This is a genomic window from Chromobacterium sp. CCUG 76385, from assembly GCF_059916625.1.
In genome coordinates, this window is the sequence record NZ_JAUCGU010000001.1 from 225,305 (window position 1) to 339,771 (window position 114,467).

The following is a 114,467-nucleotide window of genomic DNA, read 5'->3' on the forward strand; positions in this document are numbered from 1 at the left end:
TGGTGTTGCCGGATGGCCGGCAGTGTAGCGCCAAAAGCCGGTGGCGACGAGTCGGCCGAACTCTCGGCCTCAAGTTTTTGCCGCCGCCGTTTATTAATGGCGAAACTATAAAACTATCATTTGTTTTTACCGAAATTTTCTTGGCGCTGGGCTAGCATGCTATAATCTTTCGATTTTTCTGTTTTCAGAATTCCAGCCGAAACGCTAAACATGACCCGACAAATCCGCAACATCGCCATCATCGCCCACGTGGACCATGGCAAGACCACCCTGGTTGACCAATTGCTGAAGCAAAGCGGCACCTTCCGCGAAAACCAGCATGTCGACGAACGCGTAATGGACAGCAACGATCTTGAAAAAGAGCGCGGCATTACCATTCTCGCCAAGAATACCGCCATCAACTACGAAGGCGTGCACATCAACATCGTCGACACCCCGGGACACGCCGACTTCGGCGGCGAGGTGGAGCGGGTGCTGGGCATGGTGGACGGCGTGGTGCTGCTGGTTGACGCCGTGGAAGGCCCGATGCCGCAAACGCGCTTCGTGACCAAGAAGGCGCTGGCCCTGGGTCTGCGCCCCATCGTGGTGATCAACAAGATCGACCGTCCGGGCTCGCGTCCGGACTGGGTGGTTGACCAGACTTTCGACCTGTTCGACAAGCTGGGCGCCACCGACGAACAACTGGACTTCCCGATCATCTACGCATCGGGCCTGTCCGGCTTCGCCAAGCATGAGCTGGATCAGGAGTCCAGCGACATGCGTCCGCTGTTTGACACCGTGCTGTCCCACGTGCCGACCCCGGCCGGCAGCGCCGACGCGCCGCTGCAGCTGCAGATCTCCGCGCTGGACTACTCCACCTATACCGGCCGCCTGGGCCTGGGCCGCGTGTTGAACGGCCGCATCAAGCCGGGTCAGCAAGTGGTGGTGATGAACCACGAAGAACAGGTTGCCACCGGCCGCATCAACCAGGTGCTGGGCTTCAAGGGCCTGGAGCGCGTGGAAGTGCCGGAAGCGGAAGCCGGCGACATCGTGATCATCTCCGGCATCGAGGATATCGGCATCGGCGTGACCATCTGCGACAAGGACCAGCCGGTTGGCCTGCCGGTGCTGTCCGTGGACGAGCCGACCCTGACCATGGACTTCATGGTGAACACCTCGCCGCTGGCCGGCACCGAGGGCAAGTTCGTGACCTCGCGCCAGATCCGCGACCGTCTGAACAAAGAACTGCTGACCAACGTGGCGCTGCGCGTGGAAGATACCGGCGACGCCGACGTGTTCCGCGTGTCCGGCCGCGGCGAACTGCACCTGACCATTCTGCTGGAAAACATGCGCCGCGAAGGCTTCGAAATGGCTGTGGCCAAGCCGCGCGTGGTTTACAAGGAAATCAACGGCCAAAAGTGCGAGCCGTATGAAAACCTGACCATCGACCTGGAAGACGATCACCAGGGCGGCGTGATGGAAGAAATCGGCCGCCGTCGCGGCGAGCTGACCAATATGGAATCGGACGGCATGGGCCGCACCCGCCTGGAATACCATATCCCGGCGCGCGGTCTGATCGGCTTCCAGTCCGACTTCATGACCATGACCCGCGGCACCGGCCTGATGAGCCACGTGTTCGACGACTACGCGCCGGTGAAGCCGGATCTGCCGGGCCGTCACAACGGTGTGCTGATCTCGCAAGAGAACGGCGAAGCCGTCGCTTACGCGCTGTGGAAGCTGGAAGACCGCGGCCGCATGTTCGTCTCCCCGGGCGACAAGCTGTACGAAGGCATGATCATCGGCATTCACAGCCGCGACAACGACCTGGTGGTGAACCCGGTCAAGGGCAAGCAGCTGACCAACGTGCGCGCCTCCGGCACCGACGAAGCCGTGCGTCTGACCACCCCGATCAAGCTGACGCTGGAGTCGGCCGTGGAGTTCATCGACGACGACGAGCTGGTGGAAATCACGCCGAAATCCATCCGCATCCGCAAGCGCTACCTGCAAGAGCATGAGCGCCGCAAGATGGCCAAGATCGAAAGCAACTGATCCAGCTTGATGGATCGGCATGAAACAAACCCCGCGCCAGCGGGGTTTGTTTTGGGCGGCGCCTGGCGCCGACTTTGCGCCAAGCGGCGTATGTGGATGGCTGAAAATCACAATATATTGATCGACGGCAAATTCCATCCCCATATTTTGAATAAAAAGCCGGGCGGCGTCAGATGGATTTCGCCACAATAACGTCCGTTGCGGAGCTGCGCGCGATGGCGCGCGCCAACTCCGTTTTCCGACGATAGAACTGTGGAGGGGCGACGATGCTTCAGGTGCGCAAGCGCGATGGCGCGGTGGTGGAATTCGACATCGGCAAGATTGCCAATGCTTGCCGGCGAGCGGCGGCGGCGGCCGGCCATGCGGAGCCGGCCGGTCTGGCGCTGGAAATCGCTGCGCAAGTGGAGCGCGAGTGCCGCGAATTGGCGCGGGATGGCCGGCTGGACATCCCGGCCATCCAGAAGAGGGTTGAGGACGCGCTGATGCGGCGCTATCCGGAGGTGGCGCGGGTTTATATCGAGTACCGCCATGACCGCGACACCGTGCGCGCCCGCGGTTCCGAGCTGCATGCCAAACTGATGGGGCTGGTGCACAAGACCGACGAGGAGGCCACCACCGAGAACGCCAACAAGGACGCCAATGTGTTTCCGGTGATGCGCGATTTGATGGCGGGCATCGTGTCCAAGCAGTTCGCCGGCAATTTCCTGCCCAAGGACATCCTGGCCGCGCATAGCGCTGGCGATATCCATTTTCACGATCTGGACTATTCGCCGTTCCTGCCGTTCACCAATTGCTGCTTGGTGGATTTGCAGGGCATGCTGGAGCAGGGCTTCCGCCTGGGCAATGCCCAGATCGAGAGCCCCAAGTCGATAGGCGTGGCTTGCGCCGTCACGGCGCAGATCATTGCCCAGGTGGCCAGCCACCAGTACGGCGGCACCACCATCCCGAATATCGATCAGACGCTGGCGCCGTATGTGCTGAAGAGCTATCGCAAGAATCTGGATGTGGCCAAGCAATACGCTATCCCCGATCCCGATCGTTACGCCCGCGAGCGGACGGAGAAGGAGTGTTACGACGGCATTCAAGCTTGCGAGTATGAGATCAACACCCTGTTCAGCTCCAACGGCCAGCAGCCGTTCGTGACATTCTCCTTCGGCATGGGCACGGCTTGGGAGGAGCGCATCATTCAGCAGTCCATCCTGCGCGTGCGCATCAAGGGCCTGGGCAAGGAAGGCATCACGCCGGTATTCCCCAAGCTGGTGATGTTCATCGACGATGGGATCAATCTGAAGCCGTCCGATCCCAATTACGACATCAAGCAGCTGGCGCTGGAATGCACCTCCAAGCGCATGTATCCGGACATCATTTCCGCCGCCTTGATCCGCCAGACCACTGGCTCTTCGGTGCCGGTTTCGCCCATGGGTTGCCGCAGTTTCCTGTCGGTGTGGCGCGACGCGTCGGGCCGGGAGGTGCTGGATGGCCGCAACAATCTGGGCGTGGTCAGCTTGAATCTGCCGCGCATCGCCATCGAGGCGCGCGGCGATGCCGAGGCGTTTTGGCGCTTGCTGGAGCCGCGTCTGCAGCTGTGTTTCCGCGCGCTGATGCTGCGCATCGAGCGGCTGCGCGGGGTCAAGGCCAATGTGGCGCCGATTCTGTACACCGAAGGCGCCTTCGGCATGCGGCTGCAGCCGGACGAGGACATCATGCGCCTGTTCGAGGATGGGCGCGCCTCCATTTCCCTGGGTTACATCGGCCTGCATGAGGTAGGCGTGCTGCTGTTCGGCGCGCATCCGGCGGACAGCCGCGAGGCTCAGGCATTCCAGCGCCAGGTGGTGGCGCGGATGAAGGAAGCCGCCGCGCAATGGCGGCGCGAAACCGGTTTCGCCTTCTCCTTGTACTCCACGCCCAGCGAATCCTTGTGTCATCGCTTCTGCAGGCTGGATAAGGAGAGGTTTGGCAATATTCCCGATGTCACGGACAAGGGCTACTACACCAATTCCTTCCATCTGGACGTGTTCCGCAAGGTCAACCCGTTTGAGAAGATAGACTTCGAAACCGGCTTCGCCGAGCTGGCCAACGGCGGCCATATCACTTATGTCGAGCTGCCTAACATGCAGCACAATCTGAAGGCGCTGGAAGCGATCTGGGATTACGCCTTGCAGCGCGTGCCGTACTTCGGCAGCAATACCCCGGTGGACTCCTGCGGCCAGTGCGGTTTCATGGGAGAGGCCGTGGCCGACGCGGCGGGATTTTGCTGCCCGCAATGCGGCAACCGCGACAGCGCCTCGCTGTCGGTGACGCGCCGGGTGTGCGGTTATCTCGGCAGTCCCAATGCCCGGCCGTTCAATGCGGGCAAGCAGAAGGAAGTGATGCGGCGCGTCAAGCATTATGGCGGCGAGCATTGATGCGGCCATGAATTATGACCGCTATTACACCTGCGATCTGCTCAATGGCGAAGGGGTGAGGGTGACGCTGTTCGTCACCGGCTGTCCGCATGCCTGCCCGGGCTGCCACAACCCATCGACCTGGGATCGCAAGGCGGGCCGGCCGTTCACGCCAGAGGTGCGCGAGCAGTTGCTGGCGCATTGCGCCAAGCACGACGGCCTGAGCCTGTCGGGCGGCGATCCGCTGCACCCGGCCAATCGCGGCGAGATTCTGGACTTGTGCCGGTGCTTCAAGGCCCGCTATCCGGACAAGGATATCTGGCTATGGACCGGCTACCGGCATGAGGAAGTGGCTCAGCTGGATATTCTGCGCTACGTCGATGTGCTGATAGACGGCCGCTACCGCCAGGACTTGCCGACCAGCAAGCCCTGGCGGGGGTCGGATAATCAACGGCTGATCAGGCTGAACACTTGATCAGGGACAGTTGTTGCTGCCGCTGACGCAACTGACGTAATTGCTCTCGAAGCCGAGGTTGCTGCGGTCTCGTCCGTACAGCGCGAGCATCTTGTAGTCGCTGGCGGCCAGCGTCAGGCTGGACAGGTTGAAGCTGGCGCTGCCGGCGCTGCCCAATTTGCCGCCCAGGTCGATGTGGACGGGATTGTTGCAGCTGCCGCTGTTGCAGAATGAGGCATCATGCGGGACGACGCTATTGCTGCCGGTCCAGGAGAAACTCAAGGCGCTGCCCTGGGCGCTGGCGTAGTTGGCCAAGGCGCTTTGGCTGGCGCTGTCCAGCGTCAGCCAGGGCAGTGTCGCCAGTTGAGACGATTGCGGCGGCACACCATCCACGCGCGTGACGACGCTGGTGATCAGGCTGCTGAAGGCATTGTCGGAGTAAAGATCGATCTTCACTTGCCGCCCGCGCTGGAAGAAGGCGGAGATCAGTGCATCGCCGGAGGCGAGGCTGCCATTATTGAAGCCGTCCAGGCCCAGCCATGTGCTGCCGCAACTGCTGCCTTGCATGGTGAGCCAGGATTGGCTGGTGCAGCCGGCATTGCTGAGCGTGGCGATAGGCGTGCTGTCCCAGCCGGTGCCGGCGGCGTTGCGTTGATAGACCTTGGCGGACTGGATCACGTTGCTGACGCCATTGGCGCCGGTATGGATCTCAAAAGAAATTGCGCGGTAATAGCTGGGTTGCGGGTTGCTGACGCCCACTCTCAGCGTGCGCTGCACATTGGCGTTGACGTGGATTTCATACGGCGACGCTTGGCCCAGCAGTTTCCATGCCGTTGCGCCGCTGCGCAGCACGACTGCCATCTCTGCCCCCTCCTGCACGGTGTTGCCGTTGATGACATCGAAGCCGACAGTGCAGATCTTGTCGTTGCCGGAGAAGTCGCAATCGCGCAGCGTGGGGTTGGCGACGCTGCCGCCCAGCAAGCCGTCTTGCGACAGGAAGCCGCAGATCTGCGAAGCGAAATTGCTGGCGTTGAGGGTTTGCTGGTTGATGCTGAGCGTGAACTGCGGATCCAGCAGGCCGGCGTTGTTGTTCAGCACGGTGGCGCAGGCGCTGGCGCTGCTGCTGCCGGCAGCGCTATTCAATGCTGAAAATATCTGGCTGATGCTGGTCAGGTCCAGGCCCAGCCCATTGAGCAGGGTGCCGTCGTTCAGGCTGCCGGATTGGCTGCCGCCATTGTCCACGTAGAAGTTGCTGCTGCCAAAGCGTCCCTCCAGCTGCACGAAGGTATGGCCGTTATTGGTCCCGGTATTGGCGGCGATGGCGTCCAGCACCTTGTCCATGCCGGTGCGATTGGCGCTGAAGGCCGTGGTGGTGAGGTCGGCGCCGCTATTGAGGCCGGCTGCGGTCAGAACTTGCGATAAAGCGCCCTGCAGGGTTTGCTGGCTGCTGCTGAGCGCGCTGGCGGACGGCGCGCCGGCGGTCATGATGTTGGCGGCGTCGCTGCCGCTGGCCAGCGTGACCAGGGCGGTGGTCAATGACGTGACATTGGCGGTGCCCGCGCTTTGTGCCACGGCGTAGTGACAGGTGTAGACCGCGTTGACCAGGCCGCAGGCCTGCAGTCGGAAGGGCGCGGTCAGCGCGCTGACGTCCAGGTTGCTGTAACTGCCGTCGCTATTGACGCTGACGCTGGCGGATTGGCCGTTGGCCCCCAGCACCGTCAGCGTGGCATTCTGCATCGGCGCGCCGACCGCCACGGTGCCGGACAAGCTGCTCGATCCCGAACCGCCGCCACCACCTCCACCACCACAGGATGCCAGCATGAAGCAGCATCCCAGCCAAAACCATGCAGCTTGAGCCTTCATTGCATTTCTCCTTCGCGGTTTGGCCGATGGCGGCCGGTGTTTTCAGACTAGTCAAAGGCGATGTTGAATGCATGGCGGATTGCTGCTTGTCGCACGTCAACGTCGCCTGGCGGTGATGCGCTGGCTTGCGGCCTGTTGTTCGTGCATATGGGCTGGCTCGGCATGTTCATGCGTAGCCTGTCGCTGACTTGGCGCGCTCTGTGCTGCAAGGCGGCGGTTGGACCATGTCGTTGCGGTTTGCGTTCTGGTTGAGGGGAGGGCTGGCATTTATGTCAGCATATTAATTGTCTTTTTAAGTTTAATATCAGCTGCATCTAGATGTCTTTATCATTCCGCATTTCCTTGGCGGGCAGCTGGGCCAGATGTGCCGGCTGTTTAAGTTGCCAGTCTCCCCGGTTCATGCATTCCCTCGCTTGCCTCTGATCGGCTGCCTCGTTCCATCAATCTTTGATAGTGGTAGGGTGGGGCGGTCTGAATGGGAGGGTTCTTGATAGGGCAGTCTTGCGCGCAATCCAGTGTTGGATCCGGAGGCGAACATGCGCGCCCCGGCTCGGCGCCTTGCGGTTTGGGCGTTTGAGGTTTGTCCTTGCATGGTGCGGTTGAGCATTTTTTGGTAAGGAGTCGGTATCATGAACACCAGACACTCTGCACTACGTATCACGGCATGCCTTGCGGTTCTGGCTTTGGCATCTCTGGCTTCGCAGGCGTTGGCCGAGAGGCAGCCGCCATCGCGTTTCGCGGCGGCGGCCGTTACCGCGGCGGCGGTGACGGTAAGCAAAACTTATAGCGTCATCGTGAATGTCGACGGCACGCTGGCAGTGGGGCCGGCCGGCGCGGCGTCGGACAATTTCGGCAGCAATATCGGCGCCTTCGAGGTGATTTTCCCCAGCAATGTCTCCCAGTGCGTTTATACGGCGACGATAGGGGATGCGTTGACCAACTATCCGGCTTTCGGCCTGATCAGCGTGACGCAGCGAGCCGGCAATCCGAATGGGATTTTCGTCAGGACCGCGGATATCAACGGCACGCCAAACGACCATCCCTTCCATCTGCACGTGCAATGCTGAAGCGGGCGCAGGGTGATGGCGCGCAGGCCATGGCGCGGGAATCCCGCTGAGGCATGGCTGCCGCGGGGATCCGTAACTTAAGCCGCGCGTCGTTTCGCTGCGCCATGTCTGTCGCCCTGGCCTGATCAGGCTTTGTCTGCCGCCGTCCCGTCGCGCTTGCGCGCTCTGGCCATCCGCAGGCTGCTATGGGGCGGCTCCGCGCCGGGTATCGCCCTCGTCGATTGGGGCTTGGTTTCCATTGACGAGGGTTTTGTCCGTTAGCGATAGGCGGTCAGCCGGGTTCGGCACTGTTCTGCCTCATGCATCAGGCGTTCGAACAGTTCAGCCACTGACGGTATGTCGTCTATCAGGCCCTGGGCCTGGCCTATCAATTGCACGCCCTTTTCATGGTCGCCGTCCTGGATGGCGAGGCGGATGGATTCTGTCGCGGCGCCGAACAGCGCCAGTTGGCGCAAGGCTTGCGGCTGCTTGAGCATGCCGCCTATCGCCACCTTCAGCACGGGCATCCCCATGCGCCGGGCCACCGCGCTGGCGCGGAAGGCGGCCGGCATCAGCCCCAGTGGTTTGCGGCTGGCGCGGCGCGCGGCGGGGGTGTCCATCATTCGGCACCATAGGCCGTCGAAGTTTTTCGAATACAGCGTGTCGGCTACGCCGCGCTGCAGCACCATATCCTTGGTGTTGGCATGCACCGGGCTTTCCCGCGTCATGGCGAGCCGGGTGCCCATGGCGACGGCGTCCGCGCCCAGCGCCAGCGCCGCGATGAGGCCGTCGCCGCCGGCAAAGCCGCCGGCGGCGACGATGGGCAGCGAGCTGGCGCGCCGGATCGCCGGCACCAGCACCAGCGAGGTGACGCTGCCGCCGTGCGCCGCAGCCTCGTGTCCAGTCACCAGCAAGGCGTCGGCGCCGCATTTTTGCGCCGAGACGGCGTGCTTCTCCGTGACCACCGTTGCCAGCACTTTGCCGCCGTAGCGGTGCGCCGCTTCGGCGATCCAGTCTCCCTTGCCCAGCGAGTAGTTGATCACCGGCGCCTGTTCTTCCAGCGCGACCCTTGCATTGTCGGCGGCGCCTGGCATCATCAGCGTGCAGCCGACGCCGAAAGGCTTGTCGGTCAATTCGCGGATGCGGCGAATGGCGGCGCGGGTGGCGTCGGCGGAGAGCGGGCCGGTGGCGAGAATGCCCAAACCGCCGGCATTGCCGACGGCGGCGACCAGTTCCGGCGTGGCGATATAGCTCATGCCGGGGCAGAGCAGCGGGTGCTCAATGCCAAACAGGCGGGTGATGGCGGTGTGCATGATGGCGGCTGATGGCTGGTTTACAATGACGCCTTATTGTTGATGTATTTTCTCTGCAATTCAAACGATTGTTTTAATTATGACGCTGATCGTGCTGATGGCTTGGTTATATGTGGTATTGATGTTGTCTGTGGGCCAGGGCAGCATCATGGGTGGCGCGGCGGTTTTCTTCTTTCTGGGCGTGCTGCCAACCTGGTTTGTCGCATGGGTGGTACGCAACAAGCTGCGACGCCGCCGCGCGGAGCGGGAACAGGGACGGAAAGCTTGAGGCGGAAGGGTTTCCGGTGCTAGAATCTTGCGTCCTTGCCATATTGGCTGGGATTTTAATCAAAACTACGCACATCCGCGCCAAAGGGTGCCCGGCGGAACCAGTTTCCAGAACGGGTTGTCTGCGCGGATGGAGGCTTAACCCTTTTAGGAGTTTTTGCATGTCCACCAACGTTACCATGCGTCAAATGCTTGAGGCCGGCGTTCACTTCGGCCACCAAACCCGCTTCTGGAACCCGAAGATGGCTAAGTACATCTTTGGCAGCCGCAACAAGATCCACATCATCAACCTGGAAAAGACCCTGCCGCTGTTCGTGGAGTCCCAGGAGTATGTGCGTCGTCTGGCTGCCAACAAGGGCACCGTGATGTTCGTGGGCACCAAGCGTCAAGCGCGTGAGATCGTACGTGAAGAAGCTGCCCGTTGCGGCATGCCGTTTGTCGACCACCGCTGGCTGGGCGGCATGCTGACCAACTACAAGACCGTGAAGCAGTCCATCAAGCGTCTTGAAGAAAAGCGCGCCATCCTGGAATCCGCCGGCGAAACCGGTTACAACAAGAAAGAACTGCTGGACCTGCAGCGCGAAGTTGAAAAGCTCGAGCGCTCGCTGGGCGGTATCAAGGATATGAAGGGCCTGCCGGATGCCATCTTCGTTATCGACACCGGCTACCAGAAGGGTACCATCGTCGAAGCCAAGAAGCTGGGCATTCCGGTGATCGGCGTTGTTGACACCAACAACTCCCCGGACGGCATCGATTACGTGATCCCGGGTAACGACGACTCCAGCCGCGCCATCCGTCTGTACGCTCGCGGCATCGCCGACGCGGTACTGGAAGGTCGCGCGCACTCTCTGCAAGAGATCGTCGCTGCCGCTGAAACGGCCCAGGCCGAGTAAGCGGACCAAAAGGGGCGCAAGCCCCTTTTTTTGGACCCGATTGTTTACGTAATCCAACATTAGGAGTGAAGCATGGCGGAAATCACCGCAAAAATGGTTTCGGATCTGCGCGTGGCCACCGGCCTGGGCATGATGGAGTGCAAGAAGGCTCTGGTTGAAGCGGAAGGCGACTTCGCCAAGGCCGAAGAAATCCTGCGCATCAAGTCCGGCAACAAGGCCTCCAAGATGGCCGGTCGCCTGGCTGCCGAAGGCATCATCGGTTCCTACGTCGAAGCTGGCGTGGGCGCGCTGGTTGAAGTGAACTGCGAAACCGACTTCGTGGCCAAGGATCCGACCTTCGTCGCTCTGGCTACCGCCGCAGCCAAGGCTGTCGCCATCGCCAATCCGGCTGACGTGGAAGCGCTGGGCGCGGTTGAAGTGGACGGCGTGCAAGTGGAAGAAATCCGCAAGGCCGCCATCGCCAAGCTGGGCGAGAACATGACCATCCGTCGCTTTGTTCGCTACCAGACCGAAGGCGCGATCGCTACCTACCTGCACGGCGCGAAGATCGGCGTGATCGTCGACTACGCCGGCGCCGAGCAAGTGGGCAAGGACGTAGCCATGCACATCGCCGCTTCCAAGCCGCTGTGCGTGTCCAAGGATCAGGTTCCGGCCGAGACCCTGGAACAAGAGCGCAAGATCTACACCGCTCAGGCTGCCGAATCCGGCAAGCCGGCCGACATCGTCGCCAAGATGGTGGAAGGCCGCGTGAACAAGTTCCTGGCCGAAGTGACCCTGCTGGGTCAGCCCTTCGTCAAGAACCCGGATCAGACCGTTGAAAAGCTGCTGGCCGAGCAAAAGGCCTCGGTGAAGGCGTTCGCCATGTTCGTGGTGGGCGAAGGCATCGAGAAGAAGGTGGTGGATTACGCCGCTGAAGTGGCTGCCGCCGCCAAGCTGTAAGCCTGGCGCTACCGCTGTACCGACGGCACCCTGCATGCAGGGTGCCGTTTTGCAAACTGAAATACCATAAACCGCCAACACCGAGGACATCATGAGCCAAGTTCCTGCCTATAAACGCATTCTGCTGAAACTTTCCGGCGAAGCCCTGATGGGCGATGACAGCTATGGTATCAACCGCGCCACGATCGAGCAGATCGTCGGCCAGATCAAGGAAGTGGTGGAGCTTGGCGTAGAAGTAGGCATCGTCATCGGCGGCGGCAACATCTTCCGCGGCGTGGCGCCGGCGGCGGCCGGCATGGACCGCGCCACCGCGGACTACATGGGCATGATGGCCACCGTGATGAACGCGCTGGCGCTGAAGGATGCCATGACCAAGGTGGGCCTGATCGCGCGCGTGCAGTCCGCGCTGACCATGCAGCAGATCGCCGAGCCTTATGTGCGCGGCAAGGCCATGCAGTACTTGGAAGAGGGCAAGGTCGTGATCTTCGCCGCAGGCACCGGCAACCCCTTCTTCACCACCGATACCGCCGCCGCCCTGCGCGGCATGGAAATGAACGTCGACATCATGCTGAAGGCCACCAAGGTGGACGGCGTGTATACCGACGATCCGAAAAAGAACCCGGACGCGGTGCGCTACCAGACCCTGACCTTCGACGAAGCCATTTCGCGCAATCTGAAAGTGATGGACGCCACCGCCTTTGCGCTGTGCCGCGACCAGCAGCTGAATATCAAGGTGTTCAGCATCTTCAAGAACGGCGCGCTGCGCCGGGTCGTGCTTGGCGAAGACGAAGGCACGCTGGTACACTGCTGAGTTTGAAAATTGCTGAAGGCGAAAACGGCAATGGCCGTTTTCGCCTTGTTATTTGAAGTTTCGATTGGGAGTGCGACATGATTAACGAGATCAAGAAATCGGCCGAACAAAAAATGCAGAAATCGCTGGAGGCGTTCAAGAACGACTTGGCCAAGGTTCGTACCGGCCGCGCCCACACCGGTATTCTGGATCATGTCATGGTTGACTATTACGGCAGCGATGTGCCGGTGAATCAGGTGGCCAACGTTACCCTGATCGACGCCCGCACCATCGGCGTGCAGCCGTGGGAAAAGCCGATGCTGGCCAAGATCGAGAAGGCCATCCGTGATTCCGATCTGGGTCTGAACCCGGCGTCCATGGGCGAAGTCATCCGCGTGCCGATGCCGATGCTGACCGAAGAGCGCCGCAAGGACCTGATCAAGGTGGTGCGCGGCGAGGCTGAGGGTGCGCGCGTGGCCGTGCGCAATATCCGCCGCGACTCCAATACCGAGTTCAAGAACCTGCTGAAGGACAAGACCATCACCGAGGACGACGAGCGCCGCGGCCAGGACGAAATCCAGAAGCTGACCGACAAGTACACCGCAGAAATCGACAAGCTGCTGGCCGCCAAAGAAGCCGATCTGATGGCTGTGTAAGGGGTTGCTCTTGTTTTCCGCATCCTGGAAGGATACGCCGGAGGGGCGCGAGCCGCCCCGGCATATCGCCATCATCATGGATGGCAATGGCCGTTGGGCCAAGAAGCGTTTCCTGCCGCGCGTGGCCGGCCACAAGCGCGGACTGGACGCGGTCCGCGAGATCGTCAAGGCCTGCAAGGAGCTGGGCGTCGGCTATCTGACGCTGTTCGCGTTCTCCACTGAAAACTGGCGCCGGCCGCAAGAGGAAGTCAGCTTCCTGATGGAGCTGTTTCTGCGCGCGCTGGACAATGAGGTGGAGCGTCTGCACGGCAACAATATCCGTTTGAAGGTGTTGGGCTCGCGCGAGCGGTTCAGCGCCGAGCTGTGCGAGCGCATCGATCGCGCGGAGCAGAAGACGGCCGGCAACGACGGCTTGGTGCTCAGCATCGCCGCCGATTACGGCGGCCGCTGGGATATCGTGCAGGCTGCCAATCAGCTGTTGCGGCAGGGCGCGACCGAAATCACCGAGGAGGACTTGAGCCGCCAGTTGACGATGTCCTGGGCGCCGGAGCCGGATTTGTTCATCCGCACCGGCGGCGAGCAGCGCATCAGCAATTTCCTGCTATGGCAGCTGGCGTATTCCGAGCTGTACTTCACCGATCTGCTGTGGCCCGATTTCGATCGCGCGGCGCTGGGGCAGGCCATTTCTTCCTACTGGCAGCGTGAACGGCGCTTTGGTCGCACCAGCGAGCAACTGCCGGAACATCTGCGCCGCGACCGACCCTGACCTTTCATGCTCAAAACGCGTATCCTGACTGCGCTGGTGCTGCTTCCGCTGATGCTGGCGGCGCTTTTCCTGTTTCCCGCCGCCGCCTGGGGCGGCTTTTCCTGGTTGATCGTCATTCTGGCCTTGTGGGAGTACTCCCGCATGGTCAAGATGCGCCTGCCGGAGCAAGCCGCCTACTTGGCCTTGTCCTCGCTGCTGGCGGTGATCGCCTGGTTCGGCCATTGGCACACGCATGCCGCCGTTCATGGCCTGGCGCTGGCGTTCTGGCTGGTTCTGGTGCCGGCCTGGTTGGTCAAGCGTTGGCCGATTCCCTCGGGCGCAGCGGCTTGGCTGCTCGGCTGGGCGCTGATGCTGCCGGCCTGGTTCGCCTTCATGGAGTGGCGGCCGGAGCCGACGCGGCATGACGCCTTGGCCTTGTTGGCCGTGATGGGGCTGGTTTGGGTGGCGGACGTGGCCGCCTACTTCTCCGGCAAGGCCTTTGGCCGCCGCAAGCTGGCGCCGGCGATCAGTCCAGGCAAGAGCTGGGAGGGCGTTTACGGCGCCGTGGCGTGCGTGGCCTTGTATGTGGCGCTGGTTGATCACTTTGGCTGGCTGGACATCCATCTGCCGCTGTGGGGGCTGTTGTTGCTGGCTTTGCCGCTGACCGCGGTCAGCGTGTGCGGCGATTTGCTCGAATCCTGGTTCAAGCGTTCGGCCGGCATCAAGGACAGCAGCGCGCTGCTGCCTGGCCATGGCGGCGTGTATGACCGTATCGACAGCCTGATCGCCGTGCTGGCGGTCAGCAACGCCCTGCGCGCGCTGGGCGGCATGTAATTCTGGAAGGTTCACATGAGCAAACCTCAGGGTATTGCCGTACTGGGGGCGACCGGCAGCGTGGGCTGCAGCACGCTGGACGTGATCGCCCGTCATCCCGAGCGCTACCGGGTGGTGGTGCTGACCGCTCATCGCCAGCTCGACAAGCTGTTCGAGCAGGCAAGTCGTTTTCATCCCGATTATCTGGTAGTGGCGGATGCCGAATCCGCTGCGCAATTGCGCCTGCGTCTGGCCGATGCCGGCTTGGCGGGCGAGGTGCTGTTTGGCGCTCAGGCCTTGGAGCAGGTGGCCGTCTTGCCGGAAGTCGACGCGGTGATGGCCGCCATCGTCGGCGCCGCGGGATTGCCGTCGGCGCTGGCGGCGGCGCGCGCCGGCAAGCGCATCCTGCTGGCGAACAAGGAATCGCTGGTGGTGGCCGGCCGTTTGTTCATGGATGCCGTCCATGGCAGCGGCGCGAGTTTGCTGCCGGTGGATAGCGAGCACAGCGCGATTTTCCAGTCGCTGCCGGCGGGATATGCCGGCCAGCCCGATGCCGCCGGCGTCCGCAAGATCATTCTGACCGCTTCTGGCGGCCCGTTCCGCGGCAAGTCCGCCGCCGAGCTGTTGGATGTCTCCCCCGATGATGCCTGCCGCCATCCCAACTGGAGCATGGGGCGCAAGATTTCGGTCGACTCCGCCACCTTGATGAACAAGGGCCTGGAAGTCATAGAGGCCCGCTGGCTGTTCAATGTGCCGCCGAGCCGCATCGATGTAGTGGTGCACCCGCAGAGCGTGATCCATTCGATGGTGCAATATCGGGATGGTTCGGTGATGGCGCAACTGGGTTCTCCCGATATGCGCACGCCCATCGCGTGCGCATTGGCGTGGCCGGAGCGCATAGAAGCCGGCGTGGAGTCGCTGGATTTCTTCGCCCTGGGCGACTTGACCTTTGAAAAACCTGATATGCGGCGCTTCCCGTGCCTGCAGCTGGCTTTCGATGCGCTGGAGTCCGGTGGCGACGCGCCCGCGGTGTTGAACGCCGCCAATGAGGTGGCGGTGGCCGCCTTCCTGGAAGGTCGGATTCGCTTCATTGACATCCCGCGCATCGTGGCTGACACCTTGTCCGGCGTCCCGGCTGCAGCCAGCGATTCGCTGGCCGGATTGCTGGCGCGCGATGCCGAGGCCCGGCGCTACGCGGAGCAGAGGGTGGCCTTATGTTGACTGTATTCGCGTTCCTGCTGGCGATAGGCGTGTTGGTGACGTTTCACGAGCTTGGCCACTATTGGGTAGCCAAGCTGTGCGGCGTGCGCGTATTGCGTTTTTCCATCGGCTTTGGCACTCCCCTGTTCCGCTTCAAGCCGCGCGAGACCGAGTGGGTGATCTGCCCGATTCCGCTGGGCGGCTACGTCAAGATGCTGGATGAGCGGGAAGGCTATGTCGATCCGGAGGAACGGCCCCGCGCCTTCAACAATCAGCATGTGCTCAAGCGCATCGCCATCGTGGCGGCTGGCCCGCTGGCGAATCTGCTGCTGGCAGTTCTGTTGTACTGGGGCGTGATTGGCCAGGGCGTGCCGCAGCTGAAGCCGCTGATCGGCACCGTGGTGGCGCAGACGCCGGCGGCGGCGGCGGGGTTTCGCGATGGCGACCGGGTAGTCAGCGTGGCTGGGCGCGCGGTGTCCAGCTGGCAGGAAATCCGCCTGGCCCTGGTCGATGCCGCCATGTCAGGCGACGTTATCTCCGTGAGGGTGCAGAACGCCTCCGGCGCGGCGGCGGAGCGGCGCATCGATGCCGCCCGTTTTGGCGACAAGGCAGTGCAGGCCTTGCAGCAGGGCGATCCCGGCTTTTCGCCTGCGCGCTTTCTGCCGGCCGTGGGCGTTGTGGAGCCGGGCGGCGTGGCGGCCAAGGCTGGCTTGAAGCCCGGCGACAAGCTGTTGTCTGTCGGCGGCCAGCCGTTGCCGAGCTGGGAGGCTTGGGTGCAACTGGTGCGCAATAGCCCTGGCAAGGATTTGCAAATCCGCATCGAGCGCGATGGCAAGCCGATGCAGTTGAGCCTGCGGCCGCAGGCGGTGAGGCAGGATGATGAAGTGGTGGGCCGCATTGGCGTCGCGCCGTTGCCGGATGCGGCTTGGAACGACAAGCTGAGCTTCATGGTGCATTATGGCGTGTTCGGCGCCTTGCAGCAGGCTGCGGCGAAGACAGGCGACACCGCCTGGATGAGCCTGAAGTTCCTCGGCAATATGTTGATTGGCCACGCTTCTTTGAACAACCTGTCCGGTCCGCTGACCATCGCCAATGTAGCGGGGCAGACGGCGCGCGAGGGGTTGACGCCGTATCTGGAATTTCTGGCGCTGATCAGCATCAGCATCGGCATACTCAATCTGCTGCCCATACCGGTTCTGGATGGCGGCCACTTAATGTATTATGTCGCGGAGCTGGTAAGAGGTAAGCCTGTCAGCGAACGGGCGCAAATGCTCGGACAAAAAATTGGTTTCATATTGCTGGCGTCTTTGATGGCGTTTGCCATGCTGAATGATTTCAGCCGCCTATTTGGGGGTTAAAACGTACCTATGAAATTGAAGCTACTTTCAGCGGCCGTGCTGGGCCTATCCATGGCCTCCACTGCGATGGCCGCTGATCCTTTCGTCATCAAGGATATTCGCGTTGAGGGCCTGCAGCGTACCGAGCCGGGCACGGTCTTCAACTATCTGCCGGTCAAGGTGGGCGACACCTTTACCGATGCCAAGGCGCAGGAATCGATCAAGGCGCTGTTCAACACCGGTTTCTTCAACGACGTGCGCGTGGAAAGCCGCGGCGCTACCCTGATCGTCACCGTGGCGGAGCGCCCGGTGATCACCCAGCTCAACATCAACGGCGCCAAGGAATTCAGCAAGGATCAACTGAAGAAGGCGCTGAAGGACAACGGTTTTGCCGAGTCTCTGATCTTTGACCAGGCCCTGCTGGATGGCGCGGTGCAGGAATTGAAGCGCCAGTATTACAGCCGCGGCAAGTATTCGGTGGAGATCACGCCGTCCGTCACCAAGCTGGAGCGCAACCGTGTGTCGGTCACGCTGGACATCAATGAGGGCGTGACCGCGCGCATCAAGGAAATCCGCATCGTTGGCGCCAACGCTTTCTCGCAGTCCAAGCTGCTGGATGAGTTCAGCCTGACCACGGGCGGCTGGCTGTCATGGATCACCAAGGATGACCAGTATTCCAAGCAGAAACTGACTGGCGATCTGGAGAAGCTCAAGGCCCTCTACCAGAATCAGGGCTATATGGAGTTCGGCATCGACTCGTCGCAAGTGTCGATCAGCCCGGACAAGCAGAGCATGTACTTGATCATCAATGTGCATGAAGGCAAGAAGTTCACCGTGTCCGACGTGCGCCTGGCCGGCGATCTGAAAGTGCCGGAGCCGGAGCTGCGCAAACTGATCAGCATCAAGAACGGGGACACTTTCAATAATGAGAAAGTGACTGAAGCGGTCAAGGCGATCAGCGACCGCCTGGGCGAGGCCGGTTACGCCTTCGCCAACGTCAATGTGCTGCCGGATATCGATCACGACAAGCAGACCGCCGCTTTCACCTTCTTCGTCGATCCGGGCCGCAAGACCTATGTCCGCCGCGTCAATGTGGCCGGCAACAACAAGACGCGCGATGAAGTGATTCGCCGCGAATTGCGCCAGATGGAAGGCGCGCCGTACAACGCCGCAGACGTCAAGCGCAGCAAGGAGCGCCTGGACGGCCTGGGCTACTTCGAAGATGTGAACGTGGAAACGCCTGCCGTGCCGGACGCGCCGGATCAGGTGGACATGAACATCAGCCTGAAGGAACGCTCCACCGGCAGCATCTCCGGCAGCCTGGGCTATGTGCAGGGCGAGGGCCTGGTGATCGGCGCCAACATCTCGCAAAGCAATATCTTCGGTTCCGGCAAATACATGTCTTTGGGCATGTCCACGGGCAAGGTCAACAAGAACTACTCGCTGTCGTTCACCGATCCGTACTTCACGCCGGATGGCGTCAGCCTGGGCTATGACGTGTACGACCGCGTCTACAACCCGGACGCGACCTCTATCTCGGCATACAAGACCGGTACGATAGGCGCCGATGTGCGCTTTGGGGTGCCGATCACCGAGTACGACCGCATCAACTTCACGTTGGGCGCGGAAAAGACCGACATCACCACCTACAGCAACAGCCCGCAGCAGTACATCGACTTCGTCAACCAGTACGGCAGCAGCAACTACACCATACTCGGCACGGTGGGCTGGAGCCGCGACACCCGCGACAGCGCCTTGTGGCCGACGCGCGGCGCTACCATCCGCGTCAATGCCGATGCCGGTCTGCCGGGCGGTTCGCTGCAATATTACCGTCTGACGCACCAGCAGACCTGGTACTTCCCGCTGTCCAAGGACTTCACGCTGATGCTGAACGGCGAGCTGGGCTATGCCGACGGTTACGGCAAGACCAAGGTGCTGCCGTTCTTCCAGAACTTCTACATGGGCGGCCTGGGTTCGGTGCGCGGCTATGATACCAGCAGTATCGGTCCGTATGATTCCGTAGCCAATTCCTATCTGGGCGGCAATCGCAAGGCGGTGGCCAATGCGGAAATCCTGTTCCCGATGCCTGGCTTGAAGGATAATAAATCCGTGCGTCTGAGCGCCTTCGTCGACGTCGGCACGCTATGGAACACCAATCTGACCAGCCAGCAGAACGCCGCGGGAATTCACAGCTCGGTGAGCGATGGCTTGCGTTACTCTGCAGGCTTGGCGCTGACCTGGCTGTCGCCGATGGGCCCGATGAAGTTCAGTCTTGCCAATCCGCTGAAGAAGGAGCCGAACGACAAGCTTCAGCGCTTCCAGTTCCAGATGGGCACCACCTTCTAAACGCTATCCGAGGACGCAATCATGAAAGCATGGAAATGGTGGCTGGCTATGTTGAGCGTTGCGGCCATGCCGGTGCATGCCGCCGACTTCAAGCTCGGCTACATCAACGTCGAGCGGATTTACCGCGAGGCAGGCACTTCCATAGCCATCTACAAGAAGCTTGACAAAGAGTTCTCGGATCGCCGCGAAGAGTTGAAAAAGATGGAAACGCGGGCCAAGGATCTGGAGTCCCAGCTCGGCGGCAATAGCCTGTCTCAGGACGATCGCAAGCGTTTTGAGCGCGAATACGCCAGCCTGGACCGCGATTACCGCGCCAAGTCGCGCGAGCTGGCCGAGGATTACAACCAGCGGCGCAATGAAGAGTTCGCCGGCGTGACCGAACGGGCCAACCGCGTGGTCAAGGAGATCGCCCAGCGCGAGAACTACGACCTGATCCTGCAGGAAGCGGTGTACATCAACCCCAAGTTCGACCTGACGCCGCAAGTGCTCAAAGAACTGGACAAGTAATCGTTTAAACCGTCACCGGAGTAAGCCGACCCGCGGTCGGCTTTGTTTTTGATGTCCTACACACTCGCATACATCGTTGAACAACTGGGCGGCGAGCTGCGCGGCCCGGATCTGGCAGTCGAGCGGCTGGCGCCGCTGGAAAGCGCCGTCGCCGGCGAAGTGGCCTTTGTCGCCAGCGCCAAGTTCCGCCGCCAGATGCTGGCCAGCGCGGCCGGCGCGCTGATCGTCACCGAGGCGCTCGCCGCCGAGCTCGATGGCCGCTCGCTGATCGTCACCGCGGATCCTTATCTGTATTTTGCGCGGCTGGCCACCTTGTTTCATCCGCCCAAAGCGCCGCGCGCCGGCATTCATCCACGCGCGGTGGTGGGCGAGGGCTGCCGGATTGGCCTGAGCAGCGAGATCGCCGCCAACGTCACTATCGGCGACGATGTCGTCATCGGCGAGCGCTGCCGGCTGATGCCCGGCGTGGTGGTCGGCGACGGTTGCGTGCTTGGCGACGACGTCACGCTGTACCCCAATGTCACGGTTTATCATGGCTGCGTGATCGGCAACCGCGTCGGCGTGCATTCCGGCAGCGTGATCGGCGGCGACGGCTTCGGTCTGGCCTGGGACAAGGGCCACTGGTTCAAGATTCCGCAAACCGGCCGCGTGGTGCTGGAAGACGACGTGGAAATCGGCGCCAATACCACGGTGGACCGCGGCGCGCTGGTGGACACGGTGATCCGCAAGGGCGCCAAGATAGACAATCTGGTGCAGATCGCCCATAACGTGGAAATCGGCGAGCATACCGCCATCGCCGGTTGCGTCGGCATCGCCGGCAGCACCAAGATCGGCGCGCGCTGCACGGTGGGCGGCGCGGCGATGTTCGTCGGCCACATCGAAGTGGCGGATCGCACCCATATCGGCGGCGGCACCCTGGTGTCGAAATCGATCAAGGAAGCGGGCACTTATGCCTCGTCCTACCCCCTGCAAAGCATGAAGGACTGGTTGGCCAATGCCGTCCATGTCCGCCATCTGGATGATTTCGCCAAGCGCATCAAGCAGCTTGAGCGAGAACTGGAAACACTGAAAAATTCGAAGGAAGAACCTCATGAGTGAACACGCTGTCTCGATCGACGTCCGCGAGATCATGCGCTACCTGCCGCATCGCTATCCGTTCCTGCTGGTAGACCGCGTCACCGAGTTCGAAGCCCATACCCGCATCAAGGCCTTGAAGAACGTGACCATCAATGAGCCGTTCTTCGCGGGCCACTTTGAACAGTATCCGGTGATGCCGGGCGTGCTGATCATCGAAGCGCTGGCGCAGGCCGCAGGCATTCTGGCGATCAAGAGCCAGGGCGAGCGCGCCGAAAACGAATTGTATTTCTTCGTCGGCATCGACAACGCCCGCTTCAAGCGCCAGGTTGTGCCGGGCGACCAACTGGTATTCGAGGTGGAGCAGATGGCGCTGAAGCGCGGCATCGGCAAGTACTCGGCCCGCGCGCTGGTGGACGGCCAGGTGGCGTGCGAAGCGGAAATCATGTGCGCCAAACGCGAGGTGTGATATGACCATTCATCCGACCGCCATCGTTGACCCGAAGGCGCAGATCGCCGATGACGTGGAAATCGGCGCCTATTCCATCATCGGCCCGAATGTCAGCATAGACAGCGGCAGCTGGATCGGCCCGCACGTAGTGATCGAGGGCCATACCCGCATCGGCAAGAACAACCGCGTGTTCCAGTTCTGTTCGCTGGGCGCCATGCCGCAGGACCTGAAATACGCCGGCGAACCGACACGGCTGGAAATCGGCGACAACAATACCATCCGCGAGTTCTGCACCTTCAACACCGGCACGGTGCAGGATGGGGGTGTCACCCGCATCGGCAACGACAACTGGATCATGGCCTATGTGCACATCGCCCATGATTGCCAGGTCGGCAGCCACATCATCCTGGCCAACAATGCCACGCTGGCGGGACACGTGCATCTGGGGGACTGGGTCTTCCTGGGCGGCTTCACCAGCGTGCACCAGTTTGTCATCGTGGGCGAACATGCGATGACGGCGTTCGCCAGCGCCGTGGCGCAGGACATTCCGGCCTACGTGACCGCGCATGGCAACCGCGCCGTGCCTTCCGGCATCAATGCGGAAGGCATGAAGCGCCGCGGCTTCACGCCGGATCAGATCCGCCGCGTGCGCAACGCCTACAAAACCCTGTACCGCCAGGGTTTGAGCTACGACGAGGCCAAGGCCGCCATTCTGGCCGAGGCTGGCGAGGGCCACGCCGAGCTGGAGCCGTTCGTGCGTTTCTTTGGTCAATCGGCGCGAGGAATCATCCGCTGAGCTTATGAGCGATCACCTGTTCAAGCGCAAAGGCGCCCTGAAGGTGGCCATGGTGGCCGGCGAGGCCTCGGGCGACCTGTTGGGCGCTCATCTGATGGACGCGCTGCGGGCGCACCGCAGCGATATCGAATTCGCCGGCATCGGCGGCCCGCGCATGGAGGCCCGCGGCTTTCACAGCATGGTGCCGCAGGAAAAACTGGCGGTGCGCGGTTATTCCGAGGTGCTGAAAAGCCTGCCGGAGCTGCTGCGCATCCGTCGCCAGCTGCGCGAGCAGTTGCTGATGGAACGGCCGGACGTCTTCATCGGCATCGATGCGCCCGACTTCAATCTGGGGCTGGAGGCAGCGTTGAAGAAGGGCGGCGTGCAAACCGTGCACTACGTCAGCCCGTCGATATGGGCCTGGCGGCCGGAGCGCATCCAGAAAATCGGCCGCGCGGCCAACCATGTGCTGTGCCTGTTCCCGATGGAGCCGCCGCTGTACCGCCAGGCCGGCATCCCGGTGACTTACGTCGGCCATCCGCTGGCCAGCGAGATTCCGCTGGAACCCGATCAGGAGGCGATGCGCGATCAACTGGGCCTGCCGCTGAATGTGCCGGTCTTCACCCTGATGCCGGGCAGCCGGCAGAGCGAGCTGGAATACATGGTGCCGGTGTATCTGGATACGGCCCGGCTGCTGCTCAGGCAATATCCAGATGCCCAGTTCCTGGTGCCCTTGGCCACCCGCGCCACGATGGAGCAGTTCGAGCGCATGCTGTATCAGTTGAAGGCGCGCGATCTGCCCATCCGCAAACTGTTCGGCCATGCGCAGATGGCGATGATCGCCAGCGACGTGGTGTTGGTCACCAGCGGCACCGCCACGCTGGAAGTGGCGCTGACCAAACGGCCTATGGTCATCAGCTACAAGCTGTCGGCGCTGACGTATCGATTGGTCAAACGCAAGATCAAGCTGCCGTATGTGGGCCTGCCCAATATCCTGTGCGGCCGCTTCGTGGTGCCGGAGCTGTTGCAGAAGCAGGCTACGCCGGAAAAGCTGGCCGAAGAGATGCAGCGGTTGTACACCGATACCGCGGCGCGGGCCGATATGGTCAAAACTTTCACCGAGCTGCAGCTGACGCTGCGCCAGGATACCGCCAACCGCGCGGCGCGCGCGGTGCTGGATGTGGCGCGATGCAATTGATCTGCGGCGTCGATGAAGCCGGCCGCGGCCCGCTGGCTGGCGCGGTATTCGCCGCCGCCGTCATTCTGGACCCGGCCAAGCCCATTGACGGCCTGGCCGATTCCAAGGTGCTGAGCGAGGCCAGACGCGACGCGCTGGCCGAGCTGATCAAGCGCGACGCGCTGGCCTGGTGCATTGCCAGCGCCAGCGTGGATGAGATCGACAAGCTCAATATCCTGCAGGCGACCATGCTGGCGATGACGCGCGCGGTGGAAGGCTTGTCGGTGCGGCCGGCGCTGGCGCAGATCGACGGCAATCGCGTGCCCAAGCAGCTGCCGGTGCCGGGGGAGGCCATCGTCAAGGGCGACGCCAAGGTGGCGGCCATTTCGGCCGCGTCCATCCTGGCCAAGACCGCGCGCGACGCCGAACTGGTGGCCCTGGACGCCTTGCATCCGCAGTATGGTTTCGCCCGCCACAAGGGCTATCCCACGGCGGAACACCTGGCGGCGATCGAATCCCACGGCGTCCTGCAGGCGCATCGCAAGACCTTTGGCCCGGTCAAGGCCTGGCTGGCGCGCCAGCAGGGACAGCTGTTCTGATATATGTCGCCAGGAGACAAGCGCTGCTTCGCCCCAGTGGTGGACGGCCATACCCGTTTGCTGATCCTGGGTTCGCTGCCCGGCGACGCCTCTTTGGCCGCCGGGCAGTATTACGCGTATCCCCACAATAAATTCTGGGAGCTGTTGGGCGCGGTCATCGGCGTCGACCTGCGCGCGCTGCCATACCCGGCGAGATTGGAATCGTTGCTGGCCCATGGCGTGGGCTTGTGGGACGTCATCGCCCAGGCCGAGCGCAAGGGCAGCCTGGACGCGGCCATCCGCAATCAGAAACATAATGCGCTGCTTGACCTGCTGAGCGAGCTGCCGGCGCTGCGCGCCGTGGCGTTCAACGGCGGCACGGCGGCCAAAATCGGCCGGAGGCAGTTGAAGCCTTGCGGCGACGATCTGCTGCTGATCGATCTGCCCTCGTCCAGCCCGGCGCATACCTTGCCGCTAGAGGCCAAGATTCAGGCCTGGTCTGTTTTGCGTGAGGCGCTGGCGCGATAAGGCGCAAGGCGTGGCGCGTTTGCCATGCCGCCGCAGCGGAAAACGGCATCGCGCGCATTCGGGCTTGCGGCGCAGTGGCAATTCAGACCATATTTACATCTCCATCAGTGTCGCAGCACCACCAGCCGGAGGATTGCCGATGAGTCGTTACTGCATCTGGTTTGTCAGCGCGGACGATAGCGTGATGCGCCGCGCCGAAGTCGTCATCAACGGCGTGATTCATGGGCATATGGTCTTGGAAGAGATAGAAGCGCAGCTGGCGCGCGATTGCGGCCTGAGCCAGGTGATGATCGTGGATTGGAAGCGCTTCGAATCGCCGGACGAGGACGGCGGCAGGCTGGCGCGGGTGGCTTGAGCCGGCGTGCAAGGCTTGCGGCACCGCGAAGGCGCCGCTTGCATACGCCTGAGCCGGGTTAGCGCAAGTGGCTGACTTGGCCGATGTCCAGTTGGCGGATCTTGCCGTCACCGCCCAGCTGGAATTTGAAGAAGGTCTCGAAATCTCCCCAGCGGTCGCTGTGGAAGGCTCCATAGATGTCCAAGCCCTGATTCTCCACGCGGTCTATGCGTGTGAAGCGCTCATGTCCCATGGCGTGTTCACTGAACTTGAGGAAGTTGGCAGGCAGGCCTTCATCGGTGAAGGTGAGGTCCGGGCTGAATTGAGCCAGCCATGCGGAGTGGTCTCCCTGCTGCAATGCCTGTATTGCTGATCGGACGATAGGTTGCGTCAGCATTTCCAGATTCATGGTCTTGCTCCTGATACGCCAAAACTTCGGTGCGCCCATGCAGGCCTGCCGCGTCTTTGGCGCAGAGCGGAGGCGGGCGGGGAATGGTGGTGCGGGCCGTCGGCTGTCATCAGGAGTCCATAGGCGGACGGCGGAAACTATACAGAAGGCTATAGTCAACATCCGAACGCATTGCAATCGGCGGCTTGACCTGAGTCGTGCCGCCGCGTCCGTTTGCCGCTACAATGGCGCCTCGTTGAATAGACACCAACCTGGTACTGGATTTTTATGTTGCGTATTTCCGAACTGAAACTGCCGCTGGATCATACCCCGGAGGAGCTGGCCGCAGCCGTGGCGGATTTTCTGAAAGTGGCGGCCGAGGACGTTCGCGGTTTTACCGTGTTCAAGCGCAGCTACGACGCGCGCAAGGGCGTGATGAGCCTGGTCTACATCATCGATGTCGATGTAGCCAATGAAGACAAGCTGTTCGCCCGTTTCAAGGGCGACCGCCGCGTGGCGCCCACGCCTGACACCAACTACTACTATGTCGGCCAGGCGCCGGCCGAGCTGAAGCAGCGGCCGGTGGTGGTCGGCTTCGGTCCCTGCGGCATTTTCGCTGCGCTGATCCTGGCCCAAATGGGCTTCAAGCCCATCGTGCTGGAGCGCGGCAAGGAAGTGCGCCAGCGCACCAAGGATACCTGGGGCCTGTGGCGCAAGAGCCAGCTCAATACCGAATCCAATGTGCAATACGGCGAAGGCGGCGCCGGCACCTTCTCCGACGGCAAACTGTACAGCCAGATCAAAGACCCGCGCCACCTGGGCCGCAAGGTGCTGGCCGAGTTCGTCAAGGCCGGCGCGCCGGAAGAAATCCTTTACTTGGCTCGCCCGCACATCGGCACCTTCCGCCTTGTCAGCATGGTGGAGAATATGCGCGCCGAGATCATCGCCCTGGGCGGCGAAATCCGCTTCGAGCAGCGCGTCGACGACGTGATTCTGGAAAACGGCCGCATCCGCGGCGTGAAGCTGGCCGATGGCGGCGAGGTGCTCAGCGATTACGTGGTGCTGGCCCTGGGCCACAGCGCGCGCGACACCTTCCAGATGCTGGAAAAGCGAGGTGTGTATATGGAAGCCAAGCCGTTTTCCATCGGTGTGCGCATAGAACACCCGCAATCGCTGATCGACCAGGCGCGCTGGGGCAAGTATGCCGGCCATCCGATTCTGGGCGCGGCCGACTACAAGCTGGTGCATCACGCCGGCAACGGCCGCGCGGTGTACAGCTTCTGCATGTGCCCAGGCGGCACCGTGGTGGCGGCCACCTCGGAAGAGAAACGCGTGGTGACCAACGGCATGAGCCAGTATTCGCGCAACGAGCGCAACGCCAACTCCGGCTTCGTGGTCAGCATCTCGCCGGAAGTCGATTACCCGGGCGGCCCGCTCGCCGGTCTGGATTTCCAGCGCGAGCTGGAGAGCAAGGCCTACGAGCTGGGCGGCGGCGACTACTTCGCGCCGGCGCAGCTATTGGGCGACTTCATGTCCGGCAAGCCGTCCACCAAGCTCGGCGAGGTGGAGCCGTCGTACAAGCCGGGCGTGACCATGACGGATCTGTCGCGCATTCTGCCGGATTTCTGCGTGGAGGCCATGCGCGAGGCGATTCCGCATTTTGCGCGCCAGATCCGCGGTTATGATCTGTACGATGCGGTGCTGACCGGCCTGGAGACCCGCACCAGCTCGCCGCTGCGCATCACGCGCGGCGACGATTACCAGAGCCTGAACGTCAAGGGGCTGTTCCCGGCAGGCGAGGGCGCCGGCTACGCCGGCGGCATTCTGTCGGCCGGTGTGGACGGCATCAAGATCGCTGAGGCGGTGGCCCAGGCCATGCTGTCCGATCGTTAAACATGAAAGAAAAACGGAAACCTTCGGGTTTCCGTTTTGTTTTGCGAGCGACTTGGCCGCTTGATAGTCAGGCGACCGGCTCCTGCAGATTCTTGGGGCCGAAGGCGCCCGGCAGCAGCAGGTCCAGCGTGGTGTCTATCATCTCGTCGCCATCGCAGATGGCGCGCACCCGCATGGTCGGGCCGAATTCGTTCAGCACCTGGCGGCAGGCGCCGCAGGGCGGGGTGGGGGTGTCGGTGGGCGTGTAGATGCACACGGCGGCCACTTCCTGCATGCCCTGATTGGCGCGCGCGGCGTAAACGGCGGTGCGCTCGGCGCAATTGGTCAGGCCGTATGAGGCGTTTTCCACATTGCAGCCGATGTGGATTTTGCCGTTGCCATCGAGGATGGCGGCGCCGACGGAGAACTTGCTATAGGGCGCGTAAGCCTGTTTCGCGGCCAGACGCGCTGCCATTTCCAGTTCTGCCCACTGTTCATTGCTGGGTACATGCTGATTGCTGGTCATGCTGCCTCCATAAAACCAGGTCGGCGTCGGATGATGCGACAGGGCGGAGGCCTTGTCAATGCAGGCTTGCCGCGCCGATCCCAAGCGTGTTGTCGAATGGATTCTGCTATTGCTCGGCTTGTTTCACTTTGTCTTGGCGCAAGTATCGTCCGCAATAGTCCAGCATCGCTTCAGTCAGCGCATGAGATAGCTGCGACTCCACGCGCCAGTGATGCCAATACAGCGGAATGTCTATGTATTGACCTGGAAACAGGTCTATCAGTTTGCCGCTGGCCAAGTCGTCTTCCAGCAGCAGCTCCGGCAGCAGGCAATAGGCCAGTCCTTGCCGCGTCAGTTCCACGAAACCTTGCGCCGATGGGATGGTGAAGCTGGGAAAGCTGCCATCGTAGCCGGCCGCCTGCCGCAGAAACTGGGCCTGCACCGCGTCCTTGCGGCTGAACAGGATGGAAGGCGCGCGCGCCAGCGCGGCATGGTCCACGCCGTCGGGAAAGTAGCGGGCGGCGAATGCCGGCGTGGCCAGGCATAGGTAGCGCATCGCGCCCAGATAATGCTGGATGCCGCCCTGGATGGGCACCGGGCGCGTGCCGACGCAGCCTATCACGTGGCCGGTGCGCATCAATTCGTGGGTGTGGTCCTGGTCGTCCACCACGATGTCGAGCAACAAGTCTCGCTCTGCCAATACCGGCGCCACCGCCTGCATATACCAGGTGGCCAGGCTGTCGGCATTGACGCCCACCGCCAGCGTGGTGAATTCGCGCTGGCGGGTCGCGGGGTTGAGTTTTTGCAACAGCTGTCCTTCCATCAGCAGCAGCTGCTGATAATGCTGCAGCAGCTGGCGGCCGGTTTCGGTCGCTTCCGCCGGCACCGTGCGGGTGAGAACGGGTTGCCCCAGCAGTTCTTCGAGCTGGCGTATGCGTTGCGACACGGCGGATTGGGTCAGGAACAGTTTTTTCGCAGCCTTGTCGAATCCGCCGGTTTCCGCCACCGCCGCCAGGGTCTGCAGTTGTCTTGGATCTAGCAAGGGTCGCTCACCGAAGAGGTATGAGTAAAAATCCGATTAATAATACCGCTTAACAATGCCGCTGGACTTGCTTAAAAGCCAGCGTCGTGGCATGTTCCGGTTTCGGCATCTCGATTGCGCGCCATGGGCTTGCCGCCTGCCGCAGAATCGGGACGCCGCAACACAATACAAGAAAAAGCTCGCTCATGGGCGGGTTGTCATGATTGCAGCGATGGATGCGGGCAAGGGCGGACCTGATGCAAATCAGGCGCGGAATGTGAAGATGCAGACGGACGACAAGGCACTCCTGGCGGGGATGTGCCGTTTTATCGGCATCCGGGCCGAACACCTGGCGCAATTGCCGCGCTACGCCGAGCTTTGCCTGGCGAGACGGCCCTTGCTGGCCAAGGAGCTGTATTGGCATCTGCTGAAGAGCGAGCGCGAGTCGGAGCTGCTGCTACAGCAGGCGGGCTGCCTGGATGCGGCGGTGGAGCGCTTGTTGCAGGATTGGGAAAAGCTGCTGCGCCATCCTCTGGACGAAGCGCGGGCCCGCCAGCTCAGCCAGGCCGGCGAAGCGTACTGCCGGCTAGGCATCGGCCTGGATTGGCTGTCCGGCCTGTATGAGAGGGTCCAGGCGCATCTGCTGGCCAGCCTGGCGCAAGCGCCGCTGCCCGAAGAGGCCGCCGCCGAGGCCGCGCGGCTGTTGCGCAAGCGCATCCTGCTGGATCAGATGCTGAAAACTCATGGTTACCAGCGAGGCATCCAGCAAGAATCGGCTTCCTGCCAGCAGCATCTGCAGTCGATATCGGCCTTGTATTCCACCTTGAGCGGCGTCACGCTGGCGCTGGCCGACAGCGTGGATCGCCGAGTGATGCTGCAGTCGGTTTGCGATGTATGCGTGCAGGAATCCTCTTTCAATATCGCCTGGGTGGGCATGCTGGATGGCGGCGAGTTGCAGATGACCGCCCTGGCGCACCAGGGCTGGAGCACGCCAGGCGAGGAGATGTTCTCCTTTGTCCGGCTGGATACCGGCCATGAAGCCAATCCGGCGGTCCGCGCCGTTCGCAGCCGCGCGCTGCAAGTCAGCAACGATGTGCGCAATGATTCCGGCCTGCATGGCTGGCGCGATGGTCTTGGCGGCCTGGACGAGGGCAGCTTGCTGGTGGCGCCGCTGCTGGCGCGCCAGCAGGTCATCGGCGTATTGGCGCTGCATTCCCGGCACTGCGGTTTCTTCGATCAAACCCGACTCGCCCTGTTCGACGTGATGGCGCGCGAGATCGGCCGCGCGCTGGAGCGGCATGAAGCGCTTGAGCGCAGCCAGCGCATCGAAACCGAACTCGATTTTCTCAGCCGCCACGATGCCTTGACCGGGCTGCCCAACCGCAGCCAGATGCAGGATCTGATCGGCCGTCTGCTGGGCGCCAGGCATGGGGGCAGCCAGGTGGCGGTGCTGGCTGTCGCGGTGGAGGGCTTTCACGATATCAACGCCCGGCTAGGCTACGACGGCGGCGACATGGTGCTGTGCGAGATGGCGCGCAGGCTGCGCGACGCCATCTATCCCTTCGGGCACGTCGGCCGGGTGGGCGCGTCCCGTTTCATGGCCTGCACCGAGCGGGTAGACCGCGTCCAGGCGCTGGTGGACGCGGTGTTGCGGCAGCTGCCGCTGCCGGTGGAAGTGATGGGCGTCACGGTGGAGGCGCGTTGCAGCGTCGGGGTGGCGGTCAGTCCGGCCGGGCCGTGCGATCCCGCCAGCCTGCTGCGGCGGGCCAATCTGGCGCTGAATCGCGCCAAGGAGCAGGGCGGCGGACATTGCCGCCACTACGACGCGGCGCTGGACGAGGAAATCCACCGCCTGCACGCGATGCGCAGCGCCTTCGCCATGGCGGTGCCGCGCGGCGAGCTAAGGCTTTATTTCCAACCCAAGATCAATTTGCAGACCAACCGCATCGAAGGCGCGGAAGCGTTGGTGCGCTGGGTGCGCGATGGCCGGTTTGTCTTGCCCGGCGAGTTCTTTCCCGCCATCGAGAACAGCGGTTTGATGCGCGAGCTGGACTGGTGGGTGCTGCGCGAAGCGGTGCGCCAGGCCAGCGAGTGGCGCAGCCAGGGGCAGTCGATACCCGTCAGCGTCAATCTTTCCGCCGCCACGCTGAAGCACGACGATTTCCTGCCCCTGCTCAACGCGCTGCTGGAAAGCCATCCTATGCCTGATGGATTCCTGGAGCTGGAGGTGCTGGAGAGCGTCACCCAGCAGGAGGCGGAGCAGATCACGGCCAAACTGGAGCGTTGCCGCGATCTGGGCCTGTCCATCGCGCTGGACGATTTCGGCACCGGCGCGTCGTCGCTGGTGCATTTGCAGCAACTGCCCTTCGACACCATCAAGATTGACCAGCGTTTCGTCCGTTTGCTGCGGGACATGCCCGGAAACGAGGCCATCATCCGCAGCATGCTGTCGTTTGCGCACTATACCGGCCGCAAGCTGGTGGTGGAGGGCGTGGAGAGCCGGGCGATCTGGCAGCGGCTGCAGGAGATAGGCTGCCATGACGGGCAGGGCTATGGCATTTCGCCGCCTTTGGCGGCGCATGAGCTGCCCGGATGGGTGCGCGACTGGAATCTGTGCGGCATGGATGTGCACAGTATTAATCCTGCTTATGTATCATGATTTTTATTAGTTTTACTTAACCATCTGTCTGCGGTTAATCTGCCTGCTAACGATTCAGGAGCAGGCTATGTTCAATTTCAGTGTTTTTCTCTCCGCGCTGGGCATCTCGTTCAGCCAGATCGTCGGCATCGGCCCGCAAAACGCCTACGTGCTGCGCCAAGGCATAGGACGCAGCCATGTGCTGCCCATCATCGCCATCTGCATTGTCGCGGATATTCTCTTGATTGCCAGCGGCGTGCTGGGCATGGGCAAGGTGGTAGCCGGCATCCCGGGCTTTCTCAGCGTGGTGACCTGGGGCGGCGCGGCTTTCATCTTGTGGTTGGGCTTCAAGTCATTCCACGCCGCATGGAGCGCCGGCGGCATGTCGCTGGCGGGCAGCGTGGAGCGCGACCGCAAGCGCGCCATCCGCACCATTCTGGTGGTGACGCTGCTGAATCCTTATGTCTGGCTGGATACGGTGGTGCTGATCGGCGGCGTGTCCACGGTCTATGGCGAAGAGGCCAATCTGTCCTTCCTGTTGGGCAGTCTGTGCGCCTCCGTGCTGTGGTTCGGCATCATCGGCCTGTTTGCCGGCAAGCTGGCGCCGTTGTTCGAAAAACCGGTCAGCTGGCGCGTGCTGGATTGCCTGATCGGCTTCGTCATGCTGTTTACCGCTTCCATGCTGATCTACAACTACGGTCTGTCTGCGCCGCTGCCTTTGTAAATATCCAGATTTTCCTTTAATGCCTGCAGCGCGGGCAGCTCCAATGCCTGCGCCGGATAGCACAGGCCGACTCGCCGCGTAGGCCGCGCGCCGGCCAGCGCTACCGCCCGCAAGTCGGGATGGTCTGCCGCCAGCGAGGCGGGCAGCAGCGCCACTCCCATCCCCGCGGCGGCCATGTGAGCGGCCAGTCTCAGGCTGCCGGCGCGGGCCGCCGCCGCCAGGGATGGCGCGGCGGCGGCGTGCAGGTCCAGCAGTCGTTGATGGCTGGGGTGGCCGGGGCAGATGATCCAGTCCGGCTCATCCAGCAGCGCCGGGTCTGCTTCGGCGCAGGCAGCCAAGGCGTGCCCAGGCGGCACCGCCAGCACGAAATCCTCTTCCCATAGCGGCAGGAACAGCTCGTCTTCGCAACGGCCATCCTCCGCGGCCAGCCTGACGTCTCCATCGCAGCCTTCCACCACCTCGGCCAGAATCCCCGGTTTCGCCGCGGCAATTCGCGCAAGCAAGCTTTCCAGCTGGCTGCGGCTGATGTCTGGGTCGATGCCCACGCGCAAGGGCAGACAGTCTTGCTGTTGGCGAAACATGCGCGATAGGGCGTCGGCTTGCGCCAGCATCCGCCGCGCTTGCGGGTACAGCAGCCTGGCATGCTCGCTGACGGCCACGCCGCGAGGCAGGCGCTCGAATAATGCGGTTCCCAGTTCCTCCTCCAGCTGGCGGATGGTGACCGACAGCGTGGGCTGGGTGACGAACAGCTGTTGCGCCGCCAGTGTGATGCTGCGCGCTTCGAATACGGCGACAAAAGCCTTGAGTTGGCGAATATCCATAGAAAAATCCGATGACTGATAGTGGTTTTTATCATTTTTCAGGGCGATATGGGCTCACTATACTGCCATGCATTAACTCTGCATCGTTTTTTTTTATGGAAGGAGACCATCCATGAGCAAGCCCCTGATCGTGATCACCGGCGCCAGTTCCGGCATCGGCGCCGCTACTGCCAAATTGTTCGCCCAGGCGGGCCATCCGCTGTTGCTGCTGGCCCGCCGCGTGGAGCGGCTGGAAGCCTTGGCGCTGCCGAATACCCTGTGCCGCCAGGTAGACGTGACCGACCGCGCAGCCATGCAGCAAGCGCTGGCGGAGGCGGAGGCCAAGTACGGTCCGGCAGACGCCATCGTCAACAATGCCGGCGTGATGCTGCTGGGCGCGATGGCGCAGCAGGATCCGGATGAGTGGCAGCGCATGCTGGACGTCAACGTCAAGGGCCTGCTCAACGGCATCCATGCCGTGCTGGCCGGCATGCAGGCGCGCGGCCGCGGCACCATCATCAATATCAGCTCGATTGCCGGCCGCAAGACCTTTCCCAGCCACGTAGCCTATTGCGGCACCAAGTTCGCCGTGCATGCGATCTCGGAAAACCTGCGCGAGGAAGTGTCCGGGCAGGGCGTGCGGGTCATCACCATCGCGCCGGGCGCGGTGGAAACCGAGCTGCTGGGCCATACCACCGACGAAGCGATCAAGGCTGGTTATCAGGAGTGGAAGCAGCAGATGGGCGGCGTGCTGGCGGCAGACGATGTCGCCCAGGCCATCGCCTACGCTTACGGCCAGCCGCAACGGGTGTGCATCCGCGAGATCGTGCTGGCGGCCACTGGCCAAGCCGCCTGAGTCTGGGGTCCGGTGTCAGCAAGCAAAGCGAGCGCCGTGAGGCGGCTCGCTTTGGTTTTGGGTGGTAATTTTTGTTGGGCTCTGGCAGGAGGAGGCGACAAAGCCATGAAATGCAATATGCATATCAAGTTGGGCGTTTAGCAGAATTGATTCTTTCAAATTCCAATATCCATATTGCATAAATAAATCTCCGTGGCACCACACAACAAGGAGAAAGAGATCATGACCCATCGATTCATCCGCCTGTTCGTCCTCGGGGCGGCTCTGGCAGGCCAAGGCGCGCTGGCGATGCCGGTGAACAACAGCTACATCCAGGCCAGCGCCGGCGAGATTCGCGGTTTTCTAGGCGGCTACGCCAGGCCCACGGTCTATGTGGACCAAAACGCTTGCGGCGAGCCGGAGGCCAGCGCCATGGCCTGCGGCCCGTATACCATCAGCGTTGGCACCAGTTTCCTGCAGCAGCAGGAGAACAGCTATGGCAACTACGTGGCCAAGTTCATCCTGGCGCATGAGTGGGGGCATTCTGTTCAATTCACTCGCGGGATCGACCGCCGGCCGCCGATGCAGGAGCTGCAGGCCGATTGCGTGGGCGGCACTTTCGCCAAATACGCCGAAACCAGTCTGCGCTACCCCAGCTTCATCGAGAACGCGGTGGCCTCGGCGCGCGATGCGGCGGATTACCAGGAGCATGGCACGCCGTCACAGCGCGACTACTACTCGCGCTATGGCTACGCCAATGGCTTCAATAGCTGCATGACGCGGATCTGACGATGAAAAGGGCAACCTTACTGTTGATTGCGGCCGCCGGGACAGCGGCCGCGGCGGCATGGTTCTGGCTGCCCGTTCACTCCGCAGGGGCCGGCGGCCAGCCGGCCCTGGCGGCGCAGCCCGGCGCCGCGCTGCGGAACGGGACGGCGGGGGCGGCAGGCCAGGGCGACGCCAAGCCTGTGGCGGAGGGTTTCAGCTTCGCGGTGGGCGGCGATCCCGCGGTGCCATCAGCCGGGCAGCATCCGGCCGCGGCGCAGGAAAGCGCGGAGGAAAAGGCGCGCAAGCAGCAGCTTCGCAAGCTCGGTTATCAGATCGACGCACGGTATTACCGCATGTCGCTGGCCGAGCTGCGCGAGCAGGCGCGCCATGGCGATCCGCAAGCGCTGACCCATCTGGCGGAGCGCTATCTGTTCCAACTCGATGGCCATCCGCGCGAACCGGACTACGAGCCTGGCTTCCATTATCGAGAGGAGGCCAGAGAGGCCTTGCAGCAAGCCTATGCGGCTGGCAACGCGCATGCCGCGGCGATGATCTCGGAAAGCTATTTGCTGGAAAAGCAGCCGGAAGAGGCCGCCGCCTGGAATGTGGTGGCGCGGCGCGCCGGAGATGCGCTCAGCGCCGACTGGTTCCTGAAAACCAAGGACTACCAGGCGTTGACCGAGCAGCAGAAGACGGCCGCGGCCCTGCGCGCCGATCAACTGATGCAGGCTTTGCGGCAACGCAAGGCCAAGCCATAAGCCGCGGCGCCTCAGCGCGGCTTGGGCCGCAAAGAGGCGCCCCGCACTTCAAACCTTACCGCATCCACCACCTTGCCATCGCTGCCGCGCAGCTCCAGCCGGTGGCGGCCCGGCCACGGAAACCAAGGCAAGGCCATGCCTTTGCCCAAGCGCTTGCCGTCTAGCCACCATTGGGGGGCGCTGACCCCGCGCGCGCGCAGCACCATGCGCTGATTGGCCGGCGGGATGTCCGGATCGAGCGCGAAGATGCTGCCCTCCACCGGCGCGACGATGCCGGGCGCCAGGTTGGCCGCGCTGCCGCGCTGCGGCACGATCAGCGAGCGTTCGGTCCCGGCGAGGAACCATTCCAGGCGGCTGGCCGCCACCTCGCCCTGATAGCGCACGCGTTGTTGAACCAAGCCTGGCGGGGCGGCCGGCAGGGCGGATGCGGGGGCGGATGCGGGGGCGGATGCGGGGGCGGATGCGGGGGCGGATTGCTGGGCGCGGTCCAGTACCGCCTGCCACACCGGCGCCGCGCCATGCATGCCGGAAACATCCCACATCGGCTCGCCGCTGGCGTTGCCCACCCATGCGGCAACAGTGAAGCGGCGCGAGAAACCGACGGTCCAGTTGTCGCGCATGTCCTTGCTGGTGCCGGTTTTCACCGCGCTCCAGTAGCGCGTCGACAAGGCGCTTTCCAGGCCGAAGGTCAACGCGCGCGCGGCGCGGTCGGACAGGATGTCGGCAATGATGAAGCTGCTGGCGGCGTCCAATTGGCGGACCGGCTTGGCTTTGGCGTCGGCGAGCGTCCAGCGCGGCGGGCTGGCCAGGCCCTGGTTGGCCAGCGTGCGGTAGGCGTTGGCCAGGTCCAACAGGCGGATATCGGCCGCGCCCAGCGCCAGGCTGTAGCCATAGTAATCGCCATCCTCGGTCAGGCTGGTCAGGCCCAGTTTGACCAGGCGGTCGCGCAGCGCATTGGGGCTGACCATTTCTATGGTCCGCACCGCCGGGATGTTCAGCGAAGAGGCCAGCGCGGTGCGAACCGGCACCAGGCCCTTGAAATCCTTGGAGTAGTTTTGCGGCGCGTACAGCCCCGCGCCGGTCTGCAGGTCCAGCGGACTGTCGTCCAGCAGCGAGGCGGCGGTCAGGTAATGCTTTTCCAGCGCCAGCTGATACAGGAACGGCTTCAGCGTGGAGCCCGCCTGGCGCAGCGCGGTCACGCCGTCCACCTCGGATGCATTGGACAGGCCGCGTCCGCTGGAGCCGACCCAGGTCAGGATGTCGCCGCTGCGGTTGTCCAGCACCACCAGCGCGCCGTCCTGCACATTGCGTTGCGACAACGCCGCCAGATGGCGGCGCAGCGCGGCGGCCGCGTAGCGCTGCAAGGGCAGGTCCAGCGTGGTGGCGATGCGGCTGCCCGCGGCGTAGCCGCGCGTCTGCAACAGCTTGCGCGCAAAGTGCGGCGCGTCCTGTTCCGCCAGCGGGTTGGCGGCGCGGCTCTTGGCCAGCGCCTGGGTGGCGCGCACGGTTATCACGTTGCAGTCGGGTTTGCGGCCCATGTCTTGCAGAATGCGGCAGGCGCGCGCCGCCACCCGGTCCGCGGCGGCATTCGGCGCGCGGATCAGCGCCACCGCAATGGCCGACTCTTCCAGATTCAGCCCGGCGGGCAGTTTGCCTAATAGCGTGGACGACAGGGCGGACAGCCCTACCAGTTCGCCGCGAAAGCCGACCAGATTCAGATACGCCTCCAGGATTTCCGCCTTGGTCCAGTGCCGCTCCAGCCAGGCGGCAGACCAGGTTTGGCCCATCTTCTGCCACAGGCTGCGGCCGCCCTTGGCCACCTTCAGATCCTCGTCCAGCAGACCGGCCAGTTGCATGGTCAGCGTGGAGGCGCCGCGGGTGCGGGTGTTCCACAGATTGGCCCAGGCCGCCGCCGCCACGCCGGACCAGTCCACCCCGCTGTGTTGGTAGAAACGCTTGTCTTCGGACATCACCAGCGCCTGGCGGAACGCCGGCGAGGTGTCGGCCAGGCTGACCCAGTCCTGGCGCCGCGCCTGTTTGTCGACGCGCAAGCGCTGAAGCGTTTGGCCATGGCGGTCCAGCAGCACGACGTCGGATGGCTGCCAGGCGGCCTTGACCTCGGTGAAGGATGGTTGGCTCCAGGCGGGCGCGGTCAGCAGCGCCAGGCAAAGCGCGCAGACAGACCATGGGCGCGGCCGCGGCGCGGAGCCAATGGCCATGAAAAAAAAGGCCGCCCGGCTTGGGCGCAAGGGCTGAAGCCAGCAGGGGTATAAACGTGCCATGCCGAACGCAGACGGTAAGGAATGCTTGGCATGATACGGGAAGCGGCGGGATGCCGGCTGACAAATCCTTGGCGCGGCGGATAAAACCTGCGCCAAGACGCGCCGCGGGAGCGGCGGCTGTTAAGGCAAGCGCTCTATCTTGACGGATTTAGGCAACCACCAGCTGTAATCTTGATCCGCGCCCTGGCGAGGCAGCATGGGATTGTTCAGGAACAGCACCCGGCGATTTTCTCGTTTCAGCAGGTCTATCTCCTGCTGATGGTATTGGATGAAGAGTTTCTTGAAAGTGCCGTCACGCAGCGCCAGGTTCAGGCCGTTTTCTATCTGCCGAGCCAAGGCCTCATTGCCGCGGCGCACCCAGAAATACACCGGATAGGGCGTGAAGAAGGCATAGGTTTTGTCCACGGCCAGCTCGGGATAGCGCGAGCCGTACTGCGTCAACTCTTTGGAGAATTCATTGAGGCCGCGCGGAAAGGCATCGAAGCGGCGGGCATCCAGCATGGCGAACAGGCCCTCGTAACCGGGGCTGGCCACCACCTGGAAGCCATTGGCCTGCAGAATGGCCAGATCCGCCCACTGGCTGTTGAAGCCGAGTTTGATTTTGCCTTTCAGATCGACGGGTTGCAGGCGTTGGAACCATGCCGCGTCAGACTTGCGGATCAGCAATACGCGATAGCCCAGCATGCCGCGCAGGATGTCGACGCGGATCGGCCGCATATTCGCTTCCCGCTCCGGGTTGGGCGGCAAGGCCATCACATCCAGCGCCCCGGCCTGCATCATCGCCATCAGGCGAGATTGCGTAGTCCGCGAGCTATCCAGCTGGTCGATCCGATAGGGACTGCCCGTAGGCCGGGCATGATCCAGCGCTAATTTTAGCAAGGCCCAGCGGTAGTCGTAGAGCGCGCCGGACGGCGCGCATCTTAGCGTCGATTCGTTCGCTCCGTGAGCGGATACAGCAGTCAGGAAAGCGGATGCCGCACAAACCAGAAGGCTGAGCAACCGGCAGAGCGGCGATCTTGTGAGGCGGTGCGGCATGGTCGGGGCGGCTGAGCGGCAGCAGCAAATCCATAAATGGTTGTTAACGATAAAACGCCGGCGTTTCCTGCCTGCCTTGATCCTCCTGGCTTGCGGATGACCTCTCTATTCCGCCTGGCCAGTAGTGGTTATTTGGACATTCTGCAAAATCCATATTGCAATTTCAATTGGTTTTAAAGCAAAAATTAGCAATTTGGCAAAATGTCTTTGGCACGCCCGTCCGTCCCCATCCAGGCAGGGCGGAAAGCAGGCCAGGATCATCGGACGGATGACGCGGCCCCTACCCAAATCTGAAGAGGGCCGCGCGGCATCATTTTCCGTCATCCACGACTTTGAACAGCGGATTCGGCAGCATGCCGAATACCTCCGGCGCGTACATCGCCTCCACCCTGGTCGGCGGCAGCTTGAAGACGCCCGGATTGTTCAGCCGCATGGTGTATTCCACCTTCAGCTCGCCGCGCGGCACGTAGCCGTAGTAGGCGCGGTAGCCGGCGAAGCGGCGTTCGATATAGTCGGCGTAGTCGCCGTCGCCGCCGGATTTGGCATCGATGGCGGAGTCGCGGCCGAGGCCGCCGCCTTGTATGGTGGCGCCGGCGGGGATCGGGTCGTCCACTACCACCCAGCTCATATCGCTCTGCGCGCGGATGTCCAGCGTGACTTTCACCACGTCGCCCGGTTGATATCGGCCGGCCGCTTTCTGGCTCACCGGCGTCAGCGTCTTCTTGATGCTGTAGCCGGCGTAGCGCGGAGTTTTCAGCGGGATGGCCGCTTCGGCCTGGATGGTGGCCCATGGCGCGCCGGTTCCGGCGTGCTTTAGCTGCAGGCTGGCCGGGCCGGCTGGCCACGGCAGCAAGCCCAGTTGTTTGACGCCTTCCTGCGGCCAAGGGAGGCTCAGGCTGGTCTTGCCGAGTTGCGCGCGGGTCTGGCCGCTCACCGGGGTGGTTTCGAACTGGCGCGAGAACTGCCCGACCGCCAGCGTGCCCCATAGATTGGCCGTGGTTGTGCTCCAGTGGCCGCGCTGCTGGCGGCCCAGCAGTCCGGTCAGCAGCCTGGGCAAGTCGGCCTGCCAGTCCGGCAGTCGGCGGGCGGCCAACAGCAGTCTGGCGGCGTTGACGTCGCCATTGCCCATCAGCCACCAAGTGTTGTCGCTGGCCTCGGTGCTGAAGGCCATCCTGGTGCCTTGATAAGTGAGCCGCGCACGCAGCAGATTGGACGCCTCGCCGATGCGGCTGGCGCGTTGCGGAATGTCTGCCGCGCGGTTCAGCAGCGACAGCCAGTCCACCAGCATGGCCGTGCCCATTTTTTGCGGGTTCAGGTCCAGCACGTCCAGCATGGCCGGACGGAAACGGCCGTAGCGCGCCAGCGCCTCCATGGCGGCGAGGCGGCGCGCGTCGGCGTCCTGGCGGCTGCTGGGCAAATCGCGCTTGAGTTTGCCCTCTACGAAGGCGGACAACCCATCCAGCATCTTTCCGCGCGGACCTTCTGGAATCTCCACCCCGGTCTCATGCGACGCGGCCAGCAGATAGCTGGTCAGCACATCGCTGCCGCGGTCCGGCGCGCCTTCGCCTGGCGGGAAGTAGGCGGCCAGGCCGTTGCCGTCCAGATACAGCGGCAATTCGCTCATCAGCTGGTTCCAGCGCTTGGCGTCGGCCAGGCCCAGCGCGACGGAGCTGCGTTGCTCCAGGCAGGCATACGGATAATCTTCGAACCAGCGGCGCACGCCGGGCAGGCTGTCGCCCAGCTTGGCTTGCAGGCTGACCCGGATGCCGCCGCGCCCCGGCAGGGCGCCCGGCGGCGCCGCCGCCGGGATGGACAGCTCCGGCGACACGCGTTGCAGCGTGGCCTGTTCCACCGTCACCGGCACGGCGGGGTCGACCTGCTGGCTGATGGCCAGCTTGTCGGTGGCCTTGCCGTCCACCTGTTGCGCGGCGAAGGTCCATTGCAGCGTCTTGACGCCTTCCGGCACCGTCACCTGCCAGCTGATGGGACGGGCTTCGCCCACCGGCAGGCTGATCTGGCGCGGCGGCAGCGCCGGCAAACCGGGCGCGCTGGCGGATACCTTGACCTGCAGCGGCTTGTCGCCGCCGTTGCGCACGGTGACGCCGGCGGCGAACTGGTCGCCTTCGCGCGCCAGCGGCGGGATGCCCGATGTCAGCTGCAGATCCTGCGTGACGTTGATCTCTGCTTCGCCGCTGCCGAACAGATCATTGCCGACGTCGGCCACGGCTACCAGGCGGAAGCGGGTGAGGGCGTCGTTGATCGGCACCTTGATCCGGGCGCTGCCGTTGGCGTCCAGCACGACGCGCGGCTGCCAGGTCAGCAGCGTATCCAGCAGCTCGCGCGTCGGCGCCTTGCCCCCGCCGCCGCCCGGCGGCAGCGATTTGCGGCCATAGTGGCGCTTGCCCACCACTTCCAGCTGGGCGGTGGCGGTTTCCACGCCGTAGCTGTGGCGCTGGTACATGGCCTGCATCAGCTCCCAGCTGTGGTTGGGCTGCAGCTCCAGCAGGGCTTGGTCCACGGCGGCGAAAGCCACCTCGGTGCCGGCCGGGGCCGGCTTGCCATTGGGCAGCTTGACCTGGATGGCCACCTCCGCGTTCTCGCGTATGCCATAGGTTTTGCGAGCCGGCGTGACTGACACGTCGAGGCGCTTGGCGGCGTCGCCCACCTGGATTTCGGCGACGCCGTACTTGAAGGCCGGGCGCGACAGGTCCACCATCGCGGTCGGCGGCGTGTAATCGCCGCCTTCGTTCCAGTAGGCGTCCCACCATTCCGACGGGCTTTTCCAGCCCCAGGTGAAGAACGAGTACCACGGCACGTCGCGCACGCGGCCGCGCACGGCCAGCACCGAGACGTAGACATTGGGCGTCCAGTCCGGCTCAACTTTTAATTCCATGGTGGGGTTCTTGCCTTCCAACTCCAGCACGCGGGTTTCCAGAATGCCTTCGCGCTCGATGGCCAGCCAGGCGGTGGCCTTGCGGAACGGCATGCGCACCTGGAAGCGGGCGGTTTCGCCGGGCAGATAGCTGGTTTTCTCGGCCAGGATGTCGATGCGGTCGTTGTTGTCCACGTCGAACCACAGCTCGTCGTGCTTGCTGACCCACACCGACTGCGCGGCCTGGGCGACGTTGCCCTGCTCATCCTTGGCCTCGGCGATCAGTTCCATGTCGCCGGCGTCCTTGAGATTGATGTCGCAGAACACCAGGCCGCGGGCATCCGACGTGCCGCTGCACACCTTGCCCTTGTCTTCGGTCTCCTCGTTGTGGTCCCAGGCGTAGAGGCCGCCTACCAGCCGCTTGCGGCTGGACAGGTAGCGATGCTCGCGCAGCGTGACTTTGACGTCCCGCTTGGCGAGGGGCTTGCCGGCGGTGTCCAGCACCACGGCTTTCAGCTTCAGCGCGCGGCCGGCGGTAATCCAGCTGTCCACGCTGACGCCTACCTGCAAGGCGGCCGGCCACAGCGGAATGCGGCGGCTGATGGTCTGGGTTTCGCCATTCGGGTCGCGGTAGGCGGCCTCGGTGACGAGGTCGTAGCGGCGATCGAGCTTGGGCAGCTTGTCGATCAGCGCCTTGCCGTTGCCATTGGCGTCGAGTTTCAGCGCGGCTTTGTCCAGCACTACTTTGCCGTCCAGCGAGGTGTCGCTGCGGTCAGCGCCGCGTTGCGGCGGGGAAAAACTGAAGTCGGAATACGCCTTGATATGGGTGTAGCTGTCGGCCAGCATGGCGCTGACTTCCACCGGCCAGTCCTTGGCCGGCCCGCCGTTGCCCCAGGCCATGGACACGCTCAGCGGCATCTGTTTGGCGCCGATGTTCGCGCCCTTGGCGGTGAAGATGCGGCCGGTCATCGCCGGCAGGCGGAATTCCTCCACGCGGAAGCCGCCGCTTTGCAGCGAGTAGCCGTCCAGTTCCTGGCTGGACGGCTTGCCCTGGTCGTCCGGGCCACGCGTGCCCTTGCGTTCCAGGTACAACGTGTACTCGCCCAGCTTGGCCTCTTTGGGGATGGCATAGCTGCTTTCGGCATAGCGGCCGGCGCGCCAGCTCAACGGCAGCTTGATTTCGTCGCCGCTGCCGTCATGGACGATGCGCAATTGCTGCGGCAGCTGGTTCGGCCGCAATTGGCCCAGGCCCTTGCCGGTCTGCACGCGCAGCAGGTGTTTCATCGATACTGTTTCGCCGGCGCGGAACAGCGGCCGATCCAGGACGGTATGCGCCAGGATGGAAGGGCTGTCGTTCCATTGCGTCGGGAACGGGAAACGCCAGGATTCGATGCCGCGGTTCCAGCTGGAGCGGACGAAGGAGACATCCTCATTGCCTTGGGCATCCTTGGCGCGTGCGGTGACGAACAGGCCGGACAGCTCCTCGTTGGAGCATTCGCCGCCGTTCAATTGCATGCCGGCCGTGGCGATGCCGTTCTTATCGGTTTTGCCGGCCCACAAGGCCTCGCCTTTGCAGTTGTAGATATGGATGGCGGCATCGGGCACCGGCTTGCCTGTGTCCAGCGTGGTCACCCACACCGACGCGTTTTCGCTGGAGCGTTTCAGATGCACGGCCATATTGGTGACCAGGGCCGCGGTGCGCACATACATCGGCTTGTCCGCGCCGAGCAAGGACTTGCCCAGCAGGCGCGACGACACTTCCACCACATACAGGCCGGGTTTGGGCAGAGGGATGCCCACCACCTCGAACGGCCACTTGCCGTTCTTGTCCGGCTGGCTGGGCAGCTTCAGCGGCGCGGCGTCGCGGTTCTTGTTCAGCAGCGACACGCGGCGGCTTTCTATCGTCTTGTCCTTGCCGGCCGGCAGATGGCTTTCATGGTAGCGCTGCACCTTGGCCAGCCAGCTCATGATGTCGGCGTCGCGAGAGAGTCGCAGCGCCTGGCCGCCCAGTTGCACGGCCTTGATGTCCAGATTCGGCTCCACGCCGCGCAGGGTGATCGGCAGCGCGGCGTCCGGGCCGGACTCGATGATGCCGAACGGCGCGGCGGCAAACTTGGCCAGCGGCGGATAATCGCCGAGCTTGATCGCCAGCGGGAAGCGGCCGGCGTTGAGCAGCGGGCGGCCGATTTCGTCGCGGAAATCCTTGGGCAGGGTCAGGGTCAAGGTTTCCAGAGGCGGGAAGGGCGGCTCGAAGCGGATGCTGTCCACCGGCTCGCCTTTGCCGCGCTGTTGCGCCTGTGGCGCGCGCTCCGCGCCGGCGCCGGATAACCGCGCCGCCATCGCCAGCTTTTCCGGCACCGGGGAACTGAAATTCAGCTCGACGGCCTTGAACGGGGTGCACGGGCCTTGGGCGTTTTCACGCTGGCAACGCATGGCGGCGCTGAAGGCTGGGCGGATCTGAAAGTCCAGTTTGTCCGGCTTGCCGGCGCCGCGCAGATGGATCAGCGATAATTTGCTGTCCGGCGCCAGGCGCTGGGCGCAGCGGACAGTCAGGATGCGCGCCGCGTCTTTTTCCAGTTTCAGGTGCTTGAGCAGGGCCGCGCGGTCCGGCGCGGAAAGCGGGCGCGCCGGAATGCGTTCCGGCAGGCTGGACGACTGGCAGTACAGCGAGGACGGCGACACGTCGGCGGCGTTGAATTTCAGCACGAAAGCCTGGTCTTCTTCTATCCGTCCCTCGTCCGGCCAGCTGCGGCTGATGACGGGTTGTCCGGTGAAAAAGCGGAAAGCCGGCGTGCTGACGGGATCGCCGTGCTGATCCTTGAGGCCGGGTTTCAGCGTGAAGCGGCAATCGGTATTGGCGGGCGGGGTTTCCGGAAGGTCCAGCGCCCAGGTCTTGTCGTCCACCCAGTGGCTTTTGCCTTTCAGGCTGCAGCTCCAGGCAAACGGCGCCGGCGCCGCGCTGTTGCCCAGCGCGACCATGCTGGAAGAGAAGGTGGCCCGGATTTGGCTGACTTCCTTCACTTCGCCCTGCGGACTGAAGGTAATGACGCCGGCGGCCGCGCCGCCGGCATGAATGAACAGGGCGAGGGTCAAGACGGCGCGCGCGAATATTTTCATGGCCTGAGCTTTCAAGATGGACGGCGGAGACATTGCCCGCCGAGTATTGTTGCCATTCCTTAAGAATATTTTTATCGATGAAAATGGCAATCTGCATGCCGGCTTATGATATCAGACGCTGCCGCGCATCGCGCTGGGTCGGGAAAATCTCGTGCAATATCAATCGGCAACCGCTGTGAGTTGTCTGGGGAGTAAGAACCCCAGGGCGGCAAGAGAAGGGCCAATCCGCGCAGGCCCGGCCTGTGAAGCAGCAGACAAGCCCGCGACGCGTGATATACTGTCCGTTTCGTTGGGTGCGTGGTGTAACTCCACGCAGCGCCCGAGACCACGCCTGCCGGCCGCGCCGGAATGGGCTGGGCCGGGCGTCGTACCGTCCCAGATGACTACAACCTGTCACACTCTAAGGAATCAACATGCAAGTACAGCTGGAAACTCTGAGCAATCTTGAACGCCGCATGAACATCGCCCTGCCGATGGCCGCCATCGAAACGCAAGTGGCCGAACGCCTGAAGCGCGTGGCTCGCGGCGCCAAGATCCAAGGTTTCCGCCCGGGCAAGGCTCCGCTGAAGATCGTGGAAATGAACTACGGCGCCCAGGTGCGTGAAGAAGTGATGGGTGAGCAGGTGCAGCAAGGCTTCTACCAAGCCGTGACCGAGCAGAAACTGCGCGTGGCCGGCTACCCGCGCTTCGAGCCGGTTGCCGCTGGCGAAGACAAGGAAAACTTCAAGTTTGCCGCCACTTTTGAAGTCTACCCGGAAGTCAAGGTAGGCGAGATGGCTGGCAAGGAAATCGAAAAGCCGACCGTCACCGTCGGCGATGCCGAAATCGAAAAGACCATCGACATCCTGCGCAAGCAGCGTACCCGTTTCAACCGCGTTGAGCGCGAAGCGGCCAACGGCGACCGCGTGATCATCGACTTCAAGGGCGTCATCGATGGCGTGGCCTTCGAAGGCGGCTCCGCCGAGAACTTCCCGTTCGTGCTGGGCCAAGGCCAGATGCTGGCCGAGTTCGAAGCCGGCGTGATCGGCGCCAAGGAAGGCGACATCAAGAGCGTGGAAGTGAGCTTCCCGGCTGACTACCACGGCAAGGACGTGGCCGGCAAAACCGCCGTGTTCGAAATCCTGGTCAAGAACGTAGCCGAAGCCGTGCTGCCGGAAGTCGGCGCCGACTTCGCCAAGGCGCTGGGCATCGCCGAAGGCGACGTGGAAAAGATGCGCGCCGAAATCCGCAAGAACGTTGAGCGCGAAGTGAAGCGCCGCCTGCAGGCCCGCATCAAGGAAAACGTGATGCAAGCGCTGATCGACGCGACTGAAATCGAACTGCCGAAGGCGCTGGTGAGCCTGGAGATCGGCCGTCTGGTCGAGCAGGCCCGCCGCGACATGCAACAGCGCGGCATGAACGTCAAGGATATGCCGTTCCCGCCGGAACTGTTCGCCGCCCAGGCCGAGCGCCGCGTCAAGCTGGGCCTGATCCTGTCCGAAATGGTGGAGGCCAACAAGCTGGAAGCCAAGCCGGAACAGGTTCGCGCCATGATCACCGAGTTCGCCGACAGCTACGAGCAGCCGGAAGACGTGCTGGCCTGGTACTATGAGAGCGCAGACCGCCTGGAAGGCCCGACTTCCATGGTTCTGGAAGACAACGTGGTTGAATTTGTGCTGTCTCAGGCCAATGTAGTATCGAAGGAGCTGTCCTTCGACGAACTGATGGGCAGCCAAGCCTGATAACCAAGTGGAGTGGCCGATGAAATCTATGATGGAACCGCAAGGTCTGGGCCTGGTGCCCATGGTGGTGGAGCAGAGTGGTCGTGGCGAGCGCGCCTATGACATCTACTCGCGCCTCCTGAAAGAGCGTATCGTCTTCCTGGTCGGCCCCGTCACCGACGAGTCGGCCAACCTGGTTGTGGCGCAGATGCTGTTCCTGGAATCGGAGAATCCGGACAAGGACATCCACTTCTACATCAACTCGCCGGGCGGCTCCATTACCGCCGGCATGTCGATCTACGATACGATGAACTTCATCAAGCCGGATGTTTCCACCCTGTGCATCGGGCAGGCGGCCAGCATGGGCGCCTTCCTGCTTGCCGCGGGCACCCATGGAAAGCGTTTCGCGCTGGAAAACAGCCGGGTGATGATCCACCAGCCGCTGCTGTACGGCGGCGGCCTGTCCGGCCAGGTGACCGACATCGAGATCCATGCCCGCGAGCTGGTTAAGGTGAAGGCCAAGATGAACGAGCTGTTGGCCAAGCATTCCGGCCAGGAGCTGGAGCGGGTGATGGCTGATACCGAGCGCGACAACTTCATGTCCGCCGAAGAAGCCCGCGCCTACGGCATGATCGATAAAGTGCTGTCTTCCCGCCGGGACGTGACGGCGTAAGTAGTGGAATTGGCTAATGGCTGACAAAAACAGCAACGAAAAGCTTCTGTACTGCTCCTTCTGCGGAAAGAGCCAGCATGAGGTGCAGCGGCTGATCGCCGGCCCGCAGGTGTTCATTTGCAATGAATGCGTCGAGCTGTGCAACGACATCATCCGCGAGGAGCTGGAAAAGGGCGGCAGCATCGAGACGCTGGGCGGAGCTTCCGCCGAGCGTCCGTTGCCGACGCCGCAGGAGATTCGCGCGGACCTGGACCAGTACATCATCGGGCAGGACTTCGCCAAGAAGACCCTGTCGGTGGCGGTGTACAACCACTACAAGCGCCTCTACAACAAGGGCGGCAAGGACGACGTCGAGCTGGCCAAGAGCAACATCCTCTTGATCGGCCCGACCGGCTCCGGCAAGACCCTGCTGGCCCAGTCGCTGGCGCGCCTGTTGGATGTGCCTTTCGTCATCGCCGACGCCACCACGCTGACCGAGGCGGGGTACGTGGGCGAGGATGTCGAGCACATCATCCAGAAGCTGCTGCAGAAGTGCGACTACGATGTGGACAAGGCCCAGCGCGGCATCGTTTACATCGACGAGATCGACAAGATCTCGCGCAAGTCGGAAAACCCGTCCATCACCCGCGACGTATCGGGCGAGGGCGTGCAGCAGGCGCTGTTGAAGCTGATCGAGGGCACGGTCGCCTCCGTTCCGCCGCAAGGCGGCCGCAAGCATCCGAACCAGGAATTCATCCAGGTGGACACCACCAACATCCTGTTCATTTGCGGCGGCGCTTTCGATGGTCTGGACAAGATCATCCGCCAGCGCTCCGAAAAGGGCGGCATCGGCTTCGGCGCCGAAGTCTCCTCCAAGGACGACGGCAAGAGCCTGACCAAGCTGTTCCAGGAAGTGGAGCCCCAGGACATCATCCGTTTCGGCCTGATTCCGGAGCTGATCGGCCGTCTGCCGGTGGTCGCCACGCTGGAAGAGCTGGACGAGGAGGCGCTGGTTTCCATCCTGACCCAGCCGAGGAACGCGCTGATCAAGCAGTACCAGAAGCTGTTCTCGCTGGAATCGGTGGACCTGGAAGTGCGTCCATCCGCTTTGCGCGTCATTGCCAAGCAGGCACTGGCTCGCAAGACCGGCGCCCGCGGCCTGCGTTCCATTCTGGAGCGCGCGCTCCTGGACACGATGTACGAACTGCCGTCCATGCAGGACGTGGAAAAAGTCGTCGTGGACGAGAAGGTGATCGAGAAGGGCGACAAGCCGCTTTTCATCTACCGCGAGGGCGGCGGTGTGGCACAATCCGCCTGAGGGCCTGGCCTGAATGACTGAACCGCCCGGCAGGGCGGTTTTTTATTTGTCACCGTCGTAATCTGTTTTAGTATGGGGTGTTGATATTTTGTCATCGAGCCCCATTTCCCAAGCATTGTATTCCCAAGCTAAGGTTAGGTGATATGCCGCAACCCGCAGAAATCAGAGAAGAGACCACGCTGCCGCTGCTGCCCTTGCGCGATGTGGTGGTCTTCCCGCATATGGTCATCCCGCTGTTCGTCGGGCGGGCCAAGTCCATCCGCGCGCTGGAACTGGCAATGGACGAAGGCAAGCAGATCCTGCTGGTGGCCCAGCGTTCGGCCTCCAAGGATGAGCCTTCGGCCGAGGACCTGTACAGCGTCGGCACCATCGCAGCGGTGCTGCAGATGCTCAAGCTGCCGGACGGCACCGTCAAAGTGCTGGTCGAAGGCCGTCAGCGCGCCACCATCAAGCAGGTGGGCGAGGAGGACGGCTGCTTCGTCGCAGAATTCACGCCGCTGTCCAGCGAGCTGGAAGAGACCAATGAGACTGAGGCGATGCGCCGCGCGCTGCTCGCCCAGTTCGAACAGTACGTCAAACTGAACAAGAAGATCCCGCCGGAGGTGCTGAACTCGCTGGCTGGGATCGATCGCGCCGGCCGCATGGCCGACAGCATCATCGCTCATCTGCCGCTGAAGCTGGAGCAGAAGCAGGAAGTGCTGGAGATGTTCGACGTGCAGACCCGCCTCGAGCACCTGATGTCGCAGCTGGAAGGCGAAATCGACATCCTGCAGGTGGAAAAACGCATCCGCGGCCGCGTCAAGCGCCAGATGGAAAAGAGCCAGCGCGAGTACTACCTGAATGAGCAGGTCAAGGCCATCCAGAAAGAGCTGGGCGAGATGGACGAGGCCAGCGATCTGGACGAGCTGGAGCGCCGCATCAAAGTGGCCGGCATGAGCAAGGAAGGCCGCGAGAAGGCGCAGTCCGAGCTGAAAAAGCTGAAAATGATGTCGCCGATGTCGGCCGAGGCCACCGTGGTCCGCAACTACATCGACACGCTGCTCGAGCTGCCGTGGAAGAAGAAGACCAAGATCAGCAAGGACGTGGCCAAGGCCGAGGAAGTGTTGGATGAGGATCACTTCGGCCTGGAGAAGGTCAAGGAACGCATTCTGGAGTATCTGGCGGTGCAGCAGCGCGTCGATCGCCTGAAGGCGCCCATCCTGTGCCTGGTCGGCCCTCCGGGCGTCGGCAAGACCTCGCTGGGGCAGTCTTTGGCCCGCGCCACCAATCGCAAGTTCGTGCGCATGGCGCTGGGCGGCGTGCGCGACGAGTCCGAGATCCGCGGCCATCGCCGCACCTATATCGGCTCCATGCCGGGCAAGGTGTTGCAGAATATGTCCAAGGTCGGCGTCAAAAATCCGCTGTTCCTGCTGGACGAAGTGGACAAGATGGGCGCGGACTTCCGCGGCGATCCGTCCTCGGCGCTGCTGGAAGTGCTGGATCCGGAGCAGAACCATGCCTTCATCGATCATTACGCCGAAGTCGAGTTCGACCTGTCCGACGTGATGTTCGTCGCCACCGCCAACTCGCTGAACATTCCGCCCGCGCTGCTGGATCGGATGGAAATCATCCGCTTGTCAGGCTACACAGAAGACGAGAAGGTCAATATCGCGCTGAAGTACCTGCTGCCGAAGCAGATCGAGGCCAACGGCGTGCGCGAAGGCGAGTTGCTGGTGCAGGAGTCTGCCATCCGCGACATCGTGCGCTACTATACCCGTGAGGCCGGCGTGCGCAGTCTGGACCGCGAAATCGCCAAGATCTGCCGCAAGGTGGTGACGGGGGCCTTGCTCAAGCCGGGCAAGACTGGCAAGGTTACGGTGTCGGCCAAGAATCTGGACAAGTATCTGGGCGTGCGGCGTTTCGACTACGGCTTGGCCGAAGAGGAAAACCGCATCGGCCAAGTGACCGGCCTGGCCTGGACCGAGGTGGGCGGCGAATTGCTGACCATCGAGGCGGTATCGCTGCCGGGCAAGGGCAGCATTGTGCGCACCGGCCAGTTGGGCGAGGTGATGCAGGAGTCGATCACGGCGGCGATGAGCGTGGTGCGCAGCAGGGCGCGCAGCTTGGGCATCAAGCCGGACTTCTACGAGAAGTGCGACATGCACATCCACGTGCCGGAAGGCGCGACGCCCAAGGATGGCCCGAGCGCGGGCATTGCGATGACGACGGCCATCGTCTCGGTGCTGACCGGCATTCCGGTGCGCGCCGATGTGGCGATGACGGGCGAAATCACGCTGCGCGGCGAGGTGTTGCCGATCGGCGGTTTGAAGGAGAAGTTGTTGGCGGCTCATCGCGGCGGCATTCGCCACGTGCTGATTCCCAAAGGCAACGAAAAAGACTTGGCAGAGATTCCGGCGAACATCAAGCAGAAGCTGGAAATCCACCCTGTCAAGTGGATTGACGAGGTTCTCGCGCTGGCATTGGAGCGTCAACCGGAAGAATTGTCGCAAGAAGAACAATCTGGCGAGATTCCCCCGGCACAGGACGCCAGTGGCGGACTCTCGGTTTTGAAGCATTAAGAATCATGACCTTAGCGAAGCTGTGAATATCCTGGGATTTCGCAACTTGCAAATGGGCTTGCTGAATAGCAAAACACCCGTGGAAGCCGCTTGACACAAGGATTTCCGGCTTGCTATAAAGCAAGCGTTTTTATCCGAATTACGTAGACCGAAGAACGACGAAAGGGGACTTACGTGAACAAGTCTGAACTGATTGACGCCATCGCCGCAGAGGCCGACATTTCCAAGGCTGCTGCCGCCAAGGCACTGGACGGCATGGTTGCTGCCGTTACCGATGCCTTGAAGAAGGGCGATACCGTGACTCTGGTGGGCTTTGGCACCTTCTATGTGGGCGAGCGCGCCGAGCGCAGCGGCCGCAATCCGAAGACCGGCGAAACCATCAAGATCCCGGCTGCACGTTCTCCGAAGTTCCGTGCTGGCAAGGCACTGAAAGACGCGCTATAATCGCGGCTTCGCCGTCGTCTGAGACGGTGGCGAAGTAAGGGCGTTTAGCTCAGTTGGTAGAGCGTCTGCCTTACAAGCAGAATGTCGGCGGTTCGACTCCGTCAACGCCCACCACAGCTCGGAGCGGTAGTTCAGTTGGTTAGAATACCGGCCTGTCACGCCGGGGGTCGCGGGTTCGAGTCCCGTCCGCTCCGCCAAATACACGAGAGAAGGTGAACCGGTTCAAGCCGTTCACCTTTTTTTTTAAGGGATGGCTAGAGCCAATTGCCATGTTCGAGTTTGTCCAGAACAACAAAACCGTTATTCAAGTGATCCTGGGCGCCGTGGCCCTGACCTTCGTCGGCTTCGGCGTCAGCAGCTACACCGGCGCGACCGATGACCCTTATCTGGTCAAAGTGGGCAGCACCAAGATCTACAAGCGCGACCTCGATCGCGCGCTCGAGGGCCAATCCAGCGATCCGGCCACCCGCCAGGCCATGCTGGAAAACATGATCCGCCGCGAACTGCTGCTGGCCGACGCGCGCGACCATGGCGGCACCATCAGCCCGGATCAGTTGCGCAAGTTCATCGCGGCCATCCCCATCTTTCAGGAAAACGGCCAGTTCAGTCCGGACCGCTATAGCGAGTTCCTGAAGAGCCGCTACCCGTCGGCCGAGGCTTTCGAGGCGGAAATCAGCCGCGACCTGCTTGTGCGCAGCCAACTCGATAGCGTTGCCGGCACCCAGTTCGTTCCTGACGTCGTCGTCAACCATGTCGCCGCGCTGCTGGGCGAAGGCCGCGAGCTGCAGGCCTTGCTGATCAAGCCGTCCGACTTCGCAGCCGAGGTGAAGACCGATGACGCCGCGGTCAAGGCCTTCTACGATGCCAATGCCAAGCGCTTCCGCAGCGCCGAGCAGGTGAAGCTGGACTACGTGCTGTTGTCGCAGGACGCCGTGGCGCAGGGCATCAAGATCAGCGATGCCGACGTGCAGAAGTATTACGACCAGCACAAGGCGGACTTGGCCGGCGAACAGCGCCGCGCCTCGCACATCCTGCTGGCGGTGGACAAGAGCGCCAAGCCGGAACAGAAAGCCAAGATCAAGGCTGAGGCGGAAGCCATCCTGAAGGAAGTGCGCGCCAATCCGGCCAAGTTTGCCGAAATCGCCAAGGCCAAGTCGCAGGATCCGGGTTCGGCCGAGAAGGGCGGCGACCTTGGTTTCAACGCCCGCGGCGTGATGGTCAAGCCGTTCGATGACGCGGTATTCGCCATGAAACCGGGTCAGGTCAGCGATCTGGTGGAAACCGAGTACGGCTTCCACATCATCAAGCTGGACGAGGTCAAGAGCCAGACGCTGGATCAGGTGAGGGGCGCCATCATCGACAAGCTGCAGAAGCAGAAGGCGGCCGCGCTGTTCCGCGAGCAATCCGACAAGCTGAACGAGGTTTCCTACCAGCAGGCGGATTCGCTGAAGGGCGTGGTCGACGCCTTGAAGCTGGAGGTCAAGCATTCCGGCTGGATCCAGCGCAATCAGCCGGCCCAAGACGATCTGCTGGGCAATCCCAAGCTGCTGCAGGCCGTGTTCAGCGACGACGTGCTGAAGAAAAAGCATAACAGCGAGGTGGTGGATGTCGGCGGCGGCCGTCTGGTGGTGGCGCGCGTCGCCGAGCATCAGCCGGAGCGTCAGTTGCCGATCGCGGAAGTCCGCGACCAGATCAAGGGCGAGTTGATCGCCCGCGACGGCGCCAAGCTGGCCGACAAGAAGGGCCAGGCCCTGCTGGCCGAGCTGAAGGCCGGCAAGAACATCGACGCGCAGCAATGGACGCCGGCGCAGACGGTGTCCCGCCGCGCGCCTAGCCTGCCGCAGGCCGATATGCGCGCCGTATTCGCGGTGGGCGCGGCCAAGCTGCCCGGCTTTGCCGGCGTGCGCCACGATACCGGCGAGTATGTGATCTATCGCGTCAACAAGGTGATTGCCGCGCCGGCGATCAGCGATGCCGAGCGCGCCCAGCTGGGCGGCCAGCTGGGCCAGGTCAGCGCCGATGGTCAATTGGGCGCTTATTTGAAGACCCTGCGCGAGAAGTATCCGGTCACCGCTGGCAAGCAGTCGCTGAGCGACAGCAACTGACCGCACCTTGCAAGCAGCAAGCCCCGCTTCCGGCGGGGCTTTTTTATTTCCAGGACGAAGGCGGGCGGCCCAAGCCGGCCGCCGCCGCCTCGGCGCGCAGCGCTTCCAGCAGCAGCCTAGCCTTGCGCGGCATGTTGCGGCTGGCGAAAACGGCGTGCATCTGCGGATCGTCGCCCTGGCTCGAGACAATGCGGAAGGCCGGGCAGAGCCGGATGAGCTCGCCGCGCGCCACCAGCGGCTCGGCCAGCCAGTCGCCGAGCCGGGCAATGCCCAGGCCGCCGCGCGCGGCGTCCAGCACGCCATTGCCGGAATTGCTGCGGTGCCAGGCGTTGAGGTTCAGACTGATCGTTTCATCGCCGCAGACAAAATTCCACGCTTTCAGCACGCGCGGCGCGCTGTGCATCAGCACCCGATGTTGCGCCAGCTCGCGTGGGTGATTGGGCGCGCCGTGACGCGCAATATATTCCGGACTGGCATAAAGATGGCGCCGGTAGCGCCATAGCGGATAGCCGATCAACTCGCTGGCCGCGGGGAAGGCGCCGCGTATGGAAAAATCCAGCTTGTCGCGTATCGGTTCCAGTATCGCGTCGCTGTACAGCACTTCGAAGCGCAGGCCGGGGTGCGCTTCGGCCAGCTTGGCCAGCGTGCGCGGCAATATCTCGCGGCCCAGCGATTCCGGCGCGGAGAATCGCAGCAGGCCGCGCGGCGAGCTAGCCTGCTGGCTCAGCTCCTCCTCCGCCTGCCGCTGCAGGTCCAGCATCTGCCGCGCCAGCGGGTAATACGCTTCGCCGGCCATCGTCAGCTCCACCAGTTTGCTGGAGCGGGCCAGCAGCATGGTTCCCAGCTCATCTTCCAGGGCTTGCAGCGCGCGCGTGGCGCTGCTGGGCGAGGTGCCCAGCTGACGCGCGGCGGCGACGAAACTTTTCTCTTCCACCACGGCGCAGAATACCCGCAGATTCCATAGCGTTTTCATGGCGATCTCAAGATTGCGATTATTGCAATATTGTATTGCAAGCATGAGGAAATTGTCGGGAGTAGAATGGGCGCCAAGGAGAAATGACGATGTTATTGAGCTTGAGTTTTTTGTGCGTGGTCGCCTTTTTTGCCGGCCTGGTCGATGCCGCGGTGGGCGGTGGCGGATTGATCCAGATTCCTGGCCTGTTCAGCGCCTTGCCCAATGTGGCGCCAGCCACGATTTTCGGCACCAACAAGCTGGCCTCGGCGGTCGGCACGCTGTCGGCGGCGCGGTCTTACCTGCGGCGAGTCCGTCTGCCGTGGAACCTGGTGTTGCCGGCGGCGGCCACCGCCTTTGTGTTTGCCTTTGCCGGCGCCCAGGTGGTGACGCTGATACCGAAGCACATCATCCGCCCGCTGGTGCTGGCGCTGTTGCTGATCATGGCCGTTTACACGCTGTGGAAGAAGGATTTCGGCAAATTGCACAAGCCGGTGGCCATCGGTCGGCGCGAGATGCTGGTCGGCATGGCCATAGGCGGCGCCATCGGCTTCTACGACGGCCTGTTCGGTCCCGGCACCGGCAGCTTCCTGATGTTCCTGTTCATCCGCTTCTTCGCCTTTGATTTTCTGCACGCGTCGGCCGCGGCCAAGGTGGTCAACCTGACCACCAATGTGGCGGCGCTGCTTTCGTTCGCCATCGGCGGCCATATCCTGTTCGCTTATGCCTTGCCGATGGCCGCCGCGAATATGGCCGGGGCCGTGGTGGGCACCCGCCTGGCCATGAAGAAGGGGGCCGGTTTCGTCCGCATCCTGTTCCTGGTGCTGACCAGCGTGCTGATCTGCAAGCTGGCCTGGGATATTTTGCACGGCTGACGGCATAAAACGGCGCGTCAAGGCGTTCGCGGTTTTGAACTATGGCGGGCGCTCCTTTATCATGTAGTCTCAATGACTACGCCACGGCCGCACTCCATGCATCCATCCCGTTGTCCGCCGCCTGCCGCGGCGCAGGATTTGCTGCAGCTGCCCAATGTCGGCGCGCGTACCGCCGCCGACCTGCGGCGGCTCGGCATCCAGGCGCCGGCCGACCTGCGCGGGCGCGACCCTTACCAAATGTACCTGCAGTTGTGCGACGCCACCGGCCAGCGCCAGGATCCTTGCGTGCTCGATGTGCTGATTTCGCTGAGCCATTACATGGCAACTGGCGAAGCGCGCAGCTGGTGGAGCTTCACGGCGGAACGCAAGCAAAAATGGCGGCGATGATTCCTCGCGCGCCGCGCCTGACCGCATGTCACGATTGCGACCTGCTGCTCCGGCTGCCGCCAGCCGGGGAGGCGCGCGCCACCATACGCTGCCCCCGCTGCGGCGCGGCTTTGTACGAGCAGGGCACGGATGCGCCGTCCACCTCTTGCGCCTTGCTGCTGGCCGGCGTGGTGGCGTTTGCCATCGCCAACTGCTATCCGGTGCTGATGCTGGAGGTGGCCAGCAACCGCAACGCGGCCACGCTATGGCAAACCGCGCTGGCGCTGCACGGGCAGAATATGCCGGAGGTGGCGTTGCTGGTGCTGTTCACCGGCATCGTCATGCCAGCCCTGGCCTTGTGCAGCATGCTGTATCTGCAGCTTCCCTTGCTGCTGGGCAAGGCGCCGCCAGGCTTCGCCGTCATCATGCGCTTGTACGGCATGGCGCGTCCCTGGTGCATGGTGGAGGTCTTTTTGCTGGGGGTGCTGGTTTCGCTGGTCAAACTGGTGCATTTGGCCAATGTGCATCCCGGCATAGGCCTGTGGGCTTTCTTCGGCCTGATCGTATTGATGACGGCCAGCGCCGTCCGTTTCCGCCCCTATCGCTTATGGGAGCGTTATCAGGCATGCGCCGCTACGGAGTGAACAGCGCCGCCGAGCGCAATCTCTGCCTGTGCCATGGCTGCGGTCTGTTGTGCCGGGTCAAGCCGGGGCAGGACAGCGCCTGTCCGCGCTGCGGCGCGCCGCTGCATCTGCGCCGCCCCTCTGCCTTGCAGCGTTGCTGGGCCTTGCTGTTGGCGGCGATGATTTGCTACTTGCCGGCCAATCTGTTGCCCATCATGGAAACCACGGCGCTGACCGGCGTGCAGCGCGACACCATCATGAGCGGCGTGGTTTACTTATGGAACAATGACTCCTGGCCGCTGGCGCTGGTGGTGTTCACCGCCAGCGTGCTGGTGCCGCTGATGAAGATCCTGGCGCTGTTGCTGCTGCTGTGCAGCGTGCAATGGCGCTGGCGCTGGGCGCCGCGTCAGCGCACCCGGCTGTATCGCATGATCGAGCTGATCGGTCCCTGGTCGATGCTGGATATTTTCGTGGTGGCGCTGATGGTGGCGCTGGTGCAATGGCAGTCGCTGGCCAGCATAAAAGCCGGGCCGGGGGCGATCGCCTTCGGCGCGGTGGTGGTGCTGACCATGCTGGCGGCGATGAGTTTCGACCCCAGAATGATCTGGGATCCGCTAGAGGAACACGATGAGCAGTGACAACCCGCAAAACCTTCCCGAGCCGGAGCTGCCGCAGGCGGTGCCGGTCAAGCGACACCGCTGGGCGCCGTCGCTGATCTGGCTTATTCCTGTGGTGGCGGCGCTGATCGGCGGCTGGCTGGCGGCGCATGCCATCCTGTCGCGCGGCCCGACCATCACCATCTCGTTCCAGAACGCCGAAGGCATAGAGGCCGGCAAGACCCGCATCAAATACAAGGATGTGGAAATCGGCGAGGTGACCTCGGTCAAGCTCAGCCCAAACCGGCAGGCAATCGTCGCCACGGCGCAGTTGAGCAAGGAAGCGGCCGACTATCTGGCCGAAGACAGCCGCTTCTGGGTGGTGCGGCCGCGGATCTCCGGCGGCAGCGTATCCGGCCTCGGCACGGTGCTGTCCGGCTCCTACATCGGAATGGACATCGGCAGGAGTTCGGTGCGCAAAAACGAATTTGTCGGGCTGGAAACGCCGCCTATCATCAATGCCGATTTGCCGGGACAGGCTTTCTTTCTGCGCGCCGACAATCTTGGCTCGCTGAATACCGGCTCGCCGGTGTATTTTCGCCGCGTGCCGGTGGGCCAGGTGGTGGGGTATGAGTTGGATCCCAAAGGCGGCTTCGTCCGCGTCGCCATTTTCGTCAATGCTCCATACGACCGCTTCGTCACGGCCAACAGCCGCTTCTGGCACGCCAGCGGCGTGGACGTGTCGCTGAGCGCCAACGGGCTGAATGTCAGCACCCAGTCCCTGGCGGCCATCGCGCTGGGCGGCATCGCCTTTGAAACCCCGCTGGCGGACAATGGCGGCGTGCCCTTGTCCGACCGCAATTTCATCCTACACGATACTCGGGAAAAAGCGCTGCAGAATCCGGATCGCGAAATGCAGCCGTTCCGCCTGCGCTTCCATCAATCGCTGCGCGGCCTCAGCGTGGGCGCGCCGGTCGATTTCCGCGGCATCACGATCGGCGAAGTCACCGCCATCGGCGTCGAGTACATGCGCGAACGCAAGGACTTCGACATGACGGTGGACATCCGTATCTATCCGAGCCGGCTGGATAGCCTGTCGCATGGCGGCCGGGTGTCCGGCAAGCTGTCGCCGCAGCAACTGGTGGCCAATGGCGTGCGAGCGCAGCTGCGCTCGGGCAATCTGATCACCGGCCAGCTGTACGTGGCGCTGGACTTCTTCCGCGACGCGCCGCCGGCCCAGTTGGTGGTGCGCAGGGGCGTGGCCGAGCTGCCCACCATCCCTGGCGACTTGGAAGAATTGCAGCGCGTGTTGCAGCGCATCGTCAAGAAGCTGGATGCCGTGCCGTTCGACGATATCGGCAAGGAGACGGAGGCGTCGCTGAAAGCCATGCGGCAAACCTTGGACAGCGTGAAGAAGCTGAGCGAGGGGGCGAGCAACGACACCCTGCCGCAGCTGAACAAGACGCTGCAACAGCTGCAGCAGACGCTGGACGCCACGCAAAAGACCATGAAGGCAGACTCGCCATTGCAGCAGGACGTGCGCTCCGCGGCGCAGGAAGTCAAGGAAACGGCGCGCAGCTTCCGCGCGCTGGCCGATTATCTGGACCGCCATCCCGAGGCACTGGTGCGCGGCAAGGAGGCGCAGCCATGATGAAGAATTGGATACTCGCCGCGCTATTGGCGGCGGCATTGGGCGGTTGCGCCACACCGCCGGCCCGTTTTTACGGCCTGGACGCCGTGTCCGGCCCAACCGCGCCGGCGCGGCTGGGACCGCGCGTGCTGCTGGGGCCGGTGACGCTGCCGGCGGCGCTGGATAGGCCGCAGTTGGTGCTGGACAATGGAGAGGGCGAGCTGAGCCTGCAGGAGTTCGCGCGCTGGAGCGCGCCGCTCGATCGTTTATTGGCGCAGAACCTGGCGCTGGGCGTGTCTCGGCATAGCGGCCTGGCCAGCGTCTATGCCTACCCGCAACCCGGCATGGACGGCGGCGAACTGCGCTATGTGCTCGATGTGCGCCGCCTGAGCCTGCAACCGGGGCGGCAGGTGGCGCTGGAGGCGGTGTGGCAGTTGCAGAATGTAGCGGATGGCAAGGTGTTGGCGGGCGGCAGTTTCAGCCGTGCGCAGCCGGTAGCGGCGGTTGCAGCGCCGGAGTTGTTGTCCGCCCTGCGGGCGTTGCTGGATGGCCTGTCCCTTGACATGGCGGCGCCGTTGCGGGAGCAGCCGGTACGATGAGCGCGAATCATTCTATCGTTTTGGGCATTTGCGGCACGTCCGGCAGCGGCAAGACCACCTTGCTGGAGGCGGTGCTGCCCAAGCTGCGCGAGGCGGGATTGGCGGTATCGGTCATCAAGCATAGCCACCACGATCTGCAGCTGGATGCGCCGGGCAAGGATAGCTTTCGCCATCGCCAGGCGGGCGCTTGCGAAGTGATGGTGGTGTCGCCGCGTCGCTTCGGCTTGTTTGCCGAGACCGCCGCCGAGCTGACACTGGATCAGCAACTATCCCGCCTGTCGCCGTGCGATCTGGTCTTGCTGGAGGGACACAAGGCGCAGCCGGTGCCCAAGCTCGAAATCTATCGGCCCGCGCTGGGCAAGCCGCCGCTGTTCGAGTCCGATTCCGGAGTCATCGCCGTGGCAAGCGATGGCGCCTTGGATGCGCCTTGCCCGGTGCTGGACCTGAACAATCCCGAAGCCGTGGCGCGGTTCATCGTGGACTGGCTGGCGCAGCGGAAGGCGGCGTCGAGAGCGTGATATTTCATGATAGGGATATTTTCTGAAATAAATTACGAGGCGCGCTGTTTTTTCTGAAACTTATTCTCGATGGCTTGAGTTTGATTGAATTATAGTGTTGCGCTGTTTTGGTATAATTCTGGCAGTTTATTCCAGTTATTGCCATGAACAACGCAACAAACAATCGAAACGCCTACCTGCTATTGGTGCTGACCATGTTGATGTGGTCCACCAATTTCATCATCGCCCGCGCCTTGCATCAACAAGTGGGGCCGTTCACGCTGGCCTTCGCCCGCTGGGCCATCGCGCTATGCTGCGTTCTTCCCTTCGCCTTGCCCCGCTTGCGGCGCAACTGGGGCAAGCTGCGCAAGCAATGGCCGCTTTTGCTGCTGCTGGGTCTGTTCGGCATCGGCCTGACCAATACCTTGGTCTACTGGGCGGTGCAAACCACCACGGCCACCAATGCCGTGATTTTGAACAGTGCCACGCCGGTGATGGTATTGCTGCTGGGCTCGCTGTATTTCCGCCAGCGCCTGAGCAGCCGACAGTGGCTGGGCATGACGCTGGCGCTGTGCGGCGCCTTGCTGATCGTGCTGAAAGGCAAGCTGCTGGCCATAGGCTCGTTTCATTTTGGCGCGGGGGACTTGCTGGTCTTGGCCGGCGGCCTGTGCTGGGCGATCTATACCTTGGGCCTGCGCAAGCTGAAGCCCGGGATCGATGCCATGGTGCAGATGGCGGTGCTGCTGCTGGTCGGCGAGGCGCTATTGCTGCCCTTGTTCGGCATGGAGCTGGCGCAGCGCGGCTTGCCGACTCTGGATGGGGCCGGCTGGGCCAGCCTGCTGTATCTGGGCGCTTTGCCGTCGGTGGTGGCTTATCTGTTGTACAACCGTGCCATCGCCATGGTCGGCACCGCCAAGGCGGCCAGCTTTTTGTATCTGATGCCGGCCTTTGGCGCGCTGCAGTCCATTGTGTTGCTTGGCGAGGAGCTGCACTGGTATCACGCGGCCGGTTTGGCCGCCATTTTTGGCGGGATTGCGTTGAGTTCTTTGACCCGGGCGCGGACGGACCCATCTGCTGCGCCGGCCTTGCGCCCGCGGGAATCGTGATTTTCCGTTAGCGAGTCAGCCGTGGTAAGCTGATGACATTAGCAGCCGGTTTGCGTTGCCTATTTTTGTTTATGCACTCGCAAAAAAACCGTTATTGGAACGATCTGCAACGCAGGGCTGTGGCGGCGCCATGAACGGCGCCGCCTTTTTCATGCCAATTCGGCATCTGCTGCCGGCTATCGGCTAGGTCATGTGCAGCAGCAGCGGCACGGCCCAGTCCTTCAGCCAGGTCATCAGCAAGGGGATCATCAGGCACAGCGCGCCCCAGCTGATCCAGCTGGTGCCGCACACCGGCTGCCTGCGCATCGCCAGCAGCTGCAGCCGGTAAGCCAGATAGCTGACTATGATGGTCAGCGGCGGCGCCAGCAGATAAATGGCGCGCGGCTGCTGGCTCAGCCAAGGCGACAGGCCAAGCACGCCGATATGCAGCGCCAACTGGCTGCACAGCAGCGCGGCCAGCCGCCGGTCTTGCCCGGGGAAACTCAGCACGCGTCCGTCCACCCGCATATGCGCCGCGGCCCACATCACGGCCGTTACGCCCAACCAGGCATAGGCGTAGACGAAGGGCAGCAGCAGGGGGGAAACCAGCGCGGTATCGACTTGCTGCCGCAACAGGGCAACCAGGATCAGGTAGGCGGCGGCAAAGCAGGCCAGCGCGCTGCCGCTGCGGCTGGTGCCCAGCCGCCATAGCAGGTGCAGGAAAAACAGGATGACGATGCAAAGCAGCAGCAGGCCGCCTGCCGTAGCCGTCATGCCGCCTCCAGCGCGGACAGCAGCGCGGCGGAGGCCAATTCCCCGATCTGGGCCAAGTATTGCGTATGCATGTCGAAGGTGAAGCGCTGCGCATCGTCGCTGGCCAGCACCAGGATGCCGAAGGCCTGGCCGTCCGCGCCGCGCAGCGCCACCTGGGCGAACGATTGCAGCACCGGCTTGGCCGGGAACCAGCCCATCACCTCGTCGTTGACGTAAGGGCCGCAATACGGCGCGTTCAGATTGCGCGTCAGCCCTTGCACTTCGTTTCGCGCATTGTAGTGCTCGTCGTCGCCTTCGGCGGCAGGGTGCCACAGCTTCAGCGCGACGCGGTCCAGCTGGAATTCTTCCGCCAGCGCGCGCTTCAGCGCGGCGATGCGTTCCTTGGCGCCGCGGGCGGCCAGTTGCGCCAGCGTCAGCCGGTGCAGCCTTGCCAGCAGGCGATCGTTGTCATGCCCGCGCTCGATCAGCTGTTGCAGCTGCGCTTCCAGTTGGCGGTTGCGGTCTTTCAGTTCCAACAGCTGCCGCTCGGCGAAGGACACCACCACGCGGTCGCCGTTTTGCGGCGTCGGCTGCAGGCCGTAACGCGCGGCCAATTGCGCCAGCAGTTCGGGATGTTCGTCGAGAAAAGCCAGGATCTGTTCGCTGTGCATCTGTCTTGCCCTTTCCTTGAGTGATGCAGAAATGAATTGGTGTCTTTGCTGGGCTTAAAGTTCGATTTCGCCTTGGAAAACCGTCACCGCCGGCCCGGTCATGATCACCGGATGGCCAGCGCCGGCCCATTCGATGACGATGTCGCCGCCGCGCGCATGCACGGTGACGCGCGCGTCCAGCCAGCCTTGGCGGATGCCGCAGACCACCGCCGCGCAGGCGCCGGTGCCGCAGGCCAAGGTCTCGCCAGCGCCGCGCTCGTAGACGCGCAACTTGATGGCCTGGCGATTGAGTATCTGCATGAAGCCGGCATTGACCCGCTGCGGGAACCATGGGTGGCCCTCCACCAGCGGGCCGATTTCGGCCACCGGCGCGCTATCCACATCGTCCACCCTTTGCACGGCATGCGGATTGCCCATCGAGACGATGCCGATTTCGCAGGCGCGGCCGGCCAGCGGCAGCGAGTAGGTCAGCGCTTCGGCTTCGGCCAGGAAGGGCAGCTCGGCCGGGGCGAAGCGCGGCACGCCCATGTCCACCCGCGCCAGGCCGTCGCCCAGGTATTCCGGCGCAATCACGCCGCGCGCGGTTTCCACCGTGATGCGGGATTTGTCGGTCAGGCCGGCGTCGCGGACGAATTTGACGAAGCAGCGCGAGCCGTTGCCGCATTGCTCGACCTCGCCGCCGTCGTTGTTGAAGATGCGGTAGCGAAAATCATGGCCGGCCTCGCGCGGCGGCTCCACCAGCAGCAACTGGTCGAAGCCTATGCCCAACTGGCGGTGGCCAAGCCGGCGAATCTGTTCCGGCGAGAGGGAAACATTCTGGCGCACGCCGTCAATGACCATGAAGTCATTGCCCAGGCCGTGCATTTTGCTGAATTTCAGTTTCATGAGCCGATGTCTGCGCTGCGTGATGCGGGATAGCGCAGATTAGCATAGCCCCGGCGGATATACATCGGGAATGGAGGCGCGCCGCCAGCCGGCGGCGCGGCAGACGCGTCAGGCGCGCAATACGGTGCGCGCGCCTTCGTAGCGCGGGGCGAAATAGACGTTGTCCAGCCGGGCTACGCGTATGGTGCTGTTGGTGCGCGGAGCGTGGACGAATTTGCCGTCGCCTATATAGATGCCCATGTGCGAGAACGGCCGGTTCATCGTATTGAAGAACACCAGATCGCCAACCTGGCGCTGGCTGTCCGGAATCGGCTTGGCCATATTGGCGATTTGCGCCGCATTATGCGGCAGTTTGATGCCTATGGCGTTCTGGTAGATGTAGCTGACCATGCCGCTGCAGTCGAGGCCGGCTTCCGGATTGCTGCCGCCGAAACGATAGCCGCCATCGAGCAGGCCTATCGTGTACAGCAGGATCTCGCGGCCATCGCCATCGGCGCTGAGGCTGGACAGCGAGGTGTCGCCCGAAGGTTTGCCGGGGCGATAGGGCGGGCGCTGGCTGGTTTTGACGGGCGCGGTGCTGCAGGCGGCCAGCAGGGCGGCCAGTCCGGCCAGCGCCGCGCCGCGCAGCAGCTGGCGGCGCGCGGCGCCGTCTTGTTCCAACGTGGATTCACTCATGGTTGCTTGGACTCCATTTCTTTTCATTTGACGATACAACACCATGATTTGAAATCAAATTTCAGAAACGAGAATGGGCATCCCGCGCTTCTTTCCACATTGTTCGATATTGTTCGATCAGCCGCCTCAGGCATGGCCGGCGCGGTCATCCATGATTCCGCTTGCTTGCGCGAAAGCTTGTTGGTATCCGCGCAGTATAGCGAAACCGCCCCGTCTAGTCAGCCGGGGCGGTCTTGGCGTCGCTCACTCCAAACTCGGCGCGTCTGGCCGGCCGGCGTGGGGGGCTTAACCGTAGCGCTTTTTCGCCTCGATGGCGAGGCCGCTGCCGATGCTGCCGAACAGATTGCCTTCCACATGGTGGGCATTGGGCAGCAACGCGCGCACGCCGGCGCGCAGCGCGGGCACGCCGCTGGAACCGCCGGTGAAGAACACCGTGTCCACCTGCTCGGCCGTCAGGCCGGCGTCGGCCAAGAGCTTGCATACCGTGGTGGAGACGCGGTCCAACAGCGCGTCTATGCTGGTTTCAAAGTCCGCGCGCGCCAGGTCGCAATGCAGGCCGCGTTCGATCGGGTCCAGCGACAGACGATGGGTATCGTTGTCGGACAGCGCGATCTTGGCGGCTTCCACTTCCATCGCCAGCCAGTGGCCGGCTCGCTCCTGGATCAGCTTGAACAGCCGGTCCAGCTTTTGCGGATCGGCCGCGTCGCGGTGCACGTCCTGCAGGTCCATCCAGGCCTTGCGGGTGTAGGCGAAGTTGATGGTGTGCCAGGTGGCCAGATTGAAGTACTGGCTGGACGGCATTTCCGCGTTGTTGCGCAGCCGGGTCTTGAAGCCGAACAGCGGCATCACGCCGTGCAGGCTCAGTTGGCGGTCGAAATCCGTGCCGCCGATGTGCACGCCGCCGGTGGCCAGGATGTCGCCGCGGCGCTCGTCGTGGTGGCGGCGCTGCGGAGACAGCCGGATCAAGGTGAAGTCCGAGGTGCCGCCGCCGATGTCCACGATCAGCACCAGCTCTTCCTTCTGGATGGTGGACTCATAGTCGAAGGCGGCCGCGATCGGCTCCAGTTGGAAGGAAATGTCCTTGAAGCCCACCTCGCGGGCGATGTCGGCCAGCGTGTCTTCGGCCAGCTTGTCCGCCTGCGGGTTGTCGTCGACAAAATAGACCGGCCGGCCCAGCACCACGTGGTCGAAAGCGCGGCCAGCGCCGGATTCGGCGCGCGCCTTCAGCTCGGCGATGAACAACTTGAGCAGATAGCGGAACGGCAGGGCCTTGCCTTGCACTTCGGTCTGGCTGTCTATCAGGCTGGAGCCGAGCAGGCTTTTCAGCGAGCGCATGAGCCGGCCTTCATAGCCTTCCATGTATTCGGCCAGCGCGGCGCGGCCAAAGCTGGCGTGATCTTCCTCGTAATTGAAAAACACCACCGACGGCAGCGTGATCTTGCCGTCTTCCAAAGGCAGCAAGGCGTCATGGCCCGGCCGCAGCCAGCCAACGGTGGAGTTGGAGGTGCCAAAGTCGATGCCGCAGGCGCGGGAGGCGGTTTGGATCGTCATTCGGGCATCTCCTTGAAAATAAAAGAGGCGGGATGGTACGCGGAATGACGGAGAAAGGGAAGGGTTATGCGGATGGGCTACTTGTCGGGACGGCGCAGTTTGTGCAACTGGCTGGCCTGGTGGCGGGCGTCTTCCTCGCTGTGCAGATAGCGGCGGGTGGTTTGGATGCTGGCGTGGCGCAAGTTCTGGCTGACCAAGAGCAGCGGGACGCCGGCTTCCAGCTGATGGCTGGCGGCGGTATGCCGCAGCCAGTGGGTGGAGGCGCGGCGCAGTTGATCTTTCAATTCTTCGCTGGGCGCGCTGAGCAAGGCCTGGGCGAAGATTTCCTTGCAGATCAGATAGATGGCCTTGTCTGATAAAGGCGCCATCCTGCCCTTGGCGCCAATGCGGCAGACCAGCGGGGTGTCGTCGCCGCTTGCTGGCTCCGCCGGCAGGCCCAGGCTGTGCCGATAGCGCGCCAAGGCTGCCATCAGTTCATCCGATAGCGGGATGCGCGCGGCGACATCGCCCTTGCCCAGCACGTTCCACCACCAGTTGCCATGGCGCTTGGCCAGATCCGAGGCGCGTGCCGCGGCTGCTTCGGCGCGGCGCGCGCCGGTCAGATACAGCAGGGTGAACAGCCAGCGCGCGCGCTCGGCATGGAGAACGTCTCTATCGGTGTCGCGCGGCAGCGCGTCCAGCGTGTCTTGCAGATGTTGCCAGCACGCGGCATCAAGAAAGCGTTCAACTTCCTGGCGCTGAGTCTTGCCGCCGCGGCGGCGCAGCAGCTTGAACGGATTGCCGTTGAGGTAGCCGGCGTCGTTGAGGTAGGAAAACAGCGCGCCCAGCACGGTCAGGCTGTGGTTGATGCTCTGCGGCGACAGCGGTTTGCTGAACGGCTTCCATTGGGGATGGCTGCGCGGCCGGGCCGGGCCTATCCATTGCTCGGCCGGATGCGGCGAGGCTAAAAAGCGCCGATAGTCCTGCACATCCTCCCGTTTCATCTGGGCCAGCGTTTGCCGGCGGCTGCTCAGCCAGAGCAGCAGGCGCTCCGCCTCCTTGCGATAGCCAGCCAGCGTGGCGGGCTTGTCGGCGTGCTCGGCCAGCCAGGTCAGCACGGCCTGGGTGTCGGATTGGGCCTGGATCAGTTGCGCCGGGCCGGGGGCGGGAGGATGAAACGTGTCGGGCAGCATGGCGAGCCATGGTAGGGCATCGACCGGAAAATGCAAGCCGTGGCGAAGCGGACGGCGCTTGCCGGGCGGGGCGCCGCCCGGCAAGCGCGTCAGGAAACTTCTCCCAGCAGGCTGCGCAGCCGCTGGATGGCTTCATCGCGCTCGGCCATTTTCTGGCGGTATGCGCGTTCCGCGGCGATGACGTCGCCCTTGCAGTGCGGGCAGGTGGTTTCGTGCTGATGGATGTATTGCCTGCAATTGCGGCATAGCGCCAGCCTTGCCGGCGGGCGGCCGGTTTCCGGCGATTTCTTGCCGCGGTTTTTCCAGCTGAGCTCTATGACTTGGCCGCTGCGGCTGATCTGGCTCACCACCTTGCCGCTGGCGATTTCTTCGGTGATCAGATCGAAACGGCCGACGGCGAATGAACCCTGCGCGGCATCTTGCAGTTTGACGATGCGTTCGCGCAGGCCGCGCTGCTGCAAGTCCAGCGCCCGGTAGTGGCAGTAGGGATTGTTGCCGGGCTTGCCCAGCAGCGAGTGAGACGTCCAGGTGCAGCCGCCGCGACAGACGTCATTGTAGTAGCAGCCGCGGCAGTAGCCCCACAGATCGTCCACCGAACGCAGCCGGCCGAAGTGGATGCCCTCGCTGTGCCGCCAGATGTCCTCCAAGGCCATGTCGCGTACATTGCCGCCGGCAAATCCCACGGTGGCCAGCGATGGGCAGCCCTTGACGGTGCCGTCCGCCTCCAGCGCCATCACCGTTTGCCCCGCGCCGCAGCCGGCCCAGTGCACGCGGTCATCGCCAAAGCCGCGCCAGATGTGTTCGTAAGGGCCGTAATAGCCGATGTTGTTGCCTATGGTCATCAAGAGGCCGCGTTCCAATCCTTCCTGATACAGGCGGGCGAGCAGCGGCATCAGCTCCAGCACGCGGTATGGCTGCAGCAAGACTTCATCGTTGTCCACGGCGTTGCCCATGGCCACGGTCAATTGAATCTGCCAATGCGTGGCGCCGAGTTCGATGATGTGGTCCATCAGCGCGGGCAGGTCCGGCATGGTAGCCGCGCCGATCTGAGTGTTGACGCTGACGGCCAAGCCGGCCGCCTTGGCGCGCCGCAAGGTGTCGCTGGCTTTGTCGAATGAGCCCGGCACATTGCGCAATTTATCATGCAGCGGCGCCAGTCCATCCAGCGAAACGCCCACGCCGTTGAGGCCGGCGTCTACCGCCTCCTGCAGCTTGGCCGGGGTCAGATTGCGGCCGCCGGTTTGGGTGGCGCAATAAATGCCATGGCTCCGGATGGCGCGGATCAGTTGCGTCCAATCTTTGCGCAGATAGGCCTCTCCGCCTATCAGGGTGATTTCGCGTGTGCCCAGTCTGGCCAGCGTGTCTATCACCTGCAGGCATTCCTCCGTGGAAAGTTCGCTGGGGCGGCGGTGGCCTGCGCGGGAGCCGCAATGCAGGCATTTGAGGTCGCAGGCCAGGGTGATCTCCCAGACTACATGAACGGGATTGTAGCGTTCGAAGTCTTCGCGGCTGAGATAGCGGGCAGGGCGTTTTTCGTGGCTGTCGGACATGGGCGTTCCTTGGCGGGAAGTCCGGGCATGGCGCCCGGACTGTCTGGCGGTTGTCCGCCCTCGCCGGGGCGGGTGCGGCGGGTCAGCGGCTGCCCAGTTTTTCCAGGGCCTCGTTCAAGCTGCGGATCTGCGCTTCCGCTGCGGCAAGCAGTTGTCGCGCCTTGGTCTCGCCGACATCGGCCCGGCTGGCTTCCGTCAGCGCTGAAGCGTAGAGCGTGTGAAAGTGGGAGCCGGCATTGGCGCTGGTATTGGAGATATCTTCCGCCACAGTGGAGGTGGCGGCCAAATGCTGATTGACCACGTTATGCCACTCGCCGTTATAGAAGTACTTGTAGCTGACGGTGCCGTTTTGCCAGTCTGCTGACAGGTGTCCGCGCAGGTGGAAGGTTTCCGCCACTTTGCTGATCGGACTGGTGGGGCTGCCGTCCAGTACCAGGATCACTTGGTCGCCCAGGACGGAAAAATAGCCCCAGACATTGGCCTTGAAGTCCACTGGCGGATTGGTGCTCTGAAACACGCTCGCCGTGCCGGCGACCTTCTTGTTGGCGGTATCGACCACCAGATTAAGATTCAGTATTGGCGCGCCGTAAGCCGAGGTGGCGGTAGCGAGGCGAACGAGGAATAGTTCTTCGGACATGGGGAAGGCTCCCGAAATAGGGTTGGATCAAGGTGTTCGCAGAGTTTGGGGTTTAGCGCTGCAGCTTCTCTTTGAGGAGATTGGCCGCCGCCAGCAGGCTGTCGCGCTGATTGGTTGCCGATTCGCGCAGCCGGCTGATTTCGGCCGCGTCGTTCTTGGCGACGGCGTTTTGGACGGAGACCGCGTACAGCGGCGTATAGACTGGATCCGGGTAGGGGTTCACCGGCAGGCGTTCCAGCGAACGGTTCAGATGGGCTGGCGCATTTTCCACATTGATCCAGGTCTGACCATTGTTGTAGCTGTAGTTGGCGACGCCTTCTGCCCAGGTGCGGTCAAGCAGCAGCTCGATCTTGAAGCCGATGGGAGAGTTGGCGTGCGGGCCGCCATGGTTGCCTTGGGCGGTGATCAGGATGCGTCCGTCCGATGGCGGCATCACGGTGAGGTAGGTGTATTGTCCCCACACGTCATAGGCGGTGGCGGACGGATTTTGCGTGGCGATGGCCTGGGTGATTTTGGCAAAACCCACTACCGTGTCCGCCACGGTATTCACCAGCAAGGTCAGTGTCAGGGTCTGCGCTCCGGCGGCGCCGGTGGTGATGATGTAGCTGACAGGGAATAGGGCATCCTGGGTGCGGCCGGCAGTGCCTTGCGCCTGTTGTAGAGCGGTGCCGTAGGGCGGCGCGGACAGGTTGGTCGATTCGCTCATGTCGTCTTCCTTGATAGAGGGTGAGGGAGGGCTGGCGTGATGGGCCGGGTCAGGGCTTGCCAGTGCTTACCGGTTTAGCAGGCGGAGCAAGACGTGTTTTGGCATTAAGGACAGGTAGGCAGGGCCGTTTTTTGTTGGCTTGTTGGCAGGCATTTCATGGAAAAACTTCCGATAAGTTAAATTATCGGAAAAACAATGAAGAAATGATTAAATAAATAATGATATACGTAATATATTTTATTCATTACATTTGCTACACTTTGAGAGAGACATCAAACAGGTAAACAGCACATGGCTGCGGATATCTATGCACGCATTCGCCAAACGGCGTTTGAGCTGGTGGGCGAGGGCGCCTGGCCTACGGTGGCCGACGTGCGCGCCCGCTTGGGCAGCGGCTCCAATACCACCATCAACAACGCCTTGAAGGAATGGCGGCAGGAATTTTTGTCCCGGGTGGCGGTCTCGTCGCGCCGGCCGGATTGGCCGCCCAGCCTGGCGGAGGCCTTTGAGCAGGTTTGGCAAAAAGCTTGCGACGAGGCTGATCAGCAGTTGGAAACGGTGCGTCAAGAGGTGGCGGAAGAGGCCGCGGCGCTGCGCGCCGAGCGCGATGGCTTGCTGCAAAAGCAGGAGCAGGCGGAGGCTGAACTCCAGTCGCTGCGTCATGAGTTGGAATTGCGCGCAGCCAGGCAAGTGGAGCTGGATGGCGAGTTGCGTCAGGAGCGCCAGCGCGCAGAGAAACTGCAGGAAGAGCGCCAGCAACTGCTGAGCGCGCAGGAGGCCTTGCGGCAGGAGCTGTCGACCCTCCGCAAGCAGGCCGATGCCCGCGAGTCTGAGCTGCAAGAAAAGCATGAGCAGCAGCTGCGCGAAGCGCGCGAGGAGTCCGAGCGGAAAGAAGCGCTGGCCTATGACCGGCTGGAAGGCCTGCGCGTCAGGCTGTACCAGCAGGTGGAGGACGAACGCAAGGACATGAAGCAACAATTGCAAAAGTTGGAAAGCGCGTTGCAGCAGGCCCGGCAGGATGCGGCCAAGATCGAAGGACTGTGGCGCGAGCGGGTGCTGGAGCGCGAGCGCGAAAACGGCGGCTTGCAGGCCCGGCTCGACATGCAGCAACAGCAGGCCGAAGAGGCCAGACAGCAATGGCAGCAGTCGCGCGAAGCCGCGGAAGCCGCTGAGCGGCGCTTGCGGCAGCTGGCTGAGGAGCATGCGCGGCTGCAGGAGCGGCAGTCGCTGCTGCCGGAGCAATGGCTGGAGCGGGTCTGCGCGGTTTTGCTGGCGGGTGAGTTGCCCCGCGAGCCGGAATCGGCCCGCGCCTGGCTGCGTTCCCAAATGGGCTGATTGCGCGCCAATTGCGGCGCATCATGGCCAGTCGCGGCGCAATCCCCTACAATACTGAACGATTCAATGGCGGCCTCCGCAGCGCAATGCGACCGGAGCCGCTTTTTCATTACGGAAAGACAAATGGAACCTGTACGCCTGTCAAAACGCATGGCCGAACTGGGGCTGTGCTCGCGCCGGGAGGCAGACAGCTATATCGAGCAAGGCTGGGTCAAGGTGGATGGCGAAGTGGCCATCCTGGGCCAGAAGGTGCTGCCGCACAACCGGATCGAAGTCGACAAGAAGGCTCAGGATGCGCAGTCCGCCCGCGTCACCATTCTGCTGAACAAGCCGGTGGGCTATGTGTCCGGCCAGGCCGAGGACGGTTACGAGCCGGCCGTGGTGCTGGTGAAGCCGGAAAACCAATGGTCGGAAGATAGCAGCCGCAAGCGCTTTCAACCCTCGCATTTGCGCGGCCTGGCGCCGGCCGGCCGGCTGGATATCGACTCGGTGGGCTTGTTGGTGTTGACGCAGGACGGCCGCGTCGCCAAGCACCTGATCGGCGAGCACTCCGAGGTAGAGAAGGAATATCTGGTGCGGGTGGAGGGGGAACTGATCCCCAACGGCCTGGCCCTGCTGAACCATGGCCTGGAGCTGGACGGCAAGAAGCTGCTGCCGGCCAAGGTGAGCTGGCAGAACGAAGATCAGCTGCGTTTCGTGCTGCGCGAAGGCAAGAAGCGGCAGATCCGCCGCATGTGCGAGCTGGTGGGCCTGCGCGTGGTGGGCTTGAAGCGCATCGCCATCGGCAAGGTGAAGCTGGGCAACCTGCCGACCGGGCAGTGGCGCTACCTGCGCGACGACGAGCAGTTCTGATACCGATAATCAGGCGAATCAACGGAGAGGCGGCATGTTCGAACGGTGGTTGCGCAAACTGGGCCTGGACCCGCAAAGCCGACAGCGCGCCCGCGAACGGGCGGCTTTGATCGAGCAGTTGATCGATACCTGCGACCGGCGCCTGCGGCTGCTGCCTGGTTATCAGGACGCGCTGGCGCCGGGCATGCGCATCTCGCAGACGTATTTGTCATCGCTGATGTCGCAGCTGCCGCCGGTATTGGAGCTGTCGCTGCCCAGCTTCGCGCGCGATCCGCGGCTGGGGCTGTTGTTCTCCGGCCCGGCCAGCCTGCTGGAGCTATTGGAAGGCAGCGAGACCTTGCGCGATTTTTTCCTGTCGGCGTCCAATGGTGACGAAGCCTGGGCCTTGCTGGCCATGCAGCGCAGCGAGACCGGGCGCTTTGGCGTGGCCATGGAAAACGGCGAGTTGCGCAGCGATGTGGCGCAAGTGGTGGTCAGTTTCGATGGCCACCGGCTGATGGTGCCCAGCCCGAGCCAGGAGGCATTCCTGCAGCGCTCCGGCGCCCACGCTCTGGATGTGCTGAGCGCAGTGATCGCGCGTCGCTTGAGCCTGATGGAGCAGGGGCGGCAGCTGCTGGAGTCGGAACAGGCTCGGCTGCAGCTGCGCCGACTGGCCTTGCAGTCTGAAGGCCGCACCGTGGTGGATGGGCAGGCGGACGACGATCTGCCTGACTCCGTGGCCGGCGTCGATGCTCGGCTGGCCGAATTGAAGCCGCAACTGGAAGAGCTGCGCAGCCATGCTGGCCTGGAAGGCACGCTGGATGTGGTGCGCCAGGTGCTGGAGAGGCCGGAGGACTATTTCTGCCTGCAGACCGTGACGCTGCGGCTCAATCGCATGGGCATCAAGGTGGAGGGCGACGATGAAGGCGCCACCGATCTGATGCTGGAAGAGGTGGTGCTGGGCAAGCTGCAACCCATACGCCGCGCTCTGGTGCCGGTGCGGGTGCGCCGGGACGATATCGCCGAGCTGCGGCGGCAGTTTGGCCAGAGCTAAACGGTTTCGCGCAGCACTCGCGTCAAAGCGGGCCAGCGCTCCGAGGCGCGTGCCGGATCGGGTATTTTGCGAGCCGCTCCGAGTAAAAACAGTGCAGCTTGCGACGAACCGGCTATGCTGAATACAGCACAAGTTTCAATCGGCCTCAGGGCGGTCGGTTGAATCTGCCCCGGCCATCTGGCCGGGGTTTTTTTCGTTCAGCGGGTGCCCTTGGTCTGCCGCCGCCCGGTTTGGCGCCGCAGCCGGCTGACATCGATGATCCCTGCGGCCCGCGCGCGCAACTGGCCGCAGCCGCCATCCACATCCTGGCCGGCGGAGTCCCGCACCTTGGTCAGCACGCCGTTATCGTGCAGATAACGCTTGATCGCCTGCACGCGTTCGTTGGACGGGCGCTGGAAGCTGTCGCCCTCCACGCTGTTGTAGGGAATGATGTTGAGCACGCCGTACTTGCCCTTCAGCAGGCGCGCTGCGGCGTCCAATTCTGCCTGGCTGTCGTTTACGCCGGCCAGCAGCGTCCACTGATACTGAATGGGATAGCCCGCCTGGCGGGTGTAGGCTTCGCCCAGCTCGACCAACTCCGCCGGATCGATGCGCGGCGCGCGCGGCAGCAGCTGCGCGCGCAAGTCGGCGCGGGTGGTGTGCAGGGATAGCGCCAGCGCCGGCTTGACCGGCAGCTGCGGCAGGCGTTCGAAGACGCGCGGATCGCCCACGGTGGAGAACACCAGGTTTTTGTGGCCGATATTACCATCGGTGCCCAGCCACTGGATGGCCTCCAGCACATTGTCCAGATTGTGCGCCGGTTCGCCCATGCCCATGAATACCACTTTTTTCACGGGACGGATGCGGCGGGCGAGGGCGACCTGGGCGGCGATCTCCGCGCTGCCCAGCTGGCGCAGCAGCCCGCTTTTGCCGGTCATGCAGAAGGTGCAGCCTACCGCGCACCCCACCTGGCTGGACACGCACAAGCCGTCGCGCGGCAGCAAGACGCTCTCCACCAATTGGCCATCGTTCAACTCCACCAAGAGCCGCAACGATCCATCTTCCGCCGTATGCTGCGAGCGGATGCGCGCCAAACCTTCCACCTGCGCGGCAATCGGCGGCAGGCCGTTGCGGACGGACAAGGGGAAATAGTCCTCGCTTTTCTGATGGCGAGTGCCGGCATCGAGCGGCTGGCCCTTGAGCCAGGCGCGGTTGATGCGGCCGATGTGGCAGGAGCGGGCGCCGATAGCGGCGAGAGCTTGGTGGAATTCCTGGATACGCATGCGCTGCTTTGGATACGGTTGCTGCGCGCGGATATTTCCGCGCGCAATGATTCAAGCCGCGTAGAGTACCGCAAGATGAGGATAAACGGGTGGGTTTCGCGCGCCTGCGGCGATGCGGCGCGATAAGCGAGAACCCGCTCCGTCGAAGCGGAGCGGGTGGGGCGTTTGTGACAGATCAGGCGCGGGCGGTTGCCTCTTGCAGGGCTTCGGCAGGCTGGATCAGCAGCCGATTGGCGAAGAAGCAGATCAGCGCCAGGATCAAGTAGACGCCCAACAGAGCCGGCGCAGTGTGGACAGACAGCAGGCTCAGCAGGAAGGAGGTGGCGCTGGTCATCAGGATATTGATCAGGAACATCAGCGCGGTGGCGGTGCCGGCGATATGGCGGAACAGGGAAAGTCCGCGCCCCATCGACATTGGGAACAGCATGCCTTGGCTGAAAAACATCAGCGCGCTGATGGCGCACAGCAGCGGCAGGCTGTCCGGCCAGATATGGGACAACACCAGCCCGAGCAGCGTCACGGCCAGCAGCAGCTGTGTCATCCTTTGCTGCAGGCGGGCTACCGGATAGCGTCCGACCAGGTAGCGGCAAACAAAAGTGGCCAGCAGAAACACGCAACCCAAGCCAAACGCGATATGGCCGAAGACGAGGGGAGAGTGGTGCCAGCCCGATTGGATGATGAACGGCCCCACGGTGTTGAAGGCGATGCTCATCGAGTAGATGGCGCCCATCAGCACCACCATGCCGATGAACTGGCGGTGGCGCATTACTTCGCCCAGGTTGCGGCGTATGGTAGGCACATTCAGCGGATGGCGGCGGAAGTGTGTTTCCGGCACAAAGCAGGCCACCAGCAGCCCCATCAGCGCCATCGATCCGGCGAAGAACACGAAGCAAGCCTGCCAGCCGGCGTAAACTTGCAGATAAGCGCCCAGCACGGGCCCGATGATAGGACCGAGACCGAACATGCTGCCGCTGATTACCCCCATCTTCACCAGTTCCTGCGGCGCCAGCACGTCTGGATACACCGAGCGCGCCACCACGGAAATCGTGCCCACCATCAAGCCTTGCAGCAAGCGGGTAGCCAGCAGCGCAGGCAAGGTGGGCAGCCATAATGGCAACAAGCTGATCAGCACGAAGCCGGCCAGGCCGCCCAGCAGCAGCTTGCGCCGCCCCCAGGCATCGGTCAGGAAGCCGGAAAAGAAATTACCCAGCGCATATCCCAGTAGATACAAGCTGATCAGATTCTTGATGGCGCTGTCCGACTCTCCCAGCATCGTCGCCATGGCCGGGAGCGATGGCGAGACCAAATCCACCGCCATGCCGAACAGCGGCATCAGCAGCAGTAACACGGCCAGCAGCCGGCGCAGTTGTTTGGGCGGTATGGCGTGAGCGTCATTTGTCATGGTCTGTGTCTTCCTGGGTTTGCAACAGATTGGTTTGCATTCTTTGCAGCATGGTCTGCATTTTTTGTTGTTCTTCCAGGCTGAACCCCTGGAACAGTTGTTGATCCACGCTATCCACCGCGGCGAGCAGCCCCGGCATCAGTTTGTCGCGGCAGTGTTCGGTCATCTCGACGAACATGCAGCGGCGGTTGGCTGCCCAGGGACGGCGCCGGATATAGCCGTCCTTTTCCAGTCCCTCCAGCGTCCTGGCCAACTGGCCCGGGTCCATGTCCAGCCGACCGAGCAGGTTTTTCTGCGTGCAGTCGCCGGATTGATGCAGCATCAGCAGGATCTGCCGCTGCGAGCGGGTGATGCCTGTGCCATGCAGCCGGCTGTCCAGCAAACGCCGTTTAAGGTTGACGATATGCGCCAGCGCGTGGCCAAGAAAATTCAGCATAGGGTTTCTTTGGTTGACTATGTCAATAATTGTATTGATCAACATATGACAAAGTCAAGTATTTGCGCGGCGCGCTGCAAGCAAAGCATGCGAGGGGAAGGTCGTTCAGCGAAGGGCTAAGGTGTGGGCGCTTTTGCAGCCAGAAGATAGGATTGGTGAAAAGACGGCAGTCTAGAGGCTGTTCGCAACAGACTGCCGGCAGGCAAAGCGCTTGATTGGCAGGCTTAGCGCTCGCGCGGGCCTTGCTGCTGAACGAACACCGCCAGATCGCCGGCGTCTTTGGTGACAAAGGTGGCCGGAATGTGGAATGGCTTATCGGTAGCCACATTAGTGCCGCTGATGGTGACGGTTGCACCGTCTTGCAGCGGATTGATGCGTTCGCCGCCGGTGACGGAAACCGTCCAGGTTCCGCTTGGCAGCAAGCCGGCAAAAGTGGCGATGGCTTTGCCGTTTTCGATCAGCGGGATGAACAGTGGCTCGCATGGCGGGATGAAGACGTTCACCGCGACATCGGACAAGTGGATGCTATAGATGATATCCGCGTGGGCTTCCTGTTCCGCGCCAGGAGTAAACGGTCCGAAGTGGGTGGTTCGGCCAAACTGCGGCTGCGCGCCGCCTTTGGTGCAAGTCAACCAAGTGGTGGTGAATTCCTTGCCCTCCTGATCCAGGCCCACCGCATAGTATTTGACCCCGGCGTGCACGCCGCTATTTTGCGCCTCGCCCGAGGTCAGGTCCAAGTTGTAGAACACGTTCATCCCCAAGGTGCCTACGGCATAGGTGCCGGCGCCGCTGACAAACACCGGGGGCACGATGATGGGCGAGTCGGGGATATAAGGAAATACGCGAACGTTTTTGACCGGAGTCGGGATGGGAGTCATGGAATTCTCCTGAAGGATGGGGAATTGCGGGAAAGGCCGCGTCATGCTCACCAAACTTAGGTTAAAAAATTCCAGCCGCTCCAATCCCAAAGATCAGTTACCCGTCTTTCGGTCAGGCCTGCGCTTATTTTTTCAACTTGCCATTCACCTGCGCCAGCGCCGCCGTCCAGACATTGCGCACGGATTGGCTGGCGTTGTCGCTGCAACGTTCCAGCATGCGGCGGAAATGCTCGGCGTCATGCTCCTCAGCCTGCTTGTTCACCGTTTCCTTGTGGCCATTCTTGACCACTTGGTGTTCTACGGTCTTGATCTGAACCGCGCAGTATTTGTCGCCGGCTGCCAGCGCAAACGGCGCGGCAAGACTCAATGCAAGGGATAAGGCAAAGACTTTAGGCATGGCATGACTTTCCCCCGGCGCAGCCGGGCTTGATGCGATGTGTCGTTGAAATAAGACGGAAAATGAAAACCCAATGGCATTATTGATTGGCGTTGAGTGGTCATTTACGAGCGGCGCCATTCTATTCCAGCCAGAGGAGATGCCAAGTAAATAGGCATTAAGGTGTTTGACGACAGGTTTTTTTTGTTTACAAGCCTGCTGGATTCGAACCGCGGCGGCGCGTAGACGGAAACCCCATTCATGCATCTAGTGCGTTTGTTCTAATTGGATTTCCATGCCCGCTCAGCGGGCCGGACGGACATCGTTGGCGCACGCGCATGTTGTTTACAAATCTATCCATTGGGGTAAATGCGTGGTGAAGAGAGAAAAACAATTTCGCTTTTCTCCAGATAAAAATGATGAAGAAAACTGGCCGTCTTGGTGGGCAAGAAGCAATCCATCCGCTTATGGACAATGACTTTTTTTCGCATGTAGTCTTGTTGTTTCAGGCTTCAGAATGGGCTGCCAGAGGGAAGGGCGCCCATGATCAATGAGGCCGTCTCGGATACAAGAAGAGCCTTCACGCCGCTAATCAATCCCCTAAGTTGCGCCTCCTTGCCGTACGACGAGTACGGTCTGCGTCGGCGTGCCTTGGCTCAGGGATGCCCCCTCTGGAGGAGAACATGCTTACCCTAGCAGGACTGGCCATCATCATTACCGTTGTATCGCTGTTGATCTTCCGCAAACTGGCCCCCGTGGTCTGCTTGACGCTGGTGCCGTTTCTCGGCGCCTTGCTGGCGGGCTTTGGCTTTTCGGATATCGGCAAGTTTTATGGCGCGGGGCTGAACTCGGTTGCCCAGGTGGCGACGATGTTCATCTTCGCCATCACTTTTTTTGGCGTGATGCAGGACACCGGCGTATTTCGCCCCATCGTCAATGGCATGGTGAGGCTGTCGCGCGGCAATCCCGTTGCCGTGGCCGTCTGCACTGCCGTAGTGGGCATGCTGGCGCATCTGGACGGGGTGGGCGCGACCACCTTCCTGTTGACCGTGCCCACCTTGCTGCCGCTTTACCGCCGCCTGGGCATGAATCCCTACCTGATGATGCTGTTGCTGGCGCTTGGCGCCGGCATTCTCAATATGATGCCCTGGGCCGGCCCGCTCGGCCGCGCGGCGGCGGTGACGGATTTGGACCCTGCCAAGCTGTGGCAGCCCCTGATCCCGCTGCAATTGATAGGCGCGGCGCTGCTGGTGTCGCTGGCTTTTGCGCTGGGCATGCTGGAGGCGCGTCGGCTGCGCAAACAAGGCGTACAGGCCGGCAGCGGCATGGACCCGCAGGAGGGCGCCATCGATATGCCGCATGCGCCGCAGCGTTTCATGATCAATGTCGCGCTGTTTCTGACCGTGATCGGCACGCTGATTTCCGGCATCCTGCCGTCGGGCTATGTATTCATGATTGGCCTGGGCGTGGCGCTGTTGATCAATTATCCAAACGTGGACGAGCAGCTTGAGCGCATCCGCGCCCACGCCCCCAACGCGCTGCTGATGGGCGCCATCATTCTGGGGGCCGGGTCTTTTCTGGGCGTGCTGAACGGCAGCGGCATGCTCAAAGCCATTGCGGCAGACCTGGTGCGCGTGCTGCCGGACGGCGCGGCGCCGCATCTGCACCTGATTTTAGGTGTATTCGGCTTGCCGCTGGATCTGGTATTGAGCACCGATGCCTATTATTTCGCCCTTTTGCCGGTGATTCTGGAAATCGTCTCCGCCTATGGCGTGGAAGCCACCACCGCCGTCTATGCCTTGCAGATCGGCAATGTGATCGGCACTTTTGTCAGCCCGTTTTCACCCGCGCTGTGGTTGGGATTGGGCCTGGCCGGGCTGGATATGGGGCGGCACATCCGCTACTCGCTGCTGACGATGTGGTCGTTCTCGCTGGTGCTGATGGGGTGCGGGGGTTGGCTGGGGCTGATCGAAATGGGATAAACTGCTGACGGCAAGCCGCCGCGCTCCGGCCTGGCCTGGCTGAGGCGGCGACGGCTCCAGCCGAGGCCGCCGCTGTCGGCTTACATCGACGCCGCCGGCTGGAAGCGCACGGCGTTTTTCAAGGATTGTTCAACCTTCTCGCGTATCTGCAGCGCCAAGGCCTTGTCCACTCCGGCCTGGAGGAATGCTTCTGAATCGGCATCCAACCTGAACGCCGGCGCATCATCGGGCGCGGCATGAAGCAAGGCCTGGTCGAATCGCAGGCCAATCTCCGCCTCCGTGCAGTCCGCGAACCCAGGCTCGGCCTGCAGGTCCTGCGCCAGGCGGGCGAGCTTGGCGTCCAGCGCCTGCTGCGCCAGAGACTGCAGCGCTTCCGGCTGAATATCCTGGCGCGGGATGATGGACACCTGCTGTTCTTTGACGCGGCGGGCGAGCGTATCGCGCGCCTTTTGCAAGGCTTGGCCGAGAATCTCGTCGTTCAGCTCCTTCTGCACGGCCCGGTCAAGGCCAGGCATCAGCCACGATGTCAGCGTTGACCACAGGCTATGCGTGCCGAGCGCGGCTGAGGCCGCCATCGCGCAGGCCGCGATGATGCCGGCCGCCGCCCAGCCCAAGGGCCCCGCCGCCAGCAGCCCCAGCAGGGCGCCGGCTGCAAGCGGCGCCGCCACCGCGGCCGCCACCAGCAGCGCCTTTTGGCCGATGCTGGCATGTTTCCAGGTTAGCGATACCTCCTTCAGCGCCCGCTCCATCGGCCCCAGTTTGCCGGCCTGGGCGATGTCGCGGCCAATGGTGCCCGCGTTGCGGAGGGCTTCGCGCTGCATCGCGTAGCTGGCCATGGACTTGAGGCGATCGCCGATGCTGGCTTCCGATCCCAATCCCATGCCGTTTAGCACCGCGTTGACTGCGACGTTGATATTCCGGTGTTCCGCCACCTTGTCAGCGATGCCTTTTTCCACCTGGGTTTGCGCGGCGCCGCCCATGAACTGCAGCATGGCGGTGGCGATGCCGGCGCCTACGCCTGTTCCTAGCAAAGTCGCGCCGACACCGCCGGCCAGCACGCCGCCGATATTCTGGCTCAGCACGCCCTTGACGCCGCCCACGGCATACGGCGCCCAGTCAGCCATGCTGAGCAGGGCGATCAGCGCCGGCGGCAGGGTCTGGCCTTCCTCTATGCCCACCAAGGCCTCGCGCTTGCCGAACAGGGCGTCCTGCATCACGCTGTCCATCGTTCCGCGCTGCCAGGCGGTGTTGAACATGTCGCCAAGGAAGGCCGCCTTACCGGTGGCGGTCAGCGCGTGATAGACGTGATTGAGGTTGCTGGATAGATGGGCCAGTTCTTGCGGATAGGCGCTGGCCCAGGCCAGCAGCTGGCGCGGGGTAAAGCCCAGTTCCTCCAAGGCTTGCTTGGGGTCGCTTGGCAACTTCGCCAGGCAGTTGAGCATGTCCTGCCTGGCCTCGGACATGCTTTTTCCGGTCAGCGCCAGTTGATGCTGCAGCAGCAAATCGCGTGGTTTGTCCAATTGCTCGCCCGCCAGGCTGGCCACACTGTCGCCCATCATCGAGGCCAGCCAGCTGCTCCAGTACACATCCTTGGGATAGCCGCCGCCTCCGGCGCTGTTGGCGCGGCGTTCCTCCTGTTGCAAGCTGAGCAGGGCGAGCCGGAACTGCGCGCTCCGGTGGGTGATTTCCCGCTGCGCGCTGTCCAGCTTTTGCTGCAGGTTCTGGTATTTGATGGCCGCGGCCGCTTGCGGGTTTTCCTGGATGATGTCCTGAATGCGCTTGCCGCCTTGCGGGTCATAGGCGTAATGCAAGATGCTGGCCGCCTCATCCAGATTCTGCTGCAAATCGGCGCGCAAGCGGCTCAGGTTGGCGGTGGCCTGGATAGTGTCTTTGATGGCCTGGCTACGCAGCTGATAAATTTTCAGATTGATGCCGGCCAGCTCCCCGGCAAAGGGCTGGGTTTCCGCCGCCAGCCGGCTTTCCCATTTGGGCGACTCGCTTTTTTGCAGCTGGCTGGCGCGCTGCAGCCTATCCACATCCGCCAAGGGCGCGGCGGCGTCCAGTACCGCCGCGAACATTTGGCTTTCCGCGCGAACATGCTCCAGCGCCTTGGCCAGCGTCGCCGGAATGCTGGCGTCGCCGTCCTTGGGCAGGCCGCTTAGCAATTGAGCCAATTGCGCCAGCTTGTCCTCATAGGCCTGCAGCAATTGAGCGCGCTGCTTGAAAAACGCCAGATGCTCATCGGGATGCGCCTTGAACTGCGGCAACAGCTTTTGTTGCTCGACCGCAGCGTTGAAAGTCAGTTGGGGCAGGGCGCGATGCGCGGCTTGATGCTCAAGCTGGTGTTGCAGTTGCAGGCATTGCCGCGCCGCCGCTTGCAGTTGGCCGCGCGTCGCGCTGTCCAAGGTGGCATAAGCCTGCAAGGCTTCTGCGTCGACCTGGGTGTCTTCGGCGATAAAATCTTCGGGATTCAGCTGCAAACCATCGTGGCCGACGGTGGCGACGCCGCTGCGCGCCAGCAGGAACAATACGCCATCCAGGGTGGTTTCGCTGTCGTCTACCATGGTCAGGTCGTCCAGCCCGCTGATGTCGATGGACGCTTCCAGCCCGCTGCGCGCCTTCTCCGCATGCTTTTGCGCAGACGCGGCAGGATCGCGCCAGCGCATCAGGCAGAACCGTTCCAGCGCCGTCACCTGGATATTGCGCTGAGCGGCTGCGGTTTTGTATTCGCCGGACGCCGTGATCGCCTCTTGCTCCTTGCGCAGAGACTGCGCGGCCGCTTTGCCAGCGTCATTCAGCAGATGAAGGAAGCACAGCTTGTCATCCCGAGTTTGCAGCAGCTTGGCGCGCTGCTCGCCGAGTTGGGCGTAGCTGCCGGGATCGATGACAAAACCTTCCGCCTGCGGCAGCGGCGCCGGGTCTGGCCGGGCCTGGCTCAGGCCGGGATAAAAAGCGTCCAGCAGAAGCAGCGCGGTGTCCAGCTTGGGCGGCGGCGCGCCGTTCAGCATCAGTTTGGCAAGCGCATCGCTCAAGCTTTGCGGGGTGACCGGCAGCCGCTCGCCAAGCGCGTTTTGCAACTGAGCCAGCCAGAGCTTGTCCTGCGCGCTGAAGGTCTTGCCGGATAGCGCGGATCGGGACGCGATTTGCTTGGCCGCCGCTTCCATCCGCATGCGCCATTTGCCGCGCGCGCCCTCCGGCGCTTCCGCCTTACTCAGTGTTTGCAGATGGGCGCGTAGCTCGCCCAATTGCGTTTCCATATGGCGCGCGCTGCCCGCCAGCTCTCGCACCGCCTCTTGCCCTGCGGGCTGGCCGTCGAGGGACGCGCATTCTTGGCGCAGCGCTTCCAGCATGCCAGCCGCTTCAGATAGCGCGTTTTCCGCTTGCTTGACGCTGTCCTGCATCTCCGCGGCAGACGCCTCCAGCGAGCGGGAACGCTCCTGCGCATGGGCGAACAGGCCGGGCAGGGCGCTCAGCGCGGCATTCAAACGGGAGGCGGTGTCCGCCAGCGTTTTATACGTCGGGTCCGGCGAGCCGCCTACCAGCATGTCCTTGGCGCGGCCCAGCCAGTTGAACGGGTAACGCTGCATTTGCGGCAGCTTGCCGATGTCCAGCGGCGGCGGCAGCAAGGGCGCCAACTGGATGTCCTGCCATGGCGCGGCGGCGGGCTGTTCGATCAGCAGGCGGTCCGGCACCAGCACAGGCCCAGACTGGCTGCCGGACGGCTTGCCGGAGGGCAGGTCGGCAAACGCGGCGCGCGCGGTTCGCCAGTCGGCGTCGCTGATATCTTGCATCGGCAGGCGCAGCAGGAGCTGATTGCCGGCAAACAGGGCCAGTTGCGGCCCGTGCGCCTCATCCTGCTGGAGCTGGCATGCCAGCGCGTCGGCCTGATGCGGCGGCGCTTCGGTTTTCATCCGGCAGACGGCCGCCAGCGGATGGGCGAAGGCGCTCAGGTTTTGCGGTTTCAACAGCGGCGTCTCGCGCAGATTCAATTGCGCCAGGGTGGGGCCGAAGGCATGGCTGCTGATGGCCTGATCGCCTATCCGGCAAATGAAGCATTGCGATTCCGCGTGGTAGTCGATGCGCAGCTGGGCCTGGTGCTCCTGCCTGGCCAGTTGGCGCAGCGCCGCCATGGCCTCCAGGGCGGCGGCGCTGTTGTCGCCGTGATGGACGATGGCTTGGCGCAGGGTTTCCGCCGCTTGCAGCTGTTCGTCCGGGAACAGCTGCCGGAAGCCGTCAGGCGGGCCGACGTGGCCGGCGCGATGGCTCTGGCCTTCGCTTGGGGCCAGGGCCTGAGAAGGGTTCAGGGGCAAGGATGCAAGCATGGAAGGTCTCCTTCTGGCGATGGCATGTCGATTGCGTCTGTCCGAGCGGATGCCGCGGAACATGAGGCGATTCTATGAAGCAGGCGCGGGCGGGCGGCTCAGGTGTTGACCTGAACCGGGAGAGCGGCTGCAGAAATCCGAAAGTTTTGCTGAATCAACGAATTCCATGCCGGAGGCGGCCAGCCTTGCGCGGCGGGCGGCGGGCAGACGGGTGCCGGAAACCGATAATTACCGGCGTTTTTCCAAAGTGGCGGTTTTCGCTCTGGCAGAGAATGCGGCCTCAATCGACATGCCGGGAGATGAATGGAAAGCCAAATGCCATACGTTGCCATGGCGGCTGGATGGCTTGGCGCCGCAGTCTCCCTCCGCAATCACGCAATATCATGCAAGGACCGCCCCATATGCTTAACCTTCCCGTTTCTCTCCATTCGACATCCATGATCCACAGCGGCGGCGTCGCGACCGGGCAAGACAAGCCATCGTTGACGCAGCTGGATGAAAGCGACAAGCAAACCATGCTGCAATCGCGCGGCTACAGCGAAATGCTCAAGGAACGCACCGGTCACCATTTGTTGTTGACCGCCCATCGCGGAACCGGCCCCACCAGCGTGTTCGGCTCCACGTTTCCGGAGCGCTATTTGCCGGAAAACAGCCTGGAGGCAATCAAGGCGGCCATCTTGCAGGGCGCGGACGCGATCGAAATCGATATTTTCAAGTCGCGCGATGGCCAGGTGATGGTGACGCACGACGATGAGATCTGGCGCAATGCGTTTCAGGCCGACCGCAGCGGCGCGACGCTGCCCGATGGGGAAAGCAAGGCGTCCTATCTGGTCGGCCAAAAAAGCGTGGAAGAGCTGAAAGCCATCCCGATTGGGCGCAATGGCGAAACCATGCCCACCTTGGCCGAGGTGATGACGCTGGTGAACGACGCCAACCAGACGCTGACGCAATACGGCAAGAACCCCATCATCCTGAACATCGAGCTGAAAGACGAAACGGCGGTCAATGAGCTGCTGAATCTGTTGCAGGATGCGGCGCAGGCCACGCCTCTGGACAACATCGTGTTTTGCTCGTTCAAGCACGAGGCGCTGAAAGAACTAAAACACCAGGCGGCGGAACGAGGCATGGGCGGCGTGAACATCGCGCCCGGCATCAAGACGGCGGACTTGTTCGGCAAGGACAATATGAATCCGGATTTTTCCTTGAAAGACCCGAAGGCGGGTTATCACGCCTTGGCGATGGATAATTTGCGCGCACTGGTGGAGGGCAATGACTTTCAGGGCTATGACGGCATCTTGTGGGATTTGCGCGAGCCCATCGTCGATCTGGCCGTTTCCGGCGGCAAAGCGATCCATGCCTCGACATCGGATTTCCGCCAGTATGGCGACAACCGCGATTTCACCCATGTGCTGCTGGAACTGAGCAAGCGCGTGGATACGTTTTTCAAGTGCGACAATGTGGACGATGCGCGAAAAGTATTGCTGGAGTCCAGCATCCTGCTGAACGGCGTGGGCATCCAGTTGATGTACAAACAAACGCCGGATGGCGAGGACTGCTTCTATTTCTACCGCCCGAATGATCAGCAGGATATCAGCCACATTCTGCAAACCGGCGCCAGCAAGCCCATCGCGTATTCCAAGCTGGCGCTGAAATAAGCCTGCGGCTGAGGCCAGAACGCGCTGCCCTCAAATGGCAGGCTACGTCAGGCCGGCCATTTGGCGGAGCGCATGCCGCCAGCGTTCCGGCGCGGCCTGGTAGCAATGGTCGTGATCGCCGCCCTCGATCAGTAACTGCTGTTTGGGCGCGGTGCTCAAGCCGTACAGGCGCTGGCCCAGCTCCACCGGAATGACCTCATCGGCCGTGCAATGGATGAACAGCTGCGGCATTTTCAAATCTTCTATCTTTTCCTTGGACAGGAATTTCTGCCGCAGCAGCTTGGGAAGCGGCAGCCAATCGGCTGTCCAGGCGAGCCCTACGTCCGCGGCCGAGGTGAAAGCGCCGTCGACCACCAGCCCATCCAGGCGCGGCGCATGGCCGGCCAGGTCGATGGCGACGGCGCTGCCCATGGAGTGGCCGTACAGCAAACGCCGAGTCGCCTGCGGCGTCAGTTCCAGAAAGCGCGTCCAAGCCAGCCGCGCATCGGTATAGACCGAGGTTTCGCTGGGCAGGCGCAGCGCGCTCTGGCCATAGCCGCGATAGTCTATGGCCATCACGGCGAAACCGGCCCGGCGCAGGCTGAGCATCAGCCCGATATCGGTGGACAGGGTGCTTTCATTGCCGTGCAGATACAGTACGGCCGGCGCCTTGGGCTTGTCCGCCGGCAACCACCATACATGGACGCGGCCGGCCCGCGTGCCGCCGCCGGCCGGCGCGTCCAGCCACTCTTCGGCATACGGCACGCCAAAGTCCTTGGGATTGACGCTGACCTGGCGCGAGGGCTGAAGGATCACCAGCCGCTGCGCCACCTGCCAGCCTATCCAGATCAGCGCCAGCAGGGCGGCGCCATACAGCATTTTGCGATAAGTGGGTTTCACCGGGTTTCTTTCCTGCTGCGCCGACGCTTAGCGAGCTTGGCAGCCAGGTTCCGCTTTTTTCCAGTCGTCCGGGTCCAGCGTGTGTTTGAGAATGGCGCAGTATTCCTGTTTCGCCTCTTTCTTGGAGATTTTCTTGTCGTCCTGGCGCAGCGTGAAGACAAGATTGTACGGCTTGGCGATATGCCGGCTGGTAGAGGTCCAGCCCGTCACGGTAAAGGTGCGCAGCGCCGGATCGAATGTCCCATCCCGAGTGGAGATCTTCACGTCAGCCGATTTGTCCGTGCCGCGTCGAATGCGCGCCAGGGCGTCCTGAACCCGCTTGTCCTTGCCTTGCAGGCTGAACTGCACGGTCTGCTCTTCCGTATTGCGCGCGGTTCCGGCCAGATTGTACTGGATCGCCTGCTTCAGGATCATGGCGCGAAAGCCCACCTGTTGCACCTTGCCGCTGGCGGTGCCGTCTATGGCTTGCGGGCTGGCGGCTTGGACTTGGACGGCCATGAACAGGGACAGCAGGGTGGGAACGATGAGGCGCGGCAAGGATGTCATGAGGAAATCTCCGGCGTGATGCCTGGCATGTCGCCTGGGCGGGTAGGGCGATTATATCTTGCCGCTTGGATGCCTGGATGGCTTGCGCGGCGGCACCGTGAACTCTTTTGCGGCACAAGGGTCCATCGAAGCCCGGTAGCCATGCAAGGTGGCTCCCATTCGTTCTTTAAACAATACAGAGAAGACCAAGATGCAACACGACATCCGTTTCCAGCCCGTCAATGAAGACAACTTTGAAGACATCATGGATCTGGAACTTCACCCGGAGCAAGAGGGCAATCTGGCAAGCAATGCCTACTCCGTGGCCCAGATGGCGTATTACGACAACTTCATCGGCTACGGCATTTACCTTGGGGAGGAGCCGGTCGGCTTCATCATGCACGCCGTGCTGCCGCAACTGGCGGATCCGCAGGAACTGGCGATCTACCGCTTCATGGTGGACAAACGCTACCAAGGCCAGGGCGTAGGCACGCGCGCGCTGCGCCAGCTGATCGAGCGTTTGCCGGACGACTTTCCCCGCGCCGAGCGCATCACCATCTGTTACCACTCGGACAAGCCCGATTTGCGCGCTTTCTACCAGAAGCTGGGCTTCGTGGAAGTGGGGTTCGATCCGGATTCGTTTGGCGAGGATGGCAGCGGACCGGGCGACAACGTAGCGGAAATCCGCCTGCGCTGATGCTGAACGGCAGGCATGGCGCCGGAGGTGTGCTGGTCTTTTCTGTACGGCCGCGCAGCTTGCGGCGCCATGCTCAATATTCCAATGAAATGGCCGATATGGTTCATCATGACAAAAGAAAACCGTGATGAACCTAACCGCACTCTTTGGCGCGCAAAACGGTCTGGGCCGGCTGCGCGCCATCTCTTTCTCCCCTAAGCTGGCCGACACACATGCTCCCCGCGCCGACACGCCGCCCTTGCTTGACAGCCAGGGCGTGCCAGTGGGCTCGCCCGAATCCCGCTTCGGCATGAGCCGGCAAAGCCTGCAGCTGCTCAAGGCCTACGATGTGCGCAACATCTCCGGGCGCGACTTGTATGACCTGGTGGACGTGCTGGCGGTCAATCATGATATCGATCCGGAACTGGCGGCCGACATACGCGGCAATATCGACGCCAACGGCTGGAAAACCGGCGCGGAACGCAACGCGCTACAAATGTATGACGACGCCCGCGATGCCGTGGTGGCTGCCGTCAAGTCCGGCAAGCAGCTCCCGCGCTTTGTCGATTCTTCGCTGCGTTATCAGGAAAAGCTGCTGAGCCTGTTCAAGCAGTTGGCCAGCTTGCATGACGCGCTGCAAAAGGATGAGCGCGTGGAAACCGCCGCGGAGGGCGGCGCCCGCCAGGCCGCCAATCTGATGCGGCTGGATCGCTGGATGGCCAGCGCCGATCGAAACCAGCAACAGGGCCTGCCTTTGCCGCCCGCCAGCAAGGACACCTATTTTTCCATCGCCGAGGTGATGGATAGCTTGGGCATAGCCGTCAATCCGTCGCATGAGGACCTGACGCCATCCGCCACGCTGGCGCGGGCGCGCGACGGCTACCACAAATGGCGCGAGCAGCATCCCGGCGAGACGCTGGCCATCGAATTGCAAATAGACAAGCCCGACGATGCGTCGGCCCAAACGGCCAACGCGCAGCCCGCCGCGCCGTTGCCGCAGGAGGACGTCCAGGCGCGCGCGCAGGACGCGCGCCAAGACAAGGCCAATTTATTGGCCCAAGCGCAGTACGGCATGCCTATCGCCATGCTGCAGTTGATAAAGAGCGTGGATTTCAACAAGGTTTCCGCCCAACAGCTCAAGCAGTACGCGGCTTTGTTGCGCGATTACGGGGTGATCAGCCAGGATGATGCGGATGCGCTGACGCCGTTTATCCGCAGCGGCGAGGGAAGCCCTGCCAGGTATTTTCGCGATGACCTGGCGGATGCCTCGCAGCAGGTGCAAGAGTCCATCGAGTCGCGCGACCCGGAGGTGAACAACCCGCAGGCCCTGGCGCGCCAAATGAACCGCAGCGCCAACGACAAGCAAGCCTTGACGCTGATCGGCCGCATGAGCCAATTGCACCAGCAGTTGCAGATGGATGACCGGGTGCAAGCCATCAGCGGAGACGGGCTGCGCCAGGCCGAAGATTTGGCCGCCTTCCAGCGATGGGCCCAGACGGAGCAAAAGCCTGTCAATCGCCCCGACGATGCAGCGCCGGAGTTCAGCAGCAAAGACCAAGCGGAAGGCATTCTCCGCGTGCTGCGGCGCATGGGCGTGGCCTTGACGCCGCTGCAGGGCAACCCCGGAGCCAGCGCCCGTCTGGAATCGGCCTGGAAAGACTACCAGGCCTGGCGCAAGCAGAATCCCGCCGCCCAGCCGGCCATGCCGCTTACGCCGTCCGCCAGGCTGGATGCTTATGCCTGAGGGCGTCAACATTAGCAATCCACATCGTAGCGTGATCTGTTCTGCCAGCGACAAATGCGCTCTTGATCGACCATGTCTACCCCATCCCGAATCGTGCATCTTGCAGCGCCGGCGGAAGCAGCGGAGCGGGCATGTTCTGGTAGCACACGGGCCGTAAGAAGCGTGCCATCGCGCCGATGCCAACGGAAGTGCTTCGACTATCGGTGCACGCCGGGAATGGTCCGCCATGCACCATGGCGGGTGAGACTTCCACCCAGTTTGGAAAGCTGTTGGCGAGGATGCGGCCTGCGCGGGCCTCCAGCAGCGGCAGCAGTTCTCGCGCCAGCGGCAGATCGGCCTCATCAAGTTGCAGCGTGGCGGTGAGCTGGCCGTCCAGGCTGGCCACGATGGCAAATAGTTCTGCCAAATCGCGGCAGGCGACGATCAATCCGCAGGGACCGAACACCTCTTCGGCTAGTTCGGGCGCGGCGAGAAAGGTCGCGCCATCGGTCTCGAACAGCGTCAGCTGCGCTGCGTGCGGTCCTGGATTGGGCTGGCCTGTAGCCAGCTCTGCGACGCCGGGGATGTTGCGCAGCCGCTGCAAAGCGTTGTGGTAATTGCGGTGTATGCCCGGCGTCAGCATGGTTTCGGCTGGCTTGGACGCCGCTTTCACCGCGGCGGAATGTTGAAACCGCATCAGGGATTCGCCCTTCAGCGCCAGCAGCAGCGATGGACGGGTGCAGAACTGGCCTGCGTTCAAGGCCACAGCGTCCACCCAGCCAGCGGCCATATCCTCCGCGCGGTCCGCCAAGGCATGCGGCAAGAGCAGCACAGGGTTGATGCTGCCCATCTCTGCGAAAACGGGTATGGGTTTGGGGCGATGGGCGGCGGCGCGCAGCAGCGCCAATCCGCCAGCGCGCGATCCGGTGAAGGCTACGGCTTCTATGGCCGGGTGCGCGACCAGTTGCAGGCCGATGTCGTTGCCATCCCCGATCAGCAGCGAGAACACGCCTTCAGGCAGACCGCACTCGGCAACCGCTTGCTGAATGATGCGGCCGGTCAGCTCGGAAACGCCAGGGTGCGCCGGATGGGCTTTTGCCACCACAGGGCATCCTGCGGCCAGCGCGGCGGCGGTATCGCCGCCGGCCACCGAGAACGCCAGCGGGAAATTGCTGGCGCCGAACACGGCTACCGGGCCGATGGCGACGCGGCGCGCGCGCAAGTCTGGCTTGGGCGGCAAGCGGCCGGGCTGGCCCGGCTCCAGGCGCGGACCGGCGTCCAGTCCTTGCCGGGCGGCCAGGGCGAACTGGCGCAGTTGGCCGGCGGCGCGGCCGCGCTCCATGATGAGGCGCGCCGGAGACAATCCGGTTTCGCGGGCGGCGCGTTCCTGCAGCGCGCCGCCCTGCGCCTGCAGTCCGGCTGCGATGGCCTCCAGCAGCCGCGCCCGGGTTTCTCCGGAGCTGGCGCGGAATGTTGTAGCGGCTTCGCGCGCGAGCCGGCAGGCCCGCTCCACTTCCGGGTCCCCGCCGCAGCCGAACGCCGGCTCCAGTTTTTCCCCGCTGGCGGGGTCGATGGCGCGCAGCGTGCCAGACTGGCCATATACCGAGGCCCGTCCTATCAGCATTTCTCCACGAATCTCCATCATGACTGCAGCGCCTCGCGGATGGAGCGCTCCAGCTTGTCCATCGCCTCGTCCAGTTGGGCTTCCGTGATCACCAGCGGAGGCAGCAGCCGCAGCACGGCGGAATGGCGGCCGCCGGTTTCGATGATCAGGCCGTTGGCCAGGCAGCGTTTCTTGATGGCGCGCGCCAGCCCGCCGTCAGCCGGGCGGCTGCCCAGCGCATCTGCGGCCGCGGCCGGGCGGACGATTTCCACGCCCCACATCAGGCCGCGGCCGCGCACGTCGCCTATCACCGGTTGACGTTCCGCCAGCCCGCGCAGCGCCGCGCCCAGCTTTTCGCCATGAGCGCGGGCGCGGGCCACCAGCTGTTCGGATTGGATCACTTCCAGCGCGGCGGCGCCGGCCACCATGGCGATCTGATTGCCGCGGAAGGTGCCGGCGTGGGCGCCCGGCTGCCAAGCGTCATATTTCTCGTGGTACAGCAGCAGGGATAGCGGATAGCCGCCGCCCACCGCCTTGGAAATCACGATCGCGTCCGGCTCGATGCCTGCGTGCTCAAAGGCGAACATGTCGCCGGTGCGGCCGAATCCGGTCTGGATTTCGTCGATGATCAAGGGGATGTCCAGCCGCGCGGTGATATCGCGCAGACCGCGCAGCCAGCGCGCGGAGGCCGGAATCACGCCACCTTCGCCCTGGATCGCCTCGACGATCATCGCCGCTGGCTGGGTGATGCCGCTTTCCGGATCGCTCAGCATCCGCTCGATATAGGCCAGCGAGATGTCTTCGGCGCGCTCGCCGCCGACGCCGAATGGGCAGCGGTAGGCGTAGGGATAGGGCAGGAAGTGCACATCCGGCATCAGGGAGGCGACATGCCGCTTGGCGGTGAGGTTGCCGGTAAGCGCCAAGGCGCCGGCGGTCATGCCGTGATAAGCGCCGTGGAAGGCCAGCACCGTGCGGCGGCCAGTAGCGGTTTTGAACAGCTTCAGCGCAGCCTCCACCGCGTCCGCGCCGCTGGGGCCGCAGCTCTGGAAGCGGACGTGGCGGGCGAAGTCAGGCGGCAGGCATTCCAGCAATTTTTGCAGGAAGCGGTATTTGGTCGGCGTGGTGATGTCTAGCGCCTGGGCCACATGGCCGGACTGCAGGAATTCGATCACTTTCTGTTGCACCTGCGGATGGTTGTGGCCAGTGGCCAGCGTGCCGGCGCAGGACAGGCAGTCCAGGTATTCGCGGCCCGCGGCGTCAAAGACCTGGGCCAGGTGGCCCCGCTCGATGACCGTATCGATGGCGTTGGCGTAGGTGCGGGCGGAGGATTCGCGCGCCTTGACGAAGTCGTACATCTGTTTCCCATCATCGGTGTTTTGATGCGAGGCCGGGGCGTTGAGGCGTTCAGTCACGTTCATATGGCACCTTGTCTTGGTGGAGGGCGGTGGTCAGTCGTTTGGGCTTGCGAGGTTTGACGGCGACGCTTAGTCGTAGCGGTGGCGTCCCAGCGCCGCTGCCGGGTCTAATAGCCGTTGCAGTCCTGCGGCGAGGCCTTGCGCAACCTCTGTCGCGTGTTTGCGGTAAAAAGCCGCATTGAGCGGACCGACGCCATGCTCGGCGCTGAACGCGCCGCCGTGATCCGCCACCAGCCGGTACAGCGCGCTTTTCAGCATGGCCAGCCGCGCTGGGTTATAGTCTGCGGCGCATGCTCTGGGCAGCAAAACGATCAGGTGGCAGCCGCCATCTCCGAAGTGGCCGAAGTCGTACAAGCGCAGCGCCGGGTGTTCATCGGCCAGCCAGCGCTCGGCGGCGGCATGGAAGGCGGGCAGGCGGGAGCGCGGCAGGCCGACATCGAACGACAGCGGCAGGCCTTCCGCCGCCAAGGCCAGCGGCAGACTGTCGCGCAAAGCCCATAAGCTGTCCGGCCGGCCGAAGGCGGCGTCGATCAGCTGGCCGCGCTGCAGCAGCGTGGCCAGCAAGGTTTCAGCCTGCTCCTGCAACATGCTGTCCAGGCCCGGCATCGCGCTGGCGATTTCCACCAGCGCGTAGCAGCCGGCCGCGGACTCGGCCAAGGGGTGGCGCAAGGCTGGGAAGTGGCGCAGCGTGGCCATCAACGCCGATTCGCCCATCACCTCGAAAGCGGACAGCATCTCGCCGAAGCGCTGCTCGCAGGCGTCCAGAACATCCAGCGCCGCCGCCCGGCTGGGCAGCGCCGCGAGCAGCGTCAGCACGGAGGCGTCGCATCGTTTCAAGTCCCAGGCTGCCGCGGTGACCACGCCTAGCGCGCCGCCGCTGCCGACAAACAATTGTTTCAGATCGATTCCGGCATTGTGCTTGCGCAGCGGCGCGAGCAGGTCCAGCACGCTGCCCTGTTCGTCGGCCAGCACGATCTCCAGGCCCAGCAGATTGCGGCGGACGTCGCCGTGGCGCAGCAGCCGGCTGCCGCCGGTGTTCGCGCCGATCAGGCCGCCGATGGCCGGGTCGCTGCCCACGTCTATCGGCAGCCACAGGCCATGCGGCTCCAACACTCGGTTCAGCTCGGACAAGGCCATGCCGGCTTCTGCCACTGCGCTGCGATTGAGCGGGTCGAAGGCGCGCAGACGGCGCATTCTCGCCAGGGACAACACTACTTGGCGGCCGGAGCCGTCCGGCACCGCGCCGCCGACCAGGCCCGTGCGATTGCCTTGGGGCACCAGCCGAATGTGGTAGCGCACCGCGGCGCGCATCAACGCGCTGACCGTTGCGGTATCGTCCGGCAGCAGCACGGCGGCTGCCTGGCCGCGGCAGCTGGAGGCGTCCGCCTCGTATGGTTGGCAAGCCTCGCCGCGCAGCAGGGCGCCTGGCGGCAGCAGCTTGGCGGCATCGGCCAGGAAAGCCTCCAGGCCGGCGGCGGGGCCGAGCAGGGCGGCATTCATCGCGCTTCGCCCGCCAAGGCCAATTGCCGCGCCAGCCGGCCGCGGATCAGCAGCACAGCCAGCATGGGCGCCACGCCTCCCAGCATCGGGCTGTGGCGAAGCCAAAGCGCGACGGCGACGGCGATGCCGGCCGCCAGCAACAGCTGCGCCGATACGCGGCGCACCCGCTCCCGGTCAGGGTGCGGCTCCCCGATAAAACCCTGCGAAGAGAACAGCGTAGCGGCGAGGCCGATGGCAAACACCGAGGCCAGCGCCGGCGCGGCGCCGAAGCCGCGCCCCCACAGATCGACGGCGTCGGCCGAAGCCAGCGCCAGCAGCGCGCCGATCGCCAAGTAGAGATCAATGCCTAAGGCAATCCAGCTGCCGGCCCGCCGTTTCAACAGCCAGATCATATGCGGCAGCGCCAGGGCGCCGCCGGCCAGATAGGCATCCTGCCAGCGGATGCCGGCGGCGCCGGGACCAAAACGCCCCCACATCAGAAAGCAGATGGCCGGCGCGAAGGCCGCCGCATGGGCGAGATAGGAGCGTCCCAGCGTGGTGATGGACATGCGGATTTCCTCGTATGGCTATGCATGGACGCTCGCGCCGGGCGGCGGCGCGGGCGGAAACTCTCAGTCGAACAGCGCCACCTGGATGTCGCGGCTGCCCTTGAACGGGTTGCGGCCATGGGCGACAGCGATGTTGTCCAGCAGCAGCAAGTCGCCGCGCTGCCAGGGAAAGGCGATTTCCTCGGCATCCAGCGCGTCGTAGATTGGCGCGATCTCGTCCAGCGTGATCGGGGTGCCGTCGCCCAGTCTGACCTCATACGGTCGTGCCGGGCGGTCGCGGTACAGCAGACGGATATATTCATAGCCGGCCGCGCCCATCGAACGGGCGTTGTTGTGCTGGGTGCTTAGCTGGTTGAACCAGATGTCCTCGCCGGTTTCCGGGTGGCGCGCGGTGGCGCCGCCCGTGTGCGACACGGTCAGGCTGCCGTCGTCCAGCCAGCGGAAACTCAGGTTGGTCTCGCGGCACAGCTGTTCCACCCGCGCCGGGTCATCGCTCTGGAACACATCGTCCCAGGGGCGGTGGTATTCGCGCATGGTGGAGTTCTTTAGTTCGCCGTCCTGGCTGGGGCGGCGAAAATTACGCAGGTACTGGATGCCGCTTTGGCGGAAGCGCTCGATCAGCGCCGGCGGCAGCCGCCGCGTCACCGCGCGCATGTCGCAAATGATGGTTTCGCCGCCGCTTTCCGACGGCTGTTTGCAGAAGAAGGCCAGTTTGCGCGGATACTGCGCCATATAGGCCTTTTCCTGATGCAGCCCTATCTTCAGCGAGGCGGGAATCCGTGTGGACTCATATACCTTGCCGTCGATATTGCGGCGCGGCGTGGCGCCGCCGATGTAGCCGAAGGCATGTTCCGGATACAGCTGGGCGATGGTCTGGAAGTCAGCGGTATCCCTCAGCGCGAAGCCGCGCAGCAGCACGCTGCCGAAGGCGAGCAGCGCCTGGTCCAGCACGGGCTGTTGGTTGCGGTACCAGTCGGCGAATGCCGCCGCGTTGGAACGCAAGGTCTCGTCCAGCGGCGTGATCAACAGCGGCATGCGCCACGGCGACAGCGGTCGGCAGGCCACCCTGGCGGTGCCCAGCGCGTGTTGAAAGCGCAGCGCCTGATCGGCGGCGTGTTCCATCGTCATCTCCTCGGTTTTCAGACCGCCAGCGGTTTGCGGATCAGGATTTCGAAGCCGAGCGCGCCCATGCCGGCGCTTGGGCTGGTCACGGCGCAGCAGTCGGCCAAGCCGGCCTCCGCCACCAAGGCGCGCGCCTCGGCCAGCGTGACTTTTTCCTCGACATGGGTGGGCGGGTAGCCTACGGCCGCGCGCATCTGTGTGAACTTCTCCAATAATGCCGGGGAGACATCGCGGCGCATGTCGTGGACCAAGCCGACGCCGCCTGGCTGCAGCACGCGGTACATTTCGGTCAGGCTCTTGATCTTGTCGGGCAGGTGGTGCAGCGTGGCGCGGCTGACCGCCATCGCCAGGCTGGCGTCGGCGAAGGGCAGGTTTTGCGCGTCGCCCACTTTCAGTTCGATGACGCCGTCCAGGCCGAGATCGGCAATGCGCGGGCGGCCTCCCTCCAGCATGGTTTCATCCAGATCCAGGCCGATGAAGCGCCAGTTCTTGAATACCGGGTCGGCCGCCAGGCGTACCGGCACCACGGCGGTGGCGGTGCCGATGTCCACCAGCGCGCCGGGCGCCATGTCCCGGGCCAACTGGCGGATGCGGGTGACGAACAGCACATCCCACGGCTCCAGCGCTTGAGAGGCGAAACGGTCGTATTCGTCCGCCGGCCGAAGATTTTTCAGTAGCATTGAGTTTCTCCATAAATTAAAAGCAGGATGGCGAGAGGCCGAAGCAAGGACTGAGGCAAGCGCGCCGCCGCGGACAGTTCGATTGCGCAAGGCGCACCAGGCCTTTACCTGGTCACGATTTTTTACAGCCAACCCACCGGCACGGTAGCCAGCAGCTTTCGCGCGGCCTTGCTGTTGACGCCAAAAGCCGGGCGGTCGCGGCGTTCTATCGCATGCGCCACCATCGCGGCCACGCGGGCGCACAATCCCAGGCCCACGCCCCAGCGCGGCTCTGTCACCCCAAGGTCAAGCAGGCTGGCGGCGGTGATGAAATCGATGTTGGGACGCAACCCTTTGCGCTCCAGCGCGCGGCGGCAGGCGAGGTCGAACAGCCGAATGTAGGCGCCGCCGAACCCCCATTGCGTGTACAGGGCCCGGATGTGCGGCGGGCGCGGATCTTCGACGAACAGCGGGTGGCCAAAGCCGAACAACAACTGGCCGGGCGAATCCAGCGCGCGGTCTACCGCCGCGAACACGGCGTCGTCGCTAGCGTCCGGGCCTATGTCTTTCAGCCAGGCCAGCGCCTCCTCGGCCGCGCCCACATGTTTGGGGCCGCTGGCCATGAAGCCGGCCGCCACCGCCTGCGGCAGGGTAACGCCAGTGCCGATGGCGGTGCGCGGCACCAGCACGGTCGGCGTGATGTAGCCGAAGCCGGCGTGCCAGGCCACCAGCAGCGCATCGATGGCGCGCAGCGCGGCAGGGTCGCGGTGGGCGGCGCCCATCGCCGACAACACCCGTTCCGCGTGACTCTCGCCGCAGGCGGGGCCGGCGCCGAGCGCGGTCGCCAGAAAAACCGGCGCGCAAGCCATGCACACCAAACCTTGGATAAAGTCATCCCCATCCGGCAGGCCATGCGCGGCAGCCTCGGCGCGGACAACCCGCTCCAGCGCGGAAAGGTCGGCAAGGAATCCGCAGGCGGCGGCCTGCACCATGCCGGCGCCGCAATCCGCCACGGCGCGAATGCCGTTCAATACCGCTTGGCCTGGGAGCGCGGCGGTGGCGGCGGCCAGCGCCGCGTCCACCGCGAGAGCCGCCTCGGGCTTGGGCATGTCGCCGAACCACAGCCGCCACAGCGCGCGGGAGAAATCGATGCTGCCTATCAGTTCGTTCAGATTGCTGCCGCGCACCCACAGGCCCTCGTTCGGCTCTATGGTGGCCCCGTCGATATCCGTGCCGCGGTACAGCGTGCGGGAGCCGCCGAACAGCGATTGCGGCTTTGCCTCAGACGGCGGCGGCGAGACGGTTTGCGTCATGGCTTTCCTCCTGGGCGAGTTCGGCTAGGGAGACGGCGATAGCGGCCTCAGACAGGTTGGCAATCACCTGCTTGTGCTGATGCACCGTGGGCAGGATGTTGGCGAAGAAGTAGCGGGCAGTCTTGAGCTTGCCGTGGTAGAAGGCAGCCTCGCGCTCATCCTGGCCGCGGGCAAGCGCCTCGGTCGCCAGCGCGGCGCTTTCCAGCAAAGTCCAGCCGCAGACGGTGTAGCCGAGCATCTCAAGAAAACGGGTGTAGAACTGGCTGCTTTCCTGCGTGCGGCCCTCGCTGACCGCCTCGCCCAAGCGGGACAGCGATTGCTCGACCGCGGCCATGGCCGCGTCCAGCTGCAACAGCAGCAAGGCGAGCGAGGGGTCGGCGTTGCCGCTGGCAAGGAAGGCGTCCAGCTCCTCGCGCAGGTATTTGATCAGCCGGGAATTGCGTCCGAAACCCAGCTTGTCGCGCACCAGGTCCTGCGCCTGGATGTAGTTGGTGCCTTCCCAGATCGACAGGATTTTCACGTCGCGCGCGTTCTGCTCCACCGGATAGGCGTCGGTATAACCGATGCCGCCATGCACCTGGATGGCCAGCTCGCAGATCTTCCACGCCTGGTCGGAGACGAAGGCTTTGCATACCGGCGTGAGCAGTTGGACCAGTTTGCGTTGCTTCTCCACCCGCATGTCGTCCGGCGCGGCTTCGGCCTCCAGCGCGAAGGCTTCGGTGGAGGCGGCGGTGAGCTTGCCGAGGAGGCCGCGGCAGCCCTCCACTCTGGCCTTCATTTCCAGCAGCATGCGCTGGATGTCGCCATGCTCGGCTATCGGCAGGCTGGGCGCGGCATGGTCCGAGGTGCGTTCAATGGCGCGGCCCTGGCGGCGTTTGCCGGCGAATTCGACCGAGTGCAGGTAGGCGGAGGAGGCGAGGCCCAGACCGATCACCGCGGTGCTGATGCGGGCCTGATTCATCAGCGGAATCAGTTGCAACAGGCCGGCGTTCTTGCGGTTGCCCAGCAGCACGCCGCGCGTGACGCCTTTGCGGCCGAATACCAAGCGGGTGTTGGCGCAGCCTTTCAGGCCCATTTTTACCGGCAATTCGGCGCACTCGACGAAATTTTCCTCGAGTTCGCCGCTTTCCGGGTTAGGCCAGTAGCGCGGCACCAGCAGGCAGGACAAAGAATAGGAGCCGCTGCTGCTATTGCCCAAGCGGCCGAGCACGAAGTACACGGTGTTGTCGGTGAGGCTGTGCATGCCGGCGGAAATGAATACCTTCTCGCCGGTCACCGCATAGACGCCTTCCTGTTCCAGCGGTTCGGCCTGGGTTTTGACCGCTGTCAGGTCGCTGCCGGCTTGCGCTTCGGTGGCGCAGAAGCAGGCGTCCCACTCATGGCGCTGCAGCTTATCCAGATAGGTGGCTTTCTGCTCCGGCGTGCCATGCAGACGGAACAGCTTGATTGCGGGCAGGTTGAAGCCGCCGTAGGTCATGAAGGCAGGATTGGCCCCCATGAACATTTCCTGGATGGTCTGGCGGACGATGGGCGGCAGCGCCGGGCGGTGTACGTCGCCCGCATTGCCCAGCACCGGCACCCATTCCTGCTTGTAACGCTGCCACAGCGCATGGAATTCACTGGGAATCACGACCTCGCCGTTGGCCAGCAAACGGCACTCCTGCCGGTCGGAGGCCTGATAGGCGCGTCCCAACTCCAGCGCGAACTCGCGGGCCTGGTCCAGCAGGCGGTCGTAGTGGGCGCGGTCCTTATCGTTGAATGGCGGCCGCGACAGGAATTGGCGTTCCGTCCGGTTTTGTTCCCACAGGAAGAAGCGCAGCTCGCGCAGGCTGACTTTGTAAGCGGACATATCGGTTCCCGTTATTGAAAATGGCGCCGCAGCTTCAGGCCGCGGCGGAAATCTGCGCCACCATGGCGCCGGACATGCCGCACAGCGCGGCATCCCACAGCAGGGCGGTGGCCTGTTGACCGGGCTGCAGCGAGGCGCGCAGCCGTTGCAGCGCCAGCAGTGGGTCGGCGCTGGATAAGTGGCCGCCTTCCCGCGCCATGCGGCGCGCCGGGGCGATGCCCAATTCGTCTCCGACGCGGTTGACGAATTCGTCGGCAAAACCGGCGGGCAGCATCCATTCGATGTCGGCCGGCCGCATGCGCGCCTTGTCCAGCGCCGCGCGCGCCGCCAGGATGGCTTGCGGCAGCAGCCGGTCGGCCAAGTCGTTGGGCGTGAGCGCCCATGGGTTGGCAATGGCCTCGCCATAGTCGACGGCATGGGCATGGATGCTTCCCCAGCCATCGCCGTCGCGACTGTCCAGCAGCATGGCCGCGGCGCCGTCGCCGTAGGCCACCAGGTCGCCCCAGGCGCGGAAGAACGGATAAAGCCATTTGTCGGTGGCCACCAGCAGCACGCTGGCGCCCTGATGGCAAAGCGCCTCCACCAGCGTCAGCGCGTTGTAGACGCCGGCGGTGCCGGACTGGCCGACGGCGAAGGGAAGCGCTTCGTCCAGGCCCAGCGCGTGCTGGATACGTCCCGCCACCGATTCGTTGATGCGTTGGTTCAGCGAGGCATTGGCGACGACGATGTGAGTGACGGCAGCCAGATCTTCGGCGGAAGTCTGCTCGCGCAGACTGGCGACTGCCTGCAGCGCCAGGTCGGCGTGGCTCAGCTGGGCGCTGGCTACCGGCAGCGAAGCCGGCGCGCCCGGCATCAGCCGCAGGGTTTCCGCTTCGTCCAGCTTGCCCTTGCCGCGCGGCAGGGCGTAGGCGGCGGACGGGAACAACAGGTGGCCGTAGCCAAGATTGCGTTCTGCGGCCTGCACGCCGTGAAAGGCGGCGCGATCCGGTACGGAGGAGGCGATGGCGCGGATTCTGAGCATGGCGTCACCCTTTCATGGTGGAAGGAGAGGCGAACAGGCCGGAGAACTGCTGCTTCAGTTGCTTGCGGTCTATCTTGCCGTTGGGGTTGCGCGGCAGCGGCTCGGCATGGAAGGACAGATGATGCGGCACCATATAGCCGGGCAAGCGCTCGCGGCATAGCCGGATCAGCTCGCCCTCGGCCACGCCGGCAACGCCGTGCAGGCTGACCACCACCGCCTCGCCCAACATGGGGTGCGGCACGCCGTAGGCGGCGGCTTCATGGACGCCGTCCAAGGCGAACAGGATTTCTTCTACCTCAGTAGGACTGACGCGATAGCCGGAGGTCTTGATCATGTCGTCGCCGCGCGCCACGAAGTACAGATAGCCCTCGTCGTCGCGATAGACGATGTCGCCGGACCACACGGCGGTTTCCTGCCGCGGAATCTGGCCATGCACGCCCGGCCAAGGCCGAAAACGGTGGGCGGTCAGTTCCGGGTCGTTCCAGTAGCCCAGCGTGACGAAGGCGCCGCGGTGCACCAGCTCGCCCGGCTCGCCCGGCGCGCATTCGCTGCCATCAGGCCGCAGCACGCGGATGTCGGCGTTGGGCACCGCCTTGCCGATGGAGCTGGGGCGGGCGACGGCGTCTTCCGGTTGCAGATAGGTGGAGCGGAAGGCCTCGGTCAGTCCGTACATCAGATAAGGCCTGGCCTGCGGAAAGGCCAGCCGCAGCTTGTCCAGCAGCGGGCCGGGCATGTGGCCGCCGGTGTTGGCGAAGCGGCGCACGCGCGCGCCGGTGGCCGGCGGCCAGTTGGCGGCCATCAGCTGCATCCACAGCGGCGGCACCCCAGTGATGGTGGTGACGCCATGGCTTTCGCAGAAGGCCGGCACTTCGCTTGCCTGCAGGAAGTCCAGCGGGGCGTAGCAGGCGGCGCTCGCCAGCGCGGTGGTCAACTGGCTGAGGCCGGCATCGAAGCTCAGCGGCAGGATGCCGAGGATCACATCGCGCTCATCCAGACCCAGGTAGGCCGATACGCTGTCGGCGCCGGACACCAGATTGCGCTGCGACAGCACCACGCCCTTGGGCCGGCCGGTAGAGCCGGAGGTATAGAGGATGGCGGCCGGGTCGTTATCCGTCACTTCCGGCGCGGGGGCATCCAGGATGGTGCCGGGCAACGCTTCCAGCTGCCAGGCATCCAGCGGCAGCCCATCCAGCGCTTCGCCCAGCCGTTTCAGCCTGGCGCCGGTGCTGATCAGAAGCCGCGCGCCGCTGTCAGTAAGAATGTGGCGCAGCTGGGCAGGCTTCAGTTGCGGGTTGACCGGCACCAGAATGGCGCCGCGGGCGTTGACCGCCAGCATCATGGCTACGCAGTCGTATTGCTTACCGGCATAGATGGCGACGCGGTCGCCAGCCTGGATGTCGGCGGCGGCGAGCCGAGCGGCGTGGATGCGTGTATCGCTCAGCAACTGGGTGTAAGTGGCGCGGATGGCGTTCTGGGCGAAAGCGGGACGTTCGCCGTGGCGCAGCGCGCTCAGTTGCAGCAGGTGGTAGAGGCTGATGCGGGCGCGATTCATGCGGTCTCTCCCGACTGATGGATGAAGGCGCCCGCCGCGCCCAGCGACAGAAAGCCGCTGACGCTGTAGCTGGGGTGGTAGGCGCCGCATTGTTCGAAAATCACCATGTCGCCGACAGACGGCGCGGCGACGGGAGCAGGTTGCCAGCCGATGACGTCCGCTCGGCTGCAGGTGCTGCCGACGTACTTCACCGGAAGCACGGGCGCGCCATCGGCGGCGGCTTGGCGGCGCAGCAGGCGCGGGCGGGCGTATTTCTTGATTGCCGACTCGGTGCGCGCCAGCAGGAAGTTGTGGCTGAGCCCGCCGTCGCATACGGCCACACAGTGGCCGTCCAGCGTTTTTACCGCCCGTATCCGGGTGGCGAACAGCCCGGCGCCTGCAAAGATGCCGCGGCCGGACTCGTGCGCCAGCTGGAAGGTCTGGCGCAGCGGCGCCAGCCGTTGCCGGTAGGCGGCGAACAGGTCTTCGTTTTCATGACAGCGTTCGCCAAAGCCGCCGCCGCAGTTGAGCATTTCAATCGGTGCGCCGGTCATGCGGGCGATGTCGGCGGCGAATGCGGCCAGCGCGTGAGTCAGGTCGGCCGAATCGCCGCCGCTGTCATCCACGCGGAACTGGTGCGAACCGGCAAAGCTGTGCAGGCCTATCACCGGCACGTCTGCGCGCGTAAGCGCCGCAGCGGCCAGCATGGCTTCGCGCGGACTCATGCCGAAATGGTCGGCGGCTTCGCGGCGTTTGCCAGGCATCAGTTCGGCTGCGTTCAGCCGCAAGATGGTCTGCGGCGCATGCTGCTTGCCCAGCACCGCGGCCAGCCGCTCGGCCTGGCACAGGCTGTCAATGATGAAGACGCAGCGCGAGGCCAAGGCGGCGCGCATGAAGGTCTCGTCCATGGACGGGTTATTGACGTACTTGACGGCGGATATGCGGCCGACGGCAAGATCGAGTTCGCCCAGGCTGGCCAGTTCCACGCCATCGACAAAACCGTGTCCGCAGCGTATCAGCAGCTCCAGGTTGGAATTGGCTTTCAGCGAGACGATCAGCCGGCTGTCCAGCAACTCGCGCAGCTTGCGGTAGCGCGCCAGGACGATGGCGGGATCGAATACATAGCCGGGCGTCTTGGCCTCCCACAGCCATTGCAGGGCGGAGTCGTCTTCCGGCAGCGGAATAGAAAGTGGCTCAATGCGCGTCATGGCGATCCACCGGGTGCAGGGTGAGGGCGGAGAAGGCGCCGCTGTTGGATTGGGTCACGCTGATCAAGTGGCGGCCCGCATCCACTTCGGCCAGGCCGAAGTCGGCCAGATTCACCGCCAGGTCCGAGCAGCAGGCATGCCCCTTTCGCAGGATGTTGTCGGCGCGCAGGATGTCCAGCGGGATGTCCATCGCCTTGCAGATGGATATCCAGCCTTTGTGGTCGGAGTTGTGCGGCAGCAGGCAGCCGTAGTCTTCCAGGGCCACGCCGCTGTCGGCCACCGCCTGCTGCATCACCTTGCGGGTGTAATGCCATTCCAGGTTGATCATGTCGCGTTCCACCGCGGCGTTGGTGTCCGAACCCTGGTGCCATTTGCCGTAGTTGCGCAGCGACAGCGCGCCGATGCGGTTTCGCCGGCAATTACGGCTGATCAGCAGACAAGCCGCGCCGTCGCTCTGGATGCCCGACATCTGACGCAGGCGGAAGCGTTCGCCATAGACGCGGTCGACGGAGACAACGACGGCATGGCGCAGCTCGGCATGGCTGGCCATCAACGCGCCGGCCAAATGGATCGCCGCCGCATTGGACGAGCAGTTCAACTGATTGACCGAACCGGCCCACAGCGGGCGGATGCCGAAGCGCGACACCAGTTCCAGCGGCAGGCTGCGCGGCGCGGCCGGCACGCTGAACAATTGGGTGTGCACATGGATCACCGCGCCGATGTCGGCCGGGTGCAGGCCGGTTTGGTCGAACAGCCGAGCCATCGCGCGCTCGGCCAGCTCGACCTCGCTGATGTCCGGCGCGGCGTGGAAGTGGCGGCAGCCGGAGCGGACGATGGCCTGGACCCGGGCGTCCGGCCAATGGTGCGGACCGGCCCAGGCCTCAATGTCCTGCAGTTCGCCGGGGAAGTGGTAGGCGGCAGCCTCTATGCCCATTTGGACCGGAATGCTGGCGGTGCTTGTCATGCTTTCTCTCCTCAGGCCGGCAGCGGCATGGCGGCGTAATCCATCACCTGCAACTGTTCGAATACGCGTTGCACGCGCGGGCTGAGCAGGCCCATTTCGCGTATGGTGGGCACCAGGCGGCGGAAGATGGAGCGACGCATCGAGCTGGTGACCGGCGAGTTGCGCACCAGGTGTCCGCATTCTTTCTTCGACAGGCCCATGGGCTCCCAAATATCGTCCGCGCACAGGTGTTCGTGCAGCGTGTGGGCGCCTTCGGCGACGAACTCTTCGCGCTCCTTGCGCTCGGTAGCGGTCATGTCCTGATAGACGCGGCACAGCGTGATGCGGCCGATGGCGAAGTGGCGGGCCTCGTCGCGCTGGATGCGGGTGACCATGTCTCGGATGAACGGGTCTTGGGTATAGGCGACGATGCTCTGGAACAGCGACAGCGCGATGCCTTCCACCAGCACCTGCATCCCCAGGTTGGTGATGTCCAGCTCCTTGCTGGTGATGGTGTCGCCCAGCAGGCTCTTCAGCGATTGGCTCATCGGGTAGCGGATGGGCAGCTTGTCGTTGACCAGTCGGCCAAAGGCCTCGATGTGGCGGGCTTCGTCCATGATTTGGCCGGCCGCGCATAAGCGGGCCGACAGGCTTTCCTCGGCCACGGCCAGCTTGGAGGCGCAGATCAGCGCGGCCTGCTCGCCGTGCAGCACCTGCGACATGGTCCAGCCTTGCGAGTGGTGGCGCACTTCGGTCCGGCCCTTGGCGTCCAGCTTGTTCCAGACATCTGTGCCGTAGATCAGCAGCGTGCCGTCCGGCATGCCCAGCGGATTGTCCGCGTTCAGCTCGCAGCTCCAGTCCAGGTCGGTATTGACGTCCCACTGGTTGGCCTTGGCCTTCTGGTAGATGGCGTTCAGGCTGTCATCGCCGAAGTCGTAGCTTTCCGACATGAAGGCATCCAGCGCGAAGTTCCACTTGTATGGCTGAGTCGGATCCTTGGGCGGTTCTAGCGTGGCTTGCATATCGATTCCTCTATCGCGTTGCGGTCTGGCCGTGCTCGGCCGTGTCGGTAACTTGCGGCGCCATCGCATCCAGCGCGGGCAGCAGTAGGGCGGCCGGGGCCGATTGGGGGGTGTTCCAGAAAGCGAGACGCAGGATGTTGTCGCCGCTGTCCAGCAGATCACGGCGTATGCGCTCGGCGGCGATCCAGGCCACGGGCGCCGGGGTGAGCCCGGCGCAACATTCGGCTTCGCGCCAGAGGCCGGCTCCCACCAGAACGCACGGATCGAATAGCGCGGCCGGCAGCGCCAAGTCCTTGGCCGGCTGACGCAGCTGAACGAACACGCGGCAGTCCTCGCCCAGCGCGGACCAGGACTGGCGGACCAGCCGTTCCAGCAGCGCGTAGTATTGGCGATGGTTGACGAGCACTGCCGCGGCATTGTCGTGGCTATGGGCCTGGCGGCGCGCGTAATCCTGCTCCTCCAGCAGCGGCAGGTTGATGCTGGCGCAAGGGTGGACGCGACCGTGGTCTGGATTGCGGGTCAAGCGGAGCGCCAGCGTTTGTCTCGGCGTCATGCGGCCTCCAGCGCGTGGCGCAGATCCGGCGCGAAAGCCAGTTCCGCGATGGCGAAGTAGCCGTTCAGCGCCAGCGACGTCAATACGCAGCGTCCGCCAGCGTAGTCCGCTCCGGCTTCGATCTCGGCCAGCATGGACAGCCAAGGGTCGCTGCCGAAGGCATGGCCGAAACGCGAATAGTGGTCGGGGTGGGCGGTGGCGGCGTCGAAGCTCTTGAACAGCGCGCTCCGGGTGGATTCCGGGAAGAACGGCAGCGCCACGGGCATCCCGGCGCGAGATTCCGTGAACTGTCGCAGCGCCCGTCCCATCATGGTTAGCGCGTGCGCCTGAGGCGCGGCGCCTAGCAGCAGCGCTTCATCGTTGCCGTCAGGAAATATGTCCAGCAGGAGCGTGGCGATGCCGAAGCCGGAACGCCCCCAGCGGCTGGTGAGCCGCCAGAAGGCGAAGTTATGGATGTCCACATCCACGATCTGCAGCAGCAGCCGGCGCGGGCCGCTCAGCCTGGCCTTTTGCAAGGCATGGCGCAGGATGTAGCCCCAGCCTGTGCACTCGTAGCCATTGGTGATCCAGTCCGGCGCGCGGCCGAAGCCTTGGCGTATGGCTTGATGGAAGAGTGCCGCTTCGACGGTGTCGTCGGTCAGAAACGGCGAGAGAACGGTGGAGGTGACGACATAATCGTCGACCTTGCCGGCGCCAGCGTGGCGGGCTGCCTCGGCGCCGGCTCTTTGTCCGAGCTCGGCTGCGGCCTCGGCCAGGGACGCCCCGGCCGCGACGAAAGGCGTTTCCGTCTGGCGGTAGGCGATGACGGCGGCCTGAAAGGCCGGCGGCGTGCGCGGTTCGGTCATGGCGTTCCCCGGAGTCGGCGTCATCGGATCAGGCGGTTTGTTGCTGCTCTTGCAGCTGACTGTCCAGCTGTTCCAAGGTGGTGTACTGGGTGATGTTCAGTTGTTCCGGGTCGATGGAGCCGTACAGTTGTTCGCAGAACACGATCAGCTCGACGACGTTGAGCGAGTCGATGCCCAGCTCGCCCAAGCCGACATTGGTGTCCACGGTTTCCACGTTCAGGATTTTCGCGGTTTCCTTGCGCAGGGTTTCCAGGGTATTGAGGGTTTCGGACATGGTGTTTCTCCTTTAACTTAGAGAGGGGGTGGAAATCAGTTTGAGATCAGCCGCGCGGCGGCGCGCAGCTCGTGGTAGCAGCGATATGAGCTGCCTTCCATCTTGGTGAAGGCCAACAGGTCGCGCTGGTCTGCGTAGCGCTCAACGGCGCCGCTGGCCACCAGGTGCAGCAGCAGCTCGTTGGAGGCGAACTTCAGCGCCAATACTTTGTGCACGTCCCCGCTGGCGTAGGTGCCGGTTTGCGTCTTGGCGCGGGCGGCGTCGGCGATGAAATCGCGCGCTGCGCGCTCGTCCGGCCCCAGTCTCAAGCGGCCCTGCTCGTGCAGCCATTCCACATGCGCCATCAGCGCGCGCACCAGAAAAGGGCGCACGGTGGTCAGGTATTTGTTCAGGGCGGCGGGGCCGCCTGCCTTCAGCCGGTCTGCCGGGGCCACGCTGACTTCGCCGCGCACATTGCCCAGCTGCACCACGCCGTCCAGAAAGCTGTCTCCGCACAGGCTCCGTTGCAACGTGGCGTATTGCTCCGGCCACACCAGGAAGGCAGAGGGAAAGAAGCTGCCTGGCGTGCGCGCCGCGATGATGGCCATGCCGTCCAGATTGGCGTACATGCCCCATACCTTGTCGATGCGCAGCTTGAATCCATCGTCCATCGGCTCCGCCACCGTGCGCCAGCTGCCCAGCGTCGGCCCGCCGGCATCGCTCATCAGGAAGCGCAGATTGTTGCCGCTGTCTATGCAGGCGCAGGCGCGCTCGTATTGGTCCGGGGTCAGAAACAGCGAGAACAGGATGCGGGCGAAGGTACGCATGAACGGTTTGTAGTGCGGCGCAAGGCCTTCGCGGCGGATCAGGCCGAGTATGCTTTCGCTGAGCGCGTGCTCATGATGCTCCAGCGGCATGGGCGGTCTAAGATCGGTTTCCGGTTCGGCGAAAGGCTGCGCGGTCTGGCGAATCAGCATGTCCGAATCCAGCAGCCGCGCCGAGGCGCGGGCCAGCATGGCGGCCAGGCCGGATGGCAGCTCGCCATAGCACTGCAGCCGGTGCAATACCGGTTGGGCCGCCAGTTCAGGCAAGCCGAGGGCTTGGGCGGCGGCCACAGGGGCGCCGTCCACGAGAGCGGAATGAATATGCATGGAGCTTCCGTCCAGTTATGTGGGAGGAATAGGAGCGAGCAGAAGGCGCGCGGTCAGGCCATGGCCGGTTCTTCGTCTATGCCGCGCAAGGCATGTTCGATATAAATATTCCGGCACTGCAGTCTTTGCAGCTTGCCGCTAGTGGTGCGCGGCAAGCTGCCGTTCGCGACGAAAACGATTGCATGCGCGCCAAAGCCAAAGCGTTCGCGCAGCATGTTCTGTAGTTCGGCGCGCAATGTGGCTTTGACTTCTTCGCCTTCGAACTCGATCAGCACGATCAGGTTTTCGGTAGCTTGGGTCTCGTCGTAAATGCCGGTGGCAACAATCGCGCCGCTAGCGAACAGCCGCGGATGAGAGGCCAGAAGGTCTTCTATTTCGTGTGGGAAATAGTTGCTGCCGCGGATGATGATGATTTCCTTCTGCCTGCCCAGCACGAATAATTGGCCGCCTGCCAGGTAGCCGAGATCGCCGGTGGCGAACCACTCGCCAGGCTGGTAAGGCACCTCTTGGCCCTCGGCCGGCAAGTAGCGCGACATCAGCGAGCTGCCGCGCAGCTGGATTTCGCCAACCTGCCGCTCGGCGGCTTCGTTGCCCGATGAGGCGATCACGCGCAGCTCCATGCCCGGTATCGGTTTGCCCATGGCCAGGATCGTGTCCGCGGCATGGGTATGCTCGCTGGCGGGATGGGCTGTGGAGAAATGGGTCAGCATATTGGAATCGATCCGGTCCGCGATCAGATATGAGAAGGCCTCGCGGTCGTAATGGACGGTTGCGTCGTGCATGGTGGCGGCCAGCGTGGTTTCCGCCATGCCGTAACAGGGTTGCAGGGCCGAGCGCGACAAACCATGCGCTTCGAAGACGCGGGCGAACTCTAGGAGGCAAGCCTGATCGACGCGCTCCGCCCCGATGAAAATATTGCGCAGCTTGCTCAGATCAATCCCCTGCATGGAAGCGGCGCGATAGCGGCGCACGCAGTATTGCAGGCCAAAGGTTGGAGTCGCCGTGGTGGTGGCGCCGAAAGCGGCGATGCGCTTGAGCCAGCCCAGAGGATTGCGGATGAATCCAGCCGGCTGCATCAGCAAGAGCGGAGCTTGGTAGTACAGATTGGAGAGCAAGGTCACCAGGCCCATGTCGTGATACAAGGGAAGCCAGGAGGCGGTGGCGTCGCCGCGAGCCGGATCATAAGCCACTGCGCCGCCTATGCCGCGCACGTTATCGACGACGTTGCGGTGACTCAATACGGCTGCTTTCGGATGGCCGGTAGAGCCAGACGTCAGCTGCACATGATGGGCATCGTCGGGCGAGGGGTAAAAAAGTTGAAGCGGGTTGGCGGCAGCGGCTGCCTGTTCCACTTCTTCGGTGGTGATCACCCGCACGGGCTGGCCCGTTAACTGAAGACGCAAGCTCTCGGCATGAGCTGGCTTGCTGATCAGCAAGCGGGGAGAAAACAAACGGCTGGCGATATGGATTTGAGAGCGCGAAGCGTCAGCCTGCATCCGGCCCGGCAGCGGCACGGTGCAGGGGAGGGCACCCAATAGGGTACAGCCCGTTTGCAGCAATAGATGATCGATGGATGCCGGCAAAGCCAGTATGACGAGATCGCCGCGAGTGGCGCCCAGATCGCGCAGCCCTGCGGCTATGGCCAATGCACGTTGCGCTAACTCGAAATGGGAGATTCGTTTCTCTTCGCCGCTTTCTTCGATTATGCAGATGCATTGATCACTATTTGCGCCCGAATTGTTCAGAGCAGACAAAATAGCTTCCGTCATTGAGGAATGGCTTTGCAACTTATTTTTCCTTTTGTGCAACGTAAATGGGTTTGCTTCTTACTGGAATGGTTTTAATTGGATTGTTTCAGTAAAGTTATCATTCGTTAGTAGCGTCTGCCTGAAAATGATACCGTCGTATCGATTAAATAAAAACCTGACATGTCGTACAGGTGAGTCCTGATCTATTTATATGTATTTGCACGAGCCAGGCCTTCTTTGCAAATCAACCGGCAGCCTGCTTTACGAAATGATTAAAGAAAATTTGCGAAATAAATATGGATTTATTTTGTGAAAACGCCCTGGATGGTTAGCATTTTTATTCGTGGGTAAGAGTTTTTGTTGATAGATTGTTTTTGGTGTTTTTCTTTTGCACTACAGACCAGGGCAGCAAGTGTGTAATTTTTCTGTTCTGGGTGGGAAAGTATGGATAAAAATATACATACTGAGAGGCCATCAGATTGGTCGATTCGCCTATTGAGCTAGGGATTTGCTCGCATGAGGCAGGTTCCAGACCTGTCAAATCCAAGTCTCGGATGAACTTTAGGAGTAAAAGCAGGCGAGAAAGCAGGGTGTCGTATGGTGAAGATGCAGGTGAGAACTGGCAAAAAGATCAGGATTAATGAGTGACTATCCGGTGCCGGTTTTGAAAAGAACAAGCCAGCCACCCATGATGAGCAGCTGGCTTGAGTTCTATTACTCGGCCATTCGCCCAATCCGTTCCGCCAAGCGCAGTTGGCAGGCGGTGGCCAGTTTGAGCAGCTCCGCGCTGGTGGCGGGCATCTTGCCGGGCGGGGCGATCAGCTCCGCCATGGCGCTGAGGGTGGAAACGCTGCTATTGAGGCCGATCAACCTGCCGTGCGGCCAGCGCTGCTTGTTGTTGGGTGCGTAATCCAGCGCCACCACCCAGCGCGAATGCTGCCAAGTGCCTGGCTCGCGCAGCACCGCCTCCATCACCGCGCGGCTGACCTGCTGCGCGGCCTCCGCGGCGAGGGCCAGCGCCAGGCGCAGGGTTTCCGCCGTACTGGCCGCGCCGGCCTCCTGCAGCAAGGCCGGGCGGGTTTCCTCCAGCCACCAGCGCCGCAGCCGCCGCGCGCCCGGTTTCCTGATGCGGCGGAACACGTCGTCCAGCTCGCCTTCAGACAAGCACAGCACCGGCTCCGCCTCATCCGCCAGCCGCAAGGGCCGCCCCAATGGCTCGCCCAGGGCCTTTAGCAAATCCTTCACCTCCAGCTTCATGGACGCCGCCACCTCCGCGGCCACCAGCCAAAACCCCTCCGGCCGCCGCAGCACCCGCATGGCCAAGCCCTTGGCGAAATCCAGCCGCAGCGGCGTGTTCACCTGCTGATCGATAGCCGCATTCATGGCCGAGCCTCCCCAATCCAACGCGCAAACCGCGCCGCCAAAAACGCAAGCCGATACGCGGCGCGCAGGCGCAACAAAGCACGCGATAGGCGACGGGGAGGGTGAATAAGGGGAGGGGAGATAGAGACGACAAACACAAGACGAGCATCCATAGCGATGTCTCCAAACGGCTTTGCCCGACCAAGCATTGCGAGTGCAAGGGCGCGAGTGGAATGCAATGCATGGGCGTGTTGAACAACCACGGCTTTCGGGCGTGGGCCACCGCTAACGGAGGTGTGTTGAGCACCATCTGGCGATTTTACGCGTAGAAGGCTGGGGCAGGGCTTTCACTGTCCCGACCGAATGGGCAGGTTTCGCAGTTGACTATGGACGAATGGAAAAGGCCCGCAATCGCGGGCCTTTCAGTTAATCGGCCAGTTCGTCGCGGTAGTCTTCCAAGATGGCCTGAACATCTTTATCGGCTTTGTACTTGGCATCGACTTTCTTGAACTGACGCTTGGCGATATCGCAGTAGTGATTCGCCTTGTTTACCAGTTGTTTCTGTTCCTTGGGGGAGCCTGGTCCGCCGATCTCTCCCAAGAAGTGATCGCACAAGTCTGCTGCCTCGACTAATTTTTCTACATCCTGGTTTCTGGCAGTTCCGGCAATGGCAGGGAATGTGACCAAGCAAGCTAGCGAGAATAAAGCGTATTTCATCATCTTGTGCGTTGTCTTTATAGGAAAAATCGTTGATTTTCCGAGCCTACTTCCTATGTGGTCCGCTATGCAGTCATGGCACTGTATAATTTTCACACGCGGGTAGTTCTTTATTGGGAATGTAGACTCCAGTTACAAGATCAATGCTGAAAATGCGATGGAAAGTGCATTCTGGGTCTACCACTTTTACTAGGTCTTTCTTTTTTAGAGGTGGGCTAGCCAGAGAGTCAGTAAGGCGAGAAACATGTCCGGGAAAGCTGGTGGCGAGAGTTTGAAAGATCAATTTTGGGAATCCGGCATCTTGCTGCTTGTACAAGTAAAGCTTACTTTTGAATTCGTATTCATCATGACAAGCGCCGCGCCTTTGTTTGTAATCCTGTTCGGAAAAACACGCTCGTATTAGTACACTGCCATAAGTGGGTAGTGCTAGCACTTCTCGAATCTTCACGCCATTGCTTGCTGGATATAGGTGCAGCAAATGAAGAGTGCTGGCATTTGCTCCTCCTCCAGAATACATTGCTTGCACATCTTCCTCAATGCCAACTATCAAACCCTGCTTAGCATCAATCAAACTCAGCATGTGAGGCCAAAGGGTAAGACTTGTATTCATGGTTTCTGATGAAAACTCTTTTAGTTCAAAGCTGGCATTACTCTCTTCCCCATAAATATGGGTAATTTTTAGAATAGGAGGAATATTGTCTTTTTGATAAACCAGTTCGACACAGAACGCATTGTCTGATGTGCAGCCTTGAATAGATGTCTCTGGAGAACCTTTTGGAGAAAGGCTCATCTTTTTGAGCTCATTTCCAGCCTTATCCGCATCAGACAAGGTATTTTTCGTAGCCGCTAGAAGTGGAGTGAGCAATTGTGTAAGTATTAACAAGGCAAAAGCTGCATTCTTAAATCGCATCAAATTATTCCCAGTGGGTGGCGGTGTGCCTAAAGGAAATAGGATCTACCTAATTATTATCAAGCATGGAAATTAGAATCGAATCAATTTATCAGCCCCCTTCGACGCAAGCCGGCTTTCGAATCAGACTCGGGGTTTTAAGCTGCCGGTTGTTCGGCGCGGGGCGACGGTAGCGCCCCGCTAGTTCCGGCAGCTCCCCGAGGCTGGTTTGAAAGGCGGGGTTTCGCAGCGCTATAGGGGCGGCCTATGGCCGCAAGGCGGAACCGGCATGTCAAACATTATCCGCGAAACGGATTTCAAAATATCATATCCATCCAATGGGTTGTGTTTCAAGCCCACGGTAGGTTGGGCTCCACAAGCTTAGCCCAACCTACCGTGCTGAGTGTAAATGGCGAAGTCATCAAGAGCATCTTGAATGACACCTGCGAGCTCTTGCGCGTACTTGGCGGGAATGTCTAATATTGCTTGCTGAAATTTCATTTCATCAATCTTGCCTAAATTGCGTGCCAATCCTGCAAGCCCATAAATAGCACACCTATTTATATCTAAATCTTCATCACCAATATGTGTCAAAAGGAAACTTTGAGTCCACTCAAAGTCATTGATGCTGGACAGGCTGGTTAGCATTTTGCAAATAAGGGATTTGTCATCTGATTTTGAAATGGCTTTTGCTTCTTCTATTGAATAGTTTTCTTCAGTTTGGAATTGCATTTGTGCTGCTCCATCTGTTCTGGATTTTATTTTGGTGAAAAACATTTATTTTGGCACTATCAGTTTTATAAGGCTTTTTTGCATAAATCAAAAATATGCCAAGAAATCACTATGTTTTTGTAAAAAGTTGCGTTTATATTTCGGCAACTTTCAGTAACTTATCAGACAAAAAGCGCAATAAATTTCATTTATGCAACAAAACCGTTTTATAACCTGCCTAAAGATTTTAAGTTGCTGCTTGTTTGACACTGCGCGAGTTTGGCAGCGCCTGGGGCGCGTCATTTTGGACGGGGTATCGAAGCGCCCCGGGTCGCCTTTTCTTTGGGTTCTTTCTTTTGGCGAAGCAAAAGAAAGAACCTCGCCGGCTGGGCGAGACCCGCGAAGTTTCGATTTTCAATGGTACTAGCTGAATCTGCGTGCTTAACGCTTGGCTTGGTAGCGCGGCCAAAACAGACTTACCCCGTTCATCCAAGCTATTGTGCTTGCATGTTCGGCGGAACGCCCCGATGAAATCGGCGCTTCCGCCCTACGCGACAGATGTAGGGCGGAAGCCTCATTGCTGAGGCGTTCCGCCGCGATGTGTAATGAGCGACATCCGGTGTACGCGGTAAGTGTTAGTCAGGGTTATTTCTTATTGCTTAGCGTTAAAATAAACTTATTTCTACTGTACTCTATAGGCTGAGTCGGTTTGTTATTTATTAGCCTTAAGCTTCCATCATTAAGCTCGGACATCTTTCTTGAAATGTAAAGACCTATGCCGGATCCATTTCGCATGCTTTGGATTGCAGCGTGACCTGAAAATCCTTCAAGGAAAATTTTCTCTTCCTCACCTGGCTGGATTGTGAGGCTTGTCATGTCAAATGTTATTGATGTCTCGTTATTTTCTTGCTTTATATAAATATCGAGAGGGGTGTGCTGTTTTATATATTTTGTTGCATTTTCTATAATGTGAAAAATGCAAACGTGTACAGATTCGTAATCAAAAAAAGCGTGCGCATCACTCTTTTCAAGACTTACAAATACCCCTTTGTCAGTAAAATCTTGAAAGAAAAGGTATAATATGTTCATCAATACTTTGTGTACGGAATGGCATTCCTTTTTTATGCCCTCGATGTTACCATTTAATTTCTGGAAGGCAGAGAATTCTGTTTTTTGTGCTGTAGCATATTTTAGTATTTTTATTAATGCCTGAGCTGCCTCAAGCGGATTTTGTTTAACTTGTTTTTCCGTGAATTCTATTGATTGTTTTGGGTTCTTTATTAACTCATGCTGAAGAGCAATGTAGTAAACTTCTTGAGTGATTTTTGCAGTCAAGCTTTTGAGATTGTGTATTAATCTTTGTGCGTGATCGGTGGCTTGTTCTTTGATGATTTTTAAATCGTTTTCTAATCTAGGGGCGAGTTCTAGCATTAAAAGCGCTTGGTTTCTTATAATTTTTGAACTTTTTAATACGTCGGCACTGTAACTTATGCAGGAAATTTCATACATGCCGTTACAAATTTTGTGGAATTTTGCCTGATTGCCTCCGATTTTTATGGATTCAATAGCTCCGTTTTTTAGGTCCTTTGATGATACTTGTGCTAGCTCACTCGATGTTATTTGATTCAATATCACTTCACCGGATGGTATTTTTACTATGCAGTATCTTATTTCCTTCATTTGGATAAAACCTTAATGATTACCTCTTCAAACCTTATTGGTTCTGCAGTTTTGGGGAGTGCATAGTCGGCCATGTTAAGGGCTTCGTGGAATCTGGCACCTGTTTCTTGTGCCGAGTATATAATCAATTTTTTCTCAGGATGACGCCTTTTTATTGCTTGAGCAAGTCCGAGTCCTTCGTCTGAGAAATGGAGTAGCTTTCCTACGCCTTGGATGTCAACAAAAACCACATGTGCAGCTGTAAGATTTCCATCTTCCAAAGAGTTTATATCTTTTATAATTTTAGCGTGACACCAACCCATTTTTTTCAAAATATCTATTATTTTGAAAGACTTATCATCGTCGATAAATAGTATTTTTTTGTTACTTTTAATGTTTCTATGCAGGCATCTTTCTCTTCAGCAAGGGGGTGTATATTTAAATTTACAATTTGGCTTTGGCTTTGGTTTTGACTCTGGCTCTGGCTCTGGCTCTGGCTCTGACTCTGGTTTTGGCTCTGGTTTTGCGCTTGATGTTGTTTGTTTTTATGAAACTTATATCCGGCAATGCCAAAGATTGTTATTAGGCCGACAGTAAGGGAGACTGTTTTTTCGGAAGTGTCCAATATTTCCAGTATCATTTTTCTTCTTTCATTTACTTTTGCCAAAGGCACGTTACGCACCTTTGGCTTGTAACAATCAACGCATATCAAATCAATCCCAGCTCAACGCCCCGCCAGTCTGATACTCCGTCACACGGGTCTCAAAGAAGTTCTTCTCCTTCTTCAAGTCAATCA

At 62.5% G+C, this 114,467-nt stretch carries 103 protein-coding genes and 2 tRNA genes (1 of these 105 cut by a window edge); 51 read left to right on the plus strand and 54 right to left on the minus strand.

Features of this window, described 5'->3' with window-relative positions:
• The first annotated feature begins 210 nt into the window (after positions 1-210).
• The 3 genes from typA to nrdG all read left to right on the plus strand — a co-directional run bounded on the left by typA (position 211) and on the right by nrdG (position 4,887).
• Complete coding sequence (typA, locus tag QUG01_RS01030) at positions 211-2,028, plus strand: translational GTPase TypA (RefSeq protein ID WP_106076415.1); 1,818 nt, start codon at positions 211-213, stop codon at positions 2,026-2,028.
• Between the two features lie 266 nt (positions 2,029-2,294).
• Positions 2,295-4,433 carry an anaerobic ribonucleoside-triphosphate reductase gene (gene nrdD / locus QUG01_RS01035; protein WP_500828494.1) on the plus strand — a complete coding sequence of 713 codons (2,139 nt, stop codon included), beginning with the start codon at positions 2,295-2,297 and terminating at the stop codon, positions 4,431-4,433.
• A 7-nt stretch (positions 4,434-4,440) separates the two neighbouring features.
• Positions 4,441-4,887 (plus strand): anaerobic ribonucleoside-triphosphate reductase activating protein, encoded by a 447-nt coding sequence (nrdG, locus tag QUG01_RS01040; RefSeq protein WP_500828495.1) that lies wholly within the window; start codon positions 4,441-4,443, stop codon positions 4,885-4,887.
• On the opposite strand, the gene QUG01_RS01045 is transcribed toward nrdG, so the two are convergent.
• Positions 4,888-6,729: a hypothetical protein gene (locus QUG01_RS01045; protein WP_500828496.1), complete on the minus strand. Its 1,842-nt coding sequence runs from the start codon at positions 6,727-6,729 to the stop codon at positions 4,888-4,890.
• A 629-nt stretch (positions 6,730-7,358) separates the two neighbouring features.
• Between QUG01_RS01045 and QUG01_RS01050 the strand changes: the two genes are divergently transcribed.
• On the plus strand, positions 7,359-7,796 hold the full coding sequence (locus QUG01_RS01050; RefSeq protein WP_500828497.1) for a hypothetical protein: 438 nt from the start codon (positions 7,359-7,361) through the stop codon (positions 7,794-7,796).
• Between the two features lie 257 nt (positions 7,797-8,053).
• On the opposite strand, the gene QUG01_RS01055 is transcribed toward QUG01_RS01050, so the two are convergent.
• A complete protein-coding gene (locus QUG01_RS01055; RefSeq protein ID WP_500828628.1) occupies positions 8,054-9,115 on the minus strand; it encodes an NAD(P)H-dependent flavin oxidoreductase in 1,062 nt (353 codons plus the stop codon).
• A 52-nt stretch (positions 9,116-9,167) separates the two neighbouring features.
• On the opposite strand from QUG01_RS01055, the gene QUG01_RS01060 reads away from it, so the two are divergent.
• The 18 genes from QUG01_RS01060 to QUG01_RS01145 all read left to right on the plus strand — a co-directional run bounded on the left by QUG01_RS01060 (position 9,168) and on the right by QUG01_RS01145 (position 24,519).
• Positions 9,168-9,356 carry a hypothetical protein gene (locus QUG01_RS01060; protein WP_500828498.1) on the plus strand — a complete coding sequence of 63 codons (189 nt, stop codon included), beginning with the start codon at positions 9,168-9,170 and terminating at the stop codon, positions 9,354-9,356.
• A 160-nt stretch (positions 9,357-9,516) separates the two neighbouring features.
• On the plus strand, positions 9,517-10,248 hold the full coding sequence (rpsB, locus tag QUG01_RS01065; protein WP_043624984.1) for a 30S ribosomal protein S2: 732 nt from the start codon (positions 9,517-9,519) through the stop codon (positions 10,246-10,248).
• Positions 10,249-10,320: 72 nt separating this feature from the next.
• Positions 10,321-11,187: a translation elongation factor Ts gene (tsf, locus tag QUG01_RS01070; RefSeq protein WP_103316842.1), complete on the plus strand. Its 867-nt coding sequence runs from the start codon at positions 10,321-10,323 to the stop codon at positions 11,185-11,187.
• A 91-nt stretch (positions 11,188-11,278) separates the two neighbouring features.
• Positions 11,279-11,998 (plus strand): UMP kinase, encoded by a 720-nt coding sequence (gene pyrH, locus QUG01_RS01075; RefSeq protein WP_103316840.1) that lies wholly within the window; start codon positions 11,279-11,281, stop codon positions 11,996-11,998.
• Positions 11,999-12,075: 77 nt separating this feature from the next.
• On the plus strand, positions 12,076-12,633 hold the full coding sequence (frr, locus tag QUG01_RS01080; protein ID WP_500828499.1) for a ribosome recycling factor: 558 nt from the start codon (positions 12,076-12,078) through the stop codon (positions 12,631-12,633).
• Between the two features lie 10 nt (positions 12,634-12,643).
• On the plus strand, positions 12,644-13,399 hold the full coding sequence (uppS, locus tag QUG01_RS01085) for an undecaprenyl pyrophosphate synthase (RefSeq protein ID WP_500828500.1): 756 nt from the start codon (positions 12,644-12,646) through the stop codon (positions 13,397-13,399).
• Between the two features lie 6 nt (positions 13,400-13,405).
• Positions 13,406-14,212, plus strand: a complete 807-nt coding sequence (locus QUG01_RS01090) for a phosphatidate cytidylyltransferase (protein WP_103316836.1) — start codon at positions 13,406-13,408, stop codon at positions 14,210-14,212.
• Between the two features lie 15 nt (positions 14,213-14,227).
• Entirely contained in the window at positions 14,228-15,412 is a 1,185-nt protein-coding gene (gene ispC, locus QUG01_RS01095) for a 1-deoxy-D-xylulose-5-phosphate reductoisomerase (RefSeq protein ID WP_500828501.1), read from the plus strand.
• Complete coding sequence (rseP, locus tag QUG01_RS01100; protein WP_500828502.1) at positions 15,406-16,749, plus strand: RIP metalloprotease RseP; 1,344 nt, start codon at positions 15,406-15,408, stop codon at positions 16,747-16,749. The genes ispC and rseP overlap by 7 nt, the downstream gene beginning before the upstream one ends.
• Positions 16,750-16,758: 9 nt before the next feature.
• Positions 16,759-19,074: an outer membrane protein assembly factor BamA gene (gene bamA, locus QUG01_RS01105; RefSeq protein WP_500828503.1), complete on the plus strand. Its 2,316-nt coding sequence runs from the start codon at positions 16,759-16,761 to the stop codon at positions 19,072-19,074.
• Positions 19,075-19,095: 21 nt separating this feature from the next.
• Positions 19,096-19,581, plus strand: coding sequence for an OmpH/Skp family outer membrane protein (locus QUG01_RS01110; RefSeq protein WP_500828504.1), 486 nt, complete (start codon positions 19,096-19,098; stop codon positions 19,579-19,581).
• A gap of 51 nt (positions 19,582-19,632) precedes the next feature.
• Complete coding sequence (gene lpxD / locus QUG01_RS01115) at positions 19,633-20,679, plus strand: UDP-3-O-(3-hydroxymyristoyl)glucosamine N-acyltransferase (protein WP_500828505.1); 1,047 nt, start codon at positions 19,633-19,635, stop codon at positions 20,677-20,679.
• A complete protein-coding gene (gene fabZ / locus QUG01_RS01120) occupies positions 20,672-21,124 on the plus strand; it encodes a 3-hydroxyacyl-ACP dehydratase FabZ (protein WP_500828506.1) in 453 nt (150 codons plus the stop codon). The genes lpxD and fabZ overlap by 8 nt, the downstream gene beginning before the upstream one ends.
• A 1-nt stretch (position 21,125) precedes the next feature.
• Positions 21,126-21,902 (plus strand): acyl-ACP--UDP-N-acetylglucosamine O-acyltransferase, encoded by a 777-nt coding sequence (gene lpxA / locus QUG01_RS01125; protein ID WP_103316822.1) that lies wholly within the window; start codon positions 21,126-21,128, stop codon positions 21,900-21,902.
• Positions 21,903-21,906: 4 nt separating this feature from the next.
• Positions 21,907-23,079, plus strand: a complete 1,173-nt coding sequence (gene lpxB, locus QUG01_RS01130) for a lipid-A-disaccharide synthase (protein ID WP_500828507.1) — start codon at positions 21,907-21,909, stop codon at positions 23,077-23,079.
• On the plus strand, positions 23,070-23,657 hold the full coding sequence (rnhB, locus tag QUG01_RS01135; RefSeq protein WP_500828508.1) for a ribonuclease HII: 588 nt from the start codon (positions 23,070-23,072) through the stop codon (positions 23,655-23,657). The genes lpxB and rnhB overlap by 10 nt, the downstream gene beginning before the upstream one ends.
• A 3-nt stretch (positions 23,658-23,660) precedes the next feature.
• Entirely contained in the window at positions 23,661-24,164 is a 504-nt protein-coding gene (locus QUG01_RS01140; RefSeq protein ID WP_500828509.1) for a DNA-deoxyinosine glycosylase, read from the plus strand.
• Positions 24,165-24,303: 139 nt separating this feature from the next.
• Positions 24,304-24,519, plus strand: a complete 216-nt coding sequence (locus QUG01_RS01145; protein WP_071108530.1) for a hypothetical protein — start codon at positions 24,304-24,306, stop codon at positions 24,517-24,519.
• A gap of 58 nt (positions 24,520-24,577) precedes the next feature.
• Here QUG01_RS01145 and QUG01_RS01150 read toward each other — a convergent pair whose 3' ends face one another.
• Complete coding sequence (locus tag QUG01_RS01150) at positions 24,578-24,907, minus strand: hypothetical protein (protein WP_500828510.1); 330 nt, start codon at positions 24,905-24,907, stop codon at positions 24,578-24,580.
• Between the two features lie 267 nt (positions 24,908-25,174).
• Between QUG01_RS01150 and QUG01_RS01155 the strand changes: the two genes are divergently transcribed.
• Positions 25,175-26,779, plus strand: coding sequence for an NAD(P)/FAD-dependent oxidoreductase (locus tag QUG01_RS01155; RefSeq protein WP_500828511.1), 1,605 nt, complete (start codon positions 25,175-25,177; stop codon positions 26,777-26,779).
• A gap of 67 nt (positions 26,780-26,846) precedes the next feature.
• On the opposite strand, the gene QUG01_RS01160 is transcribed toward QUG01_RS01155, so the two are convergent.
• Positions 26,847-27,284 (minus strand): cytidine deaminase, encoded by a 438-nt coding sequence (locus QUG01_RS01160; RefSeq protein WP_500828512.1) that lies wholly within the window; start codon positions 27,282-27,284, stop codon positions 26,847-26,849.
• Between the two features lie 106 nt (positions 27,285-27,390).
• Positions 27,391-28,305 (minus strand): LysR family transcriptional regulator ArgP, encoded by a 915-nt coding sequence (locus QUG01_RS01165; RefSeq protein WP_500828513.1) that lies wholly within the window; start codon positions 28,303-28,305, stop codon positions 27,391-27,393.
• A gap of 262 nt (positions 28,306-28,567) precedes the next feature.
• On the opposite strand from QUG01_RS01165, the gene QUG01_RS01170 reads away from it, so the two are divergent.
• Together QUG01_RS01170 and QUG01_RS01175 are read left to right on the plus strand one after the other, a co-directional pair.
• On the plus strand, positions 28,568-30,943 hold the full coding sequence (locus QUG01_RS01170; protein ID WP_500828629.1) for an EAL domain-containing protein: 2,376 nt from the start codon (positions 28,568-28,570) through the stop codon (positions 30,941-30,943).
• 67 nt (positions 30,944-31,010) lie between these two features.
• The gene (locus tag QUG01_RS01175; RefSeq protein WP_500828514.1) at positions 31,011-31,646 is read left to right on the plus strand and encodes a LysE/ArgO family amino acid transporter; all 636 of its coding nucleotides are present in this window, start codon (positions 31,011-31,013) and stop codon (positions 31,644-31,646) included.
• Here QUG01_RS01175 and QUG01_RS01180 read toward each other — a convergent pair.
• The gene (locus tag QUG01_RS01180; protein WP_500828515.1) at positions 31,616-32,467 is read right to left on the minus strand and encodes a LysR family transcriptional regulator; all 852 of its coding nucleotides are present in this window, start codon (positions 32,465-32,467) and stop codon (positions 31,616-31,618) included. The two genes, QUG01_RS01175 and QUG01_RS01180, sit on opposite strands and share 31 nt — an antisense overlap.
• A 112-nt stretch (positions 32,468-32,579) precedes the next feature.
• On the opposite strand from QUG01_RS01180, the gene QUG01_RS01185 reads away from it, so the two are divergent.
• Positions 32,580-33,302, plus strand: a complete 723-nt coding sequence (locus tag QUG01_RS01185) for an SDR family oxidoreductase (protein WP_500828516.1) — start codon at positions 32,580-32,582, stop codon at positions 33,300-33,302.
• 15 nt (positions 33,303-33,317) lie between these two features.
• Here the strand turns inward: QUG01_RS01185 and QUG01_RS01190 are convergent, their stop codons facing one another.
• Positions 33,318-33,533 (minus strand): hypothetical protein, encoded by a 216-nt coding sequence (locus tag QUG01_RS01190; RefSeq protein ID WP_500828517.1) that lies wholly within the window; start codon positions 33,531-33,533, stop codon positions 33,318-33,320.
• On the opposite strand from QUG01_RS01190, the gene QUG01_RS01195 reads away from it, so the two are divergent.
• Both QUG01_RS01195 and QUG01_RS01200 read left to right on the plus strand, forming a co-directional pair.
• Entirely contained in the window at positions 33,525-34,070 is a 546-nt protein-coding gene (locus tag QUG01_RS01195; RefSeq protein WP_500828518.1) for a neutral zinc metallopeptidase, read from the plus strand. The two genes, QUG01_RS01190 and QUG01_RS01195, sit on opposite strands and share 9 nt — an antisense overlap.
• 2 nt (positions 34,071-34,072) lie before the next feature.
• Positions 34,073-34,807: a hypothetical protein gene (locus tag QUG01_RS01200; RefSeq protein ID WP_500828519.1), complete on the plus strand. Its 735-nt coding sequence runs from the start codon at positions 34,073-34,075 to the stop codon at positions 34,805-34,807.
• 11 nt (positions 34,808-34,818) lie between these two features.
• On the opposite strand, the gene pbpC is transcribed toward QUG01_RS01200, so the two are convergent.
• The 3 genes from pbpC to QUG01_RS01215 form a co-directional block, all read right to left on the minus strand.
• Positions 34,819-37,026, minus strand: a complete 2,208-nt coding sequence (gene pbpC, locus QUG01_RS01205; protein WP_500828520.1) for a penicillin-binding protein 1C — start codon at positions 37,024-37,026, stop codon at positions 34,819-34,821.
• Positions 37,027-37,209: 183 nt separating this feature from the next.
• Positions 37,210-37,875, minus strand: a complete 666-nt coding sequence (locus tag QUG01_RS01210) for a substrate-binding periplasmic protein (protein ID WP_500828521.1) — start codon at positions 37,873-37,875, stop codon at positions 37,210-37,212.
• Positions 37,876-38,434: 559 nt separating this feature from the next.
• Entirely contained in the window at positions 38,435-44,113 is a 5,679-nt protein-coding gene (locus QUG01_RS01215; RefSeq protein WP_500828522.1) for an alpha-2-macroglobulin family protein, read from the minus strand.
• Positions 44,114-44,526: 413 nt separating this feature from the next.
• Between QUG01_RS01215 and tig the strand changes: the two genes are divergently transcribed.
• From tig to QUG01_RS01255, 8 genes are all read left to right on the plus strand, one after another.
• Positions 44,527-45,834, plus strand: coding sequence for a trigger factor (tig, locus tag QUG01_RS01220; RefSeq protein WP_500828523.1), 1,308 nt, complete (start codon positions 44,527-44,529; stop codon positions 45,832-45,834).
• A 19-nt stretch (positions 45,835-45,853) separates the two neighbouring features.
• A complete protein-coding gene (gene clpP / locus QUG01_RS01225) occupies positions 45,854-46,486 on the plus strand; it encodes an ATP-dependent Clp endopeptidase proteolytic subunit ClpP (RefSeq protein ID WP_103316783.1) in 633 nt (210 codons plus the stop codon).
• A 16-nt stretch (positions 46,487-46,502) separates the two neighbouring features.
• A complete protein-coding gene (gene clpX, locus QUG01_RS01230) occupies positions 46,503-47,783 on the plus strand; it encodes an ATP-dependent Clp protease ATP-binding subunit ClpX (protein ID WP_500828524.1) in 1,281 nt (426 codons plus the stop codon).
• Between the two features lie 143 nt (positions 47,784-47,926).
• On the plus strand, positions 47,927-50,341 hold the full coding sequence (lon, locus tag QUG01_RS01235; protein ID WP_103316780.1) for an endopeptidase La: 2,415 nt from the start codon (positions 47,927-47,929) through the stop codon (positions 50,339-50,341).
• Between the two features lie 174 nt (positions 50,342-50,515).
• Entirely contained in the window at positions 50,516-50,785 is a 270-nt protein-coding gene (locus tag QUG01_RS01240) for an HU family DNA-binding protein (RefSeq protein WP_043572292.1), read from the plus strand.
• A 38-nt stretch (positions 50,786-50,823) separates the two neighbouring features.
• Positions 50,824-50,899 (plus strand) — tRNA-Val (locus tag QUG01_RS01245).
• A 6-nt stretch (positions 50,900-50,905) separates the two neighbouring features.
• Positions 50,906-50,982 (plus strand) — tRNA-Asp (locus QUG01_RS01250).
• 72 nt (positions 50,983-51,054) lie between these two features.
• Complete coding sequence (locus QUG01_RS01255) at positions 51,055-52,890, plus strand: SurA N-terminal domain-containing protein (RefSeq protein WP_500828525.1); 1,836 nt, start codon at positions 51,055-51,057, stop codon at positions 52,888-52,890.
• Between the two features lie 43 nt (positions 52,891-52,933).
• On the opposite strand, the gene QUG01_RS01260 is transcribed toward QUG01_RS01255, so the two are convergent.
• The gene (locus QUG01_RS01260) at positions 52,934-53,863 is read right to left on the minus strand and encodes a LysR family transcriptional regulator (protein WP_500828526.1); all 930 of its coding nucleotides are present in this window, start codon (positions 53,861-53,863) and stop codon (positions 52,934-52,936) included.
• A gap of 89 nt (positions 53,864-53,952) precedes the next feature.
• On the opposite strand from QUG01_RS01260, the gene QUG01_RS01265 reads away from it, so the two are divergent.
• The 8 genes from QUG01_RS01265 (at position 53,953) to QUG01_RS01300 (ending at position 60,134) form a co-directional block, all read left to right on the plus strand.
• Entirely contained in the window at positions 53,953-54,717 is a 765-nt protein-coding gene (locus QUG01_RS01265) for a sulfite exporter TauE/SafE family protein (RefSeq protein ID WP_500828527.1), read from the plus strand.
• 96 nt (positions 54,718-54,813) lie between these two features.
• Positions 54,814-55,104: a helix-hairpin-helix domain-containing protein gene (locus tag QUG01_RS01270; RefSeq protein WP_500828528.1), complete on the plus strand. Its 291-nt coding sequence runs from the start codon at positions 54,814-54,816 to the stop codon at positions 55,102-55,104.
• Positions 55,101-55,727, plus strand: a complete 627-nt coding sequence (locus QUG01_RS01275) for a paraquat-inducible protein A (RefSeq protein WP_500828529.1) — start codon at positions 55,101-55,103, stop codon at positions 55,725-55,727. Before QUG01_RS01270 ends, QUG01_RS01275 begins: the two co-directional genes overlap by 4 nt.
• A complete protein-coding gene (locus QUG01_RS01280) occupies positions 55,709-56,344 on the plus strand; it encodes a paraquat-inducible protein A (protein WP_500828530.1) in 636 nt (211 codons plus the stop codon). Before QUG01_RS01275 ends, QUG01_RS01280 begins: the two co-directional genes overlap by 19 nt.
• Entirely contained in the window at positions 56,334-57,953 is a 1,620-nt protein-coding gene (locus QUG01_RS01285) for a PqiB family protein (RefSeq protein WP_500828531.1), read from the plus strand. The genes QUG01_RS01280 and QUG01_RS01285 overlap by 11 nt, the downstream gene beginning before the upstream one ends.
• Positions 57,950-58,531 carry a PqiC family protein gene (locus tag QUG01_RS01290; protein ID WP_500828532.1) on the plus strand — a complete coding sequence of 194 codons (582 nt, stop codon included), beginning with the start codon at positions 57,950-57,952 and terminating at the stop codon, positions 58,529-58,531. Before QUG01_RS01285 ends, QUG01_RS01290 begins: the two co-directional genes overlap by 4 nt.
• Positions 58,528-59,049, plus strand: coding sequence for a molybdopterin-guanine dinucleotide biosynthesis protein B (mobB, locus tag QUG01_RS01295; protein WP_500828533.1), 522 nt, complete (start codon positions 58,528-58,530; stop codon positions 59,047-59,049). The genes QUG01_RS01290 and mobB overlap by 4 nt, the downstream gene beginning before the upstream one ends.
• Before the next feature lie 143 nt (positions 59,050-59,192).
• A complete protein-coding gene (locus QUG01_RS01300; RefSeq protein WP_500828534.1) occupies positions 59,193-60,134 on the plus strand; it encodes a DMT family transporter in 942 nt (313 codons plus the stop codon).
• Between the two features lie 183 nt (positions 60,135-60,317).
• On the opposite strand, the gene QUG01_RS01305 is transcribed toward QUG01_RS01300, so the two are convergent.
• The 9 genes from QUG01_RS01305 to QUG01_RS01345 form a co-directional block, all read right to left on the minus strand.
• On the minus strand, positions 60,318-60,887 hold the full coding sequence (locus tag QUG01_RS01305; protein WP_103321625.1) for a hypothetical protein: 570 nt from the start codon (positions 60,885-60,887) through the stop codon (positions 60,318-60,320).
• On the minus strand, positions 60,884-61,537 hold the full coding sequence (locus tag QUG01_RS01310) for a DUF484 family protein (protein ID WP_500828535.1): 654 nt from the start codon (positions 61,535-61,537) through the stop codon (positions 60,884-60,886). Before QUG01_RS01310 ends, QUG01_RS01305 begins: the two co-directional genes overlap by 4 nt.
• Positions 61,538-61,591: 54 nt before the next feature.
• Positions 61,592-62,422: a diaminopimelate epimerase gene (gene dapF / locus QUG01_RS01315; RefSeq protein WP_500828536.1), complete on the minus strand. Its 831-nt coding sequence runs from the start codon at positions 62,420-62,422 to the stop codon at positions 61,592-61,594.
• A 108-nt stretch (positions 62,423-62,530) separates the two neighbouring features.
• The gene (locus QUG01_RS01320; RefSeq protein ID WP_500828537.1) at positions 62,531-63,097 is read right to left on the minus strand and encodes a C40 family peptidase; all 567 of its coding nucleotides are present in this window, start codon (positions 63,095-63,097) and stop codon (positions 62,531-62,533) included.
• Between the two features lie 285 nt (positions 63,098-63,382).
• Positions 63,383-64,648 (minus strand): Hsp70 family protein, encoded by a 1,266-nt coding sequence (locus QUG01_RS01325; RefSeq protein WP_500828538.1) that lies wholly within the window; start codon positions 64,646-64,648, stop codon positions 63,383-63,385.
• Between the two features lie 77 nt (positions 64,649-64,725).
• Positions 64,726-65,820, minus strand: a complete 1,095-nt coding sequence (locus tag QUG01_RS01330) for a tyrosine-type recombinase/integrase (RefSeq protein WP_500828539.1) — start codon at positions 65,818-65,820, stop codon at positions 64,726-64,728.
• A gap of 89 nt (positions 65,821-65,909) precedes the next feature.
• Positions 65,910-67,370, minus strand: coding sequence for a GDL motif peptide-associated radical SAM/SPASM maturase (locus QUG01_RS01335; RefSeq protein WP_500828540.1), 1,461 nt, complete (start codon positions 67,368-67,370; stop codon positions 65,910-65,912).
• 82 nt (positions 67,371-67,452) lie between these two features.
• Positions 67,453-68,007, minus strand: coding sequence for a DUF1842 domain-containing protein (locus tag QUG01_RS01340; RefSeq protein ID WP_071108554.1), 555 nt, complete (start codon positions 68,005-68,007; stop codon positions 67,453-67,455).
• 52 nt (positions 68,008-68,059) lie between these two features.
• Complete coding sequence (locus QUG01_RS01345; RefSeq protein WP_500828541.1) at positions 68,060-68,713, minus strand: DUF1842 domain-containing protein; 654 nt, start codon at positions 68,711-68,713, stop codon at positions 68,060-68,062.
• 291 nt (positions 68,714-69,004) lie between these two features.
• Between QUG01_RS01345 and QUG01_RS01350 the strand changes: the two genes are divergently transcribed.
• From QUG01_RS01350 to QUG01_RS01360, 3 genes are all read left to right on the plus strand, one after another.
• On the plus strand, positions 69,005-70,048 hold the full coding sequence (locus tag QUG01_RS01350; RefSeq protein ID WP_500828542.1) for a DNA-binding protein: 1,044 nt from the start codon (positions 69,005-69,007) through the stop codon (positions 70,046-70,048).
• Between the two features lie 123 nt (positions 70,049-70,171).
• On the plus strand, positions 70,172-70,900 hold the full coding sequence (locus tag QUG01_RS01355; RefSeq protein ID WP_071108556.1) for a pseudouridine synthase: 729 nt from the start codon (positions 70,172-70,174) through the stop codon (positions 70,898-70,900).
• A 34-nt stretch (positions 70,901-70,934) separates the two neighbouring features.
• The gene (locus QUG01_RS01360) at positions 70,935-71,933 is read left to right on the plus strand and encodes a hypothetical protein (protein WP_500828543.1); all 999 of its coding nucleotides are present in this window, start codon (positions 70,935-70,937) and stop codon (positions 71,931-71,933) included.
• 197 nt (positions 71,934-72,130) lie between these two features.
• On the opposite strand, the gene QUG01_RS01365 is transcribed toward QUG01_RS01360, so the two are convergent.
• The 5 genes from QUG01_RS01365 to QUG01_RS01385 all read right to left on the minus strand — a co-directional run bounded on the left by QUG01_RS01365 (position 72,131) and on the right by QUG01_RS01385 (position 76,554).
• Complete coding sequence (locus QUG01_RS01365) at positions 72,131-73,195, minus strand: RNA methyltransferase (RefSeq protein ID WP_500828544.1); 1,065 nt, start codon at positions 73,193-73,195, stop codon at positions 72,131-72,133.
• 175 nt (positions 73,196-73,370) lie between these two features.
• Complete coding sequence (locus QUG01_RS01370; protein WP_500828545.1) at positions 73,371-74,597, minus strand: MFS transporter; 1,227 nt, start codon at positions 74,595-74,597, stop codon at positions 73,371-73,373.
• Positions 74,587-75,033, minus strand: a complete 447-nt coding sequence (locus QUG01_RS01375; RefSeq protein WP_500828546.1) for a MarR family winged helix-turn-helix transcriptional regulator — start codon at positions 75,031-75,033, stop codon at positions 74,587-74,589. The genes QUG01_RS01370 and QUG01_RS01375 overlap by 11 nt, the downstream gene beginning before the upstream one ends.
• A 224-nt stretch (positions 75,034-75,257) precedes the next feature.
• The gene (locus tag QUG01_RS01380) at positions 75,258-75,911 is read right to left on the minus strand and encodes a hypothetical protein (RefSeq protein ID WP_500828547.1); all 654 of its coding nucleotides are present in this window, start codon (positions 75,909-75,911) and stop codon (positions 75,258-75,260) included.
• Positions 75,912-76,035: 124 nt separating this feature from the next.
• Positions 76,036-76,554 (minus strand): hypothetical protein, encoded by a 519-nt coding sequence (locus QUG01_RS01385; RefSeq protein ID WP_500828548.1) that lies wholly within the window; start codon positions 76,552-76,554, stop codon positions 76,036-76,038.
• Positions 76,555-76,970: 416 nt separating this feature from the next.
• Here QUG01_RS01385 and QUG01_RS01390 point away from each other — a divergent pair, with 416 nt between their 5' ends.
• Positions 76,971-78,269 carry a CitMHS family transporter gene (locus tag QUG01_RS01390; protein ID WP_500828549.1) on the plus strand — a complete coding sequence of 433 codons (1,299 nt, stop codon included), beginning with the start codon at positions 76,971-76,973 and terminating at the stop codon, positions 78,267-78,269.
• Between the two features lie 80 nt (positions 78,270-78,349).
• On the opposite strand, the gene QUG01_RS01395 is transcribed toward QUG01_RS01390, so the two are convergent.
• The gene (locus QUG01_RS01395) at positions 78,350-82,591 is read right to left on the minus strand and encodes a hypothetical protein (protein WP_500828550.1); all 4,242 of its coding nucleotides are present in this window, start codon (positions 82,589-82,591) and stop codon (positions 78,350-78,352) included.
• A 437-nt stretch (positions 82,592-83,028) separates the two neighbouring features.
• On the opposite strand from QUG01_RS01395, the gene QUG01_RS01400 reads away from it, so the two are divergent.
• Positions 83,029-84,246, plus strand: a complete 1,218-nt coding sequence (locus tag QUG01_RS01400; protein WP_500828551.1) for a glycerophosphodiester phosphodiesterase — start codon at positions 83,029-83,031, stop codon at positions 84,244-84,246.
• A gap of 42 nt (positions 84,247-84,288) precedes the next feature.
• Here QUG01_RS01400 and QUG01_RS01405 read toward each other — a convergent pair whose 3' ends face one another.
• On the minus strand, positions 84,289-85,125 hold the full coding sequence (locus QUG01_RS01405; protein WP_500828552.1) for an alpha/beta hydrolase: 837 nt from the start codon (positions 85,123-85,125) through the stop codon (positions 84,289-84,291).
• A gap of 27 nt (positions 85,126-85,152) precedes the next feature.
• Positions 85,153-85,671: an acylphosphatase gene (locus QUG01_RS01410; protein WP_500828553.1), complete on the minus strand. Its 519-nt coding sequence runs from the start codon at positions 85,669-85,671 to the stop codon at positions 85,153-85,155.
• Between the two features lie 190 nt (positions 85,672-85,861).
• On the opposite strand from QUG01_RS01410, the gene QUG01_RS01415 reads away from it, so the two are divergent.
• Positions 85,862-86,347 (plus strand): GNAT family N-acetyltransferase, encoded by a 486-nt coding sequence (locus QUG01_RS01415; RefSeq protein WP_500828554.1) that lies wholly within the window; start codon positions 85,862-85,864, stop codon positions 86,345-86,347.
• 127 nt (positions 86,348-86,474) lie between these two features.
• Positions 86,475-88,070: a hypothetical protein gene (locus tag QUG01_RS01420; protein ID WP_500828555.1), complete on the plus strand. Its 1,596-nt coding sequence runs from the start codon at positions 86,475-86,477 to the stop codon at positions 88,068-88,070.
• Positions 88,071-88,146: 76 nt separating this feature from the next.
• On the opposite strand, the gene QUG01_RS01425 is transcribed toward QUG01_RS01420, so the two are convergent.
• The 26 genes from QUG01_RS01425 to QUG01_RS01550 all read right to left on the minus strand — a co-directional run.
• Complete coding sequence (locus tag QUG01_RS01425; RefSeq protein ID WP_500828556.1) at positions 88,147-89,694, minus strand: aldehyde dehydrogenase (NADP(+)); 1,548 nt, start codon at positions 89,692-89,694, stop codon at positions 88,147-88,149.
• Complete coding sequence (locus QUG01_RS01430) at positions 89,691-91,070, minus strand: diaminobutyrate--2-oxoglutarate transaminase family protein (protein WP_500828557.1); 1,380 nt, start codon at positions 91,068-91,070, stop codon at positions 89,691-89,693. Before QUG01_RS01430 ends, QUG01_RS01425 begins: the two co-directional genes overlap by 4 nt.
• A 66-nt stretch (positions 91,071-91,136) precedes the next feature.
• Complete coding sequence (locus QUG01_RS01435; RefSeq protein ID WP_500828558.1) at positions 91,137-92,567, minus strand: FAD-binding oxidoreductase; 1,431 nt, start codon at positions 92,565-92,567, stop codon at positions 91,137-91,139.
• A complete protein-coding gene (locus QUG01_RS01440; RefSeq protein ID WP_500828559.1) occupies positions 92,564-93,115 on the minus strand; it encodes a hypothetical protein in 552 nt (183 codons plus the stop codon). The genes QUG01_RS01435 and QUG01_RS01440 overlap by 4 nt, the downstream gene beginning before the upstream one ends.
• A gap of 63 nt (positions 93,116-93,178) precedes the next feature.
• Positions 93,179-94,237 carry a TauD/TfdA family dioxygenase gene (locus QUG01_RS01445; RefSeq protein WP_500828560.1) on the minus strand — a complete coding sequence of 353 codons (1,059 nt, stop codon included), beginning with the start codon at positions 94,235-94,237 and terminating at the stop codon, positions 93,179-93,181.
• 17 nt (positions 94,238-94,254) lie between these two features.
• Complete coding sequence (locus QUG01_RS01450; protein WP_500828561.1) at positions 94,255-94,917, minus strand: class I SAM-dependent methyltransferase; 663 nt, start codon at positions 94,915-94,917, stop codon at positions 94,255-94,257.
• Positions 94,918-95,039: 122 nt separating this feature from the next.
• Complete coding sequence (locus QUG01_RS01455; RefSeq protein WP_500828562.1) at positions 95,040-96,209, minus strand: citrate/2-methylcitrate synthase; 1,170 nt, start codon at positions 96,207-96,209, stop codon at positions 95,040-95,042.
• On the minus strand, positions 96,178-98,058 hold the full coding sequence (locus QUG01_RS01460) for an acyl-CoA dehydrogenase C-terminal domain-containing protein (RefSeq protein ID WP_500828563.1): 1,881 nt from the start codon (positions 98,056-98,058) through the stop codon (positions 96,178-96,180). Before QUG01_RS01460 ends, QUG01_RS01455 begins: the two co-directional genes overlap by 32 nt.
• Before the next feature lie 34 nt (positions 98,059-98,092).
• Positions 98,093-99,079, minus strand: a complete 987-nt coding sequence (locus QUG01_RS01465) for a 3-oxoacyl-[acyl-carrier-protein] synthase III C-terminal domain-containing protein (protein ID WP_500828564.1) — start codon at positions 99,077-99,079, stop codon at positions 98,093-98,095.
• 4 nt (positions 99,080-99,083) lie between these two features.
• Positions 99,084-100,631 (minus strand): acyl-CoA ligase (AMP-forming), exosortase A system-associated, encoded by a 1,548-nt coding sequence (locus QUG01_RS01470; protein ID WP_500828565.1) that lies wholly within the window; start codon positions 100,629-100,631, stop codon positions 99,084-99,086.
• The gene (locus tag QUG01_RS01475; RefSeq protein WP_500828566.1) at positions 100,628-101,818 is read right to left on the minus strand and encodes a type III PLP-dependent enzyme domain-containing protein; all 1,191 of its coding nucleotides are present in this window, start codon (positions 101,816-101,818) and stop codon (positions 100,628-100,630) included. Before QUG01_RS01475 ends, QUG01_RS01470 begins: the two co-directional genes overlap by 4 nt.
• On the minus strand, positions 101,805-102,782 hold the full coding sequence (locus tag QUG01_RS01480) for a beta-ketoacyl-[acyl-carrier-protein] synthase family protein (protein WP_500828567.1): 978 nt from the start codon (positions 102,780-102,782) through the stop codon (positions 101,805-101,807). The genes QUG01_RS01475 and QUG01_RS01480 overlap by 14 nt, the downstream gene beginning before the upstream one ends.
• Before the next feature lie 11 nt (positions 102,783-102,793).
• The gene (locus tag QUG01_RS01485; RefSeq protein ID WP_500828568.1) at positions 102,794-103,783 is read right to left on the minus strand and encodes a ferritin-like domain-containing protein; all 990 of its coding nucleotides are present in this window, start codon (positions 103,781-103,783) and stop codon (positions 102,794-102,796) included.
• A gap of 10 nt (positions 103,784-103,793) precedes the next feature.
• On the minus strand, positions 103,794-104,336 hold the full coding sequence (locus QUG01_RS01490; protein WP_500828569.1) for a hypothetical protein: 543 nt from the start codon (positions 104,334-104,336) through the stop codon (positions 103,794-103,796).
• Complete coding sequence (locus QUG01_RS01495; RefSeq protein ID WP_500828570.1) at positions 104,333-105,181, minus strand: hypothetical protein; 849 nt, start codon at positions 105,179-105,181, stop codon at positions 104,333-104,335. The genes QUG01_RS01490 and QUG01_RS01495 overlap by 4 nt, the downstream gene beginning before the upstream one ends.
• 28 nt (positions 105,182-105,209) lie before the next feature.
• Entirely contained in the window at positions 105,210-105,455 is a 246-nt protein-coding gene (locus tag QUG01_RS01500; RefSeq protein WP_500828571.1) for an acyl carrier protein, read from the minus strand.
• Between the two features lie 35 nt (positions 105,456-105,490).
• Entirely contained in the window at positions 105,491-106,585 is a 1,095-nt protein-coding gene (locus QUG01_RS01505; protein ID WP_500828572.1) for a hypothetical protein, read from the minus strand.
• 53 nt (positions 106,586-106,638) lie between these two features.
• Positions 106,639-108,372: an AMP-binding protein gene (locus tag QUG01_RS01510; RefSeq protein WP_500828573.1), complete on the minus strand. Its 1,734-nt coding sequence runs from the start codon at positions 108,370-108,372 to the stop codon at positions 106,639-106,641.
• 675 nt (positions 108,373-109,047) lie between these two features.
• The gene (locus tag QUG01_RS01515; RefSeq protein ID WP_500828574.1) at positions 109,048-109,716 is read right to left on the minus strand and encodes a BRO-N domain-containing protein; all 669 of its coding nucleotides are present in this window, start codon (positions 109,714-109,716) and stop codon (positions 109,048-109,050) included.
• A gap of 405 nt (positions 109,717-110,121) precedes the next feature.
• Positions 110,122-110,415 carry a hypothetical protein gene (locus QUG01_RS01520; protein ID WP_500828575.1) on the minus strand — a complete coding sequence of 98 codons (294 nt, stop codon included), beginning with the start codon at positions 110,413-110,415 and terminating at the stop codon, positions 110,122-110,124.
• Between the two features lie 70 nt (positions 110,416-110,485).
• Positions 110,486-111,322, minus strand: coding sequence for a hypothetical protein (locus tag QUG01_RS01525; protein WP_500828576.1), 837 nt, complete (start codon positions 111,320-111,322; stop codon positions 110,486-110,488).
• A gap of 360 nt (positions 111,323-111,682) precedes the next feature.
• Positions 111,683-112,078 (minus strand): hypothetical protein, encoded by a 396-nt coding sequence (locus QUG01_RS01530; protein WP_500828577.1) that lies wholly within the window; start codon positions 112,076-112,078, stop codon positions 111,683-111,685.
• Between the two features lie 579 nt (positions 112,079-112,657).
• Entirely contained in the window at positions 112,658-113,692 is a 1,035-nt protein-coding gene (locus tag QUG01_RS01535) for a sensor histidine kinase (RefSeq protein WP_500828578.1), read from the minus strand.
• On the minus strand, positions 113,689-114,003 hold the full coding sequence (locus tag QUG01_RS01540) for a hypothetical protein (RefSeq protein WP_500828579.1): 315 nt from the start codon (positions 114,001-114,003) through the stop codon (positions 113,689-113,691). The genes QUG01_RS01535 and QUG01_RS01540 overlap by 4 nt, the downstream gene beginning before the upstream one ends.
• 8 nt (positions 114,004-114,011) lie before the next feature.
• Positions 114,012-114,344 (minus strand): hypothetical protein, encoded by a 333-nt coding sequence (locus QUG01_RS01545; protein ID WP_500828580.1) that lies wholly within the window; start codon positions 114,342-114,344, stop codon positions 114,012-114,014.
• Positions 114,345-114,384: 40 nt separating this feature from the next.
• On the minus strand, positions 114,385-114,467 hold the final stretch of the coding sequence (locus QUG01_RS01550; protein ID WP_500828581.1) for a ribonucleotide-diphosphate reductase subunit beta. The gene runs 1,000 nt beyond the window's last position; only the last 83 of its 1,083 coding nucleotides appear in the window; its start codon lies beyond the right edge, outside the window; the stop codon is at positions 114,385-114,387.

Coding starts and splice junctions, on each gene's coding strand:
- typA (WP_106076415.1), top strand. CDS start 211: ATGACCCGACAAATCCGCAACATCGCCATCATCGCCCACGTGGACCAT.
- nrdD (WP_500828494.1), top strand. CDS start 2,295: ATGCTTCAGGTGCGCAAGCGCGATGGCGCGGTGGTGGAATTCGACATC.
- nrdG (WP_500828495.1), top strand. CDS start 4,441: ATGAATTATGACCGCTATTACACCTGCGATCTGCTCAATGGCGAAGGG.
- QUG01_RS01045 (WP_500828496.1), bottom strand. CDS start 6,729: ATGAAGGCTCAAGCTGCATGGTTTTGGCTGGGATGCTGCTTCATGCTG.
- QUG01_RS01050 (WP_500828497.1), top strand. CDS start 7,359: ATGAACACCAGACACTCTGCACTACGTATCACGGCATGCCTTGCGGTT.
- QUG01_RS01060 (WP_500828498.1), top strand. CDS start 9,168: ATGACGCTGATCGTGCTGATGGCTTGGTTATATGTGGTATTGATGTTG.
- rpsB (WP_043624984.1), top strand. CDS start 9,517: ATGTCCACCAACGTTACCATGCGTCAAATGCTTGAGGCCGGCGTTCAC.
- tsf (WP_103316842.1), top strand. CDS start 10,321: ATGGCGGAAATCACCGCAAAAATGGTTTCGGATCTGCGCGTGGCCACC.
- pyrH (WP_103316840.1), top strand. CDS start 11,279: ATGAGCCAAGTTCCTGCCTATAAACGCATTCTGCTGAAACTTTCCGGC.
- frr (WP_500828499.1), top strand. CDS start 12,076: ATGATTAACGAGATCAAGAAATCGGCCGAACAAAAAATGCAGAAATCG.
- QUG01_RS01090 (WP_103316836.1), top strand. CDS start 13,406: ATGCTCAAAACGCGTATCCTGACTGCGCTGGTGCTGCTTCCGCTGATG.
- ispC (WP_500828501.1), top strand. CDS start 14,228: ATGAGCAAACCTCAGGGTATTGCCGTACTGGGGGCGACCGGCAGCGTG.
- rseP (WP_500828502.1), top strand. CDS start 15,406: ATGTTGACTGTATTCGCGTTCCTGCTGGCGATAGGCGTGTTGGTGACG.
- bamA (WP_500828503.1), top strand. CDS start 16,759: ATGAAATTGAAGCTACTTTCAGCGGCCGTGCTGGGCCTATCCATGGCC.
- QUG01_RS01110 (WP_500828504.1), top strand. CDS start 19,096: ATGAAAGCATGGAAATGGTGGCTGGCTATGTTGAGCGTTGCGGCCATG.
- lpxD (WP_500828505.1), top strand. CDS start 19,633: ATGTCCTACACACTCGCATACATCGTTGAACAACTGGGCGGCGAGCTG.
- fabZ (WP_500828506.1), top strand. CDS start 20,672: ATGAGTGAACACGCTGTCTCGATCGACGTCCGCGAGATCATGCGCTAC.
- lpxA (WP_103316822.1), top strand. CDS start 21,126: ATGACCATTCATCCGACCGCCATCGTTGACCCGAAGGCGCAGATCGCC.
- lpxB (WP_500828507.1), top strand. CDS start 21,907: ATGAGCGATCACCTGTTCAAGCGCAAAGGCGCCCTGAAGGTGGCCATG.
- rnhB (WP_500828508.1), top strand. CDS start 23,070: ATGCAATTGATCTGCGGCGTCGATGAAGCCGGCCGCGGCCCGCTGGCT.
- QUG01_RS01140 (WP_500828509.1), top strand. CDS start 23,661: ATGTCGCCAGGAGACAAGCGCTGCTTCGCCCCAGTGGTGGACGGCCAT.
- QUG01_RS01145 (WP_071108530.1), top strand. CDS start 24,304: ATGAGTCGTTACTGCATCTGGTTTGTCAGCGCGGACGATAGCGTGATG.
- QUG01_RS01150 (WP_500828510.1), bottom strand. CDS start 24,907: ATGAATCTGGAAATGCTGACGCAACCTATCGTCCGATCAGCAATACAG.
- QUG01_RS01155 (WP_500828511.1), top strand. CDS start 25,175: ATGTTGCGTATTTCCGAACTGAAACTGCCGCTGGATCATACCCCGGAG.
- QUG01_RS01160 (WP_500828512.1), bottom strand. CDS start 27,284: ATGACCAGCAATCAGCATGTACCCAGCAATGAACAGTGGGCAGAACTG.
- QUG01_RS01170 (WP_500828629.1), top strand. CDS start 28,568: ATGCAGACGGACGACAAGGCACTCCTGGCGGGGATGTGCCGTTTTATC.
- QUG01_RS01175 (WP_500828514.1), top strand. CDS start 31,011: ATGTTCAATTTCAGTGTTTTTCTCTCCGCGCTGGGCATCTCGTTCAGC.
- QUG01_RS01180 (WP_500828515.1), bottom strand. CDS start 32,467: ATGGATATTCGCCAACTCAAGGCTTTTGTCGCCGTATTCGAAGCGCGC.
- QUG01_RS01185 (WP_500828516.1), top strand. CDS start 32,580: ATGAGCAAGCCCCTGATCGTGATCACCGGCGCCAGTTCCGGCATCGGC.
- QUG01_RS01195 (WP_500828518.1), top strand. CDS start 33,525: ATGACCCATCGATTCATCCGCCTGTTCGTCCTCGGGGCGGCTCTGGCA.
- QUG01_RS01190 (WP_500828517.1), bottom strand. CDS start 33,533: ATGGGTCATGATCTCTTTCTCCTTGTTGTGTGGTGCCACGGAGATTTA.
- QUG01_RS01200 (WP_500828519.1), top strand. CDS start 34,073: ATGAAAAGGGCAACCTTACTGTTGATTGCGGCCGCCGGGACAGCGGCC.
- pbpC (WP_500828520.1), bottom strand. CDS start 37,026: ATGGCCATTGGCTCCGCGCCGCGGCCGCGCCCATGGTCTGTCTGCGCG.
- QUG01_RS01210 (WP_500828521.1), bottom strand. CDS start 37,875: ATGGCGATGATGCAGGCCGGGGCGCTGGATGTGATGGCCTTGCCGCCC.
- QUG01_RS01215 (WP_500828522.1), bottom strand. CDS start 44,113: ATGAAAATATTCGCGCGCGCCGTCTTGACCCTCGCCCTGTTCATTCAT.
- tig (WP_500828523.1), top strand. CDS start 44,527: ATGCAAGTACAGCTGGAAACTCTGAGCAATCTTGAACGCCGCATGAAC.
- clpP (WP_103316783.1), top strand. CDS start 45,854: ATGAAATCTATGATGGAACCGCAAGGTCTGGGCCTGGTGCCCATGGTG.
- clpX (WP_500828524.1), top strand. CDS start 46,503: ATGGCTGACAAAAACAGCAACGAAAAGCTTCTGTACTGCTCCTTCTGC.
- lon (WP_103316780.1), top strand. CDS start 47,927: ATGCCGCAACCCGCAGAAATCAGAGAAGAGACCACGCTGCCGCTGCTG.
- QUG01_RS01255 (WP_500828525.1), top strand. CDS start 51,055: ATGTTCGAGTTTGTCCAGAACAACAAAACCGTTATTCAAGTGATCCTG.
- QUG01_RS01260 (WP_500828526.1), bottom strand. CDS start 53,863: ATGAAAACGCTATGGAATCTGCGGGTATTCTGCGCCGTGGTGGAAGAG.
- QUG01_RS01265 (WP_500828527.1), top strand. CDS start 53,953: ATGTTATTGAGCTTGAGTTTTTTGTGCGTGGTCGCCTTTTTTGCCGGC.
- QUG01_RS01270 (WP_500828528.1), top strand. CDS start 54,814: ATGCATCCATCCCGTTGTCCGCCGCCTGCCGCGGCGCAGGATTTGCTG.
- QUG01_RS01275 (WP_500828529.1), top strand. CDS start 55,101: ATGATTCCTCGCGCGCCGCGCCTGACCGCATGTCACGATTGCGACCTG.
- QUG01_RS01280 (WP_500828530.1), top strand. CDS start 55,709: ATGCGCCGCTACGGAGTGAACAGCGCCGCCGAGCGCAATCTCTGCCTG.
- QUG01_RS01285 (WP_500828531.1), top strand. CDS start 56,334: ATGAGCAGTGACAACCCGCAAAACCTTCCCGAGCCGGAGCTGCCGCAG.
- QUG01_RS01290 (WP_500828532.1), top strand. CDS start 57,950: ATGATGAAGAATTGGATACTCGCCGCGCTATTGGCGGCGGCATTGGGC.
- mobB (WP_500828533.1), top strand. CDS start 58,528: ATGAGCGCGAATCATTCTATCGTTTTGGGCATTTGCGGCACGTCCGGC.
- QUG01_RS01300 (WP_500828534.1), top strand. CDS start 59,193: ATGAACAACGCAACAAACAATCGAAACGCCTACCTGCTATTGGTGCTG.
- QUG01_RS01305 (WP_103321625.1), bottom strand. CDS start 60,887: ATGACGGCTACGGCAGGCGGCCTGCTGCTGCTTTGCATCGTCATCCTG.
- QUG01_RS01310 (WP_500828535.1), bottom strand. CDS start 61,537: ATGCACAGCGAACAGATCCTGGCTTTTCTCGACGAACATCCCGAACTG.
- dapF (WP_500828536.1), bottom strand. CDS start 62,422: ATGAAACTGAAATTCAGCAAAATGCACGGCCTGGGCAATGACTTCATG.
- QUG01_RS01320 (WP_500828537.1), bottom strand. CDS start 63,097: ATGAGTGAATCCACGTTGGAACAAGACGGCGCCGCGCGCCGCCAGCTG.
- QUG01_RS01325 (WP_500828538.1), bottom strand. CDS start 64,648: ATGACGATCCAAACCGCCTCCCGCGCCTGCGGCATCGACTTTGGCACC.
- QUG01_RS01330 (WP_500828539.1), bottom strand. CDS start 65,820: ATGCTGCCCGACACGTTTCATCCTCCCGCCCCCGGCCCGGCGCAACTG.
- QUG01_RS01335 (WP_500828540.1), bottom strand. CDS start 67,370: ATGTCCGACAGCCACGAAAAACGCCCTGCCCGCTATCTCAGCCGCGAA.
- QUG01_RS01340 (WP_071108554.1), bottom strand. CDS start 68,007: ATGTCCGAAGAACTATTCCTCGTTCGCCTCGCTACCGCCACCTCGGCT.
- QUG01_RS01345 (WP_500828541.1), bottom strand. CDS start 68,713: ATGAGCGAATCGACCAACCTGTCCGCGCCGCCCTACGGCACCGCTCTA.
- QUG01_RS01350 (WP_500828542.1), top strand. CDS start 69,005: ATGGCTGCGGATATCTATGCACGCATTCGCCAAACGGCGTTTGAGCTG.
- QUG01_RS01355 (WP_071108556.1), top strand. CDS start 70,172: ATGGAACCTGTACGCCTGTCAAAACGCATGGCCGAACTGGGGCTGTGC.
- QUG01_RS01360 (WP_500828543.1), top strand. CDS start 70,935: ATGTTCGAACGGTGGTTGCGCAAACTGGGCCTGGACCCGCAAAGCCGA.
- QUG01_RS01365 (WP_500828544.1), bottom strand. CDS start 73,195: ATGCGTATCCAGGAATTCCACCAAGCTCTCGCCGCTATCGGCGCCCGC.
- QUG01_RS01370 (WP_500828545.1), bottom strand. CDS start 74,597: ATGACAAATGACGCTCACGCCATACCGCCCAAACAACTGCGCCGGCTG.
- QUG01_RS01375 (WP_500828546.1), bottom strand. CDS start 75,033: ATGCTGAATTTTCTTGGCCACGCGCTGGCGCATATCGTCAACCTTAAA.
- QUG01_RS01380 (WP_500828547.1), bottom strand. CDS start 75,911: ATGACTCCCATCCCGACTCCGGTCAAAAACGTTCGCGTATTTCCTTAT.
- QUG01_RS01385 (WP_500828548.1), bottom strand. CDS start 76,554: ATGCATGAATGGGGTTTCCGTCTACGCGCCGCCGCGGTTCGAATCCAG.
- QUG01_RS01390 (WP_500828549.1), top strand. CDS start 76,971: ATGCTTACCCTAGCAGGACTGGCCATCATCATTACCGTTGTATCGCTG.
- QUG01_RS01395 (WP_500828550.1), bottom strand. CDS start 82,591: ATGCTTGCATCCTTGCCCCTGAACCCTTCTCAGGCCCTGGCCCCAAGC.
- QUG01_RS01400 (WP_500828551.1), top strand. CDS start 83,029: ATGATCCACAGCGGCGGCGTCGCGACCGGGCAAGACAAGCCATCGTTG.
- QUG01_RS01410 (WP_500828553.1), bottom strand. CDS start 85,671: ATGACATCCTTGCCGCGCCTCATCGTTCCCACCCTGCTGTCCCTGTTC.
- QUG01_RS01415 (WP_500828554.1), top strand. CDS start 85,862: ATGCAACACGACATCCGTTTCCAGCCCGTCAATGAAGACAACTTTGAA.
- QUG01_RS01420 (WP_500828555.1), top strand. CDS start 86,475: ATGAACCTAACCGCACTCTTTGGCGCGCAAAACGGTCTGGGCCGGCTG.
- QUG01_RS01425 (WP_500828556.1), bottom strand. CDS start 89,694: ATGATGGAGATTCGTGGAGAAATGCTGATAGGACGGGCCTCGGTATAT.
- QUG01_RS01430 (WP_500828557.1), bottom strand. CDS start 91,070: ATGAACGTGACTGAACGCCTCAACGCCCCGGCCTCGCATCAAAACACC.
- QUG01_RS01435 (WP_500828558.1), bottom strand. CDS start 92,567: ATGAATGCCGCCCTGCTCGGCCCCGCCGCCGGCCTGGAGGCTTTCCTG.
- QUG01_RS01440 (WP_500828559.1), bottom strand. CDS start 93,115: ATGTCCATCACCACGCTGGGACGCTCCTATCTCGCCCATGCGGCGGCC.
- QUG01_RS01445 (WP_500828560.1), bottom strand. CDS start 94,237: ATGGAACACGCCGCCGATCAGGCGCTGCGCTTTCAACACGCGCTGGGC.
- QUG01_RS01450 (WP_500828561.1), bottom strand. CDS start 94,917: ATGCTACTGAAAAATCTTCGGCCGGCGGACGAATACGACCGTTTCGCC.
- QUG01_RS01455 (WP_500828562.1), bottom strand. CDS start 96,209: ATGACGCAAACCGTCTCGCCGCCGCCGTCTGAGGCAAAGCCGCAATCG.
- QUG01_RS01460 (WP_500828563.1), bottom strand. CDS start 98,058: ATGTCCGCTTACAAAGTCAGCCTGCGCGAGCTGCGCTTCTTCCTGTGG.
- QUG01_RS01465 (WP_500828564.1), bottom strand. CDS start 99,079: ATGCTCAGAATCCGCGCCATCGCCTCCTCCGTACCGGATCGCGCCGCC.
- QUG01_RS01470 (WP_500828565.1), bottom strand. CDS start 100,631: ATGAATCGCGCCCGCATCAGCCTCTACCACCTGCTGCAACTGAGCGCG.
- QUG01_RS01475 (WP_500828566.1), bottom strand. CDS start 101,818: ATGACGCGCATTGAGCCACTTTCTATTCCGCTGCCGGAAGACGACTCC.
- QUG01_RS01480 (WP_500828567.1), bottom strand. CDS start 102,782: ATGACAAGCACCGCCAGCATTCCGGTCCAAATGGGCATAGAGGCTGCC.
- QUG01_RS01485 (WP_500828568.1), bottom strand. CDS start 103,783: ATGCAAGCCACGCTAGAACCGCCCAAGGATCCGACTCAGCCATACAAG.
- QUG01_RS01490 (WP_500828569.1), bottom strand. CDS start 104,336: ATGACGCCGAGACAAACGCTGGCGCTCCGCTTGACCCGCAATCCAGAC.
- QUG01_RS01495 (WP_500828570.1), bottom strand. CDS start 105,181: ATGACCGAACCGCGCACGCCGCCGGCCTTTCAGGCCGCCGTCATCGCC.
- QUG01_RS01500 (WP_500828571.1), bottom strand. CDS start 105,455: ATGTCCGAAACCCTCAATACCCTGGAAACCCTGCGCAAGGAAACCGCG.
- QUG01_RS01505 (WP_500828572.1), bottom strand. CDS start 106,585: ATGCATATTCATTCCGCTCTCGTGGACGGCGCCCCTGTGGCCGCCGCC.
- QUG01_RS01515 (WP_500828574.1), bottom strand. CDS start 109,716: ATGAATGCGGCTATCGATCAGCAGGTGAACACGCCGCTGCGGCTGGAT.
- QUG01_RS01520 (WP_500828575.1), bottom strand. CDS start 110,415: ATGATGAAATACGCTTTATTCTCGCTAGCTTGCTTGGTCACATTCCCT.
- QUG01_RS01525 (WP_500828576.1), bottom strand. CDS start 111,322: ATGCGATTTAAGAATGCAGCTTTTGCCTTGTTAATACTTACACAATTG.
- QUG01_RS01530 (WP_500828577.1), bottom strand. CDS start 112,078: ATGTTTTTCACCAAAATAAAATCCAGAACAGATGGAGCAGCACAAATG.
- QUG01_RS01535 (WP_500828578.1), bottom strand. CDS start 113,692: ATGAAGGAAATAAGATACTGCATAGTAAAAATACCATCCGGTGAAGTG.